Origin of the sequence: Mesorhizobium huakuii, from assembly GCF_030160235.1 — a bacterium.
GTDB lineage: Bacteria > Pseudomonadota > Alphaproteobacteria > Rhizobiales > Rhizobiaceae > Mesorhizobium > Mesorhizobium huakuii.
This window is the reverse complement of record NZ_BSNY01000012.1, coordinates 459224-569072: the sequence shown is the minus strand read 5'-3', so window position 1 is coordinate 569072 and position 109849 is coordinate 459224. Positions and strand designations below refer to the sequence as shown.

116 protein-coding genes, 1 pseudogene and 1 riboswitch (2 of these 118 cut by a window edge) are annotated in these 109849 nt (G+C 63.5%); of the genes and pseudogenes, 53 read left to right on the top strand and 64 right to left on the bottom strand.

Annotated elements, in window-relative coordinates; translation table 11 throughout:
• From QQK95_RS07470 to coxB, 6 genes are all read right to left on the bottom strand, one after another.
• On the bottom strand, nt 1–8 hold the start of the coding sequence (locus tag QQK95_RS07470; protein WP_284270486.1) for a cytochrome c oxidase subunit 3. It extends 871 nt beyond the left edge of the window; only the first 8 of its 879 coding nucleotides appear in the window; its start codon is at nt 6–8; its stop codon lies beyond the left edge, outside the window.
• Nucleotide 9: 1 nt separating this feature from the next.
• The gene (locus tag QQK95_RS07465) at nt 10–642 is read right to left on the bottom strand and encodes a cytochrome c oxidase assembly protein (protein ID WP_284270484.1); all 633 of its coding nucleotides are present in this window, start codon (nt 640–642) and stop codon (nt 10–12) included.
• On the bottom strand, nt 642–800 hold the full coding sequence (locus tag QQK95_RS07460) for a hypothetical protein (protein WP_202359565.1): 159 nt from the start codon (nt 798–800) through the stop codon (nt 642–644). Before QQK95_RS07460 ends, QQK95_RS07465 begins: the two co-directional genes overlap by 1 nt.
• A 2-nt stretch (nt 801–802) precedes the next feature.
• A complete protein-coding gene (locus tag QQK95_RS07455; protein ID WP_284270482.1) occupies nt 803–1747 on the bottom strand; it encodes a heme o synthase in 945 nt (314 codons plus the stop codon).
• A gap of 75 nt (nt 1748–1822) precedes the next feature.
• Nucleotides 1823–3475, bottom strand: coding sequence for a cytochrome c oxidase subunit I (gene ctaD, locus QQK95_RS07450; protein WP_010914889.1), 1653 nt, complete (start codon nt 3473–3475; stop codon nt 1823–1825).
• 38 nt (nt 3476–3513) lie between these two features.
• A complete protein-coding gene (gene coxB / locus QQK95_RS07445) occupies nt 3514–4398 on the bottom strand; it encodes a cytochrome c oxidase subunit II (RefSeq protein WP_284270479.1) in 885 nt (294 codons plus the stop codon).
• Between the two features lie 376 nt (nt 4399–4774).
• Between coxB and QQK95_RS07440 the strand changes: the two genes are divergently transcribed.
• From QQK95_RS07440 to QQK95_RS07420, 5 genes are all read left to right on the top strand, one after another.
• Nucleotides 4775–5335 carry an invasion associated locus B family protein gene (locus QQK95_RS07440; protein WP_284270476.1) on the top strand — a complete coding sequence of 187 codons (561 nt, stop codon included), beginning with the start codon at nt 4775–4777 and terminating at the stop codon, nt 5333–5335.
• Nucleotides 5336–5494: 159 nt separating this feature from the next.
• The gene (gene tldD / locus QQK95_RS07435) at nt 5495–6907 is read left to right on the top strand and encodes a metalloprotease TldD (RefSeq protein WP_284270474.1); all 1413 of its coding nucleotides are present in this window, start codon (nt 5495–5497) and stop codon (nt 6905–6907) included.
• A gap of 74 nt (nt 6908–6981) precedes the next feature.
• Complete coding sequence (locus tag QQK95_RS07430; protein ID WP_284270473.1) at nt 6982–7257, top strand: AbrB/MazE/SpoVT family DNA-binding domain-containing protein; 276 nt, start codon at nt 6982–6984, stop codon at nt 7255–7257.
• Nucleotides 7244–7633, top strand: a complete 390-nt coding sequence (locus QQK95_RS07425) for a type II toxin-antitoxin system VapC family toxin (RefSeq protein WP_284270573.1) — start codon at nt 7244–7246, stop codon at nt 7631–7633. Before QQK95_RS07430 ends, QQK95_RS07425 begins: the two co-directional genes overlap by 14 nt.
• 139 nt (nt 7634–7772) lie before the next feature.
• Nucleotides 7773–8486, top strand: a complete 714-nt coding sequence (locus QQK95_RS07420; protein WP_284270571.1) for a transglutaminase-like cysteine peptidase — start codon at nt 7773–7775, stop codon at nt 8484–8486.
• 8 nt (nt 8487–8494) lie between these two features.
• Here QQK95_RS07420 and QQK95_RS07415 read toward each other — a convergent pair whose 3' ends face one another.
• The 4 genes from QQK95_RS07415 to QQK95_RS07400 form a co-directional block, all read right to left on the bottom strand.
• Nucleotides 8495–8752 carry a hypothetical protein gene (locus tag QQK95_RS07415; RefSeq protein ID WP_284270576.1) on the bottom strand — a complete coding sequence of 86 codons (258 nt, stop codon included), beginning with the start codon at nt 8750–8752 and terminating at the stop codon, nt 8495–8497.
• A gap of 3 nt (nt 8753–8755) precedes the next feature.
• Nucleotides 8756–11155: a caspase family protein gene (locus QQK95_RS07410; protein ID WP_284270472.1), complete on the bottom strand. Its 2400-nt coding sequence runs from the start codon at nt 11153–11155 to the stop codon at nt 8756–8758.
• 136 nt (nt 11156–11291) lie between these two features.
• Nucleotides 11292–12530: a class I SAM-dependent RNA methyltransferase gene (locus tag QQK95_RS07405; RefSeq protein ID WP_284270471.1), complete on the bottom strand. Its 1239-nt coding sequence runs from the start codon at nt 12528–12530 to the stop codon at nt 11292–11294.
• A complete protein-coding gene (locus QQK95_RS07400; protein ID WP_284270470.1) occupies nt 12527–13291 on the bottom strand; it encodes a TlyA family RNA methyltransferase in 765 nt (254 codons plus the stop codon). The genes QQK95_RS07405 and QQK95_RS07400 overlap by 4 nt, the downstream gene beginning before the upstream one ends.
• Nucleotides 13292–13463: 172 nt before the next feature.
• Between QQK95_RS07400 and QQK95_RS07395 the strand changes: the two genes are divergently transcribed.
• Nucleotides 13464–13865, top strand: coding sequence for a GFA family protein (locus QQK95_RS07395; RefSeq protein WP_284270469.1), 402 nt, complete (start codon nt 13464–13466; stop codon nt 13863–13865).
• On the opposite strand, the gene QQK95_RS07390 is transcribed toward QQK95_RS07395, so the two are convergent.
• The 6 genes from QQK95_RS07390 to QQK95_RS07365 all read right to left on the bottom strand — a co-directional run bounded on the left by QQK95_RS07390 (nt 13862) and on the right by QQK95_RS07365 (nt 18826).
• Nucleotides 13862–14155, bottom strand: coding sequence for a hypothetical protein (locus QQK95_RS07390; protein ID WP_284270468.1), 294 nt, complete (start codon nt 14153–14155; stop codon nt 13862–13864). The genes QQK95_RS07395 and QQK95_RS07390 overlap by 4 nt on opposite strands.
• Nucleotides 14156–14303: 148 nt before the next feature.
• The gene (gene dxs / locus QQK95_RS07385) at nt 14304–16217 is read right to left on the bottom strand and encodes a 1-deoxy-D-xylulose-5-phosphate synthase (protein ID WP_284270467.1); all 1914 of its coding nucleotides are present in this window, start codon (nt 16215–16217) and stop codon (nt 14304–14306) included.
• A 101-nt stretch (nt 16218–16318) separates the two neighbouring features.
• A complete protein-coding gene (locus QQK95_RS07380; protein ID WP_284270466.1) occupies nt 16319–17239 on the bottom strand; it encodes a pirin family protein in 921 nt (306 codons plus the stop codon).
• 39 nt (nt 17240–17278) lie between these two features.
• Nucleotides 17279–17545 (bottom strand): DUF2277 domain-containing protein, encoded by a 267-nt coding sequence (locus QQK95_RS07375; RefSeq protein ID WP_010914875.1) that lies wholly within the window; start codon nt 17543–17545, stop codon nt 17279–17281.
• 99 nt (nt 17546–17644) lie between these two features.
• A complete protein-coding gene (locus tag QQK95_RS07370) occupies nt 17645–17896 on the bottom strand; it encodes an exodeoxyribonuclease VII small subunit (RefSeq protein ID WP_027046614.1) in 252 nt (83 codons plus the stop codon).
• 3 nt (nt 17897–17899) lie between these two features.
• Nucleotides 17900–18826 (bottom strand): histone deacetylase family protein, encoded by a 927-nt coding sequence (locus QQK95_RS07365; RefSeq protein ID WP_284270463.1) that lies wholly within the window; start codon nt 18824–18826, stop codon nt 17900–17902.
• 178 nt (nt 18827–19004) lie between these two features.
• A riboswitch (cobalamin riboswitch) is annotated at nt 19005–19185 on the top strand.
• 101 nt (nt 19186–19286) lie between these two features.
• Between QQK95_RS07365 and bluB the strand changes: the two are divergent.
• Nucleotides 19287–19946 (top strand): annotated as a pseudogene (gene bluB, locus QQK95_RS07360) (5,6-dimethylbenzimidazole synthase); the annotation flags it as partial.
• A 92-nt stretch (nt 19947–20038) separates the two neighbouring features.
• On the opposite strand, the gene QQK95_RS07355 reads toward bluB, so the two are convergent.
• Both QQK95_RS07355 and QQK95_RS07350 read right to left on the bottom strand, forming a co-directional pair.
• Nucleotides 20039–21022, bottom strand: coding sequence for a hypothetical protein (locus QQK95_RS07355; protein WP_284270461.1), 984 nt, complete (start codon nt 21020–21022; stop codon nt 20039–20041).
• 85 nt (nt 21023–21107) lie between these two features.
• Nucleotides 21108–21707, bottom strand: a complete 600-nt coding sequence (locus tag QQK95_RS07350) for a TetR/AcrR family transcriptional regulator (RefSeq protein WP_284270459.1) — start codon at nt 21705–21707, stop codon at nt 21108–21110.
• Nucleotides 21708–21827: 120 nt separating this feature from the next.
• Between QQK95_RS07350 and QQK95_RS07345 the strand changes: the two genes are divergently transcribed.
• On the top strand, nt 21828–23051 hold the full coding sequence (locus QQK95_RS07345) for an MFS transporter (RefSeq protein ID WP_284270457.1): 1224 nt from the start codon (nt 21828–21830) through the stop codon (nt 23049–23051).
• 132 nt (nt 23052–23183) lie between these two features.
• On the opposite strand, the gene ribB is transcribed toward QQK95_RS07345, so the two are convergent.
• Complete coding sequence (gene ribB, locus QQK95_RS07340) at nt 23184–24284, bottom strand: 3,4-dihydroxy-2-butanone-4-phosphate synthase (protein ID WP_019856966.1); 1101 nt, start codon at nt 24282–24284, stop codon at nt 23184–23186.
• 75 nt (nt 24285–24359) lie between these two features.
• Nucleotides 24360–25475: a chorismate synthase gene (gene aroC / locus QQK95_RS07335; protein WP_284270455.1), complete on the bottom strand. Its 1116-nt coding sequence runs from the start codon at nt 25473–25475 to the stop codon at nt 24360–24362.
• 184 nt (nt 25476–25659) lie between these two features.
• Here aroC and QQK95_RS07330 point away from each other — a divergent pair, with 184 nt between their 5' ends.
• Entirely contained in the window at nt 25660–25920 is a 261-nt protein-coding gene (locus tag QQK95_RS07330) for a DUF1344 domain-containing protein (protein WP_095771047.1), read from the top strand.
• 110 nt (nt 25921–26030) lie between these two features.
• On the opposite strand, the gene QQK95_RS07325 is transcribed toward QQK95_RS07330, so the two are convergent.
• From QQK95_RS07325 to QQK95_RS07310, 4 genes are all read right to left on the bottom strand, one after another.
• On the bottom strand, nt 26031–26618 hold the full coding sequence (locus QQK95_RS07325; protein ID WP_284270451.1) for a histidine phosphatase family protein: 588 nt from the start codon (nt 26616–26618) through the stop codon (nt 26031–26033).
• Nucleotides 26619–26667: 49 nt separating this feature from the next.
• Entirely contained in the window at nt 26668–27486 is an 819-nt protein-coding gene (gene fabI / locus QQK95_RS07320) for an enoyl-ACP reductase FabI (protein WP_019856962.1), read from the bottom strand.
• Between the two features lie 105 nt (nt 27487–27591).
• A complete protein-coding gene (locus QQK95_RS07315) occupies nt 27592–28521 on the bottom strand; it encodes a J domain-containing protein (RefSeq protein ID WP_284270449.1) in 930 nt (309 codons plus the stop codon).
• A gap of 112 nt (nt 28522–28633) precedes the next feature.
• Nucleotides 28634–29095 (bottom strand): RT0821/Lpp0805 family surface protein, encoded by a 462-nt coding sequence (locus QQK95_RS07310; RefSeq protein WP_284270447.1) that lies wholly within the window; start codon nt 29093–29095, stop codon nt 28634–28636.
• A gap of 40 nt (nt 29096–29135) precedes the next feature.
• Here QQK95_RS07310 and pdxH point away from each other — a divergent pair, with 40 nt between their 5' ends.
• A complete protein-coding gene (pdxH, locus tag QQK95_RS07305; RefSeq protein WP_284270445.1) occupies nt 29136–29753 on the top strand; it encodes a pyridoxamine 5'-phosphate oxidase in 618 nt (205 codons plus the stop codon).
• A gap of 12 nt (nt 29754–29765) precedes the next feature.
• Here pdxH and QQK95_RS07300 read toward each other — a convergent pair whose 3' ends face one another.
• Both QQK95_RS07300 and QQK95_RS07295 read right to left on the bottom strand, forming a co-directional pair.
• Nucleotides 29766–30518, bottom strand: coding sequence for a crotonase/enoyl-CoA hydratase family protein (locus QQK95_RS07300; protein WP_284270443.1), 753 nt, complete (start codon nt 30516–30518; stop codon nt 29766–29768).
• A gap of 31 nt (nt 30519–30549) precedes the next feature.
• A complete protein-coding gene (locus QQK95_RS07295; protein WP_284270441.1) occupies nt 30550–32319 on the bottom strand; it encodes an acyl-CoA dehydrogenase family protein in 1770 nt (589 codons plus the stop codon).
• Nucleotides 32320–32530: 211 nt separating this feature from the next.
• On the opposite strand from QQK95_RS07295, the gene QQK95_RS07290 reads away from it, so the two are divergent.
• Nucleotides 32531–32767 (top strand): hypothetical protein, encoded by a 237-nt coding sequence (locus QQK95_RS07290; RefSeq protein WP_284270439.1) that lies wholly within the window; start codon nt 32531–32533, stop codon nt 32765–32767.
• Between the two features lie 68 nt (nt 32768–32835).
• Here the strand turns inward: QQK95_RS07290 and QQK95_RS07285 are convergent, their stop codons facing one another.
• Nucleotides 32836–33936 carry an autotransporter domain-containing protein gene (locus tag QQK95_RS07285; protein ID WP_284270437.1) on the bottom strand — a complete coding sequence of 367 codons (1101 nt, stop codon included), beginning with the start codon at nt 33934–33936 and terminating at the stop codon, nt 32836–32838.
• 418 nt (nt 33937–34354) lie between these two features.
• Between QQK95_RS07285 and QQK95_RS07280 the strand changes: the two genes are divergently transcribed.
• Nucleotides 34355–35797, top strand: coding sequence for a caspase family protein (locus tag QQK95_RS07280; protein ID WP_284270435.1), 1443 nt, complete (start codon nt 34355–34357; stop codon nt 35795–35797).
• 136 nt (nt 35798–35933) lie between these two features.
• Nucleotides 35934–37046, top strand: a complete 1113-nt coding sequence (locus QQK95_RS07275; RefSeq protein WP_284270569.1) for a glycoside hydrolase family 25 protein — start codon at nt 35934–35936, stop codon at nt 37044–37046.
• A gap of 17 nt (nt 37047–37063) precedes the next feature.
• On the opposite strand, the gene purD is transcribed toward QQK95_RS07275, so the two are convergent.
• Nucleotides 37064–38341 carry a phosphoribosylamine--glycine ligase gene (purD, locus tag QQK95_RS07270; protein WP_284270433.1) on the bottom strand — a complete coding sequence of 426 codons (1278 nt, stop codon included), beginning with the start codon at nt 38339–38341 and terminating at the stop codon, nt 37064–37066.
• 154 nt (nt 38342–38495) lie between these two features.
• On the bottom strand, nt 38496–39317 hold the full coding sequence (locus QQK95_RS07265; RefSeq protein WP_284270431.1) for a phytanoyl-CoA dioxygenase family protein: 822 nt from the start codon (nt 39315–39317) through the stop codon (nt 38496–38498).
• Nucleotides 39318–39408: 91 nt separating this feature from the next.
• Between QQK95_RS07265 and QQK95_RS07260 the strand changes: the two genes are divergently transcribed.
• On the top strand, nt 39409–40320 hold the full coding sequence (locus QQK95_RS07260; RefSeq protein WP_284270429.1) for a LysR family transcriptional regulator: 912 nt from the start codon (nt 39409–39411) through the stop codon (nt 40318–40320).
• A gap of 68 nt (nt 40321–40388) precedes the next feature.
• Nucleotides 40389–41372 (top strand): 4-hydroxybenzoate octaprenyltransferase, encoded by a 984-nt coding sequence (gene ubiA, locus QQK95_RS07255; protein ID WP_284270567.1) that lies wholly within the window; start codon nt 40389–40391, stop codon nt 41370–41372.
• A 32-nt stretch (nt 41373–41404) separates the two neighbouring features.
• On the opposite strand, the gene QQK95_RS07250 is transcribed toward ubiA, so the two are convergent.
• From QQK95_RS07250 to QQK95_RS07240, 3 genes are all read right to left on the bottom strand, one after another.
• Nucleotides 41405–41971, bottom strand: coding sequence for a DUF6101 family protein (locus tag QQK95_RS07250; protein WP_284270427.1), 567 nt, complete (start codon nt 41969–41971; stop codon nt 41405–41407).
• 184 nt (nt 41972–42155) lie between these two features.
• A complete protein-coding gene (locus tag QQK95_RS07245; protein WP_284270425.1) occupies nt 42156–43586 on the bottom strand; it encodes an FAD-binding oxidoreductase in 1431 nt (476 codons plus the stop codon).
• 9 nt (nt 43587–43595) lie between these two features.
• Nucleotides 43596–44570 (bottom strand): L-threonylcarbamoyladenylate synthase, encoded by a 975-nt coding sequence (locus tag QQK95_RS07240; protein ID WP_284270423.1) that lies wholly within the window; start codon nt 44568–44570, stop codon nt 43596–43598.
• A gap of 161 nt (nt 44571–44731) precedes the next feature.
• Here QQK95_RS07240 and QQK95_RS07235 point away from each other — a divergent pair, with 161 nt between their 5' ends.
• Together QQK95_RS07235 and QQK95_RS07230 are read left to right on the top strand one after the other, a co-directional pair.
• Nucleotides 44732–45178, top strand: coding sequence for a hypothetical protein (locus QQK95_RS07235; RefSeq protein WP_284270421.1), 447 nt, complete (start codon nt 44732–44734; stop codon nt 45176–45178).
• Between the two features lie 164 nt (nt 45179–45342).
• Nucleotides 45343–45732, top strand: a complete 390-nt coding sequence (locus QQK95_RS07230) for a hypothetical protein (RefSeq protein ID WP_284270419.1) — start codon at nt 45343–45345, stop codon at nt 45730–45732.
• A 79-nt stretch (nt 45733–45811) separates the two neighbouring features.
• Here the strand turns inward: QQK95_RS07230 and QQK95_RS07225 are convergent, their stop codons facing one another.
• Nucleotides 45812–46135, bottom strand: coding sequence for an ATPase (locus tag QQK95_RS07225; RefSeq protein WP_284270417.1), 324 nt, complete (start codon nt 46133–46135; stop codon nt 45812–45814).
• Nucleotides 46136–46245: 110 nt separating this feature from the next.
• Nucleotides 46246–48402 carry a glycine--tRNA ligase subunit beta gene (gene glyS / locus QQK95_RS07220; RefSeq protein ID WP_284270415.1) on the bottom strand — a complete coding sequence of 719 codons (2157 nt, stop codon included), beginning with the start codon at nt 48400–48402 and terminating at the stop codon, nt 46246–46248.
• 189 nt (nt 48403–48591) lie between these two features.
• Here glyS and QQK95_RS07215 point away from each other — a divergent pair, with 189 nt between their 5' ends.
• Nucleotides 48592–48771: a hypothetical protein gene (locus QQK95_RS07215; protein ID WP_284270413.1), complete on the top strand. Its 180-nt coding sequence runs from the start codon at nt 48592–48594 to the stop codon at nt 48769–48771.
• Here QQK95_RS07215 and QQK95_RS07210 read toward each other — a convergent pair.
• The gene (locus tag QQK95_RS07210; protein ID WP_038645360.1) at nt 48768–49712 is read right to left on the bottom strand and encodes a glycine--tRNA ligase subunit alpha; all 945 of its coding nucleotides are present in this window, start codon (nt 49710–49712) and stop codon (nt 48768–48770) included. The two genes, QQK95_RS07215 and QQK95_RS07210, sit on opposite strands and share 4 nt — an antisense overlap.
• Nucleotides 49713–49973: 261 nt before the next feature.
• On the opposite strand from QQK95_RS07210, the gene QQK95_RS07205 reads away from it, so the two are divergent.
• The gene (locus tag QQK95_RS07205; protein ID WP_284270410.1) at nt 49974–50435 is read left to right on the top strand and encodes a GNAT family N-acetyltransferase; all 462 of its coding nucleotides are present in this window, start codon (nt 49974–49976) and stop codon (nt 50433–50435) included.
• A 67-nt stretch (nt 50436–50502) separates the two neighbouring features.
• On the opposite strand, the gene QQK95_RS07200 is transcribed toward QQK95_RS07205, so the two are convergent.
• The 5 genes from QQK95_RS07200 to QQK95_RS07180 all read right to left on the bottom strand — a co-directional run bounded on the left by QQK95_RS07200 (nt 50503) and on the right by QQK95_RS07180 (nt 55477).
• The gene (locus QQK95_RS07200; protein WP_284270408.1) at nt 50503–52278 is read right to left on the bottom strand and encodes a tetratricopeptide repeat protein; all 1776 of its coding nucleotides are present in this window, start codon (nt 52276–52278) and stop codon (nt 50503–50505) included.
• A gap of 177 nt (nt 52279–52455) precedes the next feature.
• Complete coding sequence (locus QQK95_RS07195) at nt 52456–52905, bottom strand: DUF1284 domain-containing protein (RefSeq protein WP_284270405.1); 450 nt, start codon at nt 52903–52905, stop codon at nt 52456–52458.
• Entirely contained in the window at nt 52902–53495 is a 594-nt protein-coding gene (locus tag QQK95_RS07190) for a biotin transporter BioY (protein ID WP_284270403.1), read from the bottom strand. The genes QQK95_RS07195 and QQK95_RS07190 overlap by 4 nt, the downstream gene beginning before the upstream one ends.
• A gap of 190 nt (nt 53496–53685) precedes the next feature.
• Nucleotides 53686–54354, bottom strand: coding sequence for a GntR family transcriptional regulator (locus tag QQK95_RS07185; RefSeq protein ID WP_284270400.1), 669 nt, complete (start codon nt 54352–54354; stop codon nt 53686–53688).
• 106 nt (nt 54355–54460) lie between these two features.
• Nucleotides 54461–55477 carry a polyprenyl synthetase family protein gene (locus tag QQK95_RS07180; RefSeq protein ID WP_142875377.1) on the bottom strand — a complete coding sequence of 339 codons (1017 nt, stop codon included), beginning with the start codon at nt 55475–55477 and terminating at the stop codon, nt 54461–54463.
• A gap of 200 nt (nt 55478–55677) precedes the next feature.
• Between QQK95_RS07180 and QQK95_RS07175 the strand changes: the two genes are divergently transcribed.
• The 6 genes from QQK95_RS07175 to moaB all read left to right on the top strand — a co-directional run bounded on the left by QQK95_RS07175 (nt 55678) and on the right by moaB (nt 59443).
• A complete protein-coding gene (locus tag QQK95_RS07175; protein WP_027041409.1) occupies nt 55678–55902 on the top strand; it encodes a putative signal transducing protein in 225 nt (74 codons plus the stop codon).
• Nucleotides 55902–56717 (top strand): tRNA1(Val) (adenine(37)-N6)-methyltransferase, encoded by an 816-nt coding sequence (locus QQK95_RS07170; protein WP_284270390.1) that lies wholly within the window; start codon nt 55902–55904, stop codon nt 56715–56717. Before QQK95_RS07175 ends, QQK95_RS07170 begins: the two co-directional genes overlap by 1 nt.
• A 78-nt stretch (nt 56718–56795) precedes the next feature.
• Nucleotides 56796–57656: a S49 family peptidase gene (locus QQK95_RS07165; protein WP_284270388.1), complete on the top strand. Its 861-nt coding sequence runs from the start codon at nt 56796–56798 to the stop codon at nt 57654–57656.
• 140 nt (nt 57657–57796) lie between these two features.
• Complete coding sequence (locus QQK95_RS07160) at nt 57797–57982, top strand: hypothetical protein (protein WP_143974663.1); 186 nt, start codon at nt 57797–57799, stop codon at nt 57980–57982.
• A 26-nt stretch (nt 57983–58008) separates the two neighbouring features.
• Entirely contained in the window at nt 58009–58896 is an 888-nt protein-coding gene (locus tag QQK95_RS07155; RefSeq protein ID WP_284270382.1) for a 4-(cytidine 5'-diphospho)-2-C-methyl-D-erythritol kinase, read from the top strand.
• A 1-nt stretch (nt 58897) separates the two neighbouring features.
• Nucleotides 58898–59443 carry a molybdenum cofactor biosynthesis protein B gene (gene moaB, locus QQK95_RS07150; protein ID WP_284270381.1) on the top strand — a complete coding sequence of 182 codons (546 nt, stop codon included), beginning with the start codon at nt 58898–58900 and terminating at the stop codon, nt 59441–59443.
• Nucleotides 59444–59468: 25 nt separating this feature from the next.
• Here moaB and QQK95_RS07145 read toward each other — a convergent pair whose 3' ends face one another.
• The gene (locus tag QQK95_RS07145) at nt 59469–60443 is read right to left on the bottom strand and encodes a hypothetical protein (protein WP_284270377.1); all 975 of its coding nucleotides are present in this window, start codon (nt 60441–60443) and stop codon (nt 59469–59471) included.
• Nucleotides 60444–60587: 144 nt separating this feature from the next.
• Entirely contained in the window at nt 60588–61112 is a 525-nt protein-coding gene (locus QQK95_RS07140; RefSeq protein WP_284270374.1) for a glycosyltransferase, read from the bottom strand.
• 150 nt (nt 61113–61262) lie between these two features.
• On the opposite strand from QQK95_RS07140, the gene QQK95_RS07135 reads away from it, so the two are divergent.
• Nucleotides 61263–62417, top strand: a complete 1155-nt coding sequence (locus QQK95_RS07135; RefSeq protein WP_284270564.1) for a PA0069 family radical SAM protein — start codon at nt 61263–61265, stop codon at nt 62415–62417.
• A 153-nt stretch (nt 62418–62570) separates the two neighbouring features.
• Entirely contained in the window at nt 62571–63266 is a 696-nt protein-coding gene (locus QQK95_RS07130) for a ribonuclease HII (protein WP_096455855.1), read from the top strand.
• 236 nt (nt 63267–63502) lie between these two features.
• Here the strand turns inward: QQK95_RS07130 and QQK95_RS07125 are convergent, their stop codons facing one another.
• From QQK95_RS07125 to QQK95_RS07095, 7 genes are all read right to left on the bottom strand, one after another.
• Nucleotides 63503–63994 (bottom strand): F0F1 ATP synthase subunit B, encoded by a 492-nt coding sequence (locus QQK95_RS07125; RefSeq protein ID WP_284270369.1) that lies wholly within the window; start codon nt 63992–63994, stop codon nt 63503–63505.
• 10 nt (nt 63995–64004) lie between these two features.
• Nucleotides 64005–64604, bottom strand: coding sequence for a F0F1 ATP synthase subunit B (locus QQK95_RS07120; protein ID WP_284270367.1), 600 nt, complete (start codon nt 64602–64604; stop codon nt 64005–64007).
• A gap of 67 nt (nt 64605–64671) precedes the next feature.
• The gene (locus QQK95_RS07115) at nt 64672–64896 is read right to left on the bottom strand and encodes a F0F1 ATP synthase subunit C (protein WP_013896722.1); all 225 of its coding nucleotides are present in this window, start codon (nt 64894–64896) and stop codon (nt 64672–64674) included.
• A 76-nt stretch (nt 64897–64972) separates the two neighbouring features.
• A complete protein-coding gene (locus QQK95_RS07110) occupies nt 64973–65731 on the bottom strand; it encodes a F0F1 ATP synthase subunit A (protein ID WP_019856924.1) in 759 nt (252 codons plus the stop codon).
• A gap of 84 nt (nt 65732–65815) precedes the next feature.
• Nucleotides 65816–66223, bottom strand: a complete 408-nt coding sequence (locus QQK95_RS07105) for an AtpZ/AtpI family protein (protein WP_172351431.1) — start codon at nt 66221–66223, stop codon at nt 65816–65818.
• A gap of 256 nt (nt 66224–66479) precedes the next feature.
• Entirely contained in the window at nt 66480–67664 is a 1185-nt protein-coding gene (locus QQK95_RS07100; protein WP_284270327.1) for a cell wall hydrolase, read from the bottom strand.
• A 143-nt stretch (nt 67665–67807) separates the two neighbouring features.
• Entirely contained in the window at nt 67808–69100 is a 1293-nt protein-coding gene (locus tag QQK95_RS07095) for an MFS transporter (RefSeq protein ID WP_284270325.1), read from the bottom strand.
• A 119-nt stretch (nt 69101–69219) separates the two neighbouring features.
• On the opposite strand from QQK95_RS07095, the gene QQK95_RS07090 reads away from it, so the two are divergent.
• A complete protein-coding gene (locus tag QQK95_RS07090; protein ID WP_284270323.1) occupies nt 69220–70137 on the top strand; it encodes a LysR substrate-binding domain-containing protein in 918 nt (305 codons plus the stop codon).
• An 18-nt stretch (nt 70138–70155) separates the two neighbouring features.
• On the opposite strand, the gene der is transcribed toward QQK95_RS07090, so the two are convergent.
• Nucleotides 70156–71595: a ribosome biogenesis GTPase Der gene (gene der, locus QQK95_RS07085; RefSeq protein WP_284270321.1), complete on the bottom strand. Its 1440-nt coding sequence runs from the start codon at nt 71593–71595 to the stop codon at nt 70156–70158.
• Between the two features lie 63 nt (nt 71596–71658).
• Entirely contained in the window at nt 71659–72324 is a 666-nt protein-coding gene (locus tag QQK95_RS07080; RefSeq protein ID WP_069091652.1) for a tetratricopeptide repeat protein, read from the bottom strand.
• Nucleotides 72325–72564: 240 nt separating this feature from the next.
• Here QQK95_RS07080 and QQK95_RS07075 point away from each other — a divergent pair, with 240 nt between their 5' ends.
• Nucleotides 72565–73572 (top strand): polysaccharide deacetylase family protein, encoded by a 1008-nt coding sequence (locus tag QQK95_RS07075; RefSeq protein WP_284270315.1) that lies wholly within the window; start codon nt 72565–72567, stop codon nt 73570–73572.
• Between the two features lie 36 nt (nt 73573–73608).
• Here QQK95_RS07075 and sbmA read toward each other — a convergent pair whose 3' ends face one another.
• The 3 genes from sbmA to QQK95_RS07060 form a co-directional block, all read right to left on the bottom strand.
• The gene (gene sbmA / locus QQK95_RS07070; protein WP_284270313.1) at nt 73609–74868 is read right to left on the bottom strand and encodes a peptide antibiotic transporter SbmA; all 1260 of its coding nucleotides are present in this window, start codon (nt 74866–74868) and stop codon (nt 73609–73611) included.
• A 114-nt stretch (nt 74869–74982) separates the two neighbouring features.
• Complete coding sequence (locus QQK95_RS07065; protein ID WP_284270311.1) at nt 74983–76143, bottom strand: YbfB/YjiJ family MFS transporter; 1161 nt, start codon at nt 76141–76143, stop codon at nt 74983–74985.
• 115 nt (nt 76144–76258) lie between these two features.
• On the bottom strand, nt 76259–76474 hold the full coding sequence (locus QQK95_RS07060; protein WP_284270309.1) for a hypothetical protein: 216 nt from the start codon (nt 76472–76474) through the stop codon (nt 76259–76261).
• Nucleotides 76475–76570: 96 nt separating this feature from the next.
• Here QQK95_RS07060 and QQK95_RS07055 point away from each other — a divergent pair, with 96 nt between their 5' ends.
• From QQK95_RS07055 to QQK95_RS07045, 3 genes are all read left to right on the top strand, one after another.
• Nucleotides 76571–77485 (top strand): LysR substrate-binding domain-containing protein, encoded by a 915-nt coding sequence (locus QQK95_RS07055; protein ID WP_284270307.1) that lies wholly within the window; start codon nt 76571–76573, stop codon nt 77483–77485.
• Nucleotides 77486–77671: 186 nt separating this feature from the next.
• Nucleotides 77672–78928 carry an aminopeptidase gene (locus tag QQK95_RS07050; RefSeq protein WP_284270305.1) on the top strand — a complete coding sequence of 419 codons (1257 nt, stop codon included), beginning with the start codon at nt 77672–77674 and terminating at the stop codon, nt 78926–78928.
• Between the two features lie 23 nt (nt 78929–78951).
• Entirely contained in the window at nt 78952–79305 is a 354-nt protein-coding gene (locus QQK95_RS07045) for a DUF488 domain-containing protein (protein WP_284270303.1), read from the top strand.
• A 55-nt stretch (nt 79306–79360) separates the two neighbouring features.
• Here QQK95_RS07045 and QQK95_RS07040 read toward each other — a convergent pair whose 3' ends face one another.
• Entirely contained in the window at nt 79361–79708 is a 348-nt protein-coding gene (locus QQK95_RS07040; RefSeq protein WP_284270301.1) for an ArsC family reductase, read from the bottom strand.
• A 170-nt stretch (nt 79709–79878) separates the two neighbouring features.
• Between QQK95_RS07040 and QQK95_RS07035 the strand changes: the two genes are divergently transcribed.
• Nucleotides 79879–80235, top strand: a complete 357-nt coding sequence (locus QQK95_RS07035) for an ArsR/SmtB family transcription factor (RefSeq protein ID WP_284270299.1) — start codon at nt 79879–79881, stop codon at nt 80233–80235.
• Nucleotides 80232–80711 carry an SRPBCC family protein gene (locus QQK95_RS07030; RefSeq protein WP_284270297.1) on the top strand — a complete coding sequence of 160 codons (480 nt, stop codon included), beginning with the start codon at nt 80232–80234 and terminating at the stop codon, nt 80709–80711. Before QQK95_RS07035 ends, QQK95_RS07030 begins: the two co-directional genes overlap by 4 nt.
• Before the next feature lie 95 nt (nt 80712–80806).
• Here QQK95_RS07030 and QQK95_RS07025 read toward each other — a convergent pair whose 3' ends face one another.
• Complete coding sequence (locus QQK95_RS07025; protein WP_284270295.1) at nt 80807–81160, bottom strand: nuclear transport factor 2 family protein; 354 nt, start codon at nt 81158–81160, stop codon at nt 80807–80809.
• Between the two features lie 188 nt (nt 81161–81348).
• Between QQK95_RS07025 and QQK95_RS07020 the strand changes: the two genes are divergently transcribed.
• Together QQK95_RS07020 and QQK95_RS07015 are read left to right on the top strand one after the other, a co-directional pair.
• A complete protein-coding gene (locus QQK95_RS07020; protein ID WP_284270293.1) occupies nt 81349–82053 on the top strand; it encodes an SOS response-associated peptidase in 705 nt (234 codons plus the stop codon).
• A 167-nt stretch (nt 82054–82220) separates the two neighbouring features.
• On the top strand, nt 82221–82352 hold the full coding sequence (locus QQK95_RS07015) for a hypothetical protein (protein WP_284270291.1): 132 nt from the start codon (nt 82221–82223) through the stop codon (nt 82350–82352).
• Nucleotides 82353–82518: 166 nt separating this feature from the next.
• Here the strand turns inward: QQK95_RS07015 and QQK95_RS07010 are convergent, their stop codons facing one another.
• The 6 genes from QQK95_RS07010 to QQK95_RS06985 form a co-directional block, all read right to left on the bottom strand.
• Nucleotides 82519–83604, bottom strand: a complete 1086-nt coding sequence (locus QQK95_RS07010) for an ABC transporter ATP-binding protein (RefSeq protein ID WP_284270289.1) — start codon at nt 83602–83604, stop codon at nt 82519–82521.
• Complete coding sequence (locus QQK95_RS07005; RefSeq protein WP_284270288.1) at nt 83594–84202, bottom strand: cupin domain-containing protein; 609 nt, start codon at nt 84200–84202, stop codon at nt 83594–83596. The genes QQK95_RS07010 and QQK95_RS07005 overlap by 11 nt, the downstream gene beginning before the upstream one ends.
• A 197-nt stretch (nt 84203–84399) precedes the next feature.
• On the bottom strand, nt 84400–85470 hold the full coding sequence (locus QQK95_RS07000; RefSeq protein ID WP_284270286.1) for an ABC transporter substrate-binding protein: 1071 nt from the start codon (nt 85468–85470) through the stop codon (nt 84400–84402).
• 25 nt (nt 85471–85495) lie between these two features.
• Entirely contained in the window at nt 85496–86317 is an 822-nt protein-coding gene (locus QQK95_RS06995) for an ABC transporter permease (RefSeq protein ID WP_284270283.1), read from the bottom strand.
• The gene (locus tag QQK95_RS06990) at nt 86314–87198 is read right to left on the bottom strand and encodes an ABC transporter permease (RefSeq protein WP_284270281.1); all 885 of its coding nucleotides are present in this window, start codon (nt 87196–87198) and stop codon (nt 86314–86316) included. The genes QQK95_RS06995 and QQK95_RS06990 overlap by 4 nt, the downstream gene beginning before the upstream one ends.
• Before the next feature lie 198 nt (nt 87199–87396).
• The gene (locus tag QQK95_RS06985) at nt 87397–88272 is read right to left on the bottom strand and encodes an SMP-30/gluconolactonase/LRE family protein (protein WP_409371661.1); all 876 of its coding nucleotides are present in this window, start codon (nt 88270–88272) and stop codon (nt 87397–87399) included.
• A 134-nt stretch (nt 88273–88406) separates the two neighbouring features.
• Between QQK95_RS06985 and QQK95_RS06980 the strand changes: the two genes are divergently transcribed.
• From QQK95_RS06980 to QQK95_RS06915, 14 genes are all read left to right on the top strand, one after another.
• A complete protein-coding gene (locus QQK95_RS06980) occupies nt 88407–89129 on the top strand; it encodes a FadR/GntR family transcriptional regulator (protein ID WP_284270562.1) in 723 nt (240 codons plus the stop codon).
• On the top strand, nt 89126–90328 hold the full coding sequence (locus tag QQK95_RS06975) for a mandelate racemase/muconate lactonizing enzyme family protein (protein ID WP_284270277.1): 1203 nt from the start codon (nt 89126–89128) through the stop codon (nt 90326–90328). The genes QQK95_RS06980 and QQK95_RS06975 overlap by 4 nt, the downstream gene beginning before the upstream one ends.
• 25 nt (nt 90329–90353) lie before the next feature.
• Nucleotides 90354–91331 carry a sugar ABC transporter substrate-binding protein gene (locus QQK95_RS06970; RefSeq protein WP_284270275.1) on the top strand — a complete coding sequence of 326 codons (978 nt, stop codon included), beginning with the start codon at nt 90354–90356 and terminating at the stop codon, nt 91329–91331.
• A 79-nt stretch (nt 91332–91410) separates the two neighbouring features.
• Nucleotides 91411–92388 carry an ABC transporter permease gene (locus tag QQK95_RS06965; RefSeq protein WP_284270274.1) on the top strand — a complete coding sequence of 326 codons (978 nt, stop codon included), beginning with the start codon at nt 91411–91413 and terminating at the stop codon, nt 92386–92388.
• A gap of 3 nt (nt 92389–92391) precedes the next feature.
• The gene (locus QQK95_RS06960) at nt 92392–93123 is read left to right on the top strand and encodes an ATP-binding cassette domain-containing protein (RefSeq protein ID WP_010914799.1); all 732 of its coding nucleotides are present in this window, start codon (nt 92392–92394) and stop codon (nt 93121–93123) included.
• 15 nt (nt 93124–93138) lie between these two features.
• Nucleotides 93139–93894, top strand: a complete 756-nt coding sequence (locus QQK95_RS06955) for an SDR family oxidoreductase (RefSeq protein ID WP_284270265.1) — start codon at nt 93139–93141, stop codon at nt 93892–93894.
• A gap of 16 nt (nt 93895–93910) precedes the next feature.
• Complete coding sequence (locus tag QQK95_RS06950; RefSeq protein ID WP_284270263.1) at nt 93911–94780, top strand: aldose 1-epimerase; 870 nt, start codon at nt 93911–93913, stop codon at nt 94778–94780.
• A gap of 92 nt (nt 94781–94872) precedes the next feature.
• On the top strand, nt 94873–96030 hold the full coding sequence (locus QQK95_RS06945) for a fumarylacetoacetate hydrolase family protein (RefSeq protein WP_284270261.1): 1158 nt from the start codon (nt 94873–94875) through the stop codon (nt 96028–96030).
• A gap of 103 nt (nt 96031–96133) precedes the next feature.
• Nucleotides 96134–97663 (top strand): sugar ABC transporter ATP-binding protein, encoded by a 1530-nt coding sequence (locus QQK95_RS06940; protein ID WP_284270259.1) that lies wholly within the window; start codon nt 96134–96136, stop codon nt 97661–97663.
• Entirely contained in the window at nt 97660–98694 is a 1035-nt protein-coding gene (locus tag QQK95_RS06935; RefSeq protein ID WP_284270257.1) for an ABC transporter permease, read from the top strand. Before QQK95_RS06940 ends, QQK95_RS06935 begins: the two co-directional genes overlap by 4 nt.
• Nucleotides 98695–98917: 223 nt before the next feature.
• On the top strand, nt 98918–99853 hold the full coding sequence (locus QQK95_RS06930) for a substrate-binding domain-containing protein (RefSeq protein WP_056564187.1): 936 nt from the start codon (nt 98918–98920) through the stop codon (nt 99851–99853).
• A 119-nt stretch (nt 99854–99972) separates the two neighbouring features.
• Nucleotides 99973–100959 (top strand): ABC transporter permease, encoded by a 987-nt coding sequence (locus tag QQK95_RS06925; protein WP_284270248.1) that lies wholly within the window; start codon nt 99973–99975, stop codon nt 100957–100959.
• 3 nt (nt 100960–100962) lie between these two features.
• Entirely contained in the window at nt 100963–101754 is a 792-nt protein-coding gene (locus QQK95_RS06920) for an ATP-binding cassette domain-containing protein (RefSeq protein ID WP_284270245.1), read from the top strand.
• Nucleotides 101755–101890: 136 nt separating this feature from the next.
• The gene (locus QQK95_RS06915) at nt 101891–102913 is read left to right on the top strand and encodes a LacI family DNA-binding transcriptional regulator (protein ID WP_284270244.1); all 1023 of its coding nucleotides are present in this window, start codon (nt 101891–101893) and stop codon (nt 102911–102913) included.
• A gap of 335 nt (nt 102914–103248) precedes the next feature.
• Here the strand turns inward: QQK95_RS06915 and QQK95_RS06910 are convergent, their stop codons facing one another.
• Nucleotides 103249–103839, bottom strand: a complete 591-nt coding sequence (locus tag QQK95_RS06910; RefSeq protein ID WP_095771432.1) for a TetR/AcrR family transcriptional regulator — start codon at nt 103837–103839, stop codon at nt 103249–103251.
• A gap of 480 nt (nt 103840–104319) precedes the next feature.
• Between QQK95_RS06910 and QQK95_RS06905 the strand changes: the two genes are divergently transcribed.
• Both QQK95_RS06905 and QQK95_RS06900 read left to right on the top strand, forming a co-directional pair.
• Nucleotides 104320–107505, top strand: coding sequence for an efflux RND transporter permease subunit (locus tag QQK95_RS06905; protein ID WP_284270237.1), 3186 nt, complete (start codon nt 104320–104322; stop codon nt 107503–107505).
• 15 nt (nt 107506–107520) lie between these two features.
• Nucleotides 107521–108675 (top strand): efflux RND transporter periplasmic adaptor subunit, encoded by a 1155-nt coding sequence (locus QQK95_RS06900; RefSeq protein ID WP_284270236.1) that lies wholly within the window; start codon nt 107521–107523, stop codon nt 108673–108675.
• 38 nt (nt 108676–108713) lie between these two features.
• Here the strand turns inward: QQK95_RS06900 and QQK95_RS06895 are convergent, their stop codons facing one another.
• The gene (locus tag QQK95_RS06895; protein WP_284270234.1) at nt 108714–109628 is read right to left on the bottom strand and encodes a LysR substrate-binding domain-containing protein; all 915 of its coding nucleotides are present in this window, start codon (nt 109626–109628) and stop codon (nt 108714–108716) included.
• Nucleotides 109629–109729: 101 nt separating this feature from the next.
• Here QQK95_RS06895 and QQK95_RS06890 point away from each other — a divergent pair, with 101 nt between their 5' ends.
• Nucleotides 109730–109849 carry the start of a HalD/BesD family halogenase gene (locus tag QQK95_RS06890; RefSeq protein WP_284270232.1) on the top strand. It continues 669 nt past the right edge of the window, so 120 of the gene's 789 nt are visible here — the first part of the coding sequence; it begins with the start codon at nt 109730–109732; the stop codon falls past the right edge of the window.

Genomic DNA, 109849 nt, shown 5'->3' with positions numbered 1-109849 from the left:
TCTGCCATATCAACCCCCGAGATTTGCTTCGGTATCTGAAACTGTCTTGCTGGTGCCTTGGACCGGCTCCGAAGAGGCGACCGGCTTGTTCTTCTCGACCGGGAACATCGTATAGGACAGCGTGATCGTCTTCACGTCCTTCAGTTCCGGCACATTCACGATATCGGGGTCCACATAGAACAGGACCGGCATGTCCAGCGTCTCGCCAGGCTTCAGCGACGTATCGGTGAAGCAGAAACACTCGACCTTGTTGAAATACGGGCCTGCCAGTTCCGGCTGTACGTTAAAGGTGGCGCGGCCGGTGACGGGACGATCGAACTTGTTGGTCGCCTGATAGTGCGCCTGCACGGTCTCGCCGATCTTCATGGTCATCGCGCGCTGGACCGGCTGGAATTCCCATGGCACGCCGGCAATGTTGGCGTCGAAGCGCACGGTGATCTCACGGTCAAGCACGCGGCCGGCATATTGCTTCTCGACACGTTGCGTCGTGCCGCCATAGCCGGTCGCCTGGCAGAACATCTTGTAGAGCGGCACGGCCGCATAGGCCATGCCGATCATGCCGGTGAAGAAGGCAAGGCAGACAGCCGCGACGATCGCGTTGCTGTTCTTGCCGGCCGGCTTTTTGGATATCTCGACGCTCATCACATCGTGCCCAGATTGTGGCCGAACTTGACGATCGTGGCGATGTAGAAAATCACGACAAGCACCGCCAGCGCCACGCCGATAGCAATGGATCGGCTGCGCTGGGCTTTCCTCTGGCGATCGGTCAAGGTGACCGTCTCAAGCTTTTCCTCGACCATGATCATGCCCCACCCATGGCAAGCGCGCGTTCGACAACGCTGTCGGCCAGGTAGGCAGCGAAGATGGCGAAGAGATAAAGCAGCGAATAGGCAAACAGCGCCTTGGCCGGCTTCATGACGCGGTCGTCGTCGGCCATGCCGAGCACTTTCCACGCATACCAGACAAAGCCGATCCCTAGCAGCATGGCGGCCACGCCATAGAAGGGCGTGGTGTAGCCGAGCAGCCACGGCGCCACGCCGACCGGGGCCAGCACCAGCGCATAGGCGAAGATCTGACGGCGAGTCGACGCCTGGCCGGCGACATTGGGCATCATCGGGATGCCGGCACGCCCATAGTCCTCGGACTTGAACAGCGCCAGCGCCCAGAAATGCGGCGGCGTCCACAGGAAGATGATCAGGAACAGGACGATGCTTTCGAGGCTGACCGAACCGGTCACCGCGGCCCATCCGATGACCGGCGGAATGGCACCGGCCGCGCCGCCGATGACGATGTTCTGCGGCGTCCAGCGCTTGAGCCACATCGTGTAGACGACGGCATAAAAGAAGATGGTGAACGCCAGCAGCGTCGCCGACAGCCAATTGACGAGCACGCCGAGGGTCATCACCGACAGCACCGACAGCACCAGGCCGAAGCTGAGCGCCTCGTGTGGCTGGATGCGGCCGGATGGCACCGGCCGGCTTGCGGTCCTGGTCATCACCGCGTCGATGTCGGCGTCGTACCACATGTTCAGCGCGCCCGAGGCACCGGCGCCAATGGCAATGGACAGGATGGCGATCACCGCCAGCAACGGATTGATGGTCACCGGCGCGGCGACCAGCCCGACAAAGGCGGTGAACACCACCAGCGACATGACGCGCGGCTTCAGCAGGGCGAAGAAATCGCCCGCCGTCGCTTCCGACATGCGGAAGCCCGCTTCGTCAATGCTGGTTTCGTCGACTAGGGCCATGCGTACTCAGTCCATCATTCCGTTGGCCAAAACCGCCGGCGAGCCGGCGGTTTCGTATTCGGGCGAGGAGCCGCCTTACTTGATCTTCGGCAGCTGCTCCCACTGGTGGAACGGCGGTGGCGAAGGCAGCTGCCATTCGAGCGTGGTGGCGCCCTCGCCCCATGGATTGGCGCCGGCGATCCGCTTCTTCTGGAAGGCTTCGAACACGCCGTAGAGGAAGATCGCCACGCCGACGGCCGAGATATAGGAGCCGATCGACGACACGTAGTTCCAGCCGGCAAACGCGTCCGGATAATCGATGGTGCGGCGCGGCATGCCGGCCAGGCCAAGGAAATGCTGCGGGAAGAAGATCAGGTTGACGCCGACGAAGGTGACCCAGAAGTGGGTGTTGGCGATGACGGGCGAATACATGTAGCCGGTCATCTTGGGGAACCAGTAGTACCAACCGGCGAAGATGGCGAACACCGCGCCCAGCGACAGCACATAGTGGAAATGGGCGATGACGAAATAGGTGTCATGCAGCGAGCGGTCGAGGCCGGCATTAGCCAGCTGGACGCCGGTGACGCCACCGATGGTGAACAGGAAGATGAAGCCCAGCGCCCACAGCATCGGCGTCTTGAACGAGATCGACCCGCCCCACATCGTCGCGATCCAGGAGAAGATCTTCACGCCCGTCGGCACCGCGATGACCATGGTGGCGAAGACGAAGTAGCGCTGCGTGTCGAGCGACAAGCCGGTCGTGTACATGTGGTGCGCCCAGACGATGAAGCCGACGGCGCCGATCGCGACCATGGCGTAGGCCATGCCGAGATAACCGAACACCGGCTTCTTCGAGAAGGTCGAGACGATATGGCTGATGATGCCGAAGCCCGGCAGGATCAGGATGTACACTTCCGGATGGCCGAAGAACCAGAACAGGTGCTGGAACAGCAGCGGGTCGCCGCCGCCATCGGGAGCAAAGAAGGTGGTGCCGAAGTTGCGGTCGGTGAGCAGCATGGTGATGCCGCCGGCCAGGACCGGCAGGGACAACAGCAGCAGGAAGGCGGTGACCAGCACCGACCAGGCGAACAGCGGCATCTTGTGCAGCGTCATGCCCGGAGCGCGCATGTTGAAGATGGTGGTGATGAAGTTGATGGCGCCGAGAATCGACGAGGCACCGGCGATGTGGATCGACAGGATCGCCAGATCCATGGCCGGGCCGGGCTGACCCGAGGTCGACAGCGGCGGATAAAGCGTCCAGCCACCGCCGACACCGAAGGCGCCCGGTGCGCTGGGCACGAACATAGAGGTGAGCAGCAGGATAAAGGCAGGCGGCAGCAGCCAGAAGGAGATGTTGTTCATGCGCGGGAACGCCATGTCGGGCGCGCCGATCATGATCGGCACCATCCAGTTGGCGAAGCCGCCGATCAGGGCCGGCATGACCATGAAGAAGATCATGATCAGCGCATGCGCGGTGGCGAAGGCATTGTACATGCTCTTGCCGCCGTCGATCGCGGCGTCACCGTTCATGCCGTAGACCATCTGCGCCAGACCGCTGAAGATCTGGATGCCGGGCTCCTGCAGCTCCATGCGGATGGCGACCGACAGCGCGCCGCCGATGATGCCGGCCATGATCGCGAAGATCAGGTAGAGCGTGCCGATGTCCTTGTGATTGGTCGAATAGACCCAGCGCACCCAGCCATGATAAGGCTTGTGGTCGTGGCCGTCGTGAGCTGCAGCGTCTGCCATGTTCCGCTCCGTTCCCTAAATCTTGCTAAGCCGCGGCATCAATTGCCGGCGGCCGCTACCTTGTTCTGGCCATCGACCTCGGCCATCAGCGTCTTGTTGGCGCCGGGCAGATCGGTCTTGGCCGCGGCCAGCCAGGTCTTGAACTGCGCGTCGGAGACGACACGAATGGCGATCGGCATGAAGGCGTGGTCCTTGCCGCAAAGCTGCGAGCACTGACCATAGTAGAGGCCTTCCTTCTCCGCCTTGAACCAGGTCTCGTTGGTGCGTCCCGGAATGGCGTCGATCTTGATGCCGAAAGACGGCATGGCGAAGGAATGGATCACATCGGTCGCGGTGACGAGCACGCGCGTCATCGTGTTGACCGGCACCACCAGTTCATTGTCGACGGCGAGCAGGCGCGGATAAACCTTGCGATCCTCCTTGCCGGCCTTGGCGCGGTCGCCATCCTGGAGGATGGCCGAATTGAAGGAGAGCGTGTTGTCGGTCTGGTATTCGTAGTCCCAATTCCACTGGTTGCCGGTCGCCTTGACGGTCAGCTTGGCTTCTTCCGGCGGTGTGTACTGCGCGGTCAGGAGCTGGAACGAGGGGATGGCGAGACAGAGCAGGACGACGACCGGGCCGACGGTCCAGATCACCTCGATCAGTGTATTGTGGCTGGTCTTGGAGGGAACCGGGTTTGCGCTCGCACGGAACCTGATGATGCAGTAGGCGAGGAGAAGCAGCACCAGAATGGTGATCGGGACGATGAACCACATCGTGTAGTTTCCGAACCATTCGATCTGCCGCATCATGTCGGTCGCCGGCGCCTGGAAGGTCGTCTCCCACGCCACGGGCTGATCGGCATGGGCGGACGTGCCGGCGAAAAGCGCGGTGGCAGCCCCAGCACTGGCTAGAAACTTGGCGTCTGCTAGGAAATTTCTCATCGCCCTCTTCGTCTCCCAGTTCCTCGCGGCGGCGCCAACGAGAATAACGAACAATGCCGGGACGGGAATCCCAACAGTCTCAAGGTGGTTCAAACCATACTCTTTTTCCCTCCGCAAGAAAGGAGCGGAGGAAACTGTGCGGCATTTTTGCGCGCAAGCTGAGATGGCTCTTCCGGGCCACCGGCCATGGCAGCGAATCGCGTATGTTCGGCGGGCCGCCCGCCTCACGCCGACGGTGTGTGCGAAGCGTCGTAATTCAGGCAAATTTGGGAGGGAAAAGCGCTGTATTGCCTGTTTCGGGACAGTTCGGCAGCGGTCTCGTCCTTTACTTGGCATTGGCGCGGCTTAAAGTGCCGTGATTCGCAATGGAGCCGTCATGAACTCTTGGCTTTCGAGACTGGGGCATACGAGACAGGGGCTTTCGAGCACCTTGGTCAGGGCCGTGTTTCTTGCCGCCTTGTCCGCGGCCGGTCTGTTCGTCGCCGGTCAGGCCAATGCCGCCCAGCCAAGCGGCACGGTGCGCTCGACGCATGGCGCATGGTCGATCATCTGCGACACGCCGGCGGGTGCCACCTCCGAACAATGCGTGATGATGCAGAATGTCGTCGCCGAGGACCGTCCGGAGATGGGACTGTCGGTGGTCGTGCTGCGCACCGCCGACAACAAGGCGGAGATCCTGCGCGTGCTGGCGCCGCTTGGCGTGCTTTTGCCGAACGGGCTCGGCCTCAATGTCGACGGCAAGGACATCGGCCGCGCCTATTTCGTGCGCTGCTTCCAGGACGGCTGCTATGCCGAGGTCATCCTCGAAAAGCCGCTGCTCGACACGCTTAAGACCGGCACGTCGGCGACGTTCATCGTCTTCCAGACGCCGGAAGAAGGCATCGGCATCCCGGTCGACCTCAAGGGTTTTGCCGACGGCTTCGCCGCCCTCCCCTGATCCTGTGCTTGGCGCAGAACGGGGTTCTGACGCGGCTTTCCTGAATGCCGCATCGGCCGGCCTTTGCCATTCGTCGGTGCTGATCCTCATTGCCGATTGTGCGGGCGCGGCTTCGCGCCTACATCGGGGGAAAGCAATCTTCCCACGGACGGACGCGCCATGAACAGCCTGATCGGCCAATTCGACATTTCCGACGATCGCATCAAGCGGATCGTCGCCGACACCATCAACGGCGCCGACGACGGCGAACTTTTTCTCGAATACAGCGAGAGCGAGGCGCTGATGTTCGACAATGGCCGGCTGAAAACCGCCAATTTCAACACCGACCAGGGGTTTGGCCTGCGCGCGGTCGCGGGTGAAGCCAGCGGCTATGCCCATTCGAGCGACCTGTCAGAGGCCTCGCTGCTGCGCGCGGCCGCCGCCGTCTCGACGGTCAAGGGTGGTTATTCCGGTACGCTTGCCGCCGCCCCCGCCCGCACCAACCGCCATCTCTACGGCGACGAGAACCCGATCCCCTCGCCCTCCTTCGAGGCCAAGGCAAAGCTGCTGCAGGAGATCGACGCCTGGCTGCGCGCCGAGGATCCGCGCGTGCGCCAGGTGACGGCCTCGCTCGCGGCATCCTGGCAGCATGTCGAGATCGTGCGCGCCGACGGCCAGATGGTGCGCGATATCAGGCCGCTGGTCCGCATCAACGTCTCGGTTGTCGTCGGCGACGGCGACCGCCAGGAAAGCGGCTCCTACGGCATGGGCGGACGCAAGGCGTTCGGCGACTTCCTGATCGAGGACAGCTGGAAGCATGCCGCCAAGGAGGCTCTGAGGCAGGCGCTGGTCAATCTCGAAGCCATCCCCGCTCCTGCCGGCACCTTCGACATCGTGCTGTCCAGCGGCTGGCCGGGCGTCATGCTGCACGAGGCCGTCGGGCACGGGCTGGAAGGCGATTTCAACCGCAAGAAGACGTCGGCCTTCGCCGGCCTGCTCGGCCAGCAGGTCGCCGCCAAGGGCGTCACCGTCGTCGATGACGGCACCATCCCGGAGCGGCGCGGCTCTCTCACCGTCGATGATGAAGGCACGCCTTCGGCCCGCAACGTGCTGATCGAGGACGGTAAACTGGTCGGCTACATGCAGGACCGACAGAACGCCCGGCTGATGGGCATGAAGGCCACCGGCAACGGCCGGCGCGAAGGGTATGCGCACCAGCCGATGCCGCGCATGACCAACACGTACATGACGTCAGGCGACATGGAGCCGGACGAGATCATCGCCTCGGTCAAGAACGGCATCTACGCCGTCTCCTTCGGCGGCGGCCAGGTGGACATCACCTCGGGCAAATTCGTGTTCGGCTGCACCGAGGCTTACATGATCGAGAACGGCAAGGTGACGCAGCCGATCAAGGGCGCCATGCTGATCGGCAACGGGCCTGACGCCATGCACCGCGTCTCGATGGTCGGCAACGACATGAAGCTCGACAATGGCATCGGCATGTGCGGCAAGGCCGGACAGGGCGTGCCGGTCGGCGTCGGCCAGCCGCATCTCAGGATGAACCAGATGACGGTGGGCGGCACCAGGGTTTGACGGGGACCCTATAGCCTTGAGGTCGGCGTTGCTTCCAGCTATCTTACGCTTGTCTTACATCGAGGCAAACGACAATGGCCGGCTCTGAAAAGCTCACCACCACCGTCTCAACCAAGGGGCAAGTGATCCTGCCGAGCGCCATCCGCAAACGCAGGAAATGGGGCGCCGGCACCCGCCTGGTGGTCGAAGACACGCCTGAAGGCGTTCTCTTAAGGCCAGCACCTGCCTTCGCCGCTACCCGGCCTCAAGACGTCTTTGGTTTGCTGCCTCATAACGGCAGACCGAAAACGCTTGAAGACATGGATGCGGGCGTTCTTGCCGAAGCACGGCGACGGCATGCTCGCGATTGATACCAATGTCGTCGTTCGGTACCTGACCAACGATCATCCCGACCAATCCCCGCGCGCCCGGCGCGTCATCGATGACCGACCGGTTTTTGTCGCCGTGACAGTTGTCCTGGAAGTCGAGTGGGTGCTGCGCAGCGCCTACGGCTATGATCAGGCCGCTATCGTCAGAGCTTTGCGGGCGTTCGGCGGCCTTCCTACGGTTGAAATCGAAGACGCGGCAATGGTCTCTTCCGCGCTCGATCTGGTCGAGACCGGTGTGGATTTCGCGAATGCGCTACACCTCGGCAAATCGGCGCATTGCACGGGATTTGCGACCTTCGACCGCCAATTGATCAAGACCGCGCAAGCCGCCGGGTTTGGGGACGTGCAAGAAGCATAGCGATGACTGCGTGGCGCATTGCCTTGTGCCGGCGCCACGGCGCGTTGCGGGCCGCGAACACGAACATGTTAACGCCTTCTTAAATGTTTAATTGATCGCGCACGATCGCCACATTAGCTTTGATCGATCCTCTCGTGCGATGGTGTTGCCAGTGCTGCGTTCCCTCGGCGTCCTGACTTCCTCCTTCCTGCTTGGCTGTGTTTCGCTCGGCGCAACGTCGCTGGATGTCGGCTCTGCGTCGGCGCAATCCACCTTGCCCAAGCAGTCGACCTTGTTCGGGAAAACGCAATCGTCCTCGGGTGCCTCGCTCTCGGTCGCGGTTGGCGGCCCCACCAGCGTCCCCTACGGCTGGGTCGATTTCTGCCATCGCCGACCAAAAGAGTGCAAGGTGCCCGCTCTGCCGGCCACGAATGTCAAGCTGACCGCGCAGAACCTGCGCACCCTGAAGCGGATAAATCAGCAGGCGAACAGGTCCATCAAGCCCGTCAGCAATTTCGATCACTGGGGCACGATGATGGACCACTGGGACTATCCGGTGGACGGCAAGGGCGACTGCAAGATCTACGCGCTCTACAAGCGCAAGCTTCTCATGGAGGCGGGATTTCCCCGGCAGGCGCTGCTGATGACCGTGGTCCACGACCTCGACAATGAAGGCCACACCATCCTGACGGTGAAAACCGACAAGGGCGATCTGGTCCTCGACAATCTGGTCGACGAGATCAGGCCCTGGAACGCGACCGGCTATTACTTCGTGAAACGCCAGTCGCAGCAGAACCCGAATATCTGGGTCTCGATCAACCGGCGGGGCGGTACGCCGAAGACCCTGACGAACATTGCCAAGCTCGTAGACTGAGCAATCTTTCAGGCCGCGGCGGTCCAGGCGCCATCGTCCGGTGAGTTCAGCGCTCGGGATGAAGGAACCGCCGCCAGCCTTCCCGGCAGGGCAGGCTGGCAACAACAGCCGAAATCGGCGGCTGATCGGGTGGCTTTGCCACCGTTCTTCTTGCAGTCAGCCCGAAACTTCTCGCGCGCCTTGCCATGCAGCTTCTTGGCGTCCGCAATCGCGGAGCATTGCCTGGAAATCGCGGTCCGACCAAGCTGGATCACATCCGGCGACACGCCCTATTTCTTGCAGGCGGGCTCATTGGGGTGCCCGCAAGACGGCTTCTTGACGGCTGGCGGCTGCTGCGGCTTTGGCTGTGCCTGCGGCTGCCGGTGCACTTGCTGGATCTGCTGCTTCGGCTGGGCATGGAACTCCGGCTTGGGCTGGGCGTGGAACTCCGGCTTGGGCTGACCCTGCACCTTCAGCTGCGGGTTGCCATTGCTGACCTTGAATTTCTGCTGGACATTGCCGCCACCGTTGCCGTTGGCAGGCAATTTGTGGAGTTTCGGCCCGTTGCCATTGCCCTGGGCCTGGTTGCCTTGCCCATTGACCTGGCCGTTTGTCTGGCCGCCGCCCTGATTGTGGAGCTTCTTGAACTTGCCGTTGGGCGGGTTCTGGCCTGAATTCTGGCCATTGAGCGCCGATGGGTTTTTCACTCCATTCGCTGCAGGCCCGGCGTTGGCCCCTGGGATCTTGCGGAACTTGGCATCCTTGCCGGTCTTGCCGGTACCGTTCTGGCCTTGCCCATTGCCTTGGCCATTGGCCCCGTTTTGCCCACTCACCACCGGGTTGCCGGTCACGGCGTTTCCACCTGCCGTGCCCCGCTTGTTCAGGAGCTTCCTGGACTTGTCCTTCGGCAGGTTCGGGTTGTTGGGCAGGTTCTGTCCATTTAGCACCGGCTTGCCATTGACGAGGGGCAGCGTGTTGCCGTCGGCGCCGGGCAAGGCATGACCTGTGAGCTTGTTGGCAGGCAATGTCTTCGACAGCGGCGTGACACCGCCCGGCTGCTGCCCACCCTGCCCCGGCTTCAGCGGGATGCCGCCCGGGTTCTGCTTGGACAGCACGGCCTCCTTTTTCTGCAGGAAGGCCGGCAGCGCCACCTTGGTGGCCAGTGCCGCCGCGCCGACACCCACGGCACCCGCGGTCAGCTTCTGGCCGGTGGTGAGGCCACCGCCTTGGCTATTGTTCTCGTTGATCGTCGTATTGTTGATGATCGTGGTGTTGTGGATGTTGTTGAAGATGACGTCGTTCGGCGGCGGGTAGATATCACGCGGCGGGTTCACCCAGGCAGGCACCGGCACGAAAACAGGCGTCGGCAGAAGGAAGACGCCGACCGGCGGCGGCGGCGGAGCCAGTTCGATGAAGTCGCGCGGCCGCGGCGGCAGGAAGATCACCGCCACGGGCGGCGGTGGCGCGAAATCGAATTCCGGGTCGTCGAAATAGAGCACGGGCCGGTCGACATAGACGATCTCATCGGGCGGTGGCGGCGGCACGTCGTAGGCATAGACGGCAAAACCCTGCGGCGGTTCAAGCGCGGCATCGAAATGCTCGAGCCTGCGGCGAGCATCCCAGGCGTGCGGCCCATGCGGATAGCGATCGAGATAGGACCAGTAGGCTTCGGGGGTGTCCCTCAGCCAGGTCTGGCGCCAGGTGATCGCCTCGCGCCGCGCCGCCAGGATGGCGCGCACGCGCCTGGCCAGGGGATCGTGGGGGTAGGCGACCAGAAAGTCCTCGTAGCCGCGCATCGTGTCGCGATCGAGAGTCGCGACATAGGCATCATGCGCGTCGAAGTCGCGGATTTCCTTGGTCCGCATGGTGCGGATCTCGGCTGACGAAACCTGTGACGGCGGGGCATCCGGCCCGCGGTCGAAGAAGACGAAAGGCTGGGTGATCTTGGAGGCGTCCCAGGGCAGTTCCGCGCCCTGCGTCACCTCGTTGACGCGCAGGCGCGTGCGGTCGAAGACATCACCAGGCTGCAGACCGCCATCCCTGATCATCTCGGCAAGCGCTTGCGCATAGGCGCCGTACGGGCCCTTGCCTTCCGGCGCGACCGTGCCCGGCGCGGCGTTGAAGGCGATCAGCATGTTCGGGTCGGGATCGACCAGTGCAAGGCCGCCGGCCAGCGGCTGGTTCGACTTCGCGAAGGCGTTTGGCCGCGCCGCGTCGAGCACGACGATGTTGACCTTGGTCGGCAGTGCTGCAAGCGGCTTGGTGAGGTCGGAGATCCGCACCGCAGCCATCGGCACATCTGTGGCAGTCGCGATCTGGGCATCGACGGGCGCGAAATAGTTCTCGCCTTCGAACTGCAGGCCCTGGCCGGCCAGATAGACGAACACCACCGCATCGGGACCGGCCGCCGTCACCTTGGCGAGGAAGTCGCGATAGGCGCCTCGCAGCGATTCCTGGTCGACATCGCGCGCGCCAACCACGTCGAACCCCGCCGCCTGCAATGTCTGGGCAATCAGGCCGGCGTCGTTGGCCGGCGTCGCCAGCGCGCCCGAGGGATAGGCAGCATTGCCGATGACGAAGGCGAGGCGCTTTTGGCTTTGCGCCAGCGCCAGGGCTGTCGACCCGAACGCGAAAATGGAGAGGGCAAGAAAGAAAGCGAGGAGTTTCGAGACCGTCCGCATTACGATCATCCGTCAGGTGAGAGTGCCGATCCGCCCAGCCGGACTAGGCTGGCACAAGAAGGCGGCTTTGCGGCATCAATCCGGCCGCTTTGGGCCGGGAGAGGCTGAAGTGCCTGGTCTCAACGAAACGTGATCAAGGCCGGTCTCAGCCGCGCCTTCTCCTAGGCTTTTCCAGCAGGGCGACAGCCTCGACATGGGGCGACCACAGGAACTGGTCGATCGGCGTCACGCTCTTCAGTTGATAGCCGCCGTCGATGAGGATGCGCAGGTCGCGAGCCAGCGTCACCGGATTGCAGGACACCGCGGCAACCAAGGGAACATCCGAGCGGGCGATCTGCTTCGACTGGTCCTCGGCACCCGCGCGCGGCGGATCGAAGACAAGGCCGTCGAAGGCGTTCAACTCCTTGAACGTCAGCGGCCGGCGGAACAGGTCGCGGCGTTCGCCCGTCACCCGCTTAAGACCGGTGGCGAATCGCGCGCCCCGATCGAGCGCCGAGAGGGCAGCCGCATCGCCCTCCACCGCATGGACTTCCGACTTTGCGGCCAACCGCAAGGCAAAGCTGCCGCAACCGGCGAAAAGATCGGCGACCTTCTTGGCGCGTCTCAGATGTGTACCGACGATCTCGGCCATGGCCTGCTCGGCTGCCTCGGTCGCCTGCAGGAACGCGCCGGGCGGCACGGCGACCGCCACGCTGCCGAACATCACCACGGGCTTCCTCGGTTCGATGACGATCTCGTCATCGATGGACAGCCTGGCAAAGCCTTGCGCCAGGACAAAATTGGAAGCGATGCGGCGCTGGTGTTCGCCAAGCTTGCCGGACTCATGCACCGCGACATCGAGGCCGGAACCCGTCACGGTGACCGCCATCCGGAATGATTTGCTGGTGGCGCATATCAAGTCTGCCAGCGCCCTCAGCCGGTGAAGCGCGGCAACGATCTCGGGCAGCGAGATCGGGCATTCCGATATGGAAATGATTTCCGGCGACAGATGACGGTTGAAGCCGAGCAGCATGCCCGTATCGGTGCGACGGGCGGCAAGCACGACACGGCGGCGCGTGTGCGGCGCACCGGCGACCAGTTCGTCGATGTTGCAATCGATGCCCTTCAGGGCATGCACCACCTTGTCGCGTTTCCACTGGCGATAGGCTTCGGCCTCGAAATGCTGGAGGGCGCAGCCGCCGCATTCGGTGAAATGGCGGCAGGCGGGTTCGATGCGCAGCGGCGAGGCCTCCAGCACCGCCATCAACGCGGCACGATCCCTCTCGCGCGCCGCGGTGACGGTCTCGCCTGGCAGCGTGAAAGGGATGAACAGGTCGCCGCTTTCGGTCTCGGCAATGCCGTCGCCCTGGGCGCCAAGCTTTTTGATGGTGAAGCGCGCGCTCATCGATCCTTGATCCCACCGAGCAGGAATTCGCGATTGCCGTCGCCACCTTCGATCGGCGACAGGTGCAGGCCGAGCGAACGCCAGCCCGGAACGGCATCCAGCCAATCCTGCAGCAGGCCGGCGACACGGGCGGCATCGAAGGGGTCCTTCAACAGGCCACCCTTGCCGATCGCCTCGCGACCCGCCTCGAATTGCGGCTTGACCAGAAAGACCGCGGCAGCACCAGGCTTTGCGATGGCGAGCGCCGGGGGCAGCGCCAGTCTCAGCGAGATGAAGCTGACGTCGGAGACAATGAAATCCGGAATGCGGCCGGCAAGATCGGCGGTGGTGAGGTCGCGGGCATTCAGCCCTTCGACGACCGTCACGCGCGGATCCTTGCCGACATCGGGATGCATCTGGCCATGGCCGACATCGATTGCGGTGACGTGGGATGCGCCGCGTTCGAGCAGCACCTGGGTGAACCCGCCGGTCGAAGCGCCGATGTCGAGGGCCTCGCGACCGGTTGGATCGAGGCTGAAGTGGTCGAGCCCGCCGATGAGCTTCAGCGCCGCGCGCGAGACATAGCCCTGCGCCGGATCATCGATGGCAACAAGGCATTGCGGCGAAACGTTCTGACCCGGCTTGCGGGCGATGGTGCCGTCAACCGTCACCGTGCCGCGCTCGACCGCGTCGCGGGCACGCGAACGGCTGGCAAACAGGCCGCGCTGGACGAGCAGGTCGTCGAGCCGCTGGCGGGTGCTGGCTGGCAGAGGCGAGTTCATCGGCCTTCATGGCGAAAGCCGGCAGCGAAGGCAAGGACATTGGAACGGGACGAAGAACATCGCCGCACGCACGCGAATGCATCAAGCCGCTCCGTGGCTTGCAGGAATCGCTTTGGGTCCGGCACAATAAGAGGGAGGACAGCCGTCTGCTGTCGGAACTCGGAGGGAACGAATGCTGACGGGAACCTGCCATTGTGGCGCAACCCACTGGACCCTGGAGGGCGATCCCGGGCCGGTGACAGCCTGCAACTGCACGCTCTGCCGTCGTTATGGCGTGCTCTGGGCCTATGACTATGTCGACGAGCGCATTCGTGTCTCGGGGCCGATGGCCAGCTATACCCGCGTCGGAAAGGACACGCCGTCGCTCGAAATCCTGTTCTGCCCGACCTGCGCCTGCGTGCTCGCCTGGCGTGGTTTGCGCGCCGAGGCATCTGGTCGAACACGCATCGCCGTCAATGTAAGGCTGGCGCCGCCCGAGGCGGTCGCCGATCTGCCGATCGACCATTTCGACGGCCTCGACACATATGACGACCTGCCCCGCGACGGGCGTTGCGTGCGCGATATGTGGTTCTAGAAGATGGTCCGCGACACCTGGCGCTCGATGGCCGGAGACAAGCCGTCGTCGCGATCTCCTGACGCTTGCACGGCAGGATGCTCGGTGGCAGTGGCGGGCGGCGGAACAGTATCTGGCAGGATCACGAGCTGGGGCACCTGCTTGTAGGAAAAGCCGCCGCGGATATCACCCATCTTGCTGGCAACGATGCCCAGCGCCGCCTTTTCGAGATTGCGGTCATAGCGCGTCTCGGCGGCGGCGGGTGCAGCGATCATGGTCAGAAATGCCACGCCGCACATAAGCGTCTTCATTGTCGTTGTCTCCCTGCCTGACACCGATCTAGCAGGGCGCCGTTGAAAAACGGCCAAGGGATACGGTAAGCAAAACGCCAAACGGCAGTGTTAACAATGTGTTACGAAATCAAGCCGGCAAACTGATTCAAGCGCTTGAGGTTTTGAATCAGGCGCGCTGGGCGCGGGCCGTCTGACCGAGCGCGGTAAAAACCGTGCGCACGATGCCTGCGGCATCGAGACCGGCATCGGCATACATCTTTTCTGGCTTGGCGTGGTCGGCGAATATGTCGGGCAGCACCAGCGGGCGTACCTTCAGGCCGCTTTCCAGCAGTCCTTCATGGGCAAGGAACTGCAGCACATGGCTGGCGAAGCCGCCGATGGCGCCCTCCTCCACCGTAACCAGAACCTCGTGCGACCGGGCGAGCCGGCGGATCATATCCTCGTCGAGCGGCTTGGCGAAGCGGGCATCGGCAACCGTGGTGGAAAGCCCGGCAGCACCCAGTTCCTCGGCGGCGATCAGGCAATCCTGCAGGCGCGTGCCGAAGGACAACAGCGCCACCTTTGTGCCTTCGCGCACGATGCGGCCCTTGCCGAGTTCGAGAACCGAGCCGCGCTCCGGCATGTCGACGCCAACGCCATTGCCGCGCGGATAGCGGAAGGCGATCGGGCCGTCATCATAGCTTGCCGCGGTGCGCACCATGTGGCGCAGCTCCGCCTCGTCGGCGGCCGCCATCACGACAAAGCCCGGCAGGCTTGCCAGGAAAGTTGTGTCGAACGCGCCGCAATGGGTGGCGCCATCGGCGCCGACGAAACCGGCACGGTCGATCGGGAAACGCACCGGCAGTTTCTGGATCGCGACGTCATGGACGACCTGGTCGTAGGCGCGCTGCAGGAAGGTCGAATAGATCGCCGCGAACGGCTTGTAGCCTTCGGTCGCAAGACCGGCTGCGAAGGTCACAGCATGCTGTTCGGCGATGCCGACATCGAAAGTCCGTGACGGGAACACTTCGCCGAACAGGTCCAGCCCCGTGCCGCTCGGCATGGCGGCGGTGACGGCGACGATGCGGTCGTCCTCGCGGGCTTCCTGAATCAGGCTTTCGGCGAACACCTTGGTGTAGGCCGGTGCGTTGGCCGGCGCCTTGGCCTGCGCGCCGGTGATGACGTCGAACTTGTTGACGCCGTGGTATTTGTCGGCGGCGGCTTCCGCCGGCGCGTAGCCCTTGCCCTTCTGGGTGACGACATGGATCAGCACCGGGCCTTCGCCATTGTCGCGGACGTTTTTGAGCACCGGGATCAGATGTTCGAGATTGTGGCCGTCGATCGGGCCGATGTGGTAGAAACCGAGCTCTTCGAACAAAGTGCCGCCGGTGACATAGCCGCGTGCATGCTCGACCGCCCTTGTGATCGCACGATCGGCACGCTTGCCGAGATAGGATGTCAGCTTCTTGCCGAAGTCGCGCAGGCCGGCATAGGCCTTGCCCGAGGCGAGGCGCGCCAGATAGGCGCTCATGGCGCCGGTCGGCGGCGCGATCGACATATCGTTGTCGTTGAGGATGACGATGAGCCGGGCATCGAGCGCGCCGGCATTGTTCATCGCCTCATAGGCCATGCCGGCCGACATGGCGCCGTCGCCGATAACGGCAATGACATTGTTGCGGCCACCGGAGAGGTCGCGGGCGGCGGCCATGCCGAGGCCTGCCGAGATCGACGTCGAGGAGTGCGCGGCGCCGAAGGGATCGTATTCGCTTTCAGCACGGCGGGTGAAGCCGGACAGGCCGCCTTCCTGGCGCAATGTGCGGATGCGGTCGCGTCGGCCGGTCAGAATCTTGTGTGGATAGGCCTGGTGGCCGACATCCCAGATCAGGCGATCATCAGGCGTGTTGAAGACGTAATGCAGCGCCACCGTCAGTTCGACCACGCCGAGGCCGGCGCCAAGATGGCCGCCGGTGCGCGACACTGCGTCGACCAGTTCGAGGCGAAGCTCGGACGCCAGTTGCGGCAGCTCGCTCTCGTCAAGCGCGCGCAGATCCGCCGGAATGCGGACCTTGTCGAGTAGCGGCGTATGCGGCGTTGCGTTCACGGGAGCTCAGGCTTTCTGTTCAACGGCGGGATAGGCCGCCGGCCGGCGAAAGTAAATGCGTGTCGGTGACGCGGATCAATCAGGTCCCCTCGCCGACTTCCTCAGTTTTCCGGCAGCGGGATGAACTCTTTCTCATCTCCAGGAACGATATCGAAGCGGCCCGTCTTCCATTCCTGCTTGGCCTGTTCGATGCGCTCCTTCGACGAGGAGACGAAATTCCACCAGATGTAACGCTGCGAACCGAGCGAGGCGCCACCGAACAGCATGAAATGCGCACCGGTTTGCGACGATATGATGATCTCGTCACCGGGCCGGAATACCAGCAGCCGTTCGGCCGGAAAGACGTCGCCCGAAATCGCGACCTCGCCTTCCAGCGTGTAGATGGCGCGCTCTTCGGCATCCGCCGGGATTTTCACGCTGGCGCCCGGCGCCAGCCTGAGGTCGGCGTAAAGCGTCTCGGTATCGGCCCTTACCGGGGAGCGCAGTCCCTGGAAATCGCCGATGACGATCCGCCCGCGGACGCCTTCGGTGTCGATCTCGGGCAGCCGCAAGGCAGCGGTGTTCTCGAACACCGGCGCCACTTCCTCCTTGCCGTCGGGCAAGGCCAGCCATGTCTGCAGGCCGGAGATCGACATCGGCGAGCCGCGCAGCTCCTCCGGCGTGCGCTCGGAATGTACGATGCCGCGCCCAGCGGTCATCAAATTCACGTCGCCGGGCTGGATCACCATTTCGGTGCCGAGCGAATCGCGATGACGGATCTTGCCATCGAACAGATAGGTAACCGTCGACAGGCCGATATGCGGATGCGGACGGACATCCATCGCCTGGCCGCCGCGCAGGATCGCCGGACCCATGCGGTCGAAGAAGATGAACGGGCCGACCAGCCGCCGCCTGGCGGTCGGCAGAGCGCGGCGCACCTCGAAGCCGCCAATGTCCTTGGCGTTCGGGATGACCATCAACTCAATCTGGTCGCTGGCAAAGGCGTCGCCGGCTTCAGGGTCTTTCCCGGGGAAGAAGCTCATGAACTCTCCTTGCAGCGGTCGAGGACCGCTTTAGCCGCGTCAGGCAAAGCGGATCGCCGCCTTCGCCCGCAATTTGGCCGCCACCTCTTCGCGATTGCGTGGATGCTGGTTGGTCTCGAGCGAATCGAGAAGTTCGCGCGCCGATGCCGCGATGGCTTCGACGGCGTGATCGAACGCATGCTGGTTCTGTTTCGAGGGCCGCGTCGTTCCGCTCAGCTTGCGAACGAACTGAAGGGCTGCGTCGCGCACTTCATCATTGGTTGCCGGCGGATCAAAATTGAACAGGGTCTTGATGTTTCTGCACATCGCTTCCGTATCTCCTCTTGTCCTGGAGCCGTTTCAATCGGGACGAGCTTAATCCTCAACCATGATCGTGTCCAAAAACCGGTAGGGCTGCTCCATGCCTCAGTCCGCGTCGAGCGGCTCGGTTCCGACCGGCTTGCCGTCGCGCGACAGCCTGATCTTCTCGACCTTGTCCTCGGCGGCTTTCAGCAGCCGGTCGCAATGCGCCTTCAGCGCCTCGCCGCGCTCGTAGATCTTGATCGACTGGTCGAGCGGCACGTCGCCACGCTCCAGATCATCGACGATCTTCTCCAGCGCGTCGAGTGCCTGTTCGAAGCTCATCGCCTTGACGTCTTCGTTGGTTTCACCAGCCATCATTCATCCTTTCATCAGTCGCCCGACATGGGCGGCGACCGAAAATGCCAGTCCCTGCAGATCGTAGCCGCCCTCGAGCAGGCTGACGAGCCGGTTGCCGCTGTGGCGCGCCGCACGCTGCATCAGCTGGCCGGTCGCCCAGTCGAAATCGTCCTCGGTCAGATTGATCTCGGCCAGCGGATCGCGGTGGTGCGCGTCGAAACCAGCCGAGATGATGATCAGATCGGGCGCGAAATTGTCGAGCGCCGGCAGGACGCGCGAAAGGAAGGCGTCGCGAAACACCTCGCCGCCGGTCTGCGGCGCCAGCGGCGCGTTGACGATGTTGCCCGCGCCGGTTTCGCTCTTCGCGCCAGTGCCGGGATAGAGCGGCATCTGATGCGTCGAGCAATAGAGCACCGAGGGGTCGTCCCAGAAAATATCCTGCGTGCCGTTGCCGTGATGCACGTCCCAGTCGACGATCGCGACGCGCTCGGCGCCATGCTTCTTCTGCGCATGGCGCGCGGCGATCGCCGCCGTGTTGAAGAAACAGAAGCCCATTGCGGTGGTCTTTTCGGCATGGTGGCCGGGCGGCCGGGCGGCAACGAAGACATTGTCGGCACGGCCGGCAAACACGTCGTCGACGGCGGCGTTGGCGGCGCCGATCGCGGCGATCACCGCCTGCCAGCTCTTCGGGCTGGCGGTGGTGTCGGCATCGATACGGGCAATGCCCTCTTCGGGAATGGCGGCACGCACACGGGCGACGAAATCGGCTGGGTGCGCGTAGAGGATTGTGGCCTCGTCGCCCTCCGGCGCCTTGACACGATCGAGCGCGGCAAAGGCCTCGTCGTCAAGCACGCGTTCGATGGCGCGCAAGCGGTCCGGCCGCTCGGGGTGGCCGGGCGGCGTGATGTGCTCGAGGAAGATCGGATGCGTGTAGAGACGGGTTGTCATGCTCCCTATCTAGTGCCCCGGCGCCGCGATGGCCATGCATTGCGGCTCGATCGCTGGGGAAAATCGAGCCTGCGTCCATTGGCGTCGCCGCGGGGATTGGCGCGGGCGAGGCTTCGGCGTAAGGTCGCCGCCACTGCCTGGTGCCCGCCGGTCTGTTTGTTTAGCCGCATTCTGCGACGCCAAGTGATTCCACTTGGCTGCAAATGCTCTGGCGGGAGAATCGGGAACACGGTTGAATTCCGTGGCGTGCCCAACGCTGTGAGGGGGACCGCGCCGGTAAATGCCACTGTCGATGACGGGAAGGCACCGGACGCGGGTTGATCCCGAGCCAGAAGACCGGCCTGGCAGGCATCGTCATCCGCATGGTCAGGCGGATGGCATCAGAGCGACGTGCGTCCAGTTTGACGCACAAAGTACGCTCTGACGGTGTGAAACTATCGCAATCGCAAGGGGACAAGCGATGCCAGACCCAATGACCGCTCCTATGGGCGACGGATTTGACCAGATGGCGCGTGACGCGGTCTATCGCGCCATGTTCACGCGGCGCGACGTGCGCAGCCATTTCGTGCCTGACGCGCTCGACGACGAGGTGCTGGCGCGGCTTCTGCTTGCCGCCCATCACGCGCCGTCGGTCGGCTTCATGCAGCCGTGGAACTTCATCGTCATTCGCGACGCCGCGCGACGGGCAGAGGTGCGCGACCTTTTCCTGGCCGCCCGCGAGCAGGAATTGCCTGAAATCGAGGCCGAGAGACAGGCGCTCTACAGCAAGCTCAAACTGGAAGGCATCTGCGAAAGCGCGCTCAACATCTGCATCACCTGCGACCGCGAGCGCTCAAAAAACTCGCCGCTGGGCCGCTGGCACAATCCGGAGATGGATCTCTACAGCACGGTCTGCGCGGTGCAGAATTTCTGGCTGGCCGCGCGTGCCGAAGGGGTCGGCGTCGGTTGGGTCAGCATCATAGAGACGCAAGCGCTCAAAAGCCTGCTGTCCATTCCCGAGCACGTGACGCCGATCGCCTATCTCTGCGTCGGTCGGGTTTCCGAGTTCGCGCCCAAACCCGACCTTGAAACACACGGCTGGAGCCGGCGGCTGCCGCTGCCCGAACTGATCATGAGCGAGACTTTTTGCGGGCAAGGTGAAGCGCCGCTGAAATCGGCCGTGGCGCGCCTCAACGGCTCCGATGCCGCGCCGGCCACCACCTGCCCGGCCGATCAGCGCGTCGCGCCGGCCGTGCCCCAGCGCGAGCCGCCGAAAGAGGCAAGCGCCTTGTCCTTGAGTTCCCGGAACTTCGATGACGCTTCGGCCAGCCTGATGTCCCAGGCCGGATCAGGCACCTGGCCGGCGATGGTCTTGAAATAGACCTGCATCAGGCAAGCGATGGCGAAGGGCTCGATGAAGGCCGCCTTGAAGGCCCAGGCGAAGACAATGGCGAGCACGAAGGCCCAGCCGGCGAGCTGTCCGGGCATGATGAAGAGAATGGCGCCGGCCGGAGCCAGCATCAACAGGAAGATGACGAAGGACACGCCCCACATGATGACCGCCAGCCAGACGGCGTTCTTGACCATGGTCTTGCCGTTCTGGGCATAGAGCACGACGCCTTGGCGCGCCGTCTCGAAGGGCGAGGACGAATTGATGCGGATGTTGTAGCCGAGGATGATCTCGTCGACGTAGGTGAGCGACAGGCGGATCACCGTGTTGATGAAAGAGACAAGACCGCTCAGGCCCGGAATGGGCAGGAAGGCGGCGATGCCGCCGAGCAGGCCGGTGATGGCGCGGATGGCGCCCTTGACCAACTGGTCGACGACAAAAAGGATGTTGGCCTCGGCGAAACGCTCGGTCACGACCTTCCTGGCATAGGCGATCTGGTTCTGGCCGTCGGGGACATCCCGGCCGTCGATCAGATGGACCATCACGGCGATATGGCCGGCCTTGACGACGTAGAGGATGTATTCGCGGATCCAGTAGACGGCGATCGAAACCACGCCGAAACCGACCACGCCGCCCCACAGGGCGAAGGACATCGGCCCGTCGGGGTCCGTGGAGATATGGCCGACACCATAGCCGACCGACGCACCGGTGCCGGTCGCCACGATATAGGCAAGCGTGATGCCGAAATAGACGATCATACGAAAGACAATGAAAGGCCAGGTCCGCATCATGATGGACACCGACCTGCCGATATCGAAATCCCACATGCCCGAATCTCCCCTCAGAGATGGCTCGGAAGGATGCGCTCGCCCCCAGGATTGTCAATCGCAGCCCAACGCGGATTTGGTTCTGTTACGCAGCTGGTTTTCTGAGCAGGCCTTCGAGCAATTGCTTGAACGCCGCAACCACGATCTTCGATGTCGCTTCGGGGTCGTTCGAATTGGCGATCCGCTGCGCCGCCTGACTGCTCGCCCCGTTGATCAGCCGCGCGGCGGTCTCCGGGTCGACGCTCGGGACGACCACCCCTTCTCCCTGCAGCGCGGTCAGATGATCGGTCATTGAACCGACGCAGGCATTGGCATTCGGCCATTGCGCGGGATCGCCCAGTACGGCTGGACCGTCGCGGAACATGATGCGCTGGATTTCCGGCTCGAGCGCCATTTCGATATAGGTCGTGCATTCGTCGACGAAATGCTGCCAGCGGGTCGGCGCTCTCGACGCGACCTCATTCACCCGGGCCGCCATCTCGCCGTCGATTTCGGCGATAACCGCCTCCAGCAGCCCCTTCTTGTCGCCGAAGTGATGATAGAGGGCGCCGCGCGTCAGCCCGGCCGATGCCGTGAAATCATCCATCGACGCTTCGGCATATCCGATCGTACCGAAGGCCCGACGGGCGGCGGCAATCAGCTTGGCACGCGTCTCGGCGATCATTTCCTTGCGGGGTCTGTGCATTTCCGTCTGGTCCTATTCACATACGTTGCGTATGCCAATTGACATACGTCGCGTATGCCCTATCTAACCCTCATACGCTTCGTATGTAATTGTCGAACCGGACTTTGTCGAGGAACCATCATGCAAAACCCCTATTCGGAAATTTTCCGCGCCCCTGGAGCCAAGGGCTTTGCAGCCGCCGGCTTCATGGCGCGCCTGCCGATCGCCATGGCGCCGATCGGTATCGTGGCAATGCTGTCGCAGACGCGCGGCGAATATTGGCTGGCGGGCGCCGTCTCGGCGACATTCGCGTTGGCCAACGCATTCCTGGCGCCGCAAATATCAAGACTGGTCGACCGCCTTGGCCAGACGCGGATCGTCGTGCCCACGACAATCATCTCCGTGCTCGCCTTCATCACGCTGGTTGCGGCCGCCAATCAGGACTGGCCGGTCTGGACGCTGTTCGTGTCGGCGCTGTTGGCGGCGGCGATGCCCAGCATGCCCGCCATGGTGCGCGCGCGCTGGACCGAGCTTTTCCGGGGACGACCTGAGATGAACACCGCCTTCGCCTTCGAATCGGCGGCGGATGAACTGGTCTATATCGCCGGCGCATCGCTGTCGGTCGGCCTCAGCGCCGCCCTTTTCCCGGAAGCGGGCATGCTGGCGAGCACATTGTTCCTCGCCCTGGGTTCGACCGCGTTCATCCTGCAGCGCTCGACCGAGCCGCAAGTGCGCCCGGTGGACCATGGCTCGAGCGGCTCGGCGATCCGCCTGCGGCCGGTGCAGATCATCACCTTTGCCCTGATCTTCATCGGCGCGACCTTCGCGACGACGGAAGTGAGCACGGTGGCGATCACCAAGGAGCTCGGCCAGCCCGGCGCCGCCAGCCTCGTCATCGGCGTCTACGCGCTGGGGTCGTTCGTGCTCGGCATCATTGTCGGCGCGCTCAACCTGAGGGCACCGCTGCAGCGCCAACTCGCCATCGCGGTCGCCCTGGTCGCGCTCGGCACCTTGCTGCCGCTCACCGCCGGCAGCGTGCCGCTCCTGGCGCTGACCGTCTTCCTCAGCGGCGTGGCGATCTCGCCGACCTTCATCACGGCCTTCGGCCTGATCGAACGGCATGTGCCGGAAGCGATGCTGACCGAAGGCATCACCTGGGTGACCACCGGCATCGGCATCGGCATGGCGCTGGGTTCCTTCGCCGCCGGCGCCGTGGTGGATGCGTTTGGCGCCCAGAACGGGTTCTGGGTCTCGGTAGCATCAGGCACGATTGCGCTCGCCACCGTGCTGCTCGGCCAGCGCATCCTGGCCACCCAAAAATGCGATCTGGATGGGTGTGAAACGGCCGCCGCTCCGGCCGAGTGACGGCAGAATAGGTCGGGCGCGAGGCGACGAAACAAGATGGATTTCGAGAGCCGGAGCCCAGCGGACGTTCCGGCCCTCAAGCACCCGGTACGCAGAAGGCCAGGCCGGCCTCAGCCGAACATCAAGATATCCCTAGAGGATTTCGGTTTTGGCGATGTGGATGCCAAAGCCTTCGAGGCCGACATAATGACGCTCGCGCGAGGCGATCAGGTTGATCGAGGAAATGCCGAGATCCTTCAGGATCTGCGCGCCGAGGCCGATTTCGCGCCATTCATTCTCGCGACGGCGGGCCTCTTCGTGATCCTCGCGGTCGCCGCTCAGCGGACGCTTGCGCTCCTGATGCGCAACGCCGACGGAGCCCTCTCTGAGATAGACGATGACGCCGCGCTTGCGCTCGCCCATCGCCTTCATGATGCCGTCCAGGCGATGGCTGGTGCCGAAGACGTCGGTCACCACATCCTCGGAATGCAGCCGCACCGGCACGTCCTCGCCATCGCGTATGTCGCCGAAGACGACAGCGACGTGATGCATCGTGTCCCAGGGCAGCGTGTAGGTGAATACCTGCGCCTTGCCGCCAAGCGTGTCGATATCGGAGCAGGCGACACGCTCGACCAGCGTTTCCTTGCGCTGGCGGTAGGCGATGAGGTCGGCGACCGAGACCTGCTTCAGGCCATGCTCTTCGGCGAAAGCCTGGACCTGCGGGCCGCGCTTGACGGTGCCGTCATCGTTGACGAGTTCTGAAATGACGCCGATCGGCGGCAAGCCGGCGAGCTTGCAGAGATCGACCGCCGCTTCGGTATGGCCCGAACGCATCAGGACGCCGCCTTCGCGCGCGATCAGCGGGAAGATGTGGCCGGGGCGGACGAAATCGGAGGCGCCGACATTGCCGTTGGCGAGGTTGCGCACCGTGAGCGTGCGGTCGTCGGCCGAGATGCCTGTCGTCGTGCCATGCTTGAAATCGACGCTGACGGTGAAGGCGGTGGTGTGGGCGGAATCATTGTCGGCGACCATCGGCTGCAGGTTGAGCCGCTTGGCTTCCTCGCGCGGCATCGGCGTGCAGACGATGCCGGAGGTGTTGCGCACGATGAAGGCCATCTTTTCCGGCGTGCAGTGAACGGCGGCGACGATCAGATCGCCTTCGTTCTCGCGCCCGTCATCATCCATGACGACGACGATCTCGCCGCGTTCGAAAGCGCGGATGGCTTCGACAATCTTCTTCTGATCGTAAGGCATGGGATGCTCGCTTCGCTCGCAGGGATTAGGGGGTAGGCAGTAGGAAGAAAAAGGTTCTTTCGGGCGGCCTACTGCCTATTCCCTACTGCCTATTCCCTTCCCCGTCTGTCCTCTATGCCGCAGATAGTGATCGGCAATCGCGCAGGCAACCATCGCCTCTCCGATCGGCACGGCGCGGATGCCGACGCAGGGGTCGTGGCGGCCTTTGGTCATTACCTCGACGTCTTTGCCGTCCTTGTCGATGGATTTTCGCGGCGTCAGGATCGACGAGGTCGGCTTGACGGCGAAGCGGGCGACGATCGCCTGGCCGGTCGAGATGCCGCCAAGGATGCCGCCGGCATTGTTGGACAGGAACACCGGCTTGCCGTCATTGCCGATGCGCATCTCGTCGGCATTCTGTTCGCCGGTGATGCGCGCCGCCTCGAAGCCATTGCCGATCTCGACGCCCTTGACGGCATTGATCGACATCAGGCCCGACGCGATGTCCTGGTCGAGCTTGGCGTAGATCGGCGCGCCAAGCCCCGGCGGAACGCCGTCGGCGACGATCTCGATCACCGCGCCGACCGAGGATCCGGCCTTGCGGATACCGTCAAGATACTGCGTGAAGACGGGAACCGAAGCGGGATCGGGCGTGAAGAACGGATTTTCCGCGTCGCCGATGAAATTCCAGTTCCAGTTGGCGCGGTCGATCGATTTTTCGCCCATCGAGACCAGGGCGCCGCGCACCACCATGCCGGGCACCACCTTACGGGCGAGCGCGCCTGCGGCGACCCTGGCCGCGGTCTCGCGGGCCGAGGAGCGGCCGCCGCCGCGATAGTCGCGTATGCCGTATTTCACGTCATAGGTGTAGTCGGCATGGCCCGGCCGGTACTGGCGGGCGATCTCGCCATAGTCCTTCGATCGCTGGTCGACATTCTCGATCAGCATGGAGACCGGCGTGCCGGTGGTGATCATCGTCTCGCCGTCCTCGTCTAGGACGAAACCCGAGAGCACCTTCACCTCGTCGGGTTCGCGGCGCTGGGTGACGAAGCGCGACTGGCCTGGCCGGCGCTTGTCGAGTTCGGCCTGGATTTCATCGCGCGTGAAGCGGATGCCGGGCGGGCAACCGTCGACCACGCAGCCAAGTGCCGCCCCATGGCTTTCGCCCCAGGTGGTGACGCGGAAAAGATGGCCGAACGTGTTGTGAGACATGGAAAAGTGCCCTGCCCGGCAGCGAAGCCGGTTGAAGCCTGCCTTCTATTGGCGTTTTTTGCGGTGGTCAAACTCTCATCCCTGCCGTTTAAGTTTTGACACATTCGGCTGGTTTCTGCTTTCTTCCATCCGCCGTTGAGGATCCGCCGCCACAGTGCCGGCGCAATGACCAAAGAGGACGATGATGCGTACCCTGATTGGCGCTGTTGCCGCCGCCCTGCTCTATTCCACCGCCGCCTTCGCCGGACAGACCGAAGGCCTGATCAAGAAGATCGACAAGGACGCGCTGACCCTTACGCTGGACGACGGCAAATCCTACAAGCTGAACGCCGAAACCGATCTCGACTCGCTGAAGCCGGGCATGGACATCGTCATCGCTTACGACGTGACCAATGGCGAGAATGTCGTGACCGATATGCAGCTGCCGGACAGCGACACGAACTAGGTTTTTTCTCCCCGAGTGCTTCACCGTTTCATGGAAACAGCGAAACGCGCTAACTCCTTGTTTTGACGCAATTCCCAAGGGAAAGCGCTACGCGCTTTTCCTGAATTTCTCTAAAGCCACTCAAGGCTTCGGCCTTCGAGTTTGAGCACGCGATCCTGCGGAATATCCAGGTTCGCGGCCTCGTCCTCAGCCATGTCGAGCACGAAACGGAACAGGGTGCGCATGACGCCGCCATGCGTCACGCAGACCGTCTTGCGGTCGATCTCGTCGAAGCAGGGTTTCACCCGTTCGAGCAGCATCTGGTAGCTTTCCGCCCCCTCGCCGGGCGGCTGAAAATTCCATTTGTCCAGTGCGCGGGACCGGCTTGCTCCAGGAGACTGCGTCTCGAGCTCGGCGAAGGTAAAGCTCTGCCAGTCGCCGAAGTTGACCTCGATCAGCCTGATATCGGTTCGATAGGCGAGCGGATCGAGCTTCATCGCGGCGCGGATGCGTTCCATCGTTTCGCGCGTCCGCCGCATCGGGCTGGCGACGAAGTCGAATTCCTCGGGGTTGCCGACAAGTTCGGCCAGCCGATGTCCGTTTCCGGACGCCTGCTCGCGCCCAAGGGCGTTGAGATCGGTGTCGGCCTGCCCCTGAAGCCGGAATTCGGCGTTCCACGCGGTCTGGCCGTGGCGCACGATATAAACCAGCGGGTACATCAGGTCTTCCGGAGGTCGGGCCAGGGCCTGGGCGGAGGAAGCGGGGGAGTTATTCCTTGACCGTCGAAATGTCAGGCGCGTCGACCGCCTTCATGCCGACCACGTGATAACCGGAATCGACATGGTGCACTTCGCCGGTGACGCCACGCGACAGGTCGGACAGGAAATAGACGCCGGAATCGCCGACCTCCTCCTGCGTGACCGTCTGCTTCAGCGGCGAATTGTATTCGTTCCACTTCAGTATGTAGCGGAAATCGCCGATGCCCGAGGCGGCCAGCGTCTTGATCGGACCGGCCGAGATGGCGTTGACGCGGATCTTCTTGCCGCCGAGATCGACGGCCAGATAACGCACGCTGGCTTCGAGCGCGGCCTTGGCGACGCCCATGACGTTGTAGTGCGGCATCACCTTCTCGGCGCCGTAGTAGGTCAGCGTGAGCAGTGAACCGCCCTCGGTCATCAGCGCCTCGGCGCGCTTGGCGATGGTGGTGAAGGAAAACACCGAAATGTCCATCGTGCGCAGGAAATTGTCGCGCGTCGTCTCGACATAGCGGCCGGTCAGCTCGTCCTTGTCGGAGAAGGCGATGGCATGGACGAGGAAGTCGAGCTTGCCCCAATGCTTGGCCACATTGGCGAAAACCTCGTCGAGGCTCGCCGGATCCGTGACGTCGCAATGGCCGGCGACAAAGGCGCCCAGTTCCGCCGCCAACGGCTCGACGCGCTTCTTGAACGCCTCGCCCTGATAGGTCAGCGCGATCTCGGCGCCATGGTCGACGCATGCCTTGGCAATGCCGTAGGCAATCGACCTGTTGTTCGCGACGCCAAGAATAAGGCCGCGCTTGCCGGCCATCAGGCCCTGTCCACCCGCCATGTGAGCGCTCTCCGCAAGGTTTGTGCTTTGTGGAGTGCCTATCGCACAGGCACACAGCCCCTTCAAGCGCTCAAACCGGACAGTTCGGGGGACAAGAGCGCTGGATCAGCCTTTTTGGCCACGCAGCAACGCCTCGAGAGCGCTGTCGCCGCCCTCCGGCAGCATGATGCGGACATGGGCGTAGAGATCGCCATGGCCGCCAGCCTTTTCAGGCAGGCCCCTGCCCTTGAGCCGCAGGACCTTGTCCGAGCTCGACCAGGCGGGAACGTTGACAGCCAGCCTGCCGGTCGGCGTCTCGACCGCCACCTTGGCGCCCAGCACCGCATCCGCCAGCGACACCGGCAGATCGGCATGCAGGTCGCGGCCTTCGATGCGGTAGCGCGGATGCCGGCGGATATGGATCTTGACCAGCGCGTCGCCAGGCTGGCCCGGCCCCTGCTCACCCTGCCCCTTCAGCCGGATGGTCTGGCCATCCTCGACAAATGCCGGCAGCTTGACCGCGACCTTGCGGCCATCCGGGAACATTGCCGTCACCTTTTCGGCGGTCGCGGCTTCCTCGATGGTGACGTCGAGCGTGACGTTCAGATCGGCCGCCGTCGCGGGCTGGCGGCGGTCGCCCATGCCGGCACCGCGCGCGCCGGAAAAGGCGTCGCCGAAAATCTGGCTGAAAATATCGCTGTTGCCGTCGAACGGATCGCCGCCCGGGCGCCCCGAACGGAATTCGAATCGCGAGCCGCCGGCGCCTTGCTGGCGGCGAAACCCGGCGAAGGGGTCGCCGCCACCGGCGGCACCCTCAAAACCCTGGAAGCGCGGCTTGCCGTCGGCGTCAATCTCGCCGCGATCGAAAGCGGCACGGTTCTTCTCGTCGCCGACGATCTCATAGGCCTGGTTGGCCGCGGCAAAACGGTCCTTCGCCTTGGGATCATTCGGATTCTGGTCCGGATGATGTTTCTTGGCGAGTTTCCGGTACGCCGATTTTATGTCCTTGGCCGATGCGTTCTTTGCAACGCCCAGGACCTCATACGGGTCGCGCATGCTTCCTGCCCTGGAAATGAGTTGAGTCCATACTTGCCCCCTATATGCGCTCGCATAGGAAGAAATTCCAGTAGCGGATGGCCATATTGAAAGCGGAAAATTGGAGCCCGGCTTAGAGTGCCTTGAAGCCTTGCATGCGCCAGCCGCCGGCACTTGCAAGGCAGAGTTCGCCTTCGAACATGGCAACGCCGTCAAAGCTTTCGCGCGAGGCCTTGAAACGGCGGCAGGTCTGGCCCCTGTCCTTCAATTCCGCCAGTTCGGTGATGGAGCCGCGTGAACCGGTGCCGGCATTGGCCCACGGCACGGCCTGGCCGCCAAGCTGCTCGATGTCGGCGGAGGACACCGCGTTGCCGATCGTCGTCTGGTCGGAGTCGCGATCCGAATCGGCCGGCACTGATGAAGACGATGTGCTGCTGGTCAGGATCGAGCGGTCGACTTCGGCCTTTTCCAGGCTGAAGCCACCCGCGCCGCAGGCGGCAAGCGGCAAGGCCGCCGCCACGATCGCTGCTTTCGCGCTGGCCGAAGCGATAACGCCCCATTGCCTGCTGTCAAAAGCTTGCGCGATACGCGACAATCGGCAACCTCCCTGATTTCGTGACAATTTGAGAAAAACTATGAGTGACACAGAGTTAACAACCGGTGACTTTACCGAAGCGGCCGAGCCGTTTCGCCTCTTTGCCGCATGGCTGGACGACGCCACCAAGAGCGAAATCAACGATGCCAACGGCGTGGCGCTGGCGACCGTCGACGCCGAAGGCATGCCGGATGTGCGGATGGTGCTGCTGAAAGGGTTCGATGAAGGCGGCTTTGTCTTCTACACGAATTTCGAGAGCGCGAAGGGCCAGGAGATTCTTGGCAGCATGAAGGCGGCGATGTGTTTCCACTGGAAATCGCTGCGCCGCCAGGTGCGCATTCGCGGCCCGGTGGAGATCGTCAGCGACGCCGAAGCCGACGCCTATTACGCGACACGGCCGCGCGGCAGCCGCATCGGCGCCTGGGCGTCGAAGCAGTCACGGCCGCTGGAAAGCCGATTCGCACTGGAGAAGGCTGTCGCCGAATACACGGCGCGCTACGCCATCGGCGAGATTCCGCGCCCGAAGCACTGGTCGGGGTTCCGCATCGTGCCGAAGACGATCGAGTTCTGGCACGACCGTCCGTTCCGGCTGCATGACCGGGTGGTCTTTTCCCGCAACGCCAAGGGCGATTGGGACAAGACGCGGCTTTATCCCTGAAAGGGCAAGGCCTCAGCTCTTCTTCCTGGTCATGAACGCGGTGAGCGCGGCGCGCGCCTCATCCGACTTCAGCCGCTCGCGAAAATGTTCGCTCTCCTCGCCGATGCGGGCGACGAGGTCGTCGCGCGAGCCGCGCATGAGGTCGCGCGCGATCTTCAGCGCCTGCGGCGGCTTGGTGGCGATCTGGCCGGCGGCCGCTAGGACCGAGGCTTCCAGCGCACCCTCCTCGACCACATCGTAGATCAGGCCGGCGGCCTTGGCGCGCTCGGCGGAAAGTCCTTCGCCAAGGCCGAGCAGCGCAAAAGCGCCCTGCTGGCCCAGGATGCGCGGCGCCAGCAGACTGGAGCCGGCCTCGGGCACAAGGCCAAGGTCGACGAAAGGCGTCCTGAACACGGTGCGCGGCGTGGCGAAGGTCAGGTCGCAATGCAGGTTGATCGTCGTGCCGATGCCGACCGCGATGCCGTCGACGCCGGAGACGATGGGTTTTTCGACCCTGGCCAGCGCCATCAGGAAATCCCACACTTCCGTGCCGCCGTCGCCGCCGGTGGCGACAACCATGAAATCGGCAAGGTCGTTGCCGGAAGAGAAAGCGCCGGGCACGCCGAGGAAGACATGGACGCGGATCGCCGGATCGGCGTCGCCTTCGGCAAGGGCCGCCGACATCTTCGCATACATGGCACGCGTCAGCGCGTTCTTCTTGTCCGGACGGTTCATGCGGATGATCTGGATGGCGCCCTGGCGCTCGACGAGGATATGGTCTGTCACGGTCTTCTTCCCTGGTGAGCGCTGTGAGAATTCAAGCTGATATCAGCGTCTTGCCGGCGGCAGCGAGGCTCTCCGCACCGTCGATGATGCGTTCCCTCAAGGCGCGTGCCTCACCCAGCAAGTTTTCGGCGAAGAAGCGGCAAAGGGCGATGCGGCCCTGATCGGCAAGCGCGCCCCGCGCCAGACAGGCGCCGCCGGCGGCCAGCGAGATCAGCCTGAGATATGGCGTCGCTCCTGCCAACGCCTCTTCCATCCGGCCGTCGGCCGACAGGTTCTGCAGGAAGCGCGTCGCTTGCGTCAGGTCGCCAAGGGCTGCGTCGAGGGCATCGGCGGTGCGTCCGAAACCCTGCAGGTTTGAGGTCCGCACGGCGTTGGCGACCGCGGCCAGTTCGCCGATAAAGCCATGCACATGCTCACCGCCGCCGAGCGGCAGCTTGCGGGTGACCAGATCGATCGCCTGGATGCCGTTGGTGCCCTCGTAGATCGGCGCGATGCGCGCGTCGCGGTAGAAGGCCGCAGCGCCCGTCTCCTCGATGAAGCCCATGCCGCCATGCACCTGCACGCCGAGCGAAGCCACTTCGACGCCGACATCGGTCGAAAACGCCTTGGCGAGCGGCGTCAAAAGATTGGCGCGGTCGCGCCAATGCGCTGCCTGACCACCGTCCGACACGCGCGCCATATCGATGGCGTGGGCACAGGAATAGCTGATCGCCCGCGCGATCTGCGTCAGCGCCTTCATGGTCAGGAGATTGCGCTGCACGTCGGGGTGATGGACGATCGGAGCCATGCCGGCGCCGGTATAATCCGCCGCCTTGCCCTGGCGGCGCTCATTGGCATAGGCGATCGCCTTCTGGGTGGCGGCTTCCGCGACCGCGACGCCCTGCATGCCGACGGCCAGGCGGGCATTGTTCATCATGGTGAACATGCAGGCGAGGCCCTTGTTCTCCTCGCCGATCAGCCAGCCGACGGCGCCGGGCCTGGCGCCCTGGAACCCGTCGCCATAGATCATGGTGCAGGTCGGCGAGGCATGGATGCCGAGCTTGTGCTCGAGGCCGGAACAGAAGACATCGTTGCGCGCACCGAGCGAGCCATCCTCGTCGACGAAAAATTTCGGCACAAGGAACAGCGAGATGCCGCGCGTGCCGGCAGGCGCATCCGGCAGCCGCGCCAGCACCAGATGGATGATGTTGTCGGTGAAATCGTGCTCGCCGTAAGTGATGAAGATCTTCTGGCCGAAGATACGGTAGGTGCCGTCGCCGGCCGGCTCGGCGCGGGCGCGCAAGGCAGCAAGATCGGAACCGGCCTGCGGCTCGGTCAGGTTCATCGTGCCCATCCATTCGCCGGAGACGAGCTTGGCGAGATATTTCGCCTTGAGGTCTTCCGAGGCGTACTTGTCGAGTGCTTCGACCGCGCCCATGGTCAGCGTCGGGCCGATGCCGAAGGCCATGGCGGCCGAGTTCCACATTTCGAGCGCGGCGACGCCCAGCATGGTCGGCAGAGCCTGGCCGCCATATTCTTCGGGCCCCGACAGCGCGTTCCAACCGCCATCGATCCAGCGCCGATAAAGCTCCTTCCAGCCGGGCGGCGTCGTGACGGCGGCGTCCTTCAGCACGGCACCGTGTTCGTCGCCGATTTTATAAAGCGGTGCCACCTCCTCGGTGGCAAAACGGCCGGCTTCGCCAAGGACGGCATCGACCAGGTCCTCGCCGAGATCGCCGAACGTGCCAGCATCGAGGGCTGACTTCATGCCCGCCACATGTTTGAGCGTGAACGCGATATCCTCGACCGGTGCCCGATACATGCCGCTTTCCTCCTCACCTTCCGCCTGCCGCCCCTATGGGCTGACGAACCCGCAAAACCATCCGCCTTTAGGCGGCCTCCCCGCTTCTTTTTACGTAAACGTCAAACTTTGTCACGTGGATTTTGCAATCGCGCCGGCCTGTATTAGATTCGATAGACGCCGCATCAAGTCGACCGGCGACAGTCAAGAACCAGCCGACCGGAACCAGCCCATGCTCGCCAGACCCGACGCCGATCGCTGCATCGAATGCGGTTTGCCCTACCGCGCGACGGGGTTCTGGCATCATGGCGGCCAGTTGGAACACGGTGCGGCCTACTGGTCGGATCGCGGCATATTGTGCTCGCCGCAATGTTCGCTCGCCCACCACCGCAAGCGCGCTGCCGAAGGCACGCTGCAGCAGGACCCCGCGCCCGATCCGTTTGAATTTCGGCCGTTCAGCCGGCGCTAGCCAGATAATCGACACTCGAGCAACTTCCGTTGCTGGCGACAGAAAATGACCGTTCTGTCGTCTGACGTTCAGAAGGCGATCTTTAGGCCCAGCTTGCCACTGACGGTTGAACTGTCCTGGGACCCCTTGCCCCGAATCTCACTGCTGAGGGTGGTCGATTGGGACATTTTCAGATTGAAGCCTGCCGACACCGCCGCCGAGAAGTCGGCATCTTCGAAGCTACTCTCGATACCGGATACGCTCGCGGTGTTTGAATAGCCGAAGCGCTGTTGCAGTTCAGCCCGTGCATAAGGACTTATCACCATGCCGTTTTCGAGTTGATAATCGGCATAAACTCCAGGCTCGAACTTGATTGCGCCAAATGACAAGCGGCTTTTTCCGTACGAAACGCCAGAGCTGTCCGTGTATTCGTCGCCGGTGAAACTGACACCGAGCAATCCTCCACGCAGATCAAAGCGCACCCGATCGCTCAAATTGAAGATGTGGCCGATCGACCCCGTCACGGCATAGCCCTTCGTGTCATACGTGCCCGAGCCGAGGCCGCTGCTTTCGACATTGGTGTTGCCGAGGAACGCCGATGCCGCCACAAGCACATAGCTGGTGCCGCGACGATAAAGCCCATAACCGCCGAACATGCCGCTTCTGTTGGTGGCTTCACCATTAGGAGGGAAAAAGCCGAGCGCACTGGCGTCTACTTTGGCCGATGCGTAGCCGCCGAACAAACCCAGGTTTAGCCCGTACTCATTGTCGAAACCGAAATGCTTTGCGGCGTTGAAGTCCACGCTGACCGCGGAGGAGAATTCATCAACGTCAAAGTCCGGTCCGGTGATCACCGTCGGACCCTGTGAAATCGTGAAGCCGTCGTGCTCCGTGTGAGCCAACTGGCCCGAAGCGAAGACCCCGAACGGCGTCGACAGAGCTTGCGGAGGGCCGCTCACAAGGCCGACATCTGACGCGATTGCATCATCGACAACACCCAGAAGCGCATCCAGGGAAGTGTCGACAATCGCGCCATTGGCGATGCCGTTAAGATAACATTGCCCTGACAGAGTAGTTCCCTCACCGACGAAGATGCAGGCAACCGCCTTCGAAGGTACAAGAATAAACATGGCAACGATCGAGAGCGCAATCGCGTTTACCGATTCATAATACCACTTCTTTTCTGCCATTGGTCTTTTCCCCTCTTTATTACAATAAATACAATAATAATCAGGGATGCAATTCGCCGGCGATATTCAAGATATCCGCCCGACTTCAGCGTGCGCGCTCGACATACTGCGACTGCATTATAACAGGTTATGCCCCGGGAATATACGGCCTTGAGCGTCGGAACCGGCTCTGCATGACGGCGCGGCTGCGGTACTTGACAAGCGAGCCTTTTGAAGCGCGTTCAAGACGATGGTTCGCGCCGGCCACTCGGCGATCGAACGCGGGTCGCGAGACCCTCGCCCTTTCTTTGAGGCGGTTGGTGGTGTAAAATTCAGTGGTCTTCGGAGATGCGGGGTTCGTGCGTCCGAGGGGTGGCGCATCGGTCGGACGGAAACCTCGACGGCGCGAACATTGTCGCAGCTGAGAAGAGCGCGTGACATGACCTATAGTTTCTTCCGGCGCTTCGCTGCGGTTCTTCTGGTCGCGTTTTTCGGCTCGATCAGCGCCCAAGCCGCAGTCGAGGGAGTGCTTGCGTCAAAGCCAAGCAAACGGCTTGCCATCGTCATTGGCAATTCGCATTACCAAAGCGCCCGCCTTCAATATTTGACCAATGCGGTAAACGACGCCACGCAACTGTCCGAGAGTCTGAAGAGGCTGAATTTCGACGTGCTGACGGGGCTCGACCTTTCGTCGAACGGGTTCGCCAAGCTCTTTGACAGCGCTGACCGCAAAGTCGCGGCCGCCAGCGCCGTGGTGATATTCTACGCCGGTCACGGCGTTCAGGTGCAAGGAGAGAACTATCTCCTACCCGTCGATACACCGGATCCCGAAACCCTGGAAAAACTGACCGCCGGCGCAGTCAAGATAAACGACGTCATCGCAAGATTTTCCAACCGGGAAAGGCAGACGTTCATTTTCCTTGACGCTTGCCGGAACAACCCGGTGAGCAAAGGCGCCAGCGTCATGGATGGCCTTGCCCAAGTCGAAGTGGGCGAAAACACGTTTGTTGCCTTCGCTACCCAGCCGGGCAACATCACGGCCGATGGCTCGGGTGACAACAGTCCCTTCACCACGGCCCTGTTGAGGAACGTCGAGATTCCCGGGCTCAGCATCTCCGACATGATGATCCGCGTTCGCAACGAGACCGAGGCACTGACCGCAGGTCGTCAGGTTCCATGGGACCAGTCGAACCTTCGTGAGCAGTTTTATTTCACTGAGCAGCAAGTGCTCGACCCGGCTCAGTTGAGCGCCAGCCTGTCTCGCATTCTGTCGGACCCTGCCGCCAAGAAGAAACTGCAGGTCGAGCTTGCGTCCAACGACCTACAGACCGCCGTGCTCATCGTAGGACAAACATTGCGATCGGCCGAGATTTCAGCGCCACCTGGCGCTTCACCGGGACCGGCAGGTACGCAGCTTGCCAGCCTTGAAGGGGCCCGGCAAAGCGTGGTTTCCGGTCTTGAGACATTGATCGTCGGCGAGTCGGCAGCTGAGCCGGGTCCTGCGAAGGCGACCGATCTCGCACGCAGCATTCAGACGGAATTGCGCCGCTTGGGCTGCTATCGCATGACGGTCGATGGAGATTGGGGCAAGCGCTCGGTCCAAGCTCTCAACGACTACTACAAGAATACCAAGCGGAGCTTGTCGGCGACCGAGCCAACGGTTGAACTTCTGAGCGATCTCTTCTTGCACTCCGGCCGTGTCTGCAAGGATCCGGTCATCGTGAAGGTCAATCCGGCAAAGGTCGTGTCGGATGCCGCTTCGCCGCGCAAAAAGGGAGCGGCAGTCCGAAAACCTTCAACGTCCCAGCGTTCGCCGTCGTCGCGTCCCGCTGCCGCCCCTCCAGACATCAGTGGCGGAATTGGGATTGGCGGTGTGTTCTAACCTGGCACTGGGTGTCCCAGCGTCGAGAAGCATTCCTTAACCATAGCGGTTCACCATCGGTGTTTGATCAACGGGGACCCCCTGTTTGAAAACGCCGGCGCATCTTCTTCGCCGCTCAGCGATCGCTCTCGCGGCGATGATGGCGCTGATATCGGCGGCAAAGGCTTCGGATTTCTCCGAGCCGTGGAAGAGTGCCGATCGCGCTTTGGTGATCGACGCCTACGAATACAATTCCATCGACTGGGCGCAGTTGGCCACCGACAAGCGCATAGCCGCCTTCATCAACAAGGCCTCCGACGGCATGCCGCCGCCCTATTTCTGTTTCGGCAGCGACACCGACGTGAAGCTCTGCAAGGCGCTGTGGAAGCGCCATGCGGTGACGCGCGAACTGTTCCAGACGCGTCGCGTCGTGGCCAAGGCGCTTGGGCTGAAATGGGGCGCCTATCATCTTGCCCGCCCCGGCAATCCGGTCGAGCAGGCCAATAATTTCCTCGATTTCGCCGACCCCGCGCCGGACGATCTCATGGCGCTCGACATCGAGGGCATCGATCCGTCGCAATGGATGTCGCTCGACGACGCCGAGGAGTTCGTGCGCCAGGTGCACCGGCGCATCGGCCGCTTCCCGGTGCTCTACACCAACGGCAAGACCGCGCAGTATATCGCCGACAATCGCTACAAATACCGGCTCCTGTCGCGGCTGCCGCTTTGGTACGCACGCTACAAGCCCGACATCGACGTGCATTTCCCGATGGGCAACTGGCAGGGCTACGCGCTCTGGCAATTCTCGGCGCAGGCCAATTGCGGCCGCTTCCGTTGCCCCTACAGGGTTGCCGGCACGCCTAACAATATCGACGTCAACGTCGTGCCGGCGGACGCCGCCACACTGCGCCAGCAATGGCCCTTTGGCGGGCTGATCGACGTGCCATCCGACTACCTTGCCAGCGTGCCGGTGCCGCTGTCGCGCGAGGCAGCGCTCGCCGGCAAGACCACCCTCATCTATGCCGATGTCGCAACGCCGCCGACCTTCGAGGAAATGGTCGCGGTGCTCGGTTCGCGCTGGTCGAAATTCCGCGACGGCTTCCGCATGCCTGTGGTGAAGACGGTGCCGCGCAGGCCGGGCTTCGGCATCGTGCAATATGTCGCCTGGAAGCGGACCGGGCAGCGTTCGCCCGAGCAGCTCGATGCCGCCTTTGCCGTGGCCGACCCGGTCAGCACCGCCTCGACCGAAATCGATCGCGGCCAGCCGTAAGCCGACGCTCCGAAATCTCAGCTCGCCTTCTCGCGCGCCACGGCCTGCCAGCCGATGTCGCGGCGGCAGAAGCCGTCCGGCCAATCGATCCGGTCGAGCGCGGCATAGGCCCGCGCCTGCGCCTCGCCGACCGTGGCGCCGGTCGCGGTGACATTGAGGACGCGGCCGCCATTGGCGACCAGCGCGCCGCCATTGATGGCGGTGCCCGCGTGGAAGATCTGGACACCTTCGCCAGCCGCGTCCTCGACTCCGCGAATGACCGAGCCTTTTTCCGGTGTGCCGGGATAGCCCCGCGCCGCCATCACCACGGTGAGTGCCGCCTCATCGCGCCAGCGTATGGACGTGTGTGCCAGCTGACCGTCGACGGCGGCATTGAGCAGTACCAGCAGGTCGTCCTTCAGCCGCATCATCAGCACCTGGCATTCGGGATCGCCGAAACGGGTGTTGTATTCGATCAGCTTCGGGCCCTTGTCTGATATCATCAGCCCGGCGAAGAGAATGCCGGCGAAGGGCGCGCCAAGCTCGGCCATGCCGCGCATGGTCGGCTCGATGATTTCGCGCATGGTGCGCTCGACCGTTTCCGGTGTCATCACCGGGGCCGGCGAATAGGCGCCCATGCCGCCGGTGTTGGGGCCGGTGTCGCCGTCGCCGACACGCTTATGGTCCTGGGCCGTGCCGAAAGGCAGCGCGGTCGTCCCGTCGCAAAGGCAGAAAAAACTCGCCTCCTCGCCGGTCATGAATTCCTCGATCACCACCTCCGCCCCAGCCGCGCCGAAGGAACCCTCGAAACAGGCATCGAGGGCCGCCCGCGCCTCCTCCAGCGTCATGGCGACAGTGACACCCTTCCCGGCGGCGAGCCCATCGGCCTTGATGACGATCGGCGCGCCCGTCTTTTCGACATAGGCTTTGGCGGAGGCCACATCGCCGAAACGGCCATAGGCGGCTGTCGGAATGTTGTATCGGGCGCAGAGATCCTTGGTGAAACCCTTCGAGCCTTCCAGCCGCGCGGCGGCCTTCGAGGGCCCGAAGACGCGGATGTTTTCGGCGCGCAGATCATCTGCAATACCGGCGACGAGCGGCCCCTCCGGACCGACCACAACGAGGTCTATTTTTTTCTCGTGACAGAAAGCGGCCACGGCGGCGTGATCCGTAACGTCCAGCTTCACCAGTTCGGCTTCAGCGCCGATGCCCGGATTGCCGGGAGCCGCGTAGAGCTTGGTCAGCAGGGGAGATGCGGCAATCTTCCAGGCAAGCGCATGTTCGCGGCCGCCGGAGCCCAGAAGAAGAACGTTCATGGCCACCTCTTGATGCTAACCTTGGAGAGCACCCGCTATTGCTCTCCGGGCGACGGGTCAAGGCATCAGGGTGTTTTGATCGAAATTGCGCACGGGAACGTTATCCCCGGCCGAATATGGGCGCCGAATTCCGGCGCCCATATTCTGGCCCGCTTCAACCCGGGAAAACCACCGGGAACCAGTCCTCGCGCAATTTCTGGCCCGGCCGCATGCCATGGCCATGATAGGGCGGCGAGGTGCGGCCCGGCCGCTCGACATAATGGGCATCGTCGCCGACCCAGCGCAGTGACAGCGCCCGGCGCCGTGCCGCGGTCAGATTGCCGCGCGCGCCATGAGCGGTGCGGAAGTCGAACAGGATGGCGTCGCCCGGCTCCATCTCCCATTCGAGCACCTTCATCGACGGGTCCTTGTCGGGGTCCGGCACCGGCAGATAGTCGCCCTCACCGGCATAGAAATTGCTGTCGTCGAGCCAGCGCACCGGCAGGATCATCTTGTCCCATTTGTGCGAGCCGGCGATCAGGCGCAGCGTCGCTTCCTTCACCGGGTCGATGGGGATCCAGAAGCTGACCGTCTGCTGGCCATCGACGAAATAATAGGGGATGTCCTGATGCCAGGGCGTCGGCTTCTGCGTGCCGGGTTCCTTGACCAGAACGTGATCGTGGAAGAACTGCGCCGTGCGCGACTGCATCACCGCCGCCGCCAGTTCGGCGGCCGGCGATTTCCGCACCACCTCGACGAATTCAGGAATGCGCTCCCAGTTGCAGTAGTCGTCGAAGAAACTGCCGCGGCCATTGGCGATGTCGGACGCGGTGGCACTGCGGTTTTGCATGTTGCGCTCGATGCCGTCGGCAATCGTATCGACCCAGCCCTTGAAAGCGCCGCGGATACAGACCGCGCCGTCACGCTGGTAGTCGGCAATCGTCTCCGCATCGATGAGGCCGGTGTCGATGGCGCGGGCGGCAGTCTGGGGAGCCATGGGTGTCCTCCTTTCAGGATCAAGCCGACTATCGCAACCCACGCTCATTCAGTAAAATAATAACTTCTCATCTGACACATAGAACAAGACTATGAGCCTGAGCCTTACTCAATTGCGTTATCTGGTTGCGGTCGCTCGCCATGGCAGCGTCACCGGCGCGGCCAGGGCGCAGAACATCTCCCAGCCCTCGATTTCGGTGGCGATAGACGCGATCGAAAAGGATTTTGGCCAGAAACTGTTCGTTCGCCAGCGCGGCAGCGGCGTTTCGCTGACCTCCTTCGGCCGCGTCGTCGTGGCCAAGGCCAAACAGGTTCTTGCCGAGACGGATGAACTCATGAGCCTGGGCTCGGGCAATTCAGCCGTCGGCGGCGAGCTGGTGCTTGGATGTTTCGAGGATCTGGCGCCCTATTTCGCGCCGGGTCTCATCCGCGCCTTTTCCGAACGCCACCCAAGCGTTGCAGTGATCGTTCGCGACGAGACGTTCGAGACGCTCGGGCGGCGTCTGACGGATGCCGCCATCGATCTCGGCCTCAGCTATGATCTCGGTCTGCCCTCGCATTTCGCCCGCATCCTGCTGCACGAGCTGCGGCCGCATGCATTGCTGCCGGCAGGCCATGCGCTGGCCGACCACACCGAGGTCAGCCTGGCGGATCTGGCCGCCTATCCGCTGATCACGACGGACCAGCCGCAGAGCTGGCAGCACATGCTCGACCTGTTCCGCGGCCGTGGCCTCTCGCCGGTGGCCGACAGGGCGACAAGTTCGTTCGAACTCCAGCGCAGCATGGTGGCGAACGGCTTTGGTGTCGCCGTCAGCTACACCCGCCCGCAAGGCGACCGCAGCTATGATGGACTGCCCTTGATCTGCAAGCCGCTGTCGGATCCACTGCCGATGCAGCGCATCATCCTCACCTATGACACGCATCAGCGCGTGTCGAATGCGGCACTGGCATTCGTCGAGACGGCGAAAGCCAGGTTCTCCACACGCGACATCTTCGCCTCCTGACGGGTTGACGGTCGCTCCTCGTCCGCTTGCCGCTTGACGGTTTCCGCGGCTGCTGCCACTCCATGGACATGGAACCTGTCCAGTCGAAGGCGGCCCAGGGCCGCGTTGCCGATGCCCCGAACGGCCATTGGGTCTATCGTGTGCTGCCGCGTTCGATTTGGCCCTACGCGCAGCTCGCGCGATGGGACAGGCCGATCGGCTGGCAATTGCTTTTGTGGCCCTGCTGGTGGTCGGCGGCGCTCGCCGCGAGCGCCTATCCCCGCCCCGGCGACCCGCTGCTTTCATTGCTGCCGGCGCCCTTGTATCTCGTGCTGTTCCTGGCCGGCGCCATCGCCATGCGCGGCGCAGGCTGCACCTATAACGACATCGTCGACGAGAACATCGACAACCAGGTCGAGCGCACCCGCTCGCGTCCGCTGCCGTCGGGCCAGACCACGCGCCGGCGGGCCTGGCTGTTTCTTGTCCTGCAGGCCCTGGTCGGCCTTGCCGTGCTGCTGCAGTTCAACAGCTTCGCCATCCTGCTCGGCATCTGCTCGCTGGTGATCGTCGCCATCTATCCATTCATGAAGCGGATAACCAACTGGCCGCAACTGTTTCTCGGCCTTGCCTTTTCCTGGGGCGCGCTGATGGGATGGGCGGTCGAGTTCGGCGATCTCGATGGCCCCGCCATCATGCTCTATGTCGGCTCGATCCTGTGGGTCATCGGCTACGACACCATCTACGCGCATCAGGACAAGGAAGACGACGCCATTGTCGGCGTGCGCTCGACGGCGCGGCTGTTCGGCGACAACACCAAGGCGTGGCTGGCCGGGCTTTATGGCGGCACGCTGATCTGCTTCGCCATCGCCTTCGCCTCGGCGCAGGCGCCGGTGGTAGCGCTCGCCGGATTGATCGCCGCCGGCGCCCATATGGCGCGGCAAATCGCGGTTCTGGATATCAACGATGCGGACCAATGCCTGCGGCTGTTCCGGTCGAACAACCAGGTCGGCTGGCTGATCTTCCTCGGCCTGATCGGCGGCGCATTGTGGGTGGCGCTGAAGCCGCTGGTGTAGCGGCTTCAGGCAACTCCTGCGATCGGGGTTATTCAGTCGCGCGAAATGATCTCCTGGCCGTCGATGACCAGCCTGAGACCGAGGTTGCCGGCCCTGCGGCGGGCAAGGAAGCGCGGGCGGCGCGTGTTGGAAACGCGGCCCTTGCGGCGATCCTGCGGCGGCAGCGTCTTGATGGCGGCGCCGAGCGATTCTTCCAGGGTGCGGGCGACGCCATCCGATTCTATCAACAGCATCGGCAGGCGGTAGGCATCGGCCCAGGCGCGCCAGTCGGCGGCGACATCGTCGAGATCATCGGCCACCAGCAGTGGCACCGACAGCATCGGATCATTGTGCAGGAGTTCCAGGGTCACCGTGACACTGCCTTCCGGATCCTCCATAGCGCGGGCGGCGACCCCGCGGAACGCATTGGCCGGCAGGGCGATGATCGCCGGCACGCCGCTCATTTCGAGCATGCGGCGGATCACGGCGCCACGATGGTCGATGGTGAACGTCACGTCGCCATAGTCGTCGCGGGTGGCGTAGCTGACCATCTGGGGCAGTCGGAATGGGTCGAGGCGCATGTTGCGTCCCGCCCAGACTGGCTTCAGTCCGGTGTTCATAGAGTGCCTTCCTGTCTGTCTCCTGAGAGCCGGTGTCCGGTTCTCTCCGGGCCAGTTTTCCCGGCCTCGTTATGGGGAAACAGTAGCGCGGGCTCCTTACCGCCGCGCTTAAGAAAGTCGGTTAAATTTTGCTGATCTCAGGGATGGTTATCGGAATGCCACCGACCACAAGATGTTGAAAGGATCAGATAACCTTACCAGGATTCATGATGCCGGCCGGATCGAAGGCGGCTTTTACCCGGCGCATCAGATCGATGGCCATCGGCGGGGCCGTGGCGATCAGTTCGTCGCGCTTCAACTGGCCGATGCCATGCTCGGCCGAGATCGAACCGTGGAAGGAGCGCACGACATCGTGCACGGCCTTGTTCATGGGATGGTAAAGGGCGAGAAACGCCTCATCGTCGCCATCGACGGGCCGCGAGATGTTATAATGAAGATTGCCGTCACCCATATGGCCGAAGCAGACCACGCGGGCGCCGGCACTGACTGACGCCACCGCGCCTGCGGCCTCTTCGATGAAGCGCGGGATCGAGGCGATCGGCACCGAAATGTCGTGCTTGATCGACGCGCCCTCCGGCTTCTGGCACTCGGGCAGCGTCTCGCGGAAATTCCAGAAAGCGTCGCCCTGGGCAAGGCTTGCCGCGACCACGGCATCGCCGACGATGCCTTGCTCGAGACCATCCGCCAGCACCTCCTCGATCAGCGCCCGGCCGTCGTCTTCCGAGCGGCCGGAGGAAACCTGCATCAAGACATACCAGGGCCAGTCGTCGGCCAGCGGCCGCACGACACCTTGGCCATGCCTGAGCGTGAAATCGTAGGGTCTCTGGCCGATCAATTCGAAGGCCGTGAGCGAAGCACCGGCCCGGTCCATCGCCATGCTGAACAGCGACAGTGCCGCTTCGGCAGACGACAGGCCGACGAATGCGACCTCACGCCCCTTCGGCTTCGGAAACAGTTTCAGGACGGCGGCGGTGATGACGCCGAGCGTACCTTCGGCTCCGACGAACAAGTCCTTCAAATCGTAGCCGGTGTTGTCCTTTTTCAATTTGCGCAGATCGTCGAAGACCTCGCCTGTCGGCAGCACCACTTCGACGCCGAGACAGAGTTCGCGTGCATTGCCGTAGGCCAGCACACCGGTGCCGCCGGCGTTGGAAGAAAGATTGCCGCCGATCTGGCAGGAGCCTTGCGCGGCGAGCGACAGCGGAAACAGCCGGTCGGCGGCGTCGGCCGCCTCCTGCAGCGTCTGCAGGATGACGCCGGCCTCCGCCGTCACCGTGTTGGACAGAACGTCGATCTCGCGGATGCGGTTCAGCCGCGACAGCGAGAGGATGATCTCGCGGCCGGATTTGTCCGGCACCTGGGCGCCCACCAGCCCGGTGTTGCCGCTTTGCGGCACGATCGGTGTCCCGGTCTCCGTCGCCAGCCGCATGATGCGGCTGACCTCGTCGACGCTGCCCGGCCGCAGCACCAGCGACGTCGCGCCATGCCAGAGACCGCGTCGCTCGACGAGGTAAGGCGCGATGTCCTGCTCGTCGCGCAGCGCGTATTTGTCGCCGACGATCGCCGCGAAACGGTCGATGACAGCGGGGTCGAGTGTCTTTGCGGTTTCGGTCATGCGGGAAAACTATGTTGTGGGCTGTGCGTTGTCACGTGGGGCGGCCGCACGCGAGAGCCGGTCGTTGATGGCCTCGCCGAGCCCATCGAAAGGAATCGTCTCCACCGCGATGGTGCGCGCGCCGCTGCGATCGAGTTCCTGCATATAGGCGAAGAGATTGCTCGCCGCTTCGCGCAGGTCACCCGATACAGACAGGTTGAGGAACGCGGCAGCATTGCGCCAGCCTTCGGCCCGCTGACCGCCGAAGCCCAGCAGCGCCTCATCCTTGCCAACCGTTCCGGCGTTGAGCCGCATGGCAGCACCCGGCGCATAGTGCGAGGCAAGCATGCCCGGCGCCTCGACGCCGGCTCCTCCGCCGCGCAACAGTTCCATGCTGATGGCTGCCTCGATCTCCGCGGCGGCGATACCGCCTGGCCGGAGCAGGCGCACTCCTGCTCCCTCGGCCTTGACGATGGTCGATTCCAGCCCGACCGGCGTCGCGCCGCCATCGACCACCAGCTTGATACGGGCGCCGAGATCGGCCGCCACCGCTTGCGCGGTCGTTGCACTGATCCTGCCGGAGGAATTGGCGCTGGGCGCGGCAAGCGGCCGGCCGAGCTTTGCGATGAGGTCGCCGCCAAAACCCCTCGGCATGCGCAAGGCGATGGTGTCGAGCCCCGCCGTGACCAGTGGATGGATGCCGTTGCCAGGTCGCTGCGGCAGCACCAACGTCAGCGGACCCGGCCAGAACGCCTGTGCGAGTTTCTTCGACAGCGGATCGAACACGGCGATGCGCTCGGCCATGGCCATGTCGGCGACATGGGCGATCAGCGGATTGAAGCGCGGCCGCCCCTTGGCTTCGAAGATGCGCGCCACGCCGATGCCGTTGGTGGCGTCGCCGGCGAGCCCGTAGACGGTTTCCGTCGGGATGGCGACGACATCGCCGGCCTGAAGCAAAGTCAGCGCCCGCTCCAACGCCTCGCCGACGGCAAGTATCTCAGCCACTCTCGTCACCTCGCAGATGCCGGCTGCGTAGTACGATGACGGCTGTTGGGCAAGAGAGGGCCTTGGCGATTTATCAATCCCTAAAATGCTATGCTTCCGAGAAAGCCGGCATCAATTCCGGCCTGCTATTGAGCAGCTTCTGGGCAAGGGGAGCTATATCGGTGTCTGTGCGCGTATTGCTGGGAATAGCCCTGGCCACGATGGCCAGCGGAGTTCAGGCCTCGTCGCTGGTCTTTCCCGGCGCGCCGGCCGCGACGCCGTCCATCCTGACCCTGAAGGCGGCCGATATCAAGGCAAGCGATGTGGTGTCCGTCGTCGCGCTCGGCGAGCCCGACGTCACCTATGAGAAGGTGGCGGCGATCCCCAACGCGCCCGAGGCACGGCACGGCTTCATGCCACGCCCGATGATCATTCGCGGCGGCATCGTCGGCGGCGATTTCTCGACACCGGCGCAAGCCAAGGCGCCCGCCGCGACCACCGCCGCTGCTCCTGCTCCGGCTCCGGCCCAGGCGACCGCCTCGGCGGCTCCGGCGTCAGGCACGCAGAAGAAGCCGGCCGCACCGCCAGCCGCGTCTAAGCCCGTTCCCGGGGTCGGCAAGGTCAAGTAGCGGCCACGAATTGCTGGACTGGCCAGCTCGTTGACAGCTGGACGGCGCCCTGCGCACCATTGCAGCGCGAGTTCGTGCCGGCATATCTTGCCGCTCGAAGCCGCCGCCTGAATTTGGTCAAGTGGCGCCGACAGACGAGTTCGTCGTTTCAAAGGGGGTTGATCATGAGACTATCCAAGACCGTTACCGTGGCCGGGCTTCTGATGGCATCGCTGCTGGGCGCCGGTACAGCGCATGCCGATGACATGCTGGGATCCTATGTCGCGCGCATTTCCGATCGGGATCATCAGGCGAGCGACGGCTATGCGCTGGACAGCGCCGCACAGATGGTGCGGCAGGACCGCGCCAACTGGCACAAATTCCATCGCCGCGACAGCGACGACGAGGGTGATGCCTGGTTCAGGACCAACGACCAGCGCGCCGACCTGCAGCGCATGCTGGAGCGCCCCGGCGCGATGAGTTCGTCGACCAAGCGCGCCATCGTCAATGGCGAGCCGCTGATCCAGGTCGACGTCTACGAAAACAGCGTGCGCGTCAGCATCCTGGAGAACTGACAAGCATCCGGGAAGACGGATAAGAAAAGGGGCGACGCCGATGCGCCGCCGCTTTTCTCGACAGAGCCGGATAGAAATCTCAGGCCGCTTCTTCCTTGTCGTCGTCGTCCTCTTCGGACTCGCCGTCTTCGGATTCTTCTTCGGCGTCATCGACTTCCGCCTTCACGGCGTCATCAGCGTCGTCTTCATCTTCGTCTTCGTCGTCATCGCCTGAGAGCGTGGCGGCTTCAGCGCCGTCTTCGTCGTCGCCTTCTTCTTCGTCGCCGTCCTCGTCATCAGAGTGATCGGCGGCTTCGACCGCCGAGGCCGCGGCATGATCGAGGGCGGTTTCGGAAGCGGATTCAAGCGCCTCGGCGGCGGCCGAGGTTTCTTCAGTCACTTCGATGTCGTGATCGGAATTCATGGAAGCCTCCGTTGGGTTGGGGAACATGTCCCTTTTGCCACGCAGAGATCATCGTCATATGACTGTAAGCCGGCTCGATGGGCCGGCTTACAGATATTTTTCTCAGGCGCTCAGCCCGCGATTTTCGCGAAATCCGCGACCTGACTGGTGGCTGCACGGATGCGGTTGAGAAGCGCCAGGCGGTTGGCTCGCACCGCCAGATCTTCATCATTCACGAGAACACCTTCAAAGAATGAATCAACGGGTTCGCGCAACGCGCTAAGCGCCAGCATGGCGGCGGAAAAGTCTTCGTTTTGAATCGCTTCGCCGGCTTGCTTCTCGGCCTGATTCACCGCCGCAAACAGCGATTTCTCGGCATTCTCCTTGAACAGAGCCGGCTCAACGGTCTCGGCGACAGCTGTTTTCTTCTTCTCCTCGGCGGCCAGGATGTTGGCCGCACGCTTGGTGCCGGCGAGCAGGTTCTTGCCGTCCTCGGTGTCGAGGAAGGAGCCGAGTGCCTCCACGCGACGGACGATCTGCAAGAGGTCGTCGGACTGCGGGGTGATCACTGCGTCGATGAGATCGTGGCGGGCGCCTTGGTCACGGAGGTAGACCTTGAGGCGGTCGTGGAAGAAGGCGAGGAGGTCTCGTATCTGGTCCGCGCCACTGCCCTCGTAACGCGCGCCGGCGCTCGCGAAGATGGAAGACAGCCGCAGTTGAATTCGGTCTTCAACCAAGATTCTCACTACACCCAGCGCTGCACGACGCAGCGCATACGGATCCTTCGACCCCGTCGGCTTTTCATCGATGGCCCAGAAGCCGACCAGCGTGTCGAGCTTGTCCGCCAACGCCACTGCGACCGACACAGGATCGCTCGGCACGTAGTCGGACGGGCCTTGCGGCTTGTAATGTTCCTCGATGGCTGCTGCCACGGACGGGTGTTCGCCCTGCAGCAGCGCATATTTGCGGCCCATGGCGCCCTGCAATTCCGGGAACTCGCCGACCACCTCGGTCTGCAGGTCGGCCTTGGCCAGAACCGCTGCGCGAGCCGCGAGCGCCGGGTCAGCACCGACGGTCGGCGCCAGTTCTTCGGCGAGCCGCCTGATCCGCTCCACCCGCTCGCCTTGCGTGCCGAGCTTGGCATGGAAGGTCACGCCGAGATGGTCGAGGCGAGCCATGCGCTGGTCGAGCGGCTTCTTCAGATCGAGCCCAAACTTTTTCGCGGAGGCATCGAGCTGTCCAAGGTCAGGCAGATCGCCCTGGTCCGTCGTCCAGAAATAAAGCGCATCGGAGAGGCGCGCGCGCACCACCTTGCCATTGCCGTGCGCGATCTCCTTGCCGCCGTCTCTCGCCTCGATGTTGGCGGTGAGGATGAAGCGGTTGGAGAGCGCCTCGCCTTCACCTTGCGGACGCGTGACAAAGCACTTCTGGTTGGCGCGGATGGTCAGCCGGATCACTTCGGCCGGAATGGCCAGGAAATCCTGCTCGAACTCGCCCATCAGCACGACAGGCCATTCGACGAGACCGGACACTTCCTCCAACAACCCTTCGTCCTCGACCAGGTCGAGCCCGTTGGCGAAAGCGAGGTTGCGGGCGTCGGCAAGGATGATCTCCTTGCGCCGGTCGGCGTCGAGCACGACCTTGGCCGCTTCCAGCTTGCTCACATAATCGTCGAAGCGGCGCACGGTGATTTCGCCGGGCGCCAGGAAGCGGTGACCAAAGGTGGCGTTGCCCGAGTGGATGCCGTCGATCTCGAAGTCGACCACAACAGGCTCCTCGGTCTCCGGGCCGAAGGTGCACAGGATCGACTGCAGCGGCCGCACCCAGCGCAGCGAGCCCGGCTTGGCCGAGGCCGGCCCCCAGCGCATCGATTTCGGCCAGGGAAAATTGCGGATGATGCCTGGCACCAGTTCGGCAATGATCTCTTCGGTCGCCCTGCCCGGCTTCGAAATGTGGGCGACATAGAAATCGCCCTTCTTCGGGTCGGAATGGACATGCGCCTCGGCGACCGAAGACAGCCCGGCCTTGCGTAGGAACCCCTGGACCGCCTGCTCGGGCGCCGTCGTCGACGGTCCCTTGATTTCTTCACGGATGTCCTTCGAGCGCGCCGTCAGGCCCCTGATGTCGAGGGTCAGACGCCGCGGCGTCCAGTACTCACGCGCCGCCTCATAGGTCAGACCCGCCTCGACCAGACCGTCGGTCAGCATCTTCCTCAGGTCACCCGCCGCCTTGCGCTGCATGCGCGCGGGGATTTCCTCGGAGCGAAGTTCTAGAAGCAGGTCAGGCATGTGGAGGCTCGCGCAGCAATGGTGAGCGCGGCATAGCAACTCGGCTGGCCGCTGTCACCCTTTCCAGAAATTTTGGCCGCCCTGTCGGGACGCGGCGACCCAGTCCGTCCTTGGATCAAAGATTTCCATGAACCGAACGCAGCGCTGAAGCGACCCACGCTCAGGCAGGAAACTATTGGCTGAACGACCATGAAAACGGCATCCAGACTTCTGCAGATCCTCGCACTCAGCGCCTGCTTCACCGCGCAGGTCCACGGCGCCTTTTCGATGCCAGGTGTGAGGCAGGCATTGCGGACCATCGACGGTGCCAGCACTCAGAACGCGCCATCGGTCGGTACCGTCGCGATGTTCCTGAAAGCCGTTGGCTAAGCAGCCAATCCACCCGCCTGTGTCTTCAAAAACGCCTCGCCGCAGGCCTTCGCCAGATTGCGCACCCGCAAGATGTAGCTCTGCCGCTCGGTGACCGAGATCACGCCGCGCGCATCGAGCAGGTTGAAGACATGGCTGGCCTTGATGCACTGATCGTAGGCCGGAAAGACCATCTTGTGCATGGGCAGATTGTCGTTCGAAGCCGGCGCGCCGGCCTCGAGCAGCGCCTTGCACTCAGCCTCGGCGTCTTCGAAATGCCTGAGCAGCATCGCCGTGTTGGCGTATTCGAAATTGTGGCGCGAATATTCCTGCTCGGCCTGCAGGAAGACGTCGCCATAAGTCACCTTGTCGGCGCCCTCGCGGCCATTGAAGTTGAGGTCGTAGACATTGTCGACGCCCTGCACATACATGGCCAGCCGCTCCAGCCCATAGGTCAGCTCGCCCGCCACCGGCGCGCATTCGATGCCGCAGACCTGCTGGAAATAGGTGAACTGCGAGACTTCCATGCCGTCGCACCAGCATTCCCAGCCCAGCCCCCAGGCGCCGAGCGTCGGGCTTTCCCAGTCGTCCTCGACAAAGCGGATGTCATGCAGCAGCGGATCGACGCCGATCGCCGCCAACGAGCCGAGGTAGAGCTCCTGCAGGTTCGGCGGGTTCGGCTTCAGGATCACCTGGTACTGGTAATAATGTTGCAGCCGGTTCGGGTTCTCGCCATAGCGGCCATCCTTGGGACGGCGTGAGGGCTGGACATAGGCGGCGTTCCAGCGCTTCGGCCCGAGCGCGCGCAGCGTCGTTGCCGGGTGAAACGTGCCGGCGCCGACCTCCATGTCGTAGGGCTGGAGGATGACGCAACCATAGGCCGCCCAGTAATTGTGCAAGGTCAGGATCAGCCCCTGGAACGAGCGGCTGGGGTGCATATGGGCAGGGATTTCAATCGTCACGGGTGGCCTCGACATCAAAGGCTAGAGCCTGTCCTCGAGCATGATCTTTCCGAAAACCGGTATCCATTTTTCGGGATCATGCTCTTGCCGGCCCGTCCTAGAGACACGGCAGCGAAGCGTCAAGCAAGGCGCACCGGATGCCGGCCGCCATGAGTGCCGCGCTGTGTTGAAGACTTTGCCGGGGACTGGCCCATTGCCGGGCTCGGAAGCCTGCGGTCTGTTCGCCCCCTACGGCCCACATCAACGGCGACAGGTCCTGCCATGCCCAGCTCCATCATCGTACGCCCGGTCACGCGACAGGATTACGAGCAATGGCTGCCGCTGTGGGACGGCTACAACGCATTTTATGGCCGCTCCGGCGAGACGGCGCTGGCAAGCGAGATCACGGCGATGACATGGTCGCGCTTCTTCGACGCCTATGAGCCGGTGCATGCGCTGGTGGCCGAAAGCGGCGGAAACCTCCTCGGCCTCGTGCACTATCTCTTTCACCGCAGCACGACGGCGATCTCACCGAACTGCTATTTGCAGGATCTTTTCACCGCGCAGGCTTCGCGTGGCAAAGGCTTCGGCCGGGCGCTCATCGAAGGCGTCTATCAGCGCGCCCAGGCCGCCGGCTCCGGACGGGTGTATTGGCTGACGCATGAAACCAACCAGACCGCGATGAAGCTCTACGACAAGGTCGGCGAACGCTCCGGGTTCGTCGTCTACCGGAAGCTGTTTTGAGGGCTGCGCGCCTCCAAACGAAAACGGGGCTCCCAAAGAAGCCCCGTTCGCATTCAAATAGCCGATCTCAGCCTTTCGGGACAGGCACCGGCTCGGGCTTGACCTTGGGGGTCTCCTGCGCCGTGTTGGATTCGATCGGCGGCAGGCCCTTCATCAGCTTCTGCTGCAAGGTGGCCAGAACGTCGGGATCGGGCTTCAGGTCACGCGCCTGATTCCACTGGAAAGTAGCTTCCAGCTTGCGGCCGACGCGCCAGTAGGCATCGCCGAGATGGTCGTTGAGAACCGGATCTTCCGGCTTCAGCGATACGGCGCGCTCCATCTCGCGCACCGCGTCATCGAAGCGGCCGAGGCGGAAATAGGCCCAGCCCAGGGAATCCACGATGTAACCGTCGCTCGGCCTGAGGTCGACGGCCTTCTGGATCATCGCCAGGCCTTCCTTCAGGTTGGTGTTCATGTCGACCCAGGAATAGCCGAGATAGTTCAGCACCTGCGGCTGGTCCGGCTGCAGTTCCAGCGCCTTGCGGAAATTCGGCTCGGCCTTCGGCCATTCCTTCAGCCGCTCATAGGCGATGCCGCGCTGGTAGAAGATGTTCCAGTTGGCAGCGGTCGGTGTCTTCAGCACCTCGACGGCCTTGTCGTAGAGGTTGGCGGCCGAGCGGAAATCATCCTTCGAGGAATAGACCCCGCCAAGCGCCAGATAGGCGCGCATGTCGTTCGGATGAGCCTCGACGAAGGCCTTGAGATGGGTGATCGCTTCGTCATGGCGGTCGAGATCGGCAAGGTTGAGGCCAAGCTGCAGGTCCGAAAGCTCTTTCAGCGGCGAAGAATCAGGGATGCGCCGATAGAGCGCGATGGCGCCCTCGCCGTCCTTCAACTGCTCGGCGACGGCGGCGAGCTGCACGAGAGCCGCATCACTGTCAGGCCGCAGGGCGAGCGCATATTGCAGGTAAAGGCGAACGAACGGCTCGCCGCCGCCCCGGTTGAGCGCGGTGGCAAGGTCGAGCAGGATTTCAGAAGCGCCGTCGGACGGACCGGAAACGAAGGGCGCGATCTTGTCGCCCTTGCTGATCCGGTCACGCAGGGCGACGATTTCGAGCTTGCCCGGCGAAAACGCCTCGGCCTGGTCGAGCACCGAGATCGCCTTGGCCTTGTCGCCCTTGCGGGCCAGGAACGAGGCATAGGCCTGCGCGTTGCGCATCCAGGTCTCGGGCGCGGCACCGCCGGCGGCGGTATCCTGCATCGTCGCGGCGTAGATCGCCTCGGCCTTTTCGGGCATGTTGGAGGCATCGGCGACAAGCGCGCGGTGGAAGGATTTGAACAGGCCGAACCAGTCCGGGCCCTGAAGCTTGTCGATCGAAGCCATCGCGTCGACAGCGTGGCCAGCACCCTGTTCGGCCCAGCCGGACATGACGCCGGAGATCAGCCGGTCGAGGTCGGATTCCAGCGACAGTTTGAGCCAGTACTGCGCCTTGGTGAAATCCTTCTTGTGGAACGAATCGACGGCCAGCGCCAGACGCGAGAAGCGCTCGACATCGGGCACTTCCTTGAGCTTGTCGGCATAGACCAGGGATTCGTCGAAGCGGCCTTGCGCGATCAGCGACAGCATCAGGCTCTGCTGCAGGCCGGTGTCGCTCGGATCGAAGGCCAGGGCCTGCTTGTAGTAGGCGATGGCGCTGTCGAGATCGTTGTCGCCTTCGGCGATCCGGGCTGCCAGATAGGCGCCCGAGAACGACGAGATCTTGACCGGTTCGGTGGATTGCTTGGCATAGGCCGGCAGAGCCGAGACCGCCATACCCGCCACAATTGCCAGCCTTGTCAGCCAGCGCGCACGTCCTTGCTGCATCGTATCCCTTTCAGCCAGGCGCCATCTCCGCGTCAGCGGGATCGACGTAGACTCGATCTTTCCGGGCAAAGCATGGCCTTTTTGGGGTCGCGCTTCAATCCGCCTGAAATTCACAATCGGGTCAGCCGATTAACAAACCATGGCTGGGCGGGATTTTCGGCCGAGGAAAGGTCGGCGTCAAGGTCCGGGCTCTCCCGGCGCGACGGATCGCTGCACTTTCACACCGGGGAAGCCGCCGGCCGCGATCGCGCCGCACAGTTCGCTCCATTCACAGCCGCCGCAAGCCTTGCGTACGCCACCAACAGAAAACGCCTGTCGCATCCGCGCCAGGATTGCCGCATCGAGATCGAGGCGGACGCCGGGCTGGATTGGCAGGGCCAGAAGGTCCCCGACTTCGCGTGCGGCAAGCCGGTCCCGCTCGACGACGCTCTCGTTGAGACAATGCGGCTCCGGCCCGTCGAGCAAGGGCGCGCAGATGTCGTCGGGACCGGAAACGAGGAGGATGTCCTCGCCCCGGCCCAGGCGCTCCGCGATCGCGTCATAATTGACGGTGAAGGCGGGGCTGTATCCCTTGCCCACATAGGTGAGCAGGCAAAGGAGATGATGGGCGCGCAGCCGGATCGTCACGGATTTGCCGGCTTCGCCTTGCCACGGGGGAGCGCCATCAGTGTCGCGGCACCAAGCGCCGACTTCAGCAGGCCGCCGACGATGAACGGCAGGAAGCCGAAGGTAATGGCCTGTTCGGTGCCGATCATGACGGCCAGCCATGCCGTGCCGAGCACCAGGCAGGCAAGATTGCCGAGCAGCATGGCGGCGAAGGCAAGCACCACCCTGTTGCCGTTCCAGCCGCGTTCGGCCAGCCAGCCGACGAGCGCGCCGGTGATCGGGAAAGCGAAGAGATAGCCACCGGTCGGCCCGACGAAATGCGCTACGCCGGCAGCGCCTCCAGCCAGCACCGGAAAGCCGACAGCACCCTCGACCAGCCATGCGGCGATGGTGACCGCGCCAAGCCGCCAGCCATAGAGCGCGCCGATCAGCGTCACCGCGAAGGTCTGCATGGTCACGGGAACCGGCACCATCGGCACTTCGATGTATGAGGATAGCGCCAGGAACAGCGTGCCGAGCACCACGGCTCCGACCTGCCAGGCGAGCGAGCGATCCTGAAGCCGGAGCGGGCTGAAGGACGGCTTGCTGGACGTGAATGCGATGTCAGTCATGAGGATCCCTTCGGTCGATTTGAAATTATAGATAATTTCTGTTTTCGATCTATTATCGAATCCACATTTCTCACGACATAGCAAGCCTTCCCACGACAAAGAGCGTCTGAACTGCGTCGCAACGCGCTTCAGACCATGCTTCATGCATGTCGTCCTCCCGGAACCGGGCGGCAGTTTTGGGTGACAGGCGTCAACCCACGATCGCGAAGGCCTCGCGCGTCGCGCCGGAGGCCGTCCTGACCGGCTTGCGACCGATCCACTGGACATGTCGCCCCAGCGTCGCGGCCGCCGATTCGGTGTTTCCTTGCCGCAAGGCGGTCAGGATCGCCCGATGGTCCTGGTCGGTGCGCGCTTCCCACTCCGATCGCCATGCAGCGAACAGGAAGCGGGCGCTGGCCGCATGCAGATCGTCAATGGTGGCGAGCAGGCGCGGCATGCCGCAGGGCGCCAGGATCAGCCGGTGGAAGGCGCGGTTGGCTTCCTCCCATGACCGGACATCGCGGGATTTGTCGCCGGCCTTGGTCGCCTCTTCGGCGAGATCGAGAATGGCCGACGTCAGATGCGGCGCTGCATGGCGCAGCGCCAGCACTTCGAGGGCCGCCCGCATTTCGGCGACCTCCTTGACCTCGCCGAGATCAAAAGCCGCGACGCGCACGCCCCGGCGCGGTTCGCTGACGGCAAGGCCTTGCGCCTCCAGACGGCGGAAGGCCTCGCGCACCGGAACATGGCTGGTGTGGAATTCCTCGGCGACATGATCCTGGCGCAGCCGCGTCCCCGGCTCGATCGCGCCCGAGATGATGCGGTCCGCCAGCACCTTGCTGATGCGCACCGCGATGGTGTCGTCCGTGCCCTTTGCCATGTTTTATAGATAATTTGCGGCAAGGCCGCTTGTCGAGACGGCGGCGCCGTGTTCGCCAACGTTCTCCCCAGTCGAAGCGAGGGAATTCCGAGAAAGGTCGGCCTTCTCAGTTCACCCGGCTGATGCAGAAATCGATGACGTCGATCAGCGCCGATTTCTGCGGCGTTTCTTCCAGCGGCGCGAGCGCGTCGCGGGCGATCTCGCCGAAATGGCGGGCGCGCCCGATCGTATCGGCGATGGCGCCGTGCCGGGTCATCAGGCCGATCGCCTTTTCCAGGCCCGCATCGTCGACGACATTGTCCTCGATGGCGCGCTTCCAGAAGGTGCGCTCGGCCTTGGTGCCGCGCCGGTAGGCGAGGATGACCGGCAAGGTCACCTTGCCCTCGCGGAAATCGTCGCCGACATTCTTGCCCAGATCCTTGCTGGTGCCGCCATAGTCCAGCGCATCGTCGATGAGCTGGAAGGCGAGCCCGAGATTCATGCCGTAGGAGCGCAGCGCGGCGCGATCATTGCGGGTCGCCTGGGCGATGACCGGTCCAACCTCGGCAGCGGCCGAAAACAGCGCGGCTGTCTTGGCCTTGATGACGGCGAAGTGCTCGTCCTCGGTGGTTTCGAGGTTCTTGGCGGCGGCGAGCTGCATGACCTCGCCCTCGGCGATGATCGAGGCAGCGCTCGACAAGATGTCGAGCGCTTCGAGCGAGCCGACATCGACCATCATGCGGAAGGCCTGGCCGAGCAGGAAATCGCCCACCAGCACGCTTGCCTGGTTGCCCCAGATCATGCGGGCGGTCTTCTTGCCGCGGCGCATGCCGCTCTCGTCAACGACGTCGTCGTGCAGCAAGGTCGCGGTGTGCATGAACTCGACCGAGGTGGCGAGCTTGACATGGCCTTCGCCGGCATAGGCGAACATCTGCGCGGCGGCGAGCGTCAGCATCGGCCTGAGCCGCTTGCCGCCGGACGAGATCAGGTGGTTGGCGACCTCCGGAATCATCTCGACGTCGGAGCCGGCCTTGGACAGGATCAGTTCGTTGACGCGTCCCATATCGGCCGCCGTCAGATCGATCAGATCCTTGATGGAGGCGGGCTCCCGCTTCCCGTTTTCGATGTTGAGAACGACACCCACGACAATCACTCCCGTCTTGTTATAACGCGTGCGACGGCACCCTAATCCCGAGAAGGACTCTAGGGCGGCGGACACGGCCACGGCAAGTGGCGAATTGGCGCGGCGTCGGCGACAGGCTGTCAACGGCACGGAGGAGCGAGGCTGTCGCCATGGAATCCCCGCCCGTTTACATCAATGGCGCAAACTGCGAGTTTCGTTGGATGATAGAACTTGTCCGTACCAACGATGCCGTGATCATCTCCTTTGTCGAATCGCTGATGCGCGACGCCGGTATCGCCTGCTTTGTCGCCGATCAGAATATGAGCATTCTCGAAGGGTCGATCGGTCTTTTGCAGAAGCGCGTCATGGTCGACGCCGACCAGGCCGATGCCGCTCGTCGCATCCTCAGGGATGCCGGCATCGCCAACGAGATCCGCACAAAATAATGTCGGCCGCGCCAGCCGCCCCTGCCCTTGACGCCCTTGGCCCGGACACGCCGGCCCATACGGTCGATGCCTTCCATCGCGGCCGGTTCTGGCTGGTGCAGCCCAAGCATGGCGGCCATCGCGCCGGCATGGATGCGATGATGCTGGCGGCGTCCGTGCCGTCGGTCTTCGGCGGACGTCTCGCCGATTTCGGCGCCGGCGCCGGCGCTGCTGGCCTGGCGGTGCTTTCGCGCTGCCCGGCTGCCCAGGCCGTTCTGGTCGAACGCGCGCCGGAAATGGCCGCCTTCGCATCGGCCACCCTTGCTCACCCCGGCAATGCGCATCTCAGCGATCGCGCATCCGTGCTCGTCGCCGACGTCACGGTTTCAGGCCAGGCCCGGGTGGCGGCAGGTCTGGCCGACAACGACTTCGACTACGTCATCATGAACCCGCCCTTCAACGCAGCCAGGGACCGCGCCACGCCGGACCGGTTGCGAAAGGAAGCCCACGTGATGGAGGACGGGCTGTTCGAGAGCTGGATCCGCAGCGCGGCGGCGGTGGTCAGGCCGCGCGGCGGGCTTGCCGTCATCGCGCGGCCCGAACAGCTCGGCGCCATTCTCGACGCGATATCAGGCCGTTTCGGCGATGCCGAGATGCTGGCCGTGCACCCTCGCCCCGACGCGGCGGCGATCCGCATTATTGTGCGGGCAGCGCTCGGCGCGCGCGGAAAGCTTGCCATTCGTCCGCCTTTGATGCTGCACGCGCAATCGGGCAATGGCCCCGACGAGCGCAGCGAAATGATTACCAACGGTCTCGCCTCGCTGTTTGGAGATTGAGCTATTCCTGGCCGCCGCATTGCCGTTGGCCGGGAAATCCCTACATGCCTGCAACCATCGACCGGAGACCACGCCCTCGTGAAACGCCTTTTCAACCGCCTTCTGCCGAAATCCTGGCGCTCCACCGTCGTCACCATTCCGGTCATCCGGCTGCACGGCACGATCATGTCGGGCGGCCAGTTTCGGCAAAACCTCTCGCTGGCCTCGACCGCCGGTCTTATCGAGAAGGCGTTTTCCTTCGACGCGCCGGCGGTCGCCATCTCGATCAATTCGCCCGGCGGCTCGCCGGTGCAGTCGCGGCTGATCTTCAGGCGCATCCGTGACCTGGCGGTTGAAAAGAACAGGCAAGTTCTGGTCTTCGTCGAGGATGTCGCGGCCTCGGGCGGCTACATGATCGCGGTCGCCGGTGACGAGATCTTTGCCGATCCGTCCTCCATCGTCGGCTCCATCGGCGTGGTTTCGGCCTCGTTCGGCTTTCCCGAACTGATGAAGAAGATCGGCGTCGAGCGCCGTGTCCATACCGCGGGCCAGAACAAGGCGGTGCTTGACCCGTTCAAGCCCGAGAAAAAGGAAGACGTGGAGCGGCTGAAGGCGCTGCAGCTCGAGGTGCACGAGACCTTCATCGATCTGGTCAAGGAGCGGCGCGGCACGAAGCTGAAGGACGACCCGGATCTGTTCACCGGCCTGTTCTGGACCGGCAAGAAGGGCCTGGAACTCGGCCTCGTCGATGCGCTCGGCGACATGCGCACTGTGCTGAAGACCCGGTTTGGCGCGAAAACCCAGCTCAGGCTGATCACCGCGCCGCGCGGTTTCCTCGGCCGTTTCGGCCTGTTCGGCTCAAGCAAGGGCTTTTCAGCGCCCGATATCGCCGCTGCTGCCGCCAGCGGCGTCATCGATGCGGCGGAAGAGCGCGCATCGTGGGCTCGCTTCGGGCTTTGAAAACCGCGCAAAAGCGTCTAGCATGAATGCTTGAAGTCCTATGCATGCCGTTTTCCCAAAACCGGACACAGTTTTGGGCGACATGCATGAACCGACCCGACCGGCCGCCTTCGCCGGCCCAGCGTGGTAGGAGTTGTGACATGCCGCAGATCATCTTCTTCGCCGTCGTCGGCGTCGCCGCCTATTTCGGCTACCGCACTTTCATCCGGGAAGCCGAGCGCGTGACGGCCAAGGTGAGGCGCACCGAAAAGCAGGCGGCCAATGGCGCGATGGGAACGCTGGTCAAGGACCCGAAGACCGGCGAATACCGGCTGGCCAAGGACTGAGCATCATCCCCAATACGACTGACGCCGTGGACACCGAAATCGGTTCGCGCACCTGGCACGCGCACGCCAAGATCAATCTGGCGCTGCATGTAACCGGCAGGCGCCCTGACGGCTATCACCTGATCGACAGCCTGGCGGTTTTCACGCGTTTCGGCGACAGGGTCGAGATCGCCCTAGCCGACAGCGACGATTTCACCCTGTCCGGCCGCTATGCGCCGGCGGTTCCGCTCGACGCCAGCAATCTTGTGCTCAAGGCGCGCGATGCCTTGCGACGGGAGGCCGGCTCCGGGCGCACCCCGTCCGTCTCGATAAGGTTGGAAAAGAACCTGCCGGTCGCCTCGGGAGTCGGCGGCGGGTCGAGCGATGCGGCGGCCGTACTGCGCGGGCTGGCACAGACTTGGGGCCTGGACATAAACGACGCCGAGCTGGCGCGGATCGGCCTCTCGCTTGGCGCCGACGTGCCGATGTGCCTGGCGGCAAAGCCGCTGGTGGCGCGCGGCATTGGTGACGAGTTGTCGATGCTACCGGACTTTTCGGCGCTGGGACTGGTGCTGGTCAATCCGGGCACGCCGGTCTCGACGGCGGATGTCTTCGCGGCCCTGCCCCGCCGTGACAACGAGCCCATGCCGCCGCTGCCGCGCAGCATCGATTTTCACAGCCTGCGCAACTGGCTGGAGATCACCCGCAATGATCTGGAGCCGGCAGCCCTTGCGCTGCAGCCCGCTATAGGCCGGGCTCTGTCATGGCTTGATAAGGCCGGATCTGGCTTTTCACGGATGTCCGGATCGGGCGCGACATGCTTCGGGCTGTTCGAGACCGGCAATGTCGCCAAGCGCGCGGCGGCCGAGATCCGCAACCGCCAGCCCGACTGGTTCGTCGCGGCGACGCGCAGCATGTCCTCGGAGGCTGAGTGAAATGGCTGGGATCAACGAGAGCCGTTCGTTCATTCCGGTGCGCATCGCCGTGCTGACGGTTTCCGACACGCGCAGCCTTGCCGACGATAAATCCGGACAGACGCTGGCCGACCGCATCACCGAGGCCGGCCACATCCTGGCGGCCCGCGATATCGTCACCGATGACCGCGACAAGATCCGCGACATGGTTCTGGCGTGGTCGCGGGACAAGGACATCGATGTCGTCATCACCACCGGCGGTACCGGCTTCACCGGCCGCGACGTGACGCCGGAGGCGCTGGAGCCGATCTTCGAAAAGCGCATGGACGGCTTTTCCGAAGTGTTCCACCGCATCTCCTACGACAAGATCGGCACGTCGACGATCCAGAGCCGGGCGACCGGCGGCGTCGTCAACGCCACCTTCGTCTTCGTGCTGCCGGGCTCGCCCGGCGCCTGCAAGGACGCCTGGGACGGCATCCTCAAGGCGCAGCTCGACTATCGCCACATGCCCTGCAACTTCGTCGAGATCATGCCGCGCCTGGACGAACATCTGCGGCGCGGGAAGTGACACACGGAATTGCGCTTCCCCGCCTTCAGCGGATCACCGGTTCGCCATGAAAGCGCCGGCGCGAGGGGCGTGAGACGCCGAAGCCGACTTCCATCATCAGCCGCGGCGTGCGCGCCGGCACGGTGCCCATGTGAAAGCCGAACGGATCCTCGACGAAGCCGAGGCCGGCTTCGCCGGTCAGCGTCACCGGGCTGTGCTCGCCATAGACGTCCAGCACCTCCTGGGCGGAATGGCCGACCAACAGGGTGAGCTGATGCTTGATGGCGCGGCGCCTGTGGCTGCCCCTGACATAGACATGCGGACCGGTGTCGACATCGACGGGCTTGAGGTAGAAGAAGAACTTCAGCATGCGCCAGTCGTCGAGGTCGAAATGATACTTGCCGAGCGAGGCAAGGTTCTTGTCGGCGTCCGAGGCTTCGCCGGTCGGAAAGCTCCACCAGACTCGCGTCGTAATCAGCTTCGCCTGAGCACCGAGATAGTGCGCGGCAATGTCGAGAAGCAGCGGATCGCGCTGTATGGCAAGTGCTGCCGGGCAGTCGAGGATGCGTTCGAAATAGTGCCCGCTAAGCAGCGAACGGCCCAGGCGTTTCTCGGCCTGGGCATGCTCGCCCGGCATGAATTCGAGACGGCGGTCGAAATTGCCGAAGCAAGGCGTACGCGCCGCGAAATCCGCGATCTCTTCATGGATCTCCGAAGGCAGGAGGAGGCCTGAAAACAGGCCATCGGAACGCAAAGCATCGACCACCGCGGCCCGCTCGACACCGGAAAACATCGTATCCCCGGCATTGTCGGCAGGACGCGCACGCTTTGCGCCCAGCCAATGTATGCGGCGCCCGGGCATTGTGCGCGCCAGCATGAACATCGGCAACCAGGCAGGGTTTTCGCGCAGGTCCGTGAGATAGGTCGGAATGCGCACCGCGATGCGCCGCAGCAGGCTGCCGTTGCGCGCAATGGCCTCGAGACTGGCGGCACCGGATTCGTCGGATGTTGAAAGGGTCATCGGGTCCTCGTCCATGAGGGTGCCACCGATGCCGCATCGGTGCTCACCACTCGTATGACCCAAACCCAATTCACCCACCTGAGGGAAGGCTAACCTCACGTCAGATCTTGTGCAACGCACAATAGACTGAGCAGATGCAAAAAATCACTTCGTCGCGCGGTGCTGCTTCGGTGGCGCCACCCAGATCTCGGCTTCGAGCTTCTTCGTCGCCAGGCCGCGCGCCAGCGCCTCGGCGCTGCCGGCGTTTTTCGACAAGGACGCCGCCTGGCGCTTGCTGATCACCAGCCCATCGGCGAGCGCGCGGTTCCCCGAAAAGACCCGGGCGAGGAACGCTGTGCGGCTGCCGCGCGCACGAGAGAACCGCGCCGCCATGGTTTGCCTCGCCGTGTGGGCGACGACCGCATCGATCCAGCCCTCCACCAGCCGCGCGCCCGGCTCCAGCAGCAACAGCCAGTCACCCTTGGCCTGCCTTATCCCGGCGGCGATGCCGCCGCTTGCCACATAGTGGCAGCCGGCATGCTCGGCGACATGATGGGTCTGGTCGGTGGAGCCGGTGTCGCAGACGATCACGTCGCGCACAACGCCCTCGACCGCGCCGCCAATCAGCGAGCCTAGCGTGCGGGCGAGAGCCTCCTCGTCATTGCGGGTTTCGATGAGAACACTGAGCATATTTAGCCGAATAGCGGAAAGCCGCGCACTGCGCCAGTTTTTGCGGCGCAGCATAAAAAGTTCTTGCTTTGTTCTCATCGGCAAAATAGGAATAATTTCATGAACAGAGCGATTCGAAACAACATGGACAGTCCCTGGGAGCGGGCCAAGATGGAACCGATCGTGCGTGCCGACATTGCAGCCTTCGGGGCAGGACGTGCCGAAATGGCCAATGCGATGATCGAGCAGAGTGGCATGCGTATCCGTCCGGACCGCAACCGCGGCCGGTCGGCGGGCATCAATCCGTCCGGCCGCTTCGAACCGGTCAGCCGGCATGTATTCGACGATGGCTGGAGTTCGCTGGAGGAACTGCCGCCGTTCAAGACCGAGGTGCAGGTGGAAAAGCCGCGCACCGTCATCACCCGCAACGAATCGCCCGACATCTCCTTCGACCGGTCGATCAACCCCTATCGCGGCTGCGAACATGGCTGCGTCTATTGTTTCGCGCGGCCGACGCACGCCTTCATGGGCCTGTCGCCGGGGCTGGATTTCGAATCCAAGCTGTTCGCCAAGCCGGATGCGGCGCGGCTGCTCGACAAGGAGTTGTCCAAGCACGGTTACCAGCCGCGCACCATCGCCATCGGCACCAACACCGATCCCTACCAGCCGATCGAGAAGCAGTACCGGATCATGCGCGAGATCCTCGAAGTGCTGGAGGCGCGCGGCCATCCGGTCGGCATCGTCACCAAATCCGCTCTGGTGACGCGCGACATCGACATATTGTCGCGCATGGCCGAACGCGGACTGGCCAAGGTTGCGCTTTCGGTGACGACAATGGACCGCATGCTGGCCAGGACGATGGAACCCCGCGCGTCGACGCCGACCAAGCGGCTGGAGGCGATCCGGCAGCTTTCGGATGCCGGCATTCCGACGTCGGTCATGGTCGCGCCGATCATCCCCGGCCTCACCGACCAGGAGATGGAGCGGATCCTCGATTCGGCATACGCTGCCGGTGCGCGCGAGGCGGGGTACGTCGTGCTGCGCCTGCCGCTGGAGGTCAGCCCGATCTTCAAGGACTGGCTGCTGCGCCACTATCCCGACCGCTACCGCCACGTGATGTCGCTGATCCGGTCGATGCGCGACGGCAAAGATTACGATTCGGAATGGGGCAAGCGCATGAAGGGCGCCGGCCCCTACGCCTGGCAGATCGGCCGGCGTTTCGAGATCACCGCCAAGCGGCTTGGCCTCAATATCGAACGGCGCACGCTGCGCACCGACCAGTTCGTCGCCGCCGGAAAAGACCAGGAGCAGTTGATGCTGCTCTAAGACCGGAATTCGTCGCGGCGGTTTGAGCTGCCACGGCACACAAAATCCCGTCCGGCCTGCCCCGGCCTGCAGACGGTGCCCTCCCGGTCCGGCGCCCCACCCGACCCGGAGGGACTTGCGGAGAATCGGAGCCGATGCGAACCTCGCCGCAACATGGCTCGCGCGCGTTCCGATTCTCCGCTTCTCTTCGAAATCGTCGAGAAACCCGATTTCTCCTTCGAGACGAAGGCGATGGCCGACGGCCTGTGGCCAGTGGCCGGCATGGACGAGGCCGGCCGCGGGCCGCTGGCCGGGCCGGTGGTCGCCGCGGCGGTGGTGCTCGACCCCGCCAACATCCCCGAAGGCCTCGACGATTCCAAACGGCTCAGCCATTTGCAGCGCGAAGCGCTGTTCCTGCGCATTCTCGGCTCCGCGCAGGCGGTTTCGATGGCCTCGATCAGCGCCGAAGGCATCGACGGCAGCAACATCCTCAAGGCGAGCCTCGAGGCGATGCGCCGCGCCCTGGTCGGGCTGTCGGTTCGGCCGAAGCTCGCGCTTGCGGATGGACGCGACGTGCCGCCTGGGCTGCCGTGCGACGGCCGCGCCCTGATCAAGGGCGATCAGCGCTCGCAGTCGATCGCCGCCGCCTCAATCGTCGCCAAGGTGATGCGCGATCGCATGATGTGCGGCTGCGGCAGCCACCACGACCGCTACGGCTTCGAGGTCCATATGGGCTACGCCACGGCCCGCCATCGCACGGCGATCGAGGCGCATGGCCCGGTAGCACGGCTACACCGCGTTTCGTTCGCGCCGTTCAGGCTGGGCGGGGCTGAAGTGGCGGAAGAAGAAAGCTTGGCCGGACTGGATTGAGCAACAGCGATGACAGCTGGACTCCCTCCTCATGGGCCAGTTGCGCCCAGGCTCCTGGGATAATTCGCACCTGACGCAGGGGATGGAAATCGAACTGCCGGCGTTCCGTCACGCCCCTCTCTGCCCTGCCGGGCATCTCCCCCACAAAGGGGAGATTGGCAACCTTGACCTCAGTCCCACAACAAAAAAGCCGCCAGGTTGCCCGGGCGGCTCCATGTCGGCGGTTCAAGAACCGCTCAGTTGAGCTTGGCCTTCACATCCGCGAGCGAAGCCTTGAACAGGTCGGCGCCGGCCTTGACGTCTACCTTGGCGGCGAGCAGCGCGCGGGCGGCCTCGACGGCGATGTCGACGGCGCTGGCGCGCACCTCGGCGACCGCGTCACGCTCGGCCTGACCGATCTTCTGCTCGGCAAGCGCGGTACGCCGGGCCACATAGTCCTCGGTCTTCTTGTGCGCTTCGGCGGCAAGCATCTCGGCTTCGCGCTTGGCGGCTGCGACGATATCGGCAGCCTCCTGCTCGGCTTCCTTGCGCTTCTTCTTGTACTGGCCGAGCAGTTGCTGGGCCTCGTCGCGCAGCTTGCGTGCCTCGTCGAGTTCGCTGCTGATCCTGGCAGCACGGGCGTCGAGCGCCTTGGCTATAAGACCGGGCACCTTGATGTAGATGGCGACGCCCAGGAAGATGATCAGGGCAATCGTGGCCCAAAGCGTTGCGAGAGATGTAGCGTCCATGATGCGCTCCTCACCGGGCCACGGATTTGACCGCGGCCGCGATCTCGGCCTTGCTGGCCTTGCCGCCGACCAGGGCCTCGACGATCGCCGAAGCGGTGTCCTCGGCGATGCTGCCGACTTCCTTCATGGCGTTGGCCTTGATGGAAGAAATGCGTGCCTCGGCTTCGCCAAGCTTCTCGTCGAGAGCGGCCTCGATCTTCTTGCGTGCGGTCTCGGCTTCCGCCTTGGCCGCATCGGCGGCCTGCTGGCCGATAGAGCTGGCGTTCTTCTTGGCCTCCGCCAGTTCCTGTTCGTAAGCGGCAACGGCGGCGTCGGCCTCGCCCTTCAACTTCGATGCCTGATCGAGGTCCTGGCTGATGCGATCGTTGCGGACATCGATGATGCCGCCGACGCGCGGCACCACGACCCGCTTCAGGAAGAGGTAGAACAGCCCGAAAGTGATCGCCAGCCAGAGGAGCTGCGACGGGAAGGTCGCAGGATCGAAGGGCGGAAATGCGCCATGCGCTTCGGCAGGCACGCTGGTACCGGAATGCGTATCGGCTCCGGTCGCAGCGTGGCTGGTATCGGCGGCAGGCGCGGACTCTTGCGCGAAGGCAGATGTCACGAACATGGACTATCCCCAGATATCAGGCCCGCCGCTTGCGCGGCCGGCCTGTCCAATCTTCCCAAAGTCTGGCTCAGCCGAACAGGGCCAGCAGCGCGATGAGAAGCGAGAAGATGCCCAGAGCTTCGGTCACGGCGAAGCCGAAGATCAGGCGGCCGAACTGGCCATCAGCAGCCGACGGGTTGCGCAGCGCGCCCGACAGGTAGCTGCCGAAGATGTTGCCCAGGCCAATGCCCGCGCCACCCATGCCCAGGCAAGCGATGCCGGCGCCGATGTACTTTGCTGCTTCTGCGTCCATTTGTTCAACTCCTTTGGATCTGAAATTCCGTTGCGTTTCCATCCGGCGCCAATGTCCCTGGGCCGGAAACTCTTCCTCAATGCCCGGGATGCAGGGCGTCGTTGAGATACATGCAGGTCAACACCGCGAAGACATAGGCCTGCAGGAAGGCGACCAGCAATTCAAGCGCCGTCAGCGCCACCGCCATGGCCAGCGGCAGGACCGAGCCCGCGACGCCGACCGCGCCGAGCGCGGAGAGGCTGACCACGAAGCCCGAAAACACCTTCAGCGTGATGTGACCGGCAAGCATGTTGGCGAACAAACGAACCGAGAGGCTGACCGGGCGCGAGACGAAGGAAATGACTTCGATCAGCACCACCAGCGGCAGCAGGAACACCGGCACGCCATGCGGCACGAACAGTTTCAGGAAACCAAGACCATGCTTCATGAAGCCGTAGACCACCACGGTTCCGATCACCAAGGCGGCGAGCCCGAAGGTGACGATGATGTGGCTGGTGACGGTGAAGAAATAAGGAAACAGGCCGAGCAGATTGGCGACCAGCACGAACATGAACAGCGAGAACACGAAGGGGAAGAACTTCATGCCCTGCGTGCCGGCGGCATCGCGCAACATGTTGCCGACGAATTCGTAGGCCATCTCGGAGATCGACTGCAGCCGGCCGGGAACCAGGCTGCGGCTCGACGTCGTCAGGAACAGGAACGCGGCAGCGACAACAACGGTCGCGACCATGAACAGTGCCGAATTCGTGAAGGACAGGTCGTAGCCGCCGATGTTAATCGGAACCAGCTTGATGATATGGAACTGGTGGATCGGATCGACCTTGTCAGCTGCCACGTTCTAACCCCGTCAATGCCGCGTACGGCCAAATTACCACTGCCGCATAAGGGCGGCTATTTCCGAATGCCGCCTGAAGGGCGGTCACTTGCTGTCGTCCCGGCCAGAGCGCGATTTATCGCCCTGTCCGAATTCTGCTACAACGCCCGCCGAACGCATGACATTGAGCACGCCGGCGCCAAAACCAAGCAGCAGGAAAACGATCAGACCCCATGGCGATGTCCCCGCCATACGGTCGATGATCCAGCCGATGCCGGCGCCCACCACCACGCCAGCGATAAATTCACTGGAGAGTTTGACCGCCTGGCCATAACCGGCCGCACTGCCCGCTTTCGCGTCGTCTTTCCCCTCGAGCCGGTTCGGCAGCCTTGTCGCAAGCGATGCTTCAAGTTCACGCCGACGTCGCTCAAGATCGTCGTCGCGGATGCCGGTTTCATGCTGATTGCCGCGGCCGGTTTCTCCGGTTCCGTCTGGCCTGCTTTTATCGGCCATCGCAACCCCCCTGCCCGGTCAGACCGTCACCGTCCGTCCGCTTCTAAAGTCGCCGGCAACATAGTTAGAGGGTTTGCGCCCGTCAAGCCACGGGCGGAAGATCATTGCCATGTATTTTAGGCAATAAAATCAAATAATTAGTGAGGTGCGACATCGTGCCCGCCGCGACGATGGGGATGTACTGCGCGAATCCCCCCGGCAATGGCTGCCTGATCGAGCCCGTGACCGATGGAAAAGACCATCGGCTGGCGAGCCCTCAGCTCCAGCCTCCGCCATAGGTGCGGTAGAAGATATGCAGGCCTATCTTCGTCATCTTCTGCATCGTGCGCGCCCAGCCCGGATGGACATACTGGGCATAGTAGTGGGTCGACGATCCGACCTCCGGGATGAAGATCTTGCCGGCGGTGACGGCCATGGCGATGTCCTGCGCGGTCTTGTAGGCGGCCGGGCTGTCGATGCGCTTCTTCCGGCCGTCGCAGGCGAAGGAGAACTGGCAGCGGTTGAACCAGCTGTCGTTTTGATAGACCACGCCGCAGATCGAATTGGGATAGGCAGGATTGCGGACGCGGTTGAGGATGACCTGGGCAACGGCGGCCTGGCCGCGAACGGATTCGCTCCGCGCCTCGAAATAGATGCCATTGGCCAGGCACTTTTGCTCCGGCTTGGAGAAGACGCTGGCGGGAAGCGGGTTCTGGATCCACCAATGGTCGCCCTTGGCCATCGGCGGAATGAAGCGGCCGCTGTTGGGCTGCTCGTCCTGCAGCAGGGCCTCGAAGGGCGAGGCCTTGGCATAGTCCGGCTCGGATTGCGCATAGGCCGTCGCCAGAACATCGGGATGGTCGTTGTTGACCAGGGCGGCAAGCATGGCGGGCACGCCGGGATCCGGCTTCTTGTCCTCACGCGCATGGAATTCCGCGGCGATCTGGATCTCCTTGCCTTTGATCTGCGGCTTGGCGAAAGCCATCTTCAGGCCGCCGTCCATGCTCGGACGCATCAAGGAGGAGGTCCGCTGGAATATCGAACCGGCGTTGAAGTTCTTTGGCGGCGCGACAGGCGACACCTGGACGATGCGGCCCTTCTTGTCGGCACGCACCACGCGATCCTCGTCGGGCGTGCCGCTGACCTTGCCGCCCTTGCCGCGAAACGACACGTTGCCGACGCCTGCCAGGTGAATACCCGATCCGGAGATCGAGCCGGTGACATCGGAATCGATGAACGGCATCTCGGCGGCATGGGTCGAGCCGGCGACGGATCTCTCGACATAGGAATTCCAGCGCGCGGTCGGCGATTCGAGGCCGGAAACAAGGCTCGTCATGTCCTGGTAGGCGGCGACGGTCGGGAAGCCGATCCAGATGCCGAGGCCGATGATGAAAGGAGACACAAAATTGCGTTTCTTCTCACCGGCGGCGGCGACAAGCCGCTTCAAGACGCGTCGATGCACGGAACAATCTCCAGGAACGCTACTGACCCCACTGGAGAGCAAAATGATGCATTAACCTTGATGGGACGTTAACAAGATCGATCGGGTTTCTCAGTCGGCTTAAGGTCGTGGTTTCGAAGTCAGGCGGTTTTGCGGCGGGGCGTTCAGACCGGCCGCAGGAAGACCGGCCAGGCGACCAGCGCGCAGATAGCGGCGGACAGCCAGACGCCGGACCAGGACCAGAGGTGCAGCAGCCCCGGAATGGCCACCGGTACCAGGAAGAACCCAACGAAGACAAAGGTGTTGGCCAGGCTGAGCGCGGTGCCGACATGGCCGGCGCCGGCCAGCGTGGCAAGCTCGGTATAGGCAACGCCGTGCCAGGCCGAGACCGAGATGCCCGCGACAATCAATACCAAGGGAAGGACCGCAACCAGGAAGGACTGGCCGCCCGGCATTGCAGGGCTGGCCAGGACCATCACCCAAAGCACGGCGAAGGCCAGCCCGCTGAGCGCACTGCATGAGCGCAGGAACTGGCGACGGTTGCCATGGCGATCGGTGAAGCGGCCGCTCCAGACGCGCATGACCATGGCGCCGATCTGCACCGCGGCGAGGCTCGCGCTGATCGGCGCCGTCCCCAACCCGACGAAGTCGTGCAGGAACACTGATGCGAAGGTCAGCACCGCCACCTGCGGGAAACAGAGCAGGCCGATGGCGGTGGCGATGCGCCAGACCTCGATGTTGCGCAGCGGCGCCGGTCCGGCCGCGGCCGACGAAACCACGTGCCCCGCCGCCGGCGGCTCGTGCAGCCAACGCCAGGCAAACAGCGCGGAGAGAGCCGATGCGCCAGCCAGAAGCCCGAACACTGCGGAAAAGCCAAAGGCGAGCGCAAGCGACGGCAGGACAAGCGCGCCGAGGCCGCCGCCAAGCGGCACCGCTGTCTGCCTTATGCTCATGGCGAAGCCGCGCTCGTTTTCCCGGAACCAGCCCATGATGGCGCGGCCGCTCGAGCCGTTGACGCTGCCGCCGAGCAGCCCGGTGAGAAGCAGGCTTGCCGACAGCAGCGCAACATCGGGAATGCCCGACCTTGTCGGCACCACGAGCATGGCCATGGCAAGAAGCCAGGCGGCCGTCGCGCCAAGCCCGATCAGGAGCACGCGGCGATCGCCCCAGCGATCGGTGAGCAAGCCCCAGGGCAATTCGCTGAGCGCAACACCCAGGCCGAGAAGGCCAAGTGCCAGGCCAAGTTCGGCATTGCTCAGGTGATAGCCCTGTCGGAGCACGACCGCCGTTGCCGGTATGCCGGAGAAGGTGGCGGAGAAACTGGCGTTCGCGGCGACACCGATGCCCAGGACCTTCCAGCGGTGGCCAGGGCTGAACACCCTTCCGGCAGGGCCGGCAGCGCTGCCTCCCAGGAGTTTCTGCGTGTCTTTGTCGGTGCAGTCGACGATGGCGGACATGATTTCATTCCCGTGGTGGTCCAGTCGCCTGGACCTTGACGGCATTTCCCTAGCGCCATAGGTTAATCCTGAAAATCAGGAAGTTTTTGACTATCGATCCTGAAAAACAGGACGTTTTGATGCAACGCGTGACATTCGACCTCGACGTTCTCCGCAGTTTCGTCACCGGCATGGAGCTCGGCAGCTTTGCCAAGGCCGCCGACCGGCTCGGCCGGTCGACCTCGGCGGTCAGCGCGCAATTGAAGAAACTGGAAGAACAGGCAGCGACGCCGATCTTCCGCAAATCGGGGCGTGGGCTGGCCTTGACCGAGGCCGGCGAGACCATGCTCGGCTATGCGCGGCGGCTGCTCGAGCTGAATGACGAGGCGACGGCGGCGATCCACGATGTCGAACTGGAAGGCTGGGTGCGGCTCGGCTTGCAGGAGGATTTCGGCGAGGCCGTGCTGCCGGACGTGCTCGGCCGCTTCGCCCGCGCCCACCCCAAGGTCAAGATCGAGGCCAGGATCGCGCGCAGCCACGAGCTGGCCGAAAGGGTGATGTCAGGTAGCCTCGACATCGCGCTCGCCTGGCACAGCGGCCAGACGCTGCCCTACAGCGAGCATGTCGCCGATGTTCCCATGCGCTGGATCGGTCCGGCAAAGCGCATCGAGACCAGCCTGCGCGACGGCGAACCGCTGCCGCTGGTGGCCCTCGAGGCGCCGTGCCTGTTGCGCACGGTGGCGACGGAGACGCTCGACCGCGCCGGGCTGCCCTGGCGCATGGCCTTCTCCAGCCCGAGCCTTGGCGGCATCTGGGCGGCCGTGGCGGCTGGGCTGGGACTGACGATCCGCACCGACATCGGCCTGCCGGCCAGCGTCAGCGCGATGACGCCGGAGATTGCCGGTCTGCCGGCGCTGCCCAAGATGGCATTGTTCCTGCACCGCCGGGATGCCGAACCCGAGCCGGTGGCGGCCCGTCTGGGAGACATATTGCTGGAAGCGGCGCGGCAGGCCTTGCCGGGCAATGCGCGGACCGCCGGCTTGCGCGCGGTCGCCTGATCGGATGGGTACTGACGCTCAGCCGCGCTTCTTGGCCCGGCCGGCGAATGGATTGTCGGAGGTGCGCAGCGCGATGCGGATCGGCACGCCCGGCATGTCGAAGGCTTCGCGCAGGCTGTTGGAGAGATAGCGCACATAGGATTGTGGCATCGCATCCGGCCGCGAGCACTGGACCACAAAACCCGGCGGCCGCGTCTTGGCCTGGGTGACGTATTTGACCTTCAGCCGGCGCCCGGCAACGGCGGGCGGCGGATGATGCGCCAGTATGGCTTCCAGCCAGCGGTTGAGCTTGCCGGTCGAGACACGGCTGTTCCAAACCTTGTGGGTCCTAAGAACCGCATCCATCAGCTTGTCGAGGCCACGCCCGGTCTCGGCCGAGACCGGCACCGCCTGGATGCCGCGCACCTGCGGCAGCAGCCGCTCGGTCTTCTCGCGCAGTTCCGCCAGCAGCTCCTGCGGATGATCGATCAGGTCCCATTTGTTGAAGGCGATCACCGGCGCCCTTCCCTCGCGGATGATCAGGTCGGCGATCTGCAGGTCCTGCTTCTCGAAGGGAATGGTGGCATCGAGCACGATGATGACGATCTCGGCGAAACGGATGGCGCGCAAGCCGTCCTGCACCGACATCACTTCCAGCTTTTCGTGGATCCTGGCCTTGCGGCGCATGCCGGCCGTGTCGAACAGTTTCAGCCGGCGGCCATGCCAATCCCAGTCGACGGAAATCGAATCGCGGGTGATGCCGGCTTCCGGTCCGGTCAAAAGCCGCTCCTCGCCGATCAGCGCATTGATCAGCGTCGACTTGCCGGCGTTCGGGCGGCCGACGACGGCGATGCGCATCGGCTTGGTGTCGTCGTAAGTATGGTCATCATCGGCGTCTGGGTCGGCAATGTCCTCGCCGATCAGCACCTCGGTGGCGGCGATCTCGTCGTCCTCGGCCTCTTCCTCTTCGCCGAAGGCGCGCGCCTCGCCGAGGGCCGCGATCACCGCATCGCGCAGATCGGGCATGCCCTGTCCATGTTCGGCGGAAACCGGGATCGGCTCGCCAAGTCCAAGCTCCCAGGCTTCCAGCATGCCGCCCTGCGCGCCCTTGGCCTCGGCCTTGTTGGCGACCAGCACCACGGGCTTGCCGGACTTGCGCACGATCTCGGCGAAGGTCCTGTCGTCGGGCAGCAGGCCGGACTTGGCGTCGATGGTGAAGAAGATCAGGTCGGCTTCGTGGATGGCGATCTCGGTCTGCGCGCGCATGCGGCCGGGCAAGGTCGAGGCGCCGGCGTCCTCGAAACCGGCAGTGTCGATGACGTCGAAATGCAAATCGTAGAGCTTGGCGGCATGGACGCGACGGTCGCGGGTGACGCCCGGCGTGTCATCGACAAGCGCCAGCTTCCTTCCCACCAGCCGATTGAAAAGGGTCGATTTGCCGACGTTAGGTCTGCCGATGATGGCGACTTTGAAGGTCATACGGTCCTACAATCATGCATGTCGTTGTCCCAAAACCGCTGCACACTTTTGGGCGACATGCATTTACGAGGCATTGCCCGAGCCGCGGATCAGCTCGGACATCAGCGTTGCCCGCTCGCGGGTGTTGCGCGGGGCGCCGTCATCGGCGGCGATCTGGTCGAACAGCTTCAACGCGTCCTGGGTCTTGCCTTCCTTCCAGGCGGCAAGGCCGAGCGCCTCGCGCGCCGTGTGGCGCAGCGTGTTGGTGTCCGATGTCAGCGCCTCGACTCGGCTGGAGACATCGGCGAAGGAACCGTGGTCGACGAGCAGCAGGGCTGCCCTGAGCCGCGCCATGTCACGAATGCCCTGGGGGATGGCGGTGTCGGCGGCGACGTCGTCGAAATCCTTGACGGCGGCGGCAGTGTCGCCCTTGCTCGCCTTGACGGTGGCGGCGCGCATGCGGGCCAGCAGCGGATAGGCGCCGTAGCCGTCCTTCTCCAGCTGATCGAGCGCGGCCAGCGCTTCGTCGTTCTTGCCGTCATTGGCAAGTTTCAAGGCTTGCGAGAAGGCATCGCCGGAGCGGTTGGCGCGCGTCTCATCCCAATAGCGATAGCCGACGAAGGCGGCGGTGCCGAGCACCACGAGGATCGCGATGCCGAGCAAAGCCGGGCCGAAACGGTCCCACAGCTTCTGCGCCTGCTCGCGACGCATCTCGTCGTTGACTTCACGGATAAAACTGTCGTCGGACATCAATCAAAACCATTCCTGCCCCGGGCCGGGGCGGTTCATGAGCCCGCGTTTTAGCGAAATTTTGTCGGCATGGAAGGGGTCCGGCCGGAAAATCGCCCAATCCCCAGGGGCAAACGGATGCTTGCCCCTGGGCAAGCCGATGTTTGCCCCGGGGCAAACCGGCAAAAAAGCCCAATCGCACCCACGCCACATTTCCGGGATAGCCGGCTTGCTGACCGCCCGGAGCTCGTAAATTTGCCGATGCCTTGTTTGTCCCGCGTTGCCGTGTTTTCGCTTGTCTCGCTAGCCACCGCCGGCGTGGCCCTGGCCGATCCGCCCGCGCCGCCAATGCCGGCAAAGCTGAAGCAGGTGGTGATCATCTCCTTCGACAGTGCCCGCGACATCTCGCAGTGGAAGCGCAGCCGCGCTTTGGCGCAGCGCACCGGCGCGCATTTCACCTATTTTCTCTCCTGCGTCTTCCTGCTGTCGCCGGAGACACGCAAGGAATACACCCCACCAGGCAAAACAGCAGGCAAATCCAATATCGGCTTTGCCGCCTCCAAACAGGAAGTGGCCGAGCGGCTCGAACAGATCGGCCTCGCCGCGCATGAAGGCCACGACATCGCCAGCCACGCTTGCGGCCATTTCGACGGCAAGGACTGGAGCAAGGCCGACTGGCTGAAGGAATTCGCCTCGTTCGAACACATTCTCGAGAACGCCTATGCAATCAACGGCATTACGCCGGAACCCGACGGCTGGCGCGATTTCACCCGGCATGCCGTGGTCGGTTTCCGCGCGCCCTATCTGTCGACCAGCAAGGCGCTTTATGAGGCGCTGCCGGCCGCCGGCTACCAGTTCGACGCCAGCGGCGTCTCACAAGGCCCTGTTCTGCCGCCAACCGTTGGCGGCATCACCCGCTTTTCACTGCCGCAGATCCCGGAAGGTCCGAATTCCAGGCCGGTGATCGCCATGGATTACAATCTCTATGTCAGGCATTCCGGCGGCTTCGAGCGGCCGAGCAAGGCGGACGAGTTCGCCGACCGGACCTATCAGGCGTTTCGCGCCGCCTTCGATGCACAGTACCAGGGCAAGCGCATTCCGCTGGAACTCGGCTTCCACTTCACGCTGATGAATGATGGCGCCTACTGGAACGCGCTGGAGCGCTTCGCCGGCGAGGTCTGCGTCAAATCAGATGTCGAATGCATCAGCTTTCGCGACTACCTGTCGCGGCAGGATGTCGGCCAGAAGCAGGCCTCGGTTGGCGGCTGAGCCGCCAACCTGTCTTGCATCGACGCCTGAGTGCTCCTAGGCGGGATCCTCAGCGCCCTGCCTTGCCAGATAACGCTGGTCTATGTCAGGCAGCGGCTCGCCCAACAGCGTCGCCTCGAAGGCGCGCAGGCGCTTGTGGACCGATTGCAGTTCGACGATGGTCGACCACGAGGTAAGCAAGAATTGCAGCGAACCCGTCACCTTGCCGAAGGCATTCGAGATCTGGTTCAGCGCACCGAACGTTATCTTGTGCGCGACCAGCGACGGACCCAGGATCAGTAGCGAGAAGATGTTGTCGGCCTGCAGGTAGGTGTACCGGACGACGTTGAAATAGATGTAATGGAAATAGAGCCTGAAGTAATTGTGGCGGACGTTGGCGAACAGCTCGGCGGTGGTGGCGGGCTGTGCACGGTCCGCATGATCCTCGCCGTAAACCAGTTCCTTGCGGTAAGCGGCTTCGACCCGTTGGTTGCGGAACTGCAGCCCCGGAAGCTTCAGGCCAGCAATCATTACCGAGATCGTTCCGAACAGACACCAGGCCAGTGCCGCGACCACCAGGGGCTGCGGGACCGCGCCGACGATCGGCAACTCGCTGATGTGGGCCTGCAACTGGATCATCACTGGCAGGAAGGCGATCAAGGTCATGATCGACTGGACGAAGCTGGAGCCGAGATCCTCCATGATCTGGGAGAACCGCATCGTGTCCTCCTGGATGCGCTGCGAAGCACCCTCGATATGGCGCAGCCTGGACCAGTTCTCTATGAAGTAGTTGTTCATTGCCGTGCGCCAGCGGAAGATCCAATGGCTGACGATGAAGGCATTGACCACCTGCACGTTCATGCCGACCAGCGCGAGCCACGAGAAGTCAGCCAATCCGGTGTAGAATTCACCGTTGGTCGATTTCCCGGTCCCTGACATTAGCCCCTGCACATAGTCGAAGAATGGGCCATACCAGGCGTTGACGGCGACGCTGACCTGCACGTTGAAATAAATGAAGAACAGGATGACCGCCGTCATCAGGATCGACCAGCGCTGCCACGGATGCGGGGAATACCAGCTCCAGAATGCGTAGAAGATGGCCACGCAGGCCACGAAGTAGATGTAGAACCAGAGGAACGGCTTTGACACGAGAACGGCGATGCCGATGATGGGCGGCGCGTCGGCGGCGGCTGCCGGCAGGCCGAAAACGGCCCCCAATTGTTCACCACCGAAAAACCAGAACAGGATCGCCGCAAGGCTCCAGATGGCGGCCGAAGAGAAAAAGAGCTTCGGCTGCGGGAAGAAGGATACGAACACTGTGGCGAATTCCTTGCTTGATGGGCAAATCAGCTGACTTCGGCGGGCATAAAGTCACACATTAGGGGGAAAGAAAATGCCTGCCCGATGCCCGGCGCAGAGCAAGACCACAAATCATGGCGATTTTGGCGCGGCCGACCATGTGATGACGCCGGAGACCACCAGCATGGCCGCGGCGACGATCGAAGCGAGGAAGAAATCGCCCGACATCTGCGCCAAGAGGCCGGCGGCGATCGGGCCGACGATCTGGCCAAGGCCGAACGACGCCGTCATCAGGGCAAAGATGCGCCGGGGCGCCTGTGGCGCCTGCCGGCGGGCGGCCTGCAGGCCAAGCGCGGTGATGGCGATGAAGGTGCCGCCGAGCAGCAGACCGCCAAGCAGCGGCCCCGAATATCCGCCAAGGGCCACGCTGGCGGCGACGCCGATCACTTCTATGAAACATGCCAGCGCATAGGCAGCGTTGAGCCCGACCCGCCCGGCGATCTTCTGCCACAACCAGGTCGAGGGAAAACCGGCGAGACCGGCGACCAGCCAGACCATGGCCTCGAAGACGCGGCTGCCGCCGCCCTGGCGGACAATGGCGACCAGGAACGTTGCCGTCACCACGTAGCCAAAACCAAACAGGCCGTAGGCGACGATGATCTTCATCAGCGACCGGTCTTTCGGCAGGGCCGGTTCACGGGCGGCTTGGCCGTTGGCGAGCAGGCCTTCGTTCACCAGCAGCGCCACGACCACGAAGCCACAAGCCGAAATCGCCGCTGACCACAACCAGCCCGCCGCCCAGCCGGCATGCTCGGTGACCAGCACCGCCATCATTACCGCGGAGACCGCGATGCCGAGGCCGACACCGCCGAAATGCCAGGCCTGTAGGTCGCCACGACCGGAGGCATTGATATGGCTGAAAACGATGCTGGCCATGAACACCATGACGAAAGCGCTGGCCAGACCGGCCAAGAAGCGGATGAGGAGAAAGGCGGCCATGGCGTCGGTCAACCCCATCAGCGCCGCCAGGACGGTGCTGGCGCCAAGACCGCCCAGCATCAGCAGACGCTCGCGGCCATGCGCCCAGCCGCCCGCCGCCACAAACGCGCCGACAAGGTAGCCGAGATAATTCGCCGAGGCGATCCATCCGGCATTGGCCGGTGACAGATGCAGTTCTTCCATCATGCCGGGCAGGATCGGCGTGTAAACGAAGCGTCCGATGCCCATGGCCATCGCCATCGCGATCATGCCGGCGACGGTGAAGCGCAGCGCTGTTGAGGTGGCATATCTCATCGCAGCGCACAATAAATGCAGGGATCGCTGAAACAATCCGCCATCCGTTGGGCCAGTCAGCGCAGAGAGGCGCGACCGGCTCGACTTCTAATTGAGCTGAAGGCGCGTCATCGGCTCAGCAGCGCCCGGCATGCAATGAAGCGGTCTCGTGCGCCGTTCGCCGCGCCGTCAGCCTGAACGGCACGTCGCCCAATTCACGCTCCGACATGGTGTTCAGCACGGGATGCGACAGCGGATCGGTCAGCCATGTCTGCGTATCGATCTGCGAGTGTGACCCGGACGGCGTGCCCGTGGCAAACAGAACCTTCAGCGATGACAACAGCCTTAACATTTTCGGCTCCCAGGATCTGGCTCCCATCGATAAAGTCTGCCGTTCCGGCGCGTCTTTCAATTGAGATTTCAGCCGGAACAGTTTAGAAAATCTCAAATGGCCATGCTCAACCGCGTCCATCTCAACGGCCTTCGCGCCGTCGAAACCGTTGCCCGTCTCGGCTCGCTTGCGGCGGCCGCCGGCGAGCTCAACGTTTCAGTCAGTGCCGTCAGCCAGCAAATAAGCCGCACCGAAAAGCAGCTCGGCCAGGCGCTGTTCGAGCGCACGGCGAGCGGTCTGGTGCTGACCGAGTTCGGCACAGTTTTCGCGGCCCGCCTTGGGGCCGGATTTCGCGAGCTTGCCCAGGCCGTGGCGCTGGCCGACGAAGCGAGCCAATGCACATTGGTCGTCTCGGCGGCTCCGGCCTTCGCTTCGAAATGGCTGCTGCCCAGACTGTCACGTCACTTCGACCGGCATCCCAATGTGCTGCTGCGCATCGACGCGTCGGTGCGGCTGGCCAATCTCGATCATTCCGACGTCGACATCGCCATCCGGCTTGGCGACGGCAAATGGTCCGGCGGGCAGGCCGAACTGCTCCTGGCGCAGGAAGTGTTCCCGGTCTGCGCGCCTGCAATCGCCCGGAAACTGAAATCGATCGAGGACCTTGCCCAGACCTGCGCCATCACCGACGAGCGGGCGATGATCAACTGGGAGAGCTGGTTCGCGGCCGCCGGTGTTCCGCCCGTCACCTTCCAGAAGGGCGCGCGCTTCACCGACCCGATGCTGTGCCTGGAATCGGCGATTGCCGGCCATGGCGTGATGCTGGGCTGGCAGTTGCTGACGGCGGATGCGCTGGCCGACGGGCGGCTGGTGGCGCCGTTCGGGATCCGCGCCCAGAGCGGGCTCGGCTACTGGCTGGTGACGGCTTCGGCCAAGACGGAGAGCCGCAAGGTCCGGGACTTCAAGGCCTGGATCAAGGAAGAGATCGAGGCGACGATGGCGCAGTTCGGATCACTCGAAAGCGCAGCCTAGAGCCTGTTCCGTCCCGATGGAATCGGGATAGGGCTCCGTCTCTTTTGGTCGACCATGATCTTTTCGGAAAGCCGGTTCCCACTTTTCGGGACCATGGCCTGTACTGGCCCAGCGCAATCGCGGTGGAAAGGAGGGTGGCGCCGGTCTATGTAAGGTATCGGACCTCACATCATGGCAGGCAGGATCATGACCACACATTCGCGCGGCGTTTCCGCAACGATCGACCCGGTGAAGCTCGACAGGCTGGCGGAGGTCGCCATCAAGGTCGGCCTGCAATTGCAGCCCGGCCAGGATCTCGTCCTGACCTCGTCGATCGCGGCATTGCCTCTGACCAGGCGGATCGTCGAGCATGCCTACAAGGCCGGCGCCGGTCTGGTGACGCCGATCTTCAACGATGACGAGATGACGCTGGCGCGCTACCGCTTCGGCGCCGACGCCAGCTTCGACCGCGCCGCCGGCTGGCTCTATGAAGGCATGGCGAAGGCTTTTTCCAACAATGCGGCCAGACTTGCCGTGCGCGGCGAGGATCCCTCGCTGTTGTCGGCGCAGGATCCGGCCAAAGTGGCGCGCGCCAACAAGGCCAATTCCATGGCCTATCAGCCGGCACTGGAAAAGATCACCGGCTTCGACATCAACTGGAACATCGTCGCCTACCCGGATCTCGCCTGGGCCAAACAGGTGTTTCCCGATGATGCCGACGATGTCGCGGTGGCGAAGCTCGCCGATGCCATTTTCGCCGCCTCGCGGGTCGATGTGGAAGACCCGATCGGCAATTGGAAGGCGCACAATGCAGCGCTTCGCGGCCGCACCGAATGGCTGAACGGCCATAATTTCCACGCGCTGCATTTCACCGGACCCGGCACCGACCTGACGGTCGGGCTGGCGGACGGCCATGAATGGATGGGCGGCGCATCGACCGCCAAGAACGGCATCACCTGCAATCCCAACATCCCGACCGAGGAGGTCTTCACCACGCCGCACGCCAGGCGCGTCGAGGGGCATGTCTCCTCGACCAAGCCACTGTCCTACCAGGGCACGCTGATCGACGAGATCTCGGTGCGGTTCGAGGAAGGCAGGATTGTCGAGGCCAAGGCGTCGAAGGGCGAGGACGTGCTGAAGAAGGTGCTCGACACCGACGAGGGCGCGCGGCGTCTCGGCGAAGTGGCGCTGGTGCCGCATTCCTCGCCGATCTCGGCCAGCGGCCTTCTGTTCTTCAACACGTTGTTCGACGAAAACGCCGCGTGCCATATCGCGCTCGGCCAGTGTTATTCCAAATGCTTCGTCGACGGCGCCTCGCTCAGCCAGGACGAGATCGCCGCGCGCGGCGGCAACAAGAGTTTCATCCACATCGACTGGATGATCGGCTCGGACAAGATCGACATCGACGGCGTCCACAAGGACGGCAGGCGCGTGCCGGTGATGCGCAAGGGCGAATGGGCCTGAGGGTTTCGGCGCAGGGAGGTCGAATGGCTTTCGACCTGATGGTCAAGCGGATCTACGAGCCGCCCGCTGCCGATGACGGGCAGCGGGTGCTGGTCGATCGCATCTGGCCGCGCGGCATCAGCAAGGAGCATGCCGCGCTGGCGCTGTGGCTGAAGGAGATCGCGCCCAGCGATGAGCTGCGCAAATGGTTCGGGCATGAGCCCGCGCGCTGGGCGGAGTTTCGGAAGCGGTACGGGGCTGAACTGGACGGGAATGGCGAGGTGGTGGCGACGCTGCACGGCCTGCTTGGCGAGGGCAAGGTGACGCTGCTCTACGGCGCTCATGATGAGGCGCACAACAATGCGGTGGCGCTGGCGGAGTATTTGAGAGGACAGTAACCTGCCCTTCGCCATGGAATGACGAGGGGATAGGTGCGGTGCGGCCTGCCGAGCCCTACTTCACCGCCTGCTCATAAACCTCCGGCTTGAAGCCAACCAGAACCTGGTCGCCGACCTCCAGCACCGGCCGCTTGACCATCGTCGGCTTGGCCAGCATCAGCGCCTTGGCCTTCTTTTCATCGAGGCCTTGCTTGTCCTTGTCCGTCAGTTCGCGGAATGTGGTGCTGCCCTTGTTGAGCAGCTTTTCCCAGCCGACCTTGCCGACCCAGCCATCCAGCCGCTTCGCGTCCAGCCCCTCCGCGCGGAAATCGTGAAAACGATGGGCCACGTCATGGCTCTCCAGCCAGACGCGCGCCTTCTTGACCGTGTCGCAAGTGGTGATGCCGTAGATCGTGATCGTCAAAGCGCGCTTCCCTTGGACTGACAAGTCGAATCCGTCCCACAACCTAAAACCGCCCTTCCCGCTTTGCCAGCGCCCCGACCCGCATCTCCTGAATTTTTAGGCTTGCCAATACTAAGGAATTTTCCTAAGTATTTTCCAAGCCACTTTTGGCGACACCGCAGGACCGACCAATGACAAGCCTTCAGACCACCAATCCAAGTCCTCCGCCGATCGATGGCATCTTCCGCGCGCTTGCCGACCCGACGCGGCGGCGTGTGGTCGAGCGGCTGAACAGAAGCCCGGCCTCGGTCAGCGAACTGGCGCAGCCTTTCGAGATGGCCCTGCCCTCCTTCATCGAGCACCTCAAGGTGCTGGAAGGCTGCGGGCTGGTGCGATCGGAAAAGAACGGCCGTACCCGGACCTACCAACTGGCGCCCGAACCGCTGCAGCTTGCCGAGAACTGGCTGGCCGAACAGCGCACGCTGTGGGAGCGCCGCCTCGACCAATTCGACGCCTATGTGATGAGCCTCAAGGAGCAGGAAAAATGACCTATCCCTTCAAGCCGGATCCCAGGCTGGACCTCGTGCTGGAGCGCGTCGTCGACGCGCCACGCGAATTGTTGTGGCGGGCTTGGACGACCCCGGACCATGTCAAGCAGTGGTTCACGCCCAAGCCATGGCTGATCACCGATTGCGAGATCGATCTCAAGCCTGGCGGGTTGTTCCGGACGCGCATGCAGTCGCCCGATGGCAAGGAGACCAACGACCGCCATTGCTGCTATCTCGACATCGTGCCGAACGAGCGGCTGGTGTGGACGGATGCGTTGCTGCCGGGCTATCGGCCGTCAGGCGACCCCTTCATCACCGCGGTCATTTCCCTCCAGCCGGATGGCCGGGGCACGCGCTACACCGCGACCGCCATCCACCGCGACGAGGCGACCCGCAACAACCATGAGGAGATGGGTTTCTTCGACGGCTGGGGCACGGTGGCCGATCAGCTTGCGGCGTATGTGAAGACGATTTGAACCTCTGAGATGGCGGCCAGGAAACCGTCCCGGCCGCCATGCCTGCTTCTCGATCCTGTAGCGAGGAGCAGACTCCGAAGCCGAAGCTTCCGGTCTCAGTAGTAAAAGCGCTCTTCGGTGATCTTGCCGTTCTTGACCGTGTACAGGCCAACCTCATCCATGGTGACACGCTGGCCGGTGGCCTTGGGCGTTATGTCGAACGTGAACCGCACCGCGAACTGGTCGCCATTGACATACGGCCCTTCGACCGAGCCGCCATGGACTTCGTGGTTCTCCTGCCACCACTGGCTTTTCTGCCTGAGAGCCTCCTTGCCGTGGCTGACGGCCATTGGCCCCTCCATGGCTTCGTAACTGGCTATGTCGTCGGCATTGTATTTTTCGGCGGCGCCGTCGTGATCGCCCTGCTTGAGGAGCTCGGTGAAATCCTTGGCAATGTCCGTGATGGTCATTTTGTGTTCCTCCTGTTCAGACGCACTGCAATTAGGGAAGAGCCTGCCCGTCTGCCACCTGTGCTCACATGACAGCTGACAAGGCGTGTCAGGACGATCGATATAGCGCGGCTCTGTGAGGACGAATTGAGGGAGGGCGATCGGCGGCCTCGGTTGCAGACACAAGCCAATTCCGCAATGCTAGGTGCATGTGCAACCTCTACAACATCACCACGACGCAAGAGGCGATCCGCCAATGGACGCGCGCATTGCGCGATATCAGCGGCAACCTTGAACCTTCCGTTGACATCTATCCCAATCAGCCCGGCCCGGTCATCCGCAATACGGCGGATGGGAAGCGTGAGCTTGCGAACCTGCTTTGGGGATTGCCAACGCCACCAGAGCGCATGAAAGGCAAGGCCGACTACGGCACGACCAACGTTCGCAACCCACAATACTCGCACTGGCAACAGTTTGTCGGGGTCGAGCACAGATGCGTCGTGCCGGTCACCAGTTTTGCCGAACCCAGCCCGACACCGAGCGACAAGGACCCGGAAACGGGCATCCAGCGCAATTACTGGTTTGCCCGCGACGAAAGCCTACCGCTGTTCTTCTTCGCTGGGTTCTGGACCCAGTGGCAGGGCGTACGAAAGGTCAAGGACGGACCTGGCGACTTTGAGTTGTTTGCCTTCATGACAACCAAGCCTAATGCTCTCATCGCGCCGATCCATGAGAAGGCTATGCCCGTGATCCTGACCACGACGGAAGAGACCGAGGCCTGGCTGACAGCGCCGTGGGCAGAGGCGCGGCATTTGCAGAGAACAGCGCCAGACGCCGCGTTGGTGATCGTTGAGAAGCCAGCCACGCAAATCAAGTTTCCGCAGCAGGCTCCGGCCCAAGGATCCCTGTTCTAGGTTGATCGAGTTGAAGGCCGCGTTCTTCACTCCTCGTCTCGCCATATCACACGGCGAACCATGCGGATTTCGACAAGGCGTCTGACACGAATTTTCAAGCGCTCGGCAGCACTCGGCAGAATTATGTCGGCATCAAGCTCGCGAAGCTTGCAGCGCTCGCACCGCATATGCCGTTCGACATCCCAAAAGGGAATGTCACCGACAAGCTTTGCCAGGTCGCCGGGCAGATAGTGCCGGATGATGTTGCAGTGCCGGCATCGGACACGAATGAGTTGCCCGACTTCGTGCGCGAGGCATAGGGTTTGCACATTTCGGCGCGGTCGGGTGCTCATTTCCGGCATCAACTAATTTAGGAATGTCTTCCTAGATTAGTCAATTCCTACTTATTTCCATGGCCGTTTGTTAACATGTCGATCAGACCAGCCCGCACGAAACCGTGCGACGACCTTGCGAAGGTGGATGAGGCTAGCCCGGCAGCATGGGGCAGTTGGCGCCGCGGCGCAGGCTAATATGCGCCACGTCGCCAATGCTGAATTGAAACCCCTCGGCCTGGCGCGGTGCATCGATCACCACCGGCAACCCCTGCCCCAGTTCAGCATGCAGCCGCAAGGTACGGCCGTGGAAGACAATGCTGTTCACCCGCGCCGGCGCGGTTCCTTCGGCGGCCTCGGTGGCGGCCAGCAAATCCTCAGGACGCACGCCGATGGTGCGCATCTCGCCTTCGCCGGGCGGTTGGCCGGTTTCGGAGGTGGCCTCCAGCGGCAGAGCGCCGGCAGCGAAGCGCAAACGATCGCCATCGCGGCCGACAAAGCGCGACCGCAGGAGGTTCATGGTGCCGATGAAGCTCGCCACGAACGTCGTCGCGGGCCGGTCATAGAGCGTCGCCGGCGGCGCGATCTGCTCGATGCGGCCCTTGTTCATGACGACGATGCGATCGGAGATCGACAGCGCCTCGGTCTGGTCATGGGTGACCATGACGAAGGTGGTGCCGAGCCGCGACTGCAGCCGCTTCAACTCGACCTGCATCTGTTCGCGCAGATGCGCGTCGAGCGCCGACAGCGGTTCGTCGAGGAGCAGCACACGCGGCTCGCAGACGATGGCGCGGGCAAGCGCGACACGCTGGCGCTGGCCGCCCGACAGTTCGGAGACACGGGCGCGGAGCTTGTCGGCGAGACCGACCATGTCGAGGGCTTCACCGACACGCTTCGCCTGCTCGGTGCCGGAGAGTTTGCGCAGCGACAGGCCGAAGCCGACATTATCGGCGACGTCCATATGCGGAAACAGCGCGTAATCCTGGAACACGGTATTGACCGGCCGGTCGAAGGGGCGAAGTGCGGTGATGTCGCGGCCGTCGAGCAAGACCTTGCCGCTCGACGGGCTTTCGAAGCCGGCGATGACGCGCAGGCTGGTGGTCTTGCCGCAGCCGGAAGGCCCAAGCAGTGTGATGAACTCGCCGCTGATAATGTCGAGATCGACGGCATCGAGCCCAACGATGCCGCCCGGGAAAACCTTGGAGACCGCCTGCAGCCGGACGAGTGGATCAGGCGCCATCGCGAACCTCGGAGGGCTTCGTGGTGTTGACCCACAGGATCTGGCACTGCTCGGCGCCGCGATTGCGGAAAGCGTGCAACAGCGTGCTCTTGAAGGCAAAACTGTCGCCGGTCTTCAGCCCGTATTTTGTCGAATCCACCACCAGCTCGACCTCGCCCGAAAGCACGTAGCCGAATTCATGGCCGGCATGGGCGTAGGCTTCGGCCGTGCCGCCACCGGCCTCCACCGTCACCAGCATGCCGGTGAGCGTCGCGCCCGGCGGCGACAGCAGCGCCTTGGCGATGCCTTCCGACTTCACCGGAATGGAGCGCCGCTTGTCGGCGCGCACGCAATAGAGATCGTTGACGGCCTCGTCGCCATCGGCGATCAGCGCCGAAGGCTCGATGTCGAGGGCGGCGGCGAGCGGCCAGATCACCTTGACGCGCAGCGAAGACATGCCGCGCTCGATCTGGCTCAGCGCACCGATCGACACGCCAGCTTTTGCCGCCAGCTCGGCCAGCGACAGGCGCCGCTCCAGCCGCAGCGCCCGCACGCGGCGGCCGACGCGCACATCGGCATCGTCTTTGGTTTTTTCAGATGCCTCGTCAAGCATGTCCATGCATCGGTCCTTGTTGTCTCCTCATATCGACGCGGGCACAGCGCCGCCAAGCTCCCCCTCTCCCCCTGAGGGAGAAGGCGACAGATTAGGGGTGTTCCAGCGAAGTGAGACGTTGCGTTTCCTGGATTACCCCTCATCCGTCTCGGCGCTGCGCGCCGATCCACCTTCCCCCACAAGGGGGGAAGGAAGAATCAGCCTCACCCGCCAGCCTTCACTTTCTCGAACATCTTGGCCACATCGTCATTCTGTTTCATCGGTCCGGTGAAGATGGTGCTCTTCAGCATCACCTCGGGGTCGGACGGCAGTTGCAGTTTCTCCAGCTCGTCCTTGGCCACCCCGGCGAAGGCAGTGCTCAACGAACTGCCATAGCCATAGGACTGGATCAGGAATTTGCCCGAATCGGCGTCCAACCGGCTGTTGATGAAATCATAGGCGAGATCGACATTCTTGGCGTCCTTCAGCATCACGAAGCCGCAGGCCCAGGTCAGCATGCCTTCTTTCGGCTTCATGAACTCGACCGGCACGCCCTGCTTCTTCAGCGAGGTGGCCGACGCATTCCAGGTCATGGCGGCGACCAACTGGCCGCTGGCCAGCGCCTGCTCGACCGACGTCATGTCCGTGGTGTAGCTCGACAGCAGCGGCCGCTGCTCGCGCAGTTTTGCCGCGACCTTGTCCATCTGTTCAGGTGTCATGTCGAACGGATTCACCCCGGCCAGAAGTGCGGCAACGATCGGCGTGTCGTGCACGGCGTCGATGGTCGCCATGCGGCCGGCATATTGCTTGTCCCAGAGCAGGTTCCAGCTTGCTTCCGGGTTCTTCACCAGATCGGTGCGGTAGAGGATCGAGGTGTTGCCCCAGTCCCACGGCACCATCCAGACCTTGCCGTCGCCGGCCTGCAGATCGGGCAGGTTCTTGAACACCGGAAAGATCGAATCCCAGTTCTTGATGCGCTTGGTGTCGATCGGCTGCAGCAGGCCTTCCTTGTTCCATCGCGCCACCTTGTCGTAGCAGGGATGCGCGATGTCGGGCCGGAAGCCGGCCTTGACCTTGGTGAAGGCATCGTCGTCGTCGCCGAAGATCGAGGCCTCGACGCCATCGGGGTGCGCGGCGAGGAAGCTCTTGTTGAAGTCGGGCAGCTCGTAACCCGACCAGGTGAAATACTGCAGCTTCTCGGCGGCCGGCGCCACGGTCGACGACAAAGCGAGCGCCAGCGCGGCGAGGCCGGCGCGGACCTTGTGTCCGCTTATCGTTGTCAGGTGGAATGTCATTTTCGTTCTCCTCTCATTGTTATGGTCAGGCTGGATTGCGGCGCGCGGCACCGAGCCCGCGATGGCGCAGGAACTCGGCGGTGCCGGCGATAATGAAGGATACGGCCAGGATAACCGTTCCCAGCGCCATGACGGTCGGCAGCGAGCGGGGGAAGCGCAGCTGGCTCCAGATGTAGAGCGGCAGGGTCGGCTCGGTTCCGGCAAGGAAGAAGACGACGATGAATTCGTCGAAGGAGATCAGGAAGGCCAGCATGAAGGCCGACAGCACGGCGGGCAGGCTGAGCGGCAGCATGACCCGCCGGAACGTCGTCCAGTCGGAGGCGCCGAGATCGAGCGCCGCCTCGCGAACCGACCTTGGGATGGCTGCGAAGCGGCTGCGCATGACGACCACGGTCGTTGGCAACGCCACCAGTATGTGACCGAGCACGATGGCGACGCGCGATGGCCCGAGGCCGATGAGATTGATCAGAATCAGCAGCGATATGCCGACGATGACACCGGGAATGAGGATCGGCAGCCGGGCGATGGCGCTGATCGTGGCGGCCAATGGCGAACGGCCATAGAGGTCCATATAGGACACGGTGATGCCGCACAGCGTGGCGCCGGAAGCGGCGATGGCGCCGATGACGAGACTGTTGACGAGCGCGCCCGACAGCGCCGGATTGCCATAGAGCGTCTCGTACCATTGCAGCGTGAAGCCCTGCAGCGGAAACGCCGCCTGGATGGAATCGTTGAAGGAAAACAGCGGGATCAGTAGCACCGGCAGATAGAGGAACACCAGATAGGCAAGCACGTAGAGGCCGAGCCAGCGGCCATCCCGTTTCGTGCCGGCGCGTTCGGCTTTCATGTGCGGCTGCCAAATCTGCGGTCGGCGCCGCGCGCGACCAGCACCACGACGAGGATGACCAGCATGACGCAGACCGAAAGCGCGGCGCCGAACGGCCAATCATTGGCCTTGCCGAACTGCGACTGGATCAGCGTGCCGATCATGGTGCTGGCCGGGCCGCCGACCATGGCTGGCGTGACATAGTCGCCGACCGTCGGCACGAAGACGACGAGCGCCGCGGCCAGCACGCCCGGCATCGAATTGGGCAGCACGACGCGGCGGAACGCGGTGAACGGCCGCGCGCCGAGGTCGGAGGCAGCCTCGAGCAGCGATTTCGGGATCGTATCCAGCGCCACATAGATCGGCAGGATGGCGAAGGGCGCATAGGCGTGGGCCAGCGTGACGACCACGGCGGCCGGCGTGTTGAGAAAGGCCAGTGTCGGCTCCGACCAGATGCCGCTTTCGATCAACGCCGAGTTCAGGACGCCATTATAGGCGAGCACGATCTTCCAGGCGAAGACGCGGAGCAGATAGCTGGTCCAGAACGGCAGCGTCACCAGGAACAAGAGCAGGCCGCGCCGGCGCCCGGCATGGAAGGCGAGATAATAGGCGACGGGATAGGCGGTGACGACGGTTGCCAGCGTCACCAGGCCGGCGATGACCAGCGAGCGCAGCGTCACCGTCCAGTAGAGCGGATCGGTGGCCACGGTGACGAAGTTCTCGACGGTCAGCCCGACGCCGAGCAGCGAGCCGTCATTGCCGCGGAAGGCGAGGAACAGCACCAGGCCAAGTGCGAACAGGATCAGCAGGAAGGTGACCAGCGCCCCCGGCAGCAGCATGGCGAACCGGAAGCCCGATGAAGACCGGGACTCGGGCACTTCCGCTGCAACTAGGGTCGACATCGACCTGCCCACCAATTTTGAAATTGGCTAAGACTTTTTCATATTCATGAAAACTGTCAAGCGGAATCCGGCTTCCTGAATTGGTCGCCATCAACGTTCCAGCGATTGCCGGAACGCCTGGGGCTTTGCCCGAAATGGCCGAAAGGCGGTAGCCGACCTGGTCAGCCTGCCGTTCCCGGCCGCGTTGGCTGGGTCATCTCATCCGAACCGTTTGGTCGGTGCGCCTCGAACGCCTGTACGCACCGCGAACAACCCGCCCTCCTGCGGGTTCGCCCGCAAATGTCTCTCGCTCATGGTAAACCGCGCCGAAGTGACGAAGAGGATATCGAAGTTCTCGCCGCCGAAAGCACAGCTCGTCGGCCAGCTGCAGGGCAGGTCCACCACTCTGTCCAGAACTCCGTCGGGTGAAATGCGAACCACGCAGCCGCCCCCCGCAACGCGACAGTTCCAGATATAGCCTTCCGCATCCATGCACGACCCGTCCGGCAGGCCGCGTGGAAAATCCGGGAAGAAAGGGCGCCTTTCGGTTATTCGCGACCGCACCCTGTCCCAGTGATAGCGAAAGATCTGGTTCTTCGTCGTGTCCGCCGTGATGAACGTATCATCCGCTGTCCAGACCATCGTATTGGTGATGCCGAAGCGGTCGGCACTGAGCGCCTCGACAATGCCGGCCATGTCGACGCGATAGATCCGCCCCGCATCTCGCGAAATATCGCGCGGACTATCGTCGGCGCCGATGTTGTTTTCCATGGTGCCAACCCAGAATGAGCCGTCCGGGGCGACCACGCCCTCATTCAACCGTGTGTCAGGGCTGTCCGGTTCGATCGTCGCGATCGTCCTGAAGGCTTCTGCGAAATCCCACAGAGCCACATCCTTTCGCAGCCCGACGATCGCGCCACCGTCCCTGCGCAGGCCAATCGAGGTTGCGAGGTCCGGTGTCTGCCAGCTCTGGTGATCGCGAGTGACCGGATCGAGCTGGTGAATGCGCCGTCCGATGATGTCCACCCAGATCAGTGTCTTCCTGTTGTCGTCCCAGAGCAGGCTCTCACCGACGATATCCCGGGCATCAAACATGAAGCCTGGCTGCTTTTCTTCGCTACCCACTGCCCTTCCTCTCCCAAATGTCGCGCGGTCAACCGCTATTGACAGACAAGATTTCACAAAGATATAAACATTTCAAGAAAACATGTCATACAGGTTTTGAGCAAATGGTAAGCGATCGCGGCATAGGACCTGACGAGACAAATCCCGGGCTGGTGAGCGCCGCCATTCAGGCCATCACCCAACACATCCGTGTTGAAGGTCTTGGCCCTGGCGACCTCTTGCCCAGTGAGGCCGACATGACCCGCAAGCTCAGTGTCTCGCGGACGGTGGTGCGGGAGGCGTTTCGGTCGCTGTCGGCGATGCGCCTCATCGACATGAGCGCCGGCCGGCGCGCCAGCGTTGCCAAACTCGACATTGGCGCCATGTCGATGGTGATCGAGCACGGCGTCACCACCGAACAGATCAGCATCCAGCAGGTGTATGATGTGCGCCGCACCATCGAAATGCGCACGGTGGCACTCGCCGCACTCCGGCGGACCGACGCAGAGGCGGCTGAAATACAAAAATGCGCGCAGCTGATGCGCGAGAACTACCGTGCGCCCGAGATCGTCATGGAACACGACATCGCATTCCATGAAGCGATCGCGCGAGCCTCTCACAACCCGGTATTTTCGTTGATCATCAACGCCTTCAGCGGTGTCACGCGACGCACCTGGGTGATCGGCTGGCGTACGCGCGCAACCGAGGAAGAGCAGATCAGGATGATCGAGGGGCACGCAGATATTGCTCGGGCGATCGTCGCGGGGAACCCGCAACTCGCCGCCGAACATATGGCCGCGCATTTCGACAAAAGCGTCAAGGCACTGATCGATGCGGGGATCGCATGAAAATCCGCTCGATCGAGACCATCCGCATCGAAGAGCGGCCCAATCTGCTCTGGGTCGAGGTGCATACAGACGAGGGCATCACCGGCCTTGGCGAAACCTTTTTCTTGGCCCGCACGGTTGAGGAATATGTCCACGAATATGTCGCGCCACGCGTCATCGGCCGCGATCCGCTGCAGATCGACCTGCTTTCCGCCGATCTGGTCGGCTATCTCGGGTTCCGCTCAAGCGGGGTCGAAGTCCGCGGCAATTCCGCCTTCGACATCGCGCTCTGGGATATTTTCGGCAAGGCCATGAACCAGCCGATCGCGCAGCTCCTGGGAGGCTTTTCGCGGCAGTCCATCCGTACCTACAACACCTGCGCCGGTACCGAATACATCAAGGACGGCAAGGGACAGACCACCGCGAATTATGGTCTCGGCACGAGGCAGGGATACGACGACCTGAACGGATTTCTCCACCGCGCCGACGAGTTGGCGGCGGAGCTGCTCGAGGACGGCATCACGGCCATGAAGATCTGGCCTTTCGACCATGCCGCCGAGAAAAGCCGGGGGCAAGACATTACCGCCACCGACCTCAAAGCCGCGCTGCAGCCTTTCGAGAAGATCCGCAAAGCTGTCGGCGACAAGATCGACATCATGGTCGAGTTCCACTCCATGTGGCAGCTCCTGCCCGCGATCAAGATCGCCAAGGCCCTCGGACCTTATGGCACGTACTGGCATGAGGATCCCATCCGCATGGACAGCCTCGCCGATCTCAAGCGCTATGAGGCCGCGAGCCCGGCACCGATCTCGGCGTCGGAAACCCTGGGCAGTCGCTGGGCATTCCGCGACCTTCTGGAGACGGGCGCCGCGGGCATCGTCATGCTGGACATTTCCTGGTGCGGCGGACTGTCCGAGGCACGCAAGATCGCCGCGATGGCGGAGGCCTGGCATTTGCCGGTCGCGCCGCACGACTGCACAGGGCCGGTGGTCCTGGCGGCGTCCACGCATTTGTCCCTCAACGCGCCCAACGCACTCGTACAGGAGAGTGTGCGGGCATTTTACAGGACCTGGTATCGCGACCTCGTGACCGCGCTGCCGGAAGTCAAGGACGGCATGATCACCGTGCCGCCTGGCCCCGGCCTCGGGCTGGAGCTCAATCCCGACCTCGGTCGGGCCTACACCGTCCATCGCCGTGTCTCCGACAAGGCGGACATCTGAAGAACACTCAACGGGAGGAATAGAAATGAAACGACTGACTGCAACGCTTTTGCTCGCCACGACGCTGCTTGCCGGGCCTTCCGTCGCCAGCGCCGACGGGCTCAACATCGTCTTTACGCACCATTCGTCGGCCTCGAACACCTTCTGGCAGGCGGTGAAGAAGGGCTTTGACGATGCCTGCGGCAAGGTCGAGGCCAAGTGCAACATGATCTTCACCCAGACCGAAGGCTCGGTCGAACAGCAACTCGCCAACATGCGCGCCGCGCTCGCGGCCAAGCCGGATGCCCTGCTGACCTCGATTGTCGACAACAAGGCGTTCGACGACGTCATCAAGGAGGCGCGAGATGCCGGTGTCGTGGTGATTGCCGTCAATGTCGATGACACGGAAGGCGCCAAGGGCAATGCGCGGCAGGCCTTCATAGGGCAAGGTTTCAAGCCGGCGGGCTATTCGCTCGGCAAGGCGATTTCCGAGAGCTTCCCGAAAGAGGGGCCAATCAAGGTCCTGGTCGGCATTTCCGCACCCGGCCAGAACTGGTCCGAAAGCCGCGGCGCGGGCGTGATGCAATTCCTGGAAGAGTACAAGGCGGCCCACCCCGACCGCCAGGTCTCATGGGAGCGGATCGACAGCGGAACCGACCTTGCGATCACGTCCGACCGTGTCGGCGCCTATCTCAACGCGCATCCCGACACCACAGCCTATTTCGACACCGGCTTCTGGTGCGCGGGCGTTGCGCGGTCGCTGCAGGACCGCGGCGTCGCGCCGGGCAAGGTCCTGCTTGGCGGTTTCGATCTGGTGCCGGAAGTCCTGCAGCAGATGCAGAAGGGCTACGTACAGGCTTTGGTGGACCAACAGCCCTACATGCAGGGCTTCATGCCCGTCATGGAAGCCTACCTGAACAAGAAGGTCGGTCTGGCCCCCTCCGACATCGATACGGGTCAAGGCATTGTGCGCCCGGATCAGGCCAACGCGATCATGACGCTTTCCTCGCAAGGTCTGCGTTAAGCCCACGCCCGCCATGTGTTCACCCGGCGGTGTTCGCACTGCCGGGTGGTCCCTTGCCTCGAATTCCTGGAGCCCTGCCTTGAAACGCCTCTTCAAGACCTATCTGGAAAAGCCGGAACTGGCGGGACTGATCCTGCTGGTGCTTCTGGTGGTGATTTTCGAGATCCGCTCGAATGGCGTATTCCTCAACCAGGATAACCTTCGCGGCATACTCGGCATTCTGCCGGAAACGGGCCTCGTCGCCATCGGCGTCACGATCTTGATGATCAGCGGCGAGTTCGACCTGTCGGTTGGATCGGTGTTTGCACTGATGCCGATGTGCATGGCGGTCCTCATGGTCGAAGGGGTGCCTTTCCCCCTTGCCTTGCTGGCCGGGCTTGTCGTTTGCGCGGTGATCGGATTTATCAACGGCTATGTGACGATCTGGTTCGAGATCCCGAGCTTCATCACCACGCTCGGCATGCTTTTCATCGCCCGGTCGCTGACGATCGTCGTCTCGGGCGGGTTTCCGCCCTTGCTTCCCGCCGATCTGCCGAACTGGCTGTTCACCTCGTTCGTCGGCCCCGGCAACATGTTCCGCATGTCGTTCCTGTGGTTTGCGGGAATTGCCCTGCTGACGTCATTGATGCTTTCCAGAACCAATTTCGGCAACTGGATAAAGGCCACCGGCGGCTTCCACCCGGCTGCCGCCTCGATGGGCATTCCGACCGCGAGGGTAAAACTCGCATGCTTCGTGCTTTGCTCGATGCTGTCGGGTTTCGCCGGCATGTTGCAAGTGCTGAGGCTGGGCTCTCCTTTGCCTTCGATCGGCGAAGGTCTGGAACTCCAGGCGGTCGCCTCGGCGGTTATCGGCGGCGCTTCGCTCGCAGGCGGCATCGGCACGGTCGCTGGCGGCATCATCGGCACGATCCTCATCCGTATCATCGACAATGGGCTGGTGCTCTCCAATGTCGACGCGAACTGGTTCAAATTCGCGATCGGCTTCCTGACCATTTTCGCCGTCGTCGCCAATGCCTGGATGCGCAAGCGCGCCAAGGCGATCAAGATGGAGGGCTGAGCCATGGAAGACGCAATCATCTCCGTCCGCAATCTCCACAAATGGTATTCCGGCGTCCATGCGTTGAAGGGCGTGAGCCTCGACCTGAAGCGCGGCGAGGCACTTGGGCTGGTCGGCGACAACGGCGCCGGCAAATCGACGCTCATCAACATTCTGTCAGGCGTCCATACCGCCGACGAGGGCGAGATCCTGGTCGAAGGCAGACCGGTGCGGATCGCCAGGCCGCGCGACGCGATGAACCTCGGTATCGAGACCATCTACCAGTACAATTCGATGGTTCCCACCATGTCGATCGCCAGGAACCTGTTTATCGGCCGCGAGCCGACGCTGTTTTCCGTGTTCGGCGTCGGCATACTGGATCAGAAGAAGATGGGCAGCGAAAGCATCAAGGCGATCGCCAATGTCGACCTGCATCTGCGCTCGCCCGACGCACTGGTCGGTGAACTGTCAGGCGGCCAGCGGCAGGGCGTCGCCATCGCGCGGGCCATGCACTTCAAATCGAAGGTGATGATCCTCGACGAGCCGACCAATCACCTTTCGGTCAAGGAGACCAGCAAGGTCATCGGCTTTGTGCGTGGATTGAAGGCGCAAGGGGTGACCGGCGTCTTCATCAGCCACAACATGCACCACGTTTTTGATTGCTGTGATCGCGTGGTCGCGATGGCGCGCGGCGAGGTCGTGCTCGACAAACGCATCGAGGAAACCTCAATCGATGAAGTCCATAACGTGCTTTGAGGAGCGGGAACGGTGATGACGAACCTTTCCGGTAAAGTTGTGCTCCTCACCGGTGGTCTGGGTTCGCTCGGCCGAGCCCAGGCTGCCGCGCTTGCTCGCTCTGGTGCGCGCGTGCTTTTGCTTGATCGGCCGGAGAATGCGGAAGGGCCTGGAATCGCAGCGGAATTGGCGGCGGCAAACAAGGGTACGGTCATCTACGTCGGTTGCGACTTGAACCGGCTGGCCGAAGCCGAGTCAGCGGTCAAGGCGCTCGCCGACGAGGAAGGCACGATCGACATTCTGATCAACAACGCCGCACTCATCATCAACCGTCCGTTCGAGGAATTCTCACTTGGCGAGTACGAGGACCAGATCCGTGTGAATTCATCGGCCGCCTTCGCGCTGGCGCGCGCCTGCGCCCCTGGCATGAAGAAGAAGGGTCAGGGCAGGATCGTCAATTTCTGCTCAGTGACGCTGAACGGCCGCTGGGAGGGCTACGTGCCCTATGTGGCCTCGAAGGGCGCCATGCTGGGACTCACCAAGTCGCTGGCGCGGGAATTGGGGCCATACGGCATCACCGTGAACGCGGTGTCGCCCGGCGCCGTCGTTTCCGAGGCAGAGGAGCGCGTCTTCGGAGAACGGCTCGAGGAATACAATGACTGGATCCTCACCAACCAAAGCCTGAAGCGACGCATCGAGCCGCAGCATATCGCCGATCTCGTGCTGTTCCTCGTCTCTCCGGCCTCGGACATGATCAGCGGCCAGAACATCAACATCGATGGCGGATGGTAGCCAGAGCGGCCTTTCAATGACCAATAGCGATGAGATCGAACTTGCCGATGGGCGTGCAAGCCTCGTGGTGCGTCCGCGCGAGGGTGCAGCCATCCTGCGCTACGACGCGCTCCGCCCCGGCCGAGCCCCCACGCCTCTGCTTGAGCCATCGAGGGGGCTGCTGAAATTCGGGTCCCAGCTGCTGATCCCCTGGTCAAACCGCATTTCCGGCGGAGGCTTCGAGTTTGACGGGCGCTTCCATGCGATAGAGCCCAATGTCGACGGCGAGCCGTTCCCACTCCACGGCGACGCATTTCAAAGGCCGTGGCGGTTGACGAGGCGAACGGGCACTGAATTGGAGCTGGTTCTGGAGGATGGGGCGATCGGACCCTACCGCTACCATGCGAGTGTCCGCTATGCATTGGAGGAAGGCGCGCTGTCCGTCGTGCTGGCGGTCGAGAACCGGGCCGCCATACGCCTGCCCTACGGGCTCGGTTTCCACCCCTGGTTTCCGCGCCGCCCGCGCACTTTGCTGCAAGCATCGGCGCACAGTGTCTGGCTGGAGGACGAACGACACCTGCCGACGGGGGTGGTGCCGCTAGCCTCCCGGCCGGACTGGGATTTTTCGCAAGCCGCGCCGCTTCCCGACGCCTGGATCAACAATGCCTTCGAAGGCTGGAACGGGCACGCCTCGATCATCCAGCCGGATGACGCTATCGTCGTCACGGTCGAGGCTTCGCCCTCACTGAATGTCTTCGTCCTCTATTCGCCGTCACGAGACGCTGATTTCTTCTGCTTCGAACCCGTTTCGCATGTGGTGGACGCCCATCACGGCAGCGGCCTGACCACGCTGGAAAAAGGCGGATCGACAAGCGCGCATTTGCGGTTACGCTGGGGCGAGCTGTAGCGCTTGGCACATGCTGCTTCAGGGCGTGTCGACTTGAAGAGACCATACGCACCACATAACAGTGAACCATCCTGCGTAATGACGAGAGTTCAATGACAAATATGACGTTTCTGCCTGGCGATGGCGTCTTTCTCGGCCGCGCTCGATCACCTGATGTGCGCCATCCCCTGATCGTCACGGTGCGTGACGGCACCGTCTTCGACATCACCTCGAGCGCGGCGCCGACGGTGCGAGACATCTGCGAGATGGCCGATCCGGCAGGGCATGTGCGCTCGGCCAAGGGCAAGCCGATCGGCTCGCTCGACGACATCGCGGCCAACAGTTTCGAGGTCAAGCGCGATCCGGCAAAACCTTATCTCCTCTCCCCGGTCGACCTTCAGGCGGTCAAGGCGTCGGGCGTGACCTTCGTCGTCAGCCTGCTCGAGCGGGTGATCGAGGAACAGGCGCGCGGCTCGGCGGAAAAGGCCGACGCCATCCGCGCCGACATTGCCGGGCTGATCGGCCACGACCTTTCGAAGCTCAAGCCCGGTTCGCCGGAAGCCATGGAGATCAAGGCCAAGCTGATCGCGCGTGGCGCCTGGTCGCAATATCTCGAGGTGGGCATCGGCCCCGACGCCGAGATCTTCACCAAGTGCCAGCCGATGGCCTCGGTCGGCTTCGGCGCCGATGTCGGCCTGCACCCGGTGTCGACATGGAACAATCCGGAGCCGGAGATCGCCATGATCGCCGCCTCAAGCGGCAGGATCGTCGGCGCCACCATCGGCAACGACGTCAATCTGCGCGACGTCGAAGGGCGCTCCGCACTGCTGCTCGGCAAGGCCAAGGACAACAATGCTTCAGCCTCGCTTGGACCCTTCATCCGCCTGTTCGACGACACGTTCTCGATCGACGACGTGAAGCGCGCCGTGGTGCGCCTCAAGGTCGAGGGCGAGGATGGCTTCTCGCTGGAGGGCGCTAGCTCGATGGCCGAGATCAGCCGTTCACCGGAAGAGCTGGTTGCCGCCGCGATGGGGCCGCACCACCAGTATCCGGACGGGCTGGCGCTCTATCTCGGCACCATGTTCGTGCCATCGAAGGACCGTGGCGAGAAGGGCAAGGGGTTTACCCACAAGGTCGGCGACATCGTCACAATCTCGTCGGAAAAATTCGGCGCGCTGGTCAACCGGGTGCGGCTGTCGCCCGATTGCCCGCACTGGACCTACGGCGCAAGCCATCTCATGCGCGACCTGGCAAAGGCCGATCTGATCTAGAATCTATCCAAAACGACCGCAATCAACACAATTTTATGCGGAACCCGGATGACGGCGGACACAATCCGCTTCAAGATCGCGATGCGGTCGGGGGGCCGTTCCGATGTCCGATTCGCCGATTCTGTTCGTGCGCAACGTCGCCAGGCGCTTTGGCGGCACGGTGGTGCTCGATGATATGAGCCTTGTGGTCGAGCGCGGCTCGATCCACGCGCTGGTCGGCGAAAGCGGCGCCGGCAAGTCGACGCTGACCAAGGTGCTGGCGGGCATTGTCCGGCCGGACCGTGGTATCATCGAATTCGATGGCAAGACCGCGACGATCGACAGCCCCAACGCGGCGCGCAAGCTCGGCATCGGCGTGGTCCTGCAACAGCCGGGGCTATTTCCCGAGCGCCCGGTGCTGGCCAATCTCTTCGTCAACCGCGAGCCGCTCCACAACGGGCTGATCTCGCGGCGCGAGATGGAGGCACGCAGCCGCGAACTGCTTCGCCAGCTTGCTCTCGATGTCGACGTCCATGCCCCGCTCGGCGATCTCGGGCCCGGTGAACGGCAACTGGTCGCGATCGCCCGCGCGCTTCTGGAAAACCCGAGGCTGCTCCTCCTCGACGACCCGAATTCGGCGCTCGACCAGCGCCGGAGCGAGCGGCTGTTCGCCGTGCTGCGGGGGCTGAAAGCCAGGGGCATGAGCATGCTCTACGCGTCGAACCGTCTCGGGGACGCCCTTGCCATCGCCGATCAGCTGACGGTGATCCGTAACGGCCGTGACGTGCTGTCAAAGGCGCGGCAGGAGTTGACGGCGTCCGAGGAAGCGATGGTCGGCCAGTTGCGCCAGTCGCTGTTCCCGCTGCCGTTCAGGACCCTGCCGACGCTTGCCGGCACGCTGCGGCCGCAGATCACCGTCGAAGGGCTGACCGGCGGCAGTCTGTTCGGGGTGAGCCTGACGGCCCGCGCAGGCGAGATTCTCGGGCTTGCCGGTTCCGGAGCGCAGGACCTGCTTGCCCTATTGTTCGGGCTGCGCAAGCCGCGCCAAGGCCTGGTGCGGTTTCCCGACGGTGACGGCTTGCCAAGGACCCAGACGGAAGCGGCGCGGCGCAACATCTGCATGATTTCAGGCGAGCGCGGCAACGGGTTGATGCCGGACAAATCCATCGCCTTCAACATGGCGAACGTCGTCGTCGGCGCACGCGACTGGGGATCGCGCTGGTATTCGCCCAAGGCGGCGCGCGGCCGCGCCACGCGGCAGATCGAGGCACTGCGCATCAGGAGCGCGCCGGAGATGCCGGCGGGATCACTCTCGGTTGGTTGCCAGCAGAAGGTGATCATCGCCAAATGGCTGGAGATCGGACCGCAGGTGGTGCTGCTTGACGAGCCTGCCCGCGGCATCGACATCGGCGGCAAGCAGGAGATCTACGCCCTGATCCGCCAGATGGCCGCCAGCGGCTGCATTGTGCTCTTGCATTCCAACGAGCTGTCCGAACTGACAGGGCTCTGCGATCGCATCCTGGCTTTCCACCAGGGCAGACTGGGCGGCGAAATCGCCGGCGACGATATGGATGCGGGCAAGCTTCTGAAGCTGATCATTTCGGGCAAGCCGGCGGACGAAAACCGCCGGAGCAATCGGGAGAGCGTGGCATGACCAGGACAGAGACCGCGCCGCCGCTTGCCGGCTCGGTGAACCATCAAACCAGACGCAGCATTCGCCTGCCGGCCGAGACCGGTGCTGCCGTTGCGCTCGCCGTGCTGGTCGCACTGCTTGGTTGGCTGAACCCTTCTTTCCTCGAACCAGCCAATCTGCTCTCGGTGCTGGGCCAGGCCGCCCTGCCCGGCCTGCTGGCGATCGGCATGGTGTTCGTGCTCTCGGCCCGCGAAATCGACCTTTCTGCGGGTGCCGTGTTCCATCTCTCGGCGGCCTTCGCGGCCTTGTTGATGCTTGCCGGAATGGACCCATGGCTTGCCGGCCTGGCGAGTGTCGCGGCAGGCGCTTGCCTTGGCCTGATCAACGGCCTGCTGGCGATCGCACTGCGTTTGCCGGCCCTGATGGTGACGCTCGGCACATGGTGGATGATCCAGGGCCTGTCTCTGGTCGTCGGCAAGGGACAGGCAATCGTGCCGCCGGGCTTGGATAGCGGCTTCTTCACGACACTGTCGGGCAAAGCGTTCTTGATGGTGCCGGCGACGGCCATCGTCTTTGTCTTGCTGGCGCTCGTGATGCATGCCGTGCTTCACCGCACGCGCTTCGGTTATCGCGTCCAGGCCGTGGGCAGCAATCCGCAGGCTGCCGCCTATGCCGGCATTCCAACCTCCAAGGTACGGCTGCTGACACTGGTTCTGATGGGCGCGATGGCGGGACTGGCCGGGGTGATCCATGTCGGGACGCATGGCGCCATTGCCCCTGGCGAAGGCAGCAATTTCGCGCTGCAGGCGATCGCGGCGGCCATCATCGGCGGCACATCGCTTTCGGGCGGCCACGGCAGCGTCATCGGCGCCGCGATCGGCATGCTGATCCTCCAGGTGATCCTCAGCGCCATGGGCATGCTTGGCGTCGATGCCGCGTGGAGCACCTTTGCCGCCGGCGCCCTGGTCGTGCTTGCCCTGGCGATCGACCGGCTGGTCAAGCTGTGGCGCAGCCGGCGTGTCCGACACGATCAGCACAATCCGCCCGGCTGAGCCTCAACGCCAATCATCCGGCGTCCTGAAAAAATCACCCCGACTGATGCAATCTGATGGGACCGTTGATGGCGCCGCGTCAGGCGCCAACTACATCTGCAGATGGAGGCTTGCCATCCGTCGAAAAAGGGAATGCTCTGAGGCATCCGAGCGGCGCTGGCAAAGACGCAATCCGGCCGATGCCGGAACGGCGACGGATCATCTACAACCGGGAGGAAATCAAATGCTGACAAGACTGAGACTTGTGCTCTACGGCCTGCTGGTCGCGCTGACGGTCATTCCGGCAGCCGCGCAGGCCAAGACCTTCTACTGGATTTCGCATGGCGGCCCGGCCGACCCAGTCTGGACCTACTTCCTGGCCGGCGCCAAGCAGTGGGCCAAGGACACCGGCAACACCGTCAACACGTCGTTCCACAACGGTGATGTCGCTTCCCAACAGGAAGCGGTTCGCGCCGCCCTCTCGGCCAAGGCCGATGGCATCGTCACCACCAGCCCAGATCCGGGCAGCCTTGTCGAGATCGTCAAGGAAGCCCGCGCGGCCAACATCCCGATCATCAACTTCAATACGCCCGATCCAAAAGCCAACTTCAATGCCTATGTCGGCGGCGACAACGTCACCTTCGGCAAGCACTGGGCGCAATATCTGGTCGACAAGGGCCTGGTGAAGAAGGGTGACTTCGTCTGGATGCCGGTCGAGATCCCCGGCGCCACTTATGGCGTCCAGGAAGAGGAAGGCATCAAGAGCGTCTTCGGACCACTCGGCATTACCTATGAAGTGACCGAAGCGACGCTCGATCAGGCCGAGGTGATCAACCGCATGGTCGACTACCTCACTGCCCACAAGGGCAAGGTCAACGCCATCATCGGCCTGGGCGATCTCGTCACCGGCTCGATCAAGCGGGTGTTCGACCAGGTCGGCGTCAAGCCGGGCGAAATCCCTGTCGTCGGCTGGGGCAATTCGCTCGACACCACCCAGGAAGTGCTGAACGGCTACGTCAATGCCGGCCAGTGGCAGGACCCGCAGGCGACCAGCTATGTCGCGCTGTCGCTCGCCAACATGGCGGCGTCAGGCATTCCCCCGGGCTTCAACGTCATCACCGGCGCGCTCTACGAGAAGGACACCGCCGGCGTCTACGACAAGATCCTGTCCGGCAAATAAACCGCGATCCCTGGCGCCGCGCTCGTCTGACACGCGGCGCCAGATATCTCCTGCGCCGTGACCTATCCATCCGATGCGGTGGAGATCGCGGCTCATTCCAACCATGTCGCGGGTTCCCAGTGGAAAATCATTCGCTTGTCCAACGCCTGATTGCGCGGCCTGAATTCGGTCCCTTTGTGCTGCTCATCGTCGAGATCGGCGTTTTCTGGGGCTTCAACCATGACTTCCTGTCGCCGCAGAACATCTCCAACACGCTGGCCTTCACGGTCGAACTCGGCCTGATTGCTTTGGCCATGACCTTGCTGATGACATCAGGCGAATTCGACCTGTCCGTCGGTTCCCTGTTCGGCTTTTCGCCGGTGCTGATGTGGACGCTGTTCAACAGCGGCGTCACCTCGCTGGAGATGGGCTTCGTTGCCGCGCTGGTGGTTGCCGCCTTGATCGGCCTGGTCAATGGCTGGTTCGTCACGCAACTCAAGATCCCGTCCTTCCTGGTAACGCTCGGCATGCTGCTCGTGGTGCGCGGCAGCGCGCTTTTCATCACCGACGGTTTTCCGCAGCGCACCTGGAGCGCCGAGGGCAGCTGGCTGGCGGAAGCGCTGGTCGGCGACTTCTTCATCGGGCCATTCCGCATCTACATGTCGCTGTTCTGGTTCATCGCCGCTGCGATCGCGCTCGGCTATGTGCTGACGCAGAGCCGGGTCGGGAACTGGATCCAGGCGGCGGGCGGCAATCCCAACGCAGCGCGTGCCCGTGGCGTCAATGTCAACCGCGTCAAGATCGGCCTGTTCGTCTTGTCGTCGCTCATGGCTTCGCTGGCCGGCGTCATCTCCTCGCTGCGCACGTCGGCCGCCAATCCCAACAGCGGCACCGGCTACGAACTCGAAGTCATCGCCATGGTGGTGATCGGCGGCACGGCGCTGACCGGCGGACGCGGCACCATCATCGGCACGGTGCTCGGCATCCTGATCCTGCGCGTGATGCGCAACGGCATTGTGCTGATCGGCGTGCCCGGCCTTGCCTACAACATCTTCATCGGTGCGATCATCCTTGGCATGATGGCGCTTCACTCATGGCTGGAACGCCGGCATCAGGCAGGGACTTGAACCATGGCCGAGCCATTGATCCGCATGCAGAACATCCGCAAGTCCTATGGTCGCGTCCAGGCGCTGGAGGATGCCAATTTCCATGTCAACGAGCGCGAGATCGTCGGCCTGCTCGGCGACAATGGCGCCGGCAAGTCGACGCTGATCAAGGTCTTGTCGGGCGCGGTGCCGCTGACCAGCGGCGACATCTTCATCCGCGGCAAGAAGGTCACCTTGCGCAGCACCAGCGACGCCATCGCGCAGGGCATCGAGACGATCTACCAGGATTCCGCGTTGGTCACGCAACTGTCGATCGCCCGCAATCTGTTCCTCGGGCGCGAGCCGATCAAGCCGCCGCGTTTCCTCAACCGCATGGACCAGGAGGCGATGAACAACGTCGCCCGCGACCTGCTCAAACAGGTCGGCATCTCGAAGAACATTCCACCGACGACGCCAATCGGCTCGCTCTCTGGCGGCGAGCGCCAGGCGGTGGCGATAGCACGCGCCATGCATTTCGACAGCGACCTCATCATCCTCGACGAGCCGACCAACAATCTTGGCGTCGCCGAGACACAAGGCGTGCTGAGCTTCGTGCGCAGCGCCCGCGATTCCGGCCATTCCTGCATCTTCATCGCGCACAACATCCATCACGTCTTCCAGGTGGTCGACCGTATCGTCGTCATGCGCCGGGGCAAGGTGGTCGCCGACGACATCGACCCGAAGAAGACAACCGTGGCGGAAGTCGAACGGATCATCACCGGCATGTCGGACAAGGAAATTCGCGACGCCGTCGCCGACGGCAAGCCGTCGCACTGAGGACGGGCGGATCCGTCTTGCCGAATGAACTCAATGCGCATGGCGGTGATGGGTGCCGATCGCCTGTCCCTCGGAACGTATCGCCCGACAAATCGCTTGTCTGGCGCGCGATCGCATCGGCGCGTAGGGTTGCGGCATGAAGGCCACCGTCTCCGACATCGCCAGGAATTGCGGGCTCTCGACCGCGACGGTCGACAGGGTGCTCAACAACAGGCCGGGCGCCAGCGCCGCCAACCGGCAGCGCGTGATGGAGGCCGCCAAGCAGCTCGGCTATCTGCCGGTCGCCGACCAGGTGACGCTTCCCTCCAAGCCCGCAAACCTCGAATTCTTCCTGCCGATCGGCAGCAACGCCTTCATGCAGGACCTGGCAAGGCACATCGAGGACTATGCATCGCGCCTGCCGCTGGTCGCCTCCTGCCGGATCCACAGCCTCGCCGGCATCTCGCCGAACGCGCTGCAGAGCGCGGTGGAAAACCTGTCGCTGAGGGCCAATGGCGTCGGTGTCATCGCCATCGACCATCCGCGAACCCGCAACATCCTGCGCGACATTGTCGAAGCCGGTATCCGCCTGGTGACGCTGGTGTCCGATATTCCGGCCGCTCCCCGCTCGGCCTATGTCGGCATCGACAACCGGGTGGCGGGGCGAACGGCGGCACTTCTGATGGGCCGCTTCCTCGGCGGCCGCGAGGGCCATCTGGCGATGGTCGTGGGCTCACGCTCCTATCGCGGCCATGAGGAGCGGGAAATGGGCTTTCGCTCGGTGCTCGGGGAAGAGTTTCCCAACCTCACCGTGACCAGCGCCGTCGAGATCAATGACGAACCGGATGCGAGCTATGCCGAGACCATGAAGGCGCTGCACAACGAACCGGAACTGCTCGGCATCTATTGCGTCGGGGCCGGACGCTCCGGCGTCGCCAAAGCCATCCGGGAAGCAAGACCCAACCGCAAGCCGGTGTTCATCTGCCACGACCTGACGAAGGAGACGCGCGGCTATCTCGTCGACGACCTCGCCGACGTCGTCATCGACCAGAACGCCAGGCTGATCGCCGAACAGTCGGTCATCCGCCTGCTCGGGTCCATCGCCTCGTCGGCGCCCTATCTCACCCGGAAATTCATCGAGCCGCGCCTGATCTTCAGGGAAAATGTGCCGGTGCAATAAGGCGGGGTCGCCTCGGGGCAAGCCCAGCTTCATGGATTTGTCTGATAATTGATACGGCAAATCTGCACAGCAGCTATGCACAATTCATTGTTGCCGAATCATTGGGCAATTCGTAGGTTCTGGTTGTCGGCCATCTACTCCTCCCAGATGCGATGCCGACGCTGAATGGGGTGCACCTCCTCCCGCGCCACATTCGAAATCGAGCCCGCTGCCACCTCCTCCCGGCAGCGGGCTTTTTTCATTCAGCCGTCGGAATTCCTGTGCCGCCCGCACTAAAGGGCGGCAGGCATCGCTCAGTCATACGACCGGCAAATCGCCGACAGGCGCGGCGGATTTCAACCGGCGGCGGTACCCCGGAAGGAAACAATCAGCCCTTCGGCCATGCGCACGAACTGCGTGCTCGGGCCTTCGGCGCCCACGGTCTGCACGCTGACACGGGCGCCCTCGAACAGCAGCGACAGCGTATCGGCAAGCAGTTCGGCCTGACCGATGCCTGCACCCCGGCATAGCGCCACAAGGCGTTCGCGCTGGGCTTCCTTAAGTTCCTTGATCACCAGCCTCGCCGGATGGTCCGGCTCGGTCAGCTCAGCGGCGGCATTGGCCATGTCGCAGCCGCGGCCGTCGGCATTGAGCATGGCGGCCGCCTTGCGAACCCAGGCATGCAACTGCGCGAGCTTGTCGCCGGGAAACTCGGCCTCGAAAGCGTCCCACATGGCGCCGGCCTTGGCCGCATTGGCACGCAGGCACTCGACGATCAGTTCGTCCTTGGATTCGAAGTGACGATAGAGCGTCATCTTGTTCGTGCCGGCAGCTTCGGTGATGGCGTCGACGCCGACGCCCTTGATGCCGTGCTTGTGGAACATGTCGCGTGCCGTCTCCAGGATCCGATCCCGGGGACGAGAGCGCTCCACGACGCCGTCTGTCATCATGATCTCCTTTCGTTTCCAAAAAACCCTCGGCCACCTCTTGACTAGGGTGTTACCGGTCTGTAACTTCCAGAATGTTACTTACTGGTAACACCTATGTCGCCCGTCGTCAATAACAAGGCGGTGAACTGGTCCTGCCAGATGAGACGGACGAAAAACTGCCAATCATGCGGCTCCGGCCGGTGAGGAAATGAAAAACGGTTCGCGAGCATGGGCTGCGAATCGACAGACAAGGAGCCGGCCAATGCCACAGCGCCGCGATCTTACCATAGATGAGGCCGTCCGGGATCCGATGATCCGGCTGGTCATGAAGGCAGATGGGGTCGACCCCCGAGCCTTCGAGAGGATGCTTCGTTCGCTTGCCGATGGGCAGCGTGATGAGGTGCCGTTGCTGCGTTCACGGGAAGCCTCCCGTGACGGGCACGGCCAGTTGTCCAGAGTTGCCAGCGCCTTCGGGCGGGCAAGAGCAGCCGGCGAGGCATGTGTGTCGTGGTAAACTTCTTCATTCACCGTCCGATCTTCGCCTCGGCGATCGCCATCATCATGGTGCTCGCCGGGACGATTTGTTATTTCCTGCTGCCGGTCTCGCAGTTCCCAGACATCACGCCGCCCCAGGTCGTGGTCAGCGCCCACTATCCGGGCGCCAGCGCGCAAGTCGTGGCCGATACGGTGACGACGCCGCTGGAGCAGCAGATCAACGGCGTGCAGGGCATGACCTACATGTCGTCGACGAGCTCCAATGACGGCTCCTCGACCATCACCATCACCTTCGATGTCGGCTATTCCCTGAGCACCGCCGCCGTCGACGTCCAGAACCGCGTCTCGCAGGCGGCCTCCTCGCTGCCGGCGATCGTCAACCAGGGCGGCGTGACGATCAAGAAGCAGAACCCGAACTTCGTCCTCATCGTCAACCTCACCTCGCCCGACAAGTCGGTCGATCCGGTGGCGCTGTCGAACCTCGCCTATTTGCAAGTTGTCGATCCGCTGAAGCGGCTGCAAGGCGTCGGCGACGTGCAGATCTTCGGCGAGCGGCGCTATTCGATGCGCGTCTGGCTCGATCCGGACAAGCTCGCCAATCTCGGCATCACCGCCGTCGACGTGCAGAATGCCATCGCCGAGCAGAACGTCCAGGTGGCGGCCGGCAAGATCGGCCAGTCGCCGGCGCCCGCCGGCACCGCCTTCGAGATGCAGGTCAACGCGGTCGGCCGCCTGAGCGACCCAAAGGAGTTCGGCGACATCGTGGTGCGCGCCAACACCGACACAGGCTCGCTGGTGCGGCTGCGCGACGTCGCGCGCATCGAGCTCGGCGCGCTGCAATATTCGTCCTCGGCCTTCTTCGGCAAGGACCCGACCGTGGTTCTCGCGGTCTACCAGATGCCCGGTTCCAACGCGCTCGACCTCCAGCAGCGCGTCAAGGACAAGATGCAGGAACTGTCGGCGCGTTTTCCGAAGGGCGTGTCCTACGCCATGCACTACGACACGACGCGCTTCGTCTCGGCATCGATGCATGACGTGCTGATCACGCTCGGCGAAGCGCTGGTTCTGGTCGTCGCCGTGGTGTTCATCTTCCTGCAGAGCTGGCGCACGACCATCATCCCGACCATCGCCATTCCGGTGTCGCTGGTGGCGACGCTGGTCGTCATGGAGATGCTGGGCTTCTCGCTCAACATGCTGTCCCTGCTCGGCATGGTGCTGGCGATCGGCCTCGTTGTCGACGACGCCATTGTCGTGGTCGAGAATGTCGAGCGACAACTCGAGGCGGGACTGAAACCATTGGCGGCGACCAAGGCCGCAATGGCCGAAGTCACCGGCCCGATCATCGCCACCACAGCGGTGCTGATGGCCGTGTTCGTGCCGGTCGCCTTCATTCCCGGCGTCTCCGGGCGGCTTTACAACCAGTTCGCGCTGACGGTGGCGATTTCGGTCGGCATCTCGGCCTTCAATTCGCTGACGCTGAGCCCTGCCCTCAGTGCCGCTTTCCTGCGCCATCGGCATGGGCCGCAGTTCTTCCTGTTCCGCTGGTTCAACACCGGCTTCGACAAGATATCCCACGCCTACGCCCATGGCGTGCGTTTCCTCATCCGCCTGCGCTGGATCATGCTCGGCCTGTTCGCGGCCGGACTGGTCGCCACCTATTTCGTCTGGCAGAAACTGCCCTCGACCTTCCTTCCGGTCGAGGACCAGGGCTATTTCTTCGTCGTCATCCAGTTGCCCGACGGTGCCTCGCTGGAGCGCACCGACGCGGTGGCCCAGAAGGCGCGCGACATCCTGCAGGCGACGCCCGGCGTCGACATTGTCGGCTCGATCAGCGGCCTGAACTTCCTGACCAGCGCGGCACAGTCGAACTCGGCGGTCGAGTTCGCCATCCTCAAGCCATGGGAAGAGCGTGGCCCCGACCAGAGTGCATCGAAGCTCGTCGCCGATGTGCGCGGCAAGCTGATGCAGATTCCGGAAGCTTTCGCGCTCTCCTTCGATCCGCCTTCGATCCCGGGCATCGGCACCACGGGCGGCTTCGAGTTCGTCGTCGAGGATCTCACCGGTCGCGGCAGCACGGCCCTCAACGATGCGACGCAAGCCGTGATCGCCGAGGCGCGCAAGCAGCCGGAAATCAATCCGCAGCAGCTGTTCTCGCCGTTCTCGACCTCGACGCCGCAGTTCAACTACGACCTCGACCGCAGCAAGGCCAAGCTTCTCGGCCTCAACCTGCCCGACGTCTTCAACACGCTGCAGATCTATCTCGGCTCGCTCTACGTGAACGACTTCAACCTGTTCGGCCGCACCTTCCGGGTCACCATCCAGGCCGACAAGGATGCACGCGCGGGTGCTGCCGACATTTCGCGGCTCTATGTGCGCAACGCCTCGGGCGGCATGGTGCCGCTCAGCACGCTGGGCAAGCTGGTGCCGTTCGTCGGCCCGGAGACCGTGCCGCACTACAACAACAACGCGTCGGCCTCGATCAATGGCGGTGCCGCACCGGGCTTCTCCTCGGGCCAGGCGGTCGCTGCCATGGAACGGGCGGCGGCCACCGCGCTCCCCCGAGATTTCGGTTTCGAATGGACCGGCATCACCTTCCAGGAGCTCAAGGCGGGTTCGATCGCGTCCGTCGTCTTCGGCCTCGCCATCGTCTTCGTCTTCCTGATCCTGGCGGCGCAGTATGAGAGCTGGGCGATGCCGTTCATGGTGCTGCTGGCGGTGCCATTGGCCTTGTTCGGCGCCTTCGCGGCCCTGTCGGTGCGCGGCATGCAGATCGACGTCTACTCGCAGATCGGCTTCGTCATGCTGATCGGCCTGGCGGCGAAGAACGCGATCCTGATCGTCGAGTTCGCCAGGCGGCGGCGCGAGGAAGGCTTGAGCATCGTCGAGGCGGCGATGGAAGCCGCGCGGCTCAGGCTGCGGCCGATCCTGATGACGGCCTTCGCCTTCATCCTCGGCGTGCTGCCGCTGATGTTCGCGACGGGCGCCGGTGCCGCAAGCCGCCAGTCAATCGGCACCACGGTGTTTGGCGGCATGGTCGCCGCGACCATCCTGTCGCTGGTGTTCGTGCCGGTCTTCTACGCGGTCATCGAACAGCTGCGGGAGCGCCGCGAAAGCGGCGAACCCGCCTCCAAGCATACTGAACCAACTGCCGAACCCGCCTTCCCTCCCCTGGCGGAAGCGGCCGAATAAGATTGGAGAAATATTATGCGTAAATGGAAAATTGCTTTGGGAGCGGCCGTCGCGCTGGGCGCGATCTCCGTGGCCAGCGTTCACCTGCTCGATATGGGCAATCTCAGGCTGAGCGCCGGCACGGCCGGTGCGGCAACACCCGCTCCGGCCGCATTCGTCATGCCGGTGCCGGTGGCAAATGTCGTCAAGAAGACGATCCCGATCTATCTCGACTATGCCGCCCGCATCGAGCCCATCCGCAGCATCACGCTGCAGGCGCGCGTGCCCGGATATTTGCAGGAACAGACGGCGCAGGACGGCGCGGATGTACGGCAGGGCGACCTTCTCTACAGGATCTCGCCTGACGACTTCCAGGCCGCGCTCGACCAGGCGAAAGCCCAGGTCCAGCGCGATACGGCGACGCTCGACTACGCGCGGTCCAATCTCGGCCGCGGCACCGAGCTCGCCAAGAGCGGTTACCTGGACAAGGACAGTTTCGACCAGCGCACCAGCACCTTGCGCGAAGCGCAGGCGTCGCTGGCGCTCAACCAGGCGGCCGTGCGCACGGCGGAGCTCAATCTGAGCTACGCCGAGATCCATGCTCCGTTCACCGGGCGCCTCGGCCGCAACCAGGCTTCGGTCGGAACGCTGGTCAGCGTCGCCGGCACGGTGCTCAACACGCTGGTGCAGCTCGACCCGATCTATGTCACCTTCAATCCGAGCGAGACGGATCTGGCCGAGATCGAGCAGGCCCGCGCGGCCGGCCCGGTCGATGTCGAAGTCCTGCTGCCGGGCCAGACCGAGACCAGCCAGAAGGGCGAACTCACCTTCATCGACAACACGGTCGACCACTCGACCGGCACCATCACCGCGCGCGCCACCATCGGCAATGCGAAGTTCGCGCTCATGCCTGGCCAATACGTCCGCGTGCGGCTGCATATCAGGCAACAGCCTGACGCGCTGATGGTGCCGCAGACGGCGCTGGGTTCGAGTCAGCTCGGCAAATATCTCTACGTCGTCGGCAAGGGCAATACGGTCGACCAGCGGCTGGTCTCGCTCGGCCCGACCAGCGGCGATCTGGTGGCCATCCTGAGCGGCGTCTCGGAAGGCGACCAGGTGATCACAGGCAATCTGCAGAAGATCGGGCCCGGAATGCCGATCTCGCCACTGCCACAGAAACCGGCTACCTGACACCCCCGCAGGCCCGGTTTCCGCGCGGCGCCCTCGACCTACCCACGGGTCGTGGGCGCCGCATTCACAAGCAGGCCGACAAGAGCGGCCACATCGGCGCGGTCGGCCTTGGCCGGCGGCATGAAGGCGCAATAGGGATGACCGAGGCGCACCGAGACCGATGACAGCGCGATCAAACGGCCGGCCTCCAGATCGGCCTGCGCCATCACACGCTGTCCGAGCGCAATACCCAGACCCAGCCTCGCCGAGGCGATCGCCAGGCTTGAAAGACCGACACGCCGCCCATGCGACGGATCGGGCGAGCGACTGCCGCCACATGCCGCGAACCAGTCGGCCCAGCTCGGGTGCGAGGCATAGTTCGGCCCCCAATTGGTGTGGATGAACAGGCTCTCATGCAGGTCCGTGAGCCCCGGATCGCCACTGCCGTGCCGGTGCCAGAATTCCGGCGCGCAGACGGGCAGCACATCGTCATGGACGAGGCGGACCATGCGCAAGCCGGGATAGTGATAGTCGCCATAGGAGATGCGCAGATCGACATTTTGGCGCATCAAGTCGATCGGATCGTCCTCCGCGCGCACGTCGATCGCCATATGCGGGAAGGCCTCGAGAAGAGCGGCCAGCCTCGGCGCCAGCCACAGCTCCGCCAGCGAGAACGGCACGCTGACGACAAGCCGCGTCCTCAAGCCACCCTCAAGCATGCGCTGGCCGATGGCGGCGATGTCGCCCAGCGCCCGCGCGGTCTGCGGATAGATGGCGTGACCGGCGTCTGTCAGGGTGATGCGGTTGCCTGTGCGCACGAACAGCTGCTTACCGAACCAGGTTTCGAGATTGCGGATCTGCTGGCTGACCGCCGCCGAGGACACGCCAAGCTCAACTGCCGCCAAAGTGAAGGTGCCGGAGCGGGCGGCGACCTCGAAGGCCTTGATCGCGTTCAGCGGCGGCAGTTTTTCCATGCCAGGCTCCATAAGTTTTTCTTGATCAATCCTAATAATTTTCGGCGTTGAGAGAAAGAATTTTTTGCGGTCTTCTGTGCCCAACCGATGGAGCACGCGACATGAAAGACATCCTCGATCTCGACCGTTATCCGCTTGACCGCGAAGGCAGCGCCGAATGGAAGCGCCTCGTCGAACAGTCGATCGAAGCCCTCAGGGCCGACGGCATGTTCAATCTCGAA

Excerpts from the sequence above, each read along its gene's own strand:
- QQK95_RS07465 (WP_284270484.1), bottom strand. The coding sequence starts at position 642 with ATGAGCGTCGAGATATCCAAAAAGCCGGCCGGCAAGAACAGCAACGCG.
- QQK95_RS07460 (WP_202359565.1), bottom strand. The coding sequence starts at position 800 with ATGGTCGAGGAAAAGCTTGAGACGGTCACCTTGACCGATCGCCAGAGG.
- QQK95_RS07455 (WP_284270482.1), bottom strand. The coding sequence starts at position 1,747 with ATGGCCCTAGTCGACGAAACCAGCATTGACGAAGCGGGCTTCCGCATG.
- ctaD (WP_010914889.1), bottom strand. The coding sequence starts at position 3,475 with ATGGCAGACGCTGCAGCTCACGACGGCCACGACCACAAGCCTTATCAT.
- coxB (WP_284270479.1), bottom strand. The coding sequence starts at position 4,398 with ATGAGAAATTTCCTAGCAGACGCCAAGTTTCTAGCCAGTGCTGGGGCT.
- QQK95_RS07440 (WP_284270476.1), top strand. The coding sequence starts at position 4,775 with ATGAACTCTTGGCTTTCGAGACTGGGGCATACGAGACAGGGGCTTTCG.
- tldD (WP_284270474.1), top strand. The coding sequence starts at position 5,495 with ATGAACAGCCTGATCGGCCAATTCGACATTTCCGACGATCGCATCAAG.
- QQK95_RS07430 (WP_284270473.1), top strand. The coding sequence starts at position 6,982 with ATGGCCGGCTCTGAAAAGCTCACCACCACCGTCTCAACCAAGGGGCAA.
- QQK95_RS07425 (WP_284270573.1), top strand. The coding sequence starts at position 7,244 with ATGCTCGCGATTGATACCAATGTCGTCGTTCGGTACCTGACCAACGAT.
- QQK95_RS07420 (WP_284270571.1), top strand. The coding sequence starts at position 7,773 with ATGGTGTTGCCAGTGCTGCGTTCCCTCGGCGTCCTGACTTCCTCCTTC.
- QQK95_RS07410 (WP_284270472.1), bottom strand. The coding sequence starts at position 11,155 with ATGATCGTAATGCGGACGGTCTCGAAACTCCTCGCTTTCTTTCTTGCC.
- QQK95_RS07405 (WP_284270471.1), bottom strand. The coding sequence starts at position 12,530 with ATGAGCGCGCGCTTCACCATCAAAAAGCTTGGCGCCCAGGGCGACGGC.
- QQK95_RS07400 (WP_284270470.1), bottom strand. The coding sequence starts at position 13,291 with ATGAACTCGCCTCTGCCAGCCAGCACCCGCCAGCGGCTCGACGACCTG.
- QQK95_RS07395 (WP_284270469.1), top strand. The coding sequence starts at position 13,464 with ATGCTGACGGGAACCTGCCATTGTGGCGCAACCCACTGGACCCTGGAG.
- QQK95_RS07390 (WP_284270468.1), bottom strand. The coding sequence starts at position 14,155 with ATGAAGACGCTTATGTGCGGCGTGGCATTTCTGACCATGATCGCTGCA.
- QQK95_RS07380 (WP_284270466.1), bottom strand. The coding sequence starts at position 17,239 with ATGAGCTTCTTCCCCGGGAAAGACCCTGAAGCCGGCGACGCCTTTGCC.
- QQK95_RS07375 (WP_010914875.1), bottom strand. The coding sequence starts at position 17,545 with ATGTGCAGAAACATCAAGACCCTGTTCAATTTTGATCCGCCGGCAACC.
- QQK95_RS07370 (WP_027046614.1), bottom strand. The coding sequence starts at position 17,896 with ATGGCTGGTGAAACCAACGAAGACGTCAAGGCGATGAGCTTCGAACAG.
- QQK95_RS07365 (WP_284270463.1), bottom strand. The coding sequence starts at position 18,826 with ATGACAACCCGTCTCTACACGCATCCGATCTTCCTCGAGCACATCACG.
- QQK95_RS07355 (WP_284270461.1), bottom strand. The coding sequence starts at position 21,022 with ATGTGGGATTTCGATATCGGCAGGTCGGTGTCCATCATGATGCGGACC.
- QQK95_RS07350 (WP_284270459.1), bottom strand. The coding sequence starts at position 21,707 with ATGCACAGACCCCGCAAGGAAATGATCGCCGAGACGCGTGCCAAGCTG.
- QQK95_RS07345 (WP_284270457.1), top strand. The coding sequence starts at position 21,828 with ATGCAAAACCCCTATTCGGAAATTTTCCGCGCCCCTGGAGCCAAGGGC.
- ribB (WP_019856966.1), bottom strand. The coding sequence starts at position 24,284 with ATGCCTTACGATCAGAAGAAGATTGTCGAAGCCATCCGCGCTTTCGAA.
- aroC (WP_284270455.1), bottom strand. The coding sequence starts at position 25,475 with ATGTCTCACAACACGTTCGGCCATCTTTTCCGCGTCACCACCTGGGGC.
- QQK95_RS07330 (WP_095771047.1), top strand. The coding sequence starts at position 25,660 with ATGCGTACCCTGATTGGCGCTGTTGCCGCCGCCCTGCTCTATTCCACC.
- QQK95_RS07325 (WP_284270451.1), bottom strand. The coding sequence starts at position 26,618 with ATGTACCCGCTGGTTTATATCGTGCGCCACGGCCAGACCGCGTGGAAC.
- fabI (WP_019856962.1), bottom strand. The coding sequence starts at position 27,486 with ATGGCGGGTGGACAGGGCCTGATGGCCGGCAAGCGCGGCCTTATTCTT.
- QQK95_RS07315 (WP_284270449.1), bottom strand. The coding sequence starts at position 28,521 with ATGCGCGACCCGTATGAGGTCCTGGGCGTTGCAAAGAACGCATCGGCC.
- pdxH (WP_284270445.1), top strand. The coding sequence starts at position 29,136 with ATGAGTGACACAGAGTTAACAACCGGTGACTTTACCGAAGCGGCCGAG.
- QQK95_RS07295 (WP_284270441.1), bottom strand. The coding sequence starts at position 32,319 with ATGTATCGGGCACCGGTCGAGGATATCGCGTTCACGCTCAAACATGTG.
- QQK95_RS07290 (WP_284270439.1), top strand. The coding sequence starts at position 32,531 with ATGCTCGCCAGACCCGACGCCGATCGCTGCATCGAATGCGGTTTGCCC.
- QQK95_RS07285 (WP_284270437.1), bottom strand. The coding sequence starts at position 33,936 with ATGGCAGAAAAGAAGTGGTATTATGAATCGGTAAACGCGATTGCGCTC.
- QQK95_RS07280 (WP_284270435.1), top strand. The coding sequence starts at position 34,355 with ATGACCTATAGTTTCTTCCGGCGCTTCGCTGCGGTTCTTCTGGTCGCG.
- QQK95_RS07275 (WP_284270569.1), top strand. The coding sequence starts at position 35,934 with ATGATGGCGCTGATATCGGCGGCAAAGGCTTCGGATTTCTCCGAGCCG.
- purD (WP_284270433.1), bottom strand. The coding sequence starts at position 38,341 with ATGAACGTTCTTCTTCTGGGCTCCGGCGGCCGCGAACATGCGCTTGCC.
- QQK95_RS07265 (WP_284270431.1), bottom strand. The coding sequence starts at position 39,317 with ATGGCTCCCCAGACTGCCGCCCGCGCCATCGACACCGGCCTCATCGAT.
- QQK95_RS07260 (WP_284270429.1), top strand. The coding sequence starts at position 39,409 with ATGAGCCTGAGCCTTACTCAATTGCGTTATCTGGTTGCGGTCGCTCGC.
- ubiA (WP_284270567.1), top strand. The coding sequence starts at position 40,389 with ATGGAACCTGTCCAGTCGAAGGCGGCCCAGGGCCGCGTTGCCGATGCC.
- QQK95_RS07250 (WP_284270427.1), bottom strand. The coding sequence starts at position 41,971 with ATGAACACCGGACTGAAGCCAGTCTGGGCGGGACGCAACATGCGCCTC.
- QQK95_RS07245 (WP_284270425.1), bottom strand. The coding sequence starts at position 43,586 with ATGACCGAAACCGCAAAGACACTCGACCCCGCTGTCATCGACCGTTTC.
- QQK95_RS07230 (WP_284270419.1), top strand. The coding sequence starts at position 45,343 with ATGAGACTATCCAAGACCGTTACCGTGGCCGGGCTTCTGATGGCATCG.
- QQK95_RS07225 (WP_284270417.1), bottom strand. The coding sequence starts at position 46,135 with ATGAATTCCGATCACGACATCGAAGTGACTGAAGAAACCTCGGCCGCC.
- glyS (WP_284270415.1), bottom strand. The coding sequence starts at position 48,402 with ATGCCTGACCTGCTTCTAGAACTTCGCTCCGAGGAAATCCCCGCGCGC.
- QQK95_RS07215 (WP_284270413.1), top strand. The coding sequence starts at position 48,592 with ATGAAAACGGCATCCAGACTTCTGCAGATCCTCGCACTCAGCGCCTGC.
- QQK95_RS07205 (WP_284270410.1), top strand. The coding sequence starts at position 49,974 with ATGCCCAGCTCCATCATCGTACGCCCGGTCACGCGACAGGATTACGAG.
- QQK95_RS07200 (WP_284270408.1), bottom strand. The coding sequence starts at position 52,278 with ATGCAGCAAGGACGTGCGCGCTGGCTGACAAGGCTGGCAATTGTGGCG.
- QQK95_RS07190 (WP_284270403.1), bottom strand. The coding sequence starts at position 53,495 with ATGACTGACATCGCATTCACGTCCAGCAAGCCGTCCTTCAGCCCGCTC.
- QQK95_RS07185 (WP_284270400.1), bottom strand. The coding sequence starts at position 54,354 with ATGGCAAAGGGCACGGACGACACCATCGCGGTGCGCATCAGCAAGGTG.
- QQK95_RS07175 (WP_027041409.1), top strand. The coding sequence starts at position 55,678 with ATGATAGAACTTGTCCGTACCAACGATGCCGTGATCATCTCCTTTGTC.
- QQK95_RS07170 (WP_284270390.1), top strand. The coding sequence starts at position 55,902 with ATGTCGGCCGCGCCAGCCGCCCCTGCCCTTGACGCCCTTGGCCCGGAC.
- QQK95_RS07160 (WP_143974663.1), top strand. The coding sequence starts at position 57,797 with ATGCCGCAGATCATCTTCTTCGCCGTCGTCGGCGTCGCCGCCTATTTC.
- moaB (WP_284270381.1), top strand. The coding sequence starts at position 58,898 with ATGGCTGGGATCAACGAGAGCCGTTCGTTCATTCCGGTGCGCATCGCC.
- QQK95_RS07145 (WP_284270377.1), bottom strand. The coding sequence starts at position 60,443 with ATGACCCTTTCAACATCCGACGAATCCGGTGCCGCCAGTCTCGAGGCC.
- QQK95_RS07140 (WP_284270374.1), bottom strand. The coding sequence starts at position 61,112 with ATGCTCAGTGTTCTCATCGAAACCCGCAATGACGAGGAGGCTCTCGCC.
- QQK95_RS07135 (WP_284270564.1), top strand. The coding sequence starts at position 61,263 with ATGGAACCGATCGTGCGTGCCGACATTGCAGCCTTCGGGGCAGGACGT.
- QQK95_RS07130 (WP_096455855.1), top strand. The coding sequence starts at position 62,571 with ATGGCTCGCGCGCGTTCCGATTCTCCGCTTCTCTTCGAAATCGTCGAG.
- QQK95_RS07125 (WP_284270369.1), bottom strand. The coding sequence starts at position 63,994 with ATGGACGCTACATCTCTCGCAACGCTTTGGGCCACGATTGCCCTGATC.
- QQK95_RS07120 (WP_284270367.1), bottom strand. The coding sequence starts at position 64,604 with ATGTTCGTGACATCTGCCTTCGCGCAAGAGTCCGCGCCTGCCGCCGAT.
- QQK95_RS07115 (WP_013896722.1), bottom strand. The coding sequence starts at position 64,896 with ATGGACGCAGAAGCAGCAAAGTACATCGGCGCCGGCATCGCTTGCCTG.
- QQK95_RS07105 (WP_172351431.1), bottom strand. The coding sequence starts at position 66,223 with ATGGCCGATAAAAGCAGGCCAGACGGAACCGGAGAAACCGGCCGCGGC.
- QQK95_RS07095 (WP_284270325.1), bottom strand. The coding sequence starts at position 69,100 with ATGTCCGCCATCGTCGACTGCACCGACAAAGACACGCAGAAACTCCTG.
- QQK95_RS07090 (WP_284270323.1), top strand. The coding sequence starts at position 69,220 with ATGCAACGCGTGACATTCGACCTCGACGTTCTCCGCAGTTTCGTCACC.
- der (WP_284270321.1), bottom strand. The coding sequence starts at position 71,595 with ATGACCTTCAAAGTCGCCATCATCGGCAGACCTAACGTCGGCAAATCG.
- QQK95_RS07080 (WP_069091652.1), bottom strand. The coding sequence starts at position 72,324 with ATGTCCGACGACAGTTTTATCCGTGAAGTCAACGACGAGATGCGTCGC.
- QQK95_RS07075 (WP_284270315.1), top strand. The coding sequence starts at position 72,565 with ATGCCTTGTTTGTCCCGCGTTGCCGTGTTTTCGCTTGTCTCGCTAGCC.
- QQK95_RS07065 (WP_284270311.1), bottom strand. The coding sequence starts at position 76,143 with ATGAGATATGCCACCTCAACAGCGCTGCGCTTCACCGTCGCCGGCATG.
- QQK95_RS07060 (WP_284270309.1), bottom strand. The coding sequence starts at position 76,474 with ATGTTAAGGCTGTTGTCATCGCTGAAGGTTCTGTTTGCCACGGGCACG.
- QQK95_RS07055 (WP_284270307.1), top strand. The coding sequence starts at position 76,571 with ATGGCCATGCTCAACCGCGTCCATCTCAACGGCCTTCGCGCCGTCGAA.
- QQK95_RS07050 (WP_284270305.1), top strand. The coding sequence starts at position 77,672 with ATGACCACACATTCGCGCGGCGTTTCCGCAACGATCGACCCGGTGAAG.
- QQK95_RS07045 (WP_284270303.1), top strand. The coding sequence starts at position 78,952 with ATGGCTTTCGACCTGATGGTCAAGCGGATCTACGAGCCGCCCGCTGCC.
- QQK95_RS07035 (WP_284270299.1), top strand. The coding sequence starts at position 79,879 with ATGACAAGCCTTCAGACCACCAATCCAAGTCCTCCGCCGATCGATGGC.
- QQK95_RS07030 (WP_284270297.1), top strand. The coding sequence starts at position 80,232 with ATGACCTATCCCTTCAAGCCGGATCCCAGGCTGGACCTCGTGCTGGAG.
- QQK95_RS07025 (WP_284270295.1), bottom strand. The coding sequence starts at position 81,160 with ATGACCATCACGGACATTGCCAAGGATTTCACCGAGCTCCTCAAGCAG.
- QQK95_RS07020 (WP_284270293.1), top strand. The coding sequence starts at position 81,349 with ATGTGCAACCTCTACAACATCACCACGACGCAAGAGGCGATCCGCCAA.
- QQK95_RS07015 (WP_284270291.1), top strand. The coding sequence starts at position 82,221 with ATGCCGTTCGACATCCCAAAAGGGAATGTCACCGACAAGCTTTGCCAG.
- QQK95_RS07010 (WP_284270289.1), bottom strand. The coding sequence starts at position 83,604 with ATGGCGCCTGATCCACTCGTCCGGCTGCAGGCGGTCTCCAAGGTTTTC.
- QQK95_RS07005 (WP_284270288.1), bottom strand. The coding sequence starts at position 84,202 with ATGGACATGCTTGACGAGGCATCTGAAAAAACCAAAGACGATGCCGAT.
- QQK95_RS07000 (WP_284270286.1), bottom strand. The coding sequence starts at position 85,470 with ATGACATTCCACCTGACAACGATAAGCGGACACAAGGTCCGCGCCGGC.
- QQK95_RS06995 (WP_284270283.1), bottom strand. The coding sequence starts at position 86,317 with ATGAAAGCCGAACGCGCCGGCACGAAACGGGATGGCCGCTGGCTCGGC.
- QQK95_RS06990 (WP_284270281.1), bottom strand. The coding sequence starts at position 87,198 with ATGTCGACCCTAGTTGCAGCGGAAGTGCCCGAGTCCCGGTCTTCATCG.
- QQK95_RS06985 (WP_409371661.1), bottom strand. The coding sequence starts at position 88,272 with ATGTTTGATGCCCGGGATATCGTCGGTGAGAGCCTGCTCTGGGACGAC.
- QQK95_RS06980 (WP_284270562.1), top strand. The coding sequence starts at position 88,407 with ATGGTAAGCGATCGCGGCATAGGACCTGACGAGACAAATCCCGGGCTG.
- QQK95_RS06975 (WP_284270277.1), top strand. The coding sequence starts at position 89,126 with ATGAAAATCCGCTCGATCGAGACCATCCGCATCGAAGAGCGGCCCAAT.
- QQK95_RS06970 (WP_284270275.1), top strand. The coding sequence starts at position 90,354 with ATGAAACGACTGACTGCAACGCTTTTGCTCGCCACGACGCTGCTTGCC.
- QQK95_RS06960 (WP_010914799.1), top strand. The coding sequence starts at position 92,392 with ATGGAAGACGCAATCATCTCCGTCCGCAATCTCCACAAATGGTATTCC.
- QQK95_RS06955 (WP_284270265.1), top strand. The coding sequence starts at position 93,139 with ATGACGAACCTTTCCGGTAAAGTTGTGCTCCTCACCGGTGGTCTGGGT.
- QQK95_RS06950 (WP_284270263.1), top strand. The coding sequence starts at position 93,911 with ATGACCAATAGCGATGAGATCGAACTTGCCGATGGGCGTGCAAGCCTC.
- QQK95_RS06945 (WP_284270261.1), top strand. The coding sequence starts at position 94,873 with ATGACAAATATGACGTTTCTGCCTGGCGATGGCGTCTTTCTCGGCCGC.
- QQK95_RS06940 (WP_284270259.1), top strand. The coding sequence starts at position 96,134 with ATGTCCGATTCGCCGATTCTGTTCGTGCGCAACGTCGCCAGGCGCTTT.
- QQK95_RS06935 (WP_284270257.1), top strand. The coding sequence starts at position 97,660 with ATGACCAGGACAGAGACCGCGCCGCCGCTTGCCGGCTCGGTGAACCAT.
- QQK95_RS06930 (WP_056564187.1), top strand. The coding sequence starts at position 98,918 with ATGCTGACAAGACTGAGACTTGTGCTCTACGGCCTGCTGGTCGCGCTG.
- QQK95_RS06920 (WP_284270245.1), top strand. The coding sequence starts at position 100,963 with ATGGCCGAGCCATTGATCCGCATGCAGAACATCCGCAAGTCCTATGGT.
- QQK95_RS06915 (WP_284270244.1), top strand. The coding sequence starts at position 101,891 with ATGAAGGCCACCGTCTCCGACATCGCCAGGAATTGCGGGCTCTCGACC.
- QQK95_RS06910 (WP_095771432.1), bottom strand. The coding sequence starts at position 103,839 with ATGACAGACGGCGTCGTGGAGCGCTCTCGTCCCCGGGATCGGATCCTG.
- QQK95_RS06905 (WP_284270237.1), top strand. The coding sequence starts at position 104,320 with ATGTGTGTCGTGGTAAACTTCTTCATTCACCGTCCGATCTTCGCCTCG.
- QQK95_RS06900 (WP_284270236.1), top strand. The coding sequence starts at position 107,521 with ATGCGTAAATGGAAAATTGCTTTGGGAGCGGCCGTCGCGCTGGGCGCG.
- QQK95_RS06895 (WP_284270234.1), bottom strand. The coding sequence starts at position 109,628 with ATGGAAAAACTGCCGCCGCTGAACGCGATCAAGGCCTTCGAGGTCGCC.